This window comes from Pseudoalteromonas sp. P1-7a (assembly GCF_001401855.1).
Lineage (GTDB): Bacteria > Pseudomonadota > Gammaproteobacteria > Enterobacterales > Alteromonadaceae > Pseudoalteromonas.
The window spans coordinates 1-115,343 of sequence record NZ_LKDU01000005.1; the positions used below are offsets into that span (position 1 = coordinate 1).

A 115,343-nucleotide genomic window follows, 5' to 3' on the forward strand; every position below is an offset into this window, starting at 1 on the left:
AAGAAAATTGTGTTCCGATGTTAAATTTGAAACTATACAGCATGAATTGGCAAGTATTGACGGCATAGATGTTAATACTTTTGAAAAAAATCAAATTTCTGCTTATTCGTGTATTCAGCATTGTGATCTTCACGGTAAAAACATCCTTATTTCCGAAGATAAACATCCAATTATTATAGATTATGGTGACGTTAATGAACAAAGCAGTGACATAGACATTGTTACGTTGGAACTCAGCCAGTATTTTCATCCTTCTATTAGAGAGAGGTTTTCACCTTCAATAGAGTTATTCGAAAATTGGTTTAATGATGATTACTATTTAAAAAACTCTCCGACTCCTGAAGTTTCAAAGTTCTTAAGAGACTGGAAATCAGACAGTTCATTTATGAACAGACAGTACATTGTTTCCGTGTATTCCTATGCTGTCAGACAGTTAACATATGATGGTACTAACAAAAACTACGCAAAAGCTCTTATTAAGGCTGCAATTAACAATTTTTAAGCAAAAAAGCGGATCATTAAGATCCGCTTTTCAACTTTGTTCTTAAGCTAAGTTAACCAACTTAAATAAGATAACCATCTTAATTAAAGCGTTAACCAACTTAATTACATGATCACATCTCTGCTCTTAATCACGGTAAGTCTCTACCGCTGGGCATGAACACACTAAGTTACGGTCGCCGTATACGTCATCTATTCGTGTAACGGTTGGCCAAAACTTGTCTTTAGCAACGCTTGGTACTGGGAAGGCTGCGTAAAAACGGTCGTACGCGCGATCCCATTCGTTACCAAGTACATCTGCTTGTGTATGCGGTGCAAACACAAGTGGGTTGTTTTCGATTGACCATTCGCCAGAGATTACTTTGTCGATTTCACCTTTGATAGATACCATTGCTTCGATAAAGCGGTCTATCTCGCCTTTTGACTCAGACTCAGTTGGCTCAATCATCAATGTGCCCGCTACTGGGAACGACATAGTTGGTGAGTGGAAGCCGTAATCTTGTAGGCGCTTAGCGACGTCCATTTCAGTAATGCCTGACGCTTCTTTTAATGGGCGTAAGTCAACAATACATTCGTGCGCAACGCGGTTGTTGCGGCCACGGTATAAAATTGGGAAGTGCTGGCTTAGCTCGTGTGTTAAGTAGTTAGCATTAACGATTGCCATTTCAGTGGCTTGTTTTAAGCCCTCTGAACCCATCATGGTAATGTAAGCCCATGAAATAGGTAAAATAGCCGCTGAGCCGTAAGGCGCTGCCGATACCGCACCGTTGTTAATATTTGTACCTGGTACGTTAATTACGCTGTGGTTTGGCATAAATGGCGCAAGGTGCGATTTAACACCAATTGGGCCTACACCTGGGCCGCCGCCGCCGTGTGGAATACAAAATGTTTTATGCAAGTTTAAGTGCGATACATCTGAGCCAATAAAGCCTGGGCTTGTTACGCCTACTTGTGCGTTCATGTTTGCGCCGTCCATGTAAACTTGGCCGCCGTGCTGATGAATAATGTCACAAATTTCGCGAATGGTTTCTTCGTAAACACCGTGTGTAGACGGGTATGTGATCATGATACACGATAAGTTTTCAGACACTTCTTCTGCTTTCGCTTTAAGATCTGCCATGTCTACGTTACCGTTTTTATCGCAATCTACCACGACAATTTTCATGCTAGCCATTTGCGCAGATGCAGGGTTAGTACCGTGTGCTGAGCTTGGAATTAAACATACGTTACGGTGCGCATCGCCGCGTGACTCATGGTATTTACGAATAGCAATTAAGCCTGCGTATTCACCTTGTGCGCCAGAGTTTGGCTGTAGTGAAACCGCATCGTAACCGGTAATGTTAACTAGCCAGTCGTGCAGCTCGTTAATCATTATTTGGTAACCTTCTGCTTGGTCTAGCGGGCAGAATGGGTGAAGGTTTGCAAATTCAGGCCAAGTAATAGGGATCATCTCAGCGGTCGCGTTTAGTTTCATGGTACATGAACCTAACGAGATCATTGAGTGGTTAAGCGCTAAATCTTTGTTTTCTAGACGCTTAATATAGCGAAGCATGTCTGTTTCGCTGTGGTAGCTGTTAAAATTTGGATGCGTTAATACTTCGTCATCACGTACTAAACTAGCTGGAATAGAGTCGCTACCGTTTGCTTCAATATCGGCAGCAATAGCGTCTACACTCAGGCCGTGGCCTTCACCAAGTACAATATCAAATAGCTCAGCTACGTCTTCACGTGTGGTGGTTTCTGAAACTGAAATTGAGTATTCACTGTCGTGGTTTGTAGCAAAGTTAACGCCTTTAGTAAGGGCGCGTGCTATTACGTCATCTTTGCTGTCGCCAACGATTGTTAGCGTATCAAACCAAGTGCTGTGCTTAAGTGCGACACCTTTAGCTTTTAAGCCAGCTGCTAAAATATCAGCAAAGCGATGTATACGCTGCGCGATAGTTTTTAAGCCTTGTGGGCCGTGGTACACCGCGTAAAACGCTGCCATGTTGGCAAGTAGTACCTGCGCTGTACAAATGTTTGAGTTGGCTTTGTCGCGGCGAATGTGTTGTTCGCGCGTTTGCATTGCCATACGTAGTGCATCGTTACCTAAACGGTCTTTAGATACACCAATAATACGCCCTGGTAATGAACGTTTGTAAGCATCACGTGTTGCAAAAAATGCAGCGTGTGGACCGCCGTAACCCATAGGTACACCAAAACGCTGAGCCGAACCAAGTACTACGTCAGCACCTAGTTTACCCGGTGCTTTTAATAGTAATAAACTCATAATGTCGGCAGCAACACAGGCAATGGCCTTTTTGCTTTGTACGCCAGCAATTAGGTCGGTTACATCGACTACTTCACCCGATGTAGATGGGTATTGGAAAAGTGCACCAAAAATGTCGTGGTTAACGGCATCTTCTGCTTTACCTACAATTATTTCAAAACCAAACTGCTCAGCACGGGTGCTGACTACGTCAATAGTTTGTGTGTGTACGTCGTCGGCAATAAAAAAGGCATTGGCTTTTTTAGCTTTAGATACGCGTTTTGCAAGGCCCATAGCCTCAGCAGCAGCGGTTGATTCGTCAAGTAACGAGGCACTTGCTAAATCTAGGCCTGTTAAATCTAGGGTCATAGTTTGAAAGTTTAATAACGACTCTAAACGCCCTTGCGCAATTTCTGGCTGGTACGGCGTGTACGCAGTATACCAACCTGGGTTTTCTAGTACGTTACGTAAAATTACGTGCGGTACGTGCGTTGGGTGGTAGCCTTGGCCAATGTACGATTTGAAAACTTTATTTTTGCTTGCTACCGATTTTAAGTAGCTTAGTGTTTCAACTTCAGTACGGCTTTCGCCAACTGTTAATGGCTGCGCTAAGCGAATGCTTGCAGGTACAGTTTGGTCGATCAGCTCTTGCACACTTGATACTTCTAAAGCACTTAGCATATCGCTTACTTGTGCTGGGCTTGGCCCAATGTGGCGGCGAATAAAATCTTGCTTTTGCTCTAACTGTTCAAGAGATTTGGCGTTTGACATGCGTCTAGATTCCTATGATCCTAAATACTAACGGGTAATTAGTATTGATTAAAATATGTGATGATTTAATAACTTACTGTGTATGGGGAGTAGGCCGTTAAATCATAAAAGCCCCAAAAACAGTGAATGGGGCTTTTGTCATCTACTTAGAGTATTACTCTTCGTCGATTGTGTTAGCGTAGTCTTCTGCGCTAAGTAGGTTTTCAAGCTCTGACTCGTCAGTTGCTTTAATGCGGAATAACCAGCCGTCACCGTATGGGTCGTTGTTAACCGTTTCTGGTGCGTCTTCTAGCTCTTCGTTAATCGCTACAATTTCGCCGCCAATTGGCGCGTAAATGTCTGATGCAGCTTTAACCGACTCTGCTACTGCACAGTCTTCGCCTGCATCTACTTCGTCGCCTACTTCAGGTAGCTCTACAAATACCATGTCGCCAAGCAGCTCTTGTGCGTGCTCAGAAATACCCACAGTAAATGTACCGTCACCTTCGTTGCGAACCCACTCGTGAGAAGAGGCGTATTTTAAATCGCTAGGGATATTGCTCATTATTTTGTTCCTTTGGTTTATATTGGGAGGATACCAATCACAAAATTATTGTGATTGGTATAACCAAATTTTTAAATGATTGATTTGCCGTTACGTACAAAGCTAGGCTTTACTACTTTAACGTTAACTAATTTTTTGCGCATTTCTACTTGGGCTGTATCCCCTGTTGAACGCGGTACACGTGCAAGGGCTACACTAAAACCAAGCGTTGGTGAGAAAGTACCTGAGGTAATAACCCCTTCTCCACCTTCAACGATTACTTTTGAGCCGCTACGCAATACGCCTTTTTCTTCAAGCACTAGGCCAACAAGCTTGTCGGTGCTTTTTTCAGCGCGTTGCTTAACAAGTACGTCACGACCAATAAAGTCACGATCTTCTGGTTCCCATGCAATAGTCCATGCCATGTTAGCTGCAAGTGGCGATACGCTCTCGTCCATATCTAGGCCGTAAAGGTTCATACCTGCTTCTAAACGTAGCGTGTCGCGTGCACCTAAACCAGCAGGCTTAACACCTGCATCTAGCAGTTGCTGCCATAAATCAGCTGCTTGCTCGCTCGGTACTACAATTTCGTAACCGTCTTCGCCAGTATAACCCGTTGTGGCAATAAATAAATCACCCACTTGTACACCAAAAAATGGCTTCATTCCTTCAACAGCGGCTTGTTGCTCGGCATTTAAAAGTGTGGCTGTTTTTGCTTTTGCGTTAGGGCCTTGTACTGCAATCATTGCAAACTCTGGGCGCTCAGTAACGGTTACTGTAAAGTCGGCAGATACCTTAGCTAAGTGTGCTAAATCTTTTTCGCGGGTGGCAGAATTTACCACTAAGCGGTAAAAGGTTTCGCTAAAGTAGTAAATAATTAAGTCGTCGATTACGCCGCCTTGCTCGTTAAGCATGCCAGTGTAAAGCGCTTTACCTGGGACAGTTAATTTTGCCACGTCGTTTGCTACTAACTTACGTAAAAATGCTTTTGCTTGCTCGCCTTCAACATCCACAATCGTCATGTGCGATACGTCAAACATACCTGCATCGGTACGCACGGCATTGTGTTCTTCTATTTGTGAGCCGTAGTTGATTGGCATTTCCCAGCCATGAAAATCAACCATTTTTGCGCCTGCTTCAAGGTGCTTAGCATGTAGTACAGTTTTAGAAGTCATAACATTCCTTCACTTTTAAATTAACCCTGTGCGGGCGTGGCTTAAATAGGTTTAACTAAACAGGCAAACATAGTTATGTTTACCGGTTATTTTATGTATTAAGCAGCTTGGTTTTGCATTAGTGCAAAACCTTGTGCTTGTAAGTGCTGTTGCCATTTTTGTAGTGCTTGTTGCTTGGCGACTAACACAAAATGTTGTTCGTCGTTTTTGTCTATTGCAGTAATAAATACATCACCGCTTTGTGCGCCATAGCATAGTTGCGGGTTTGATAAACGCAGCCCAGGCGTTAATTTAAACGCGCTAATTAGGGCATCAAAGGCATTTTCTCCACACAGCGCAAGGGTTGCAAGGTCGCTACGTAGTACATAGTCAATATCAAAACGAAGTTGTTGTTCGTTTATAAGTGCTTGTAATTGCAAGCTTGCGCTATATGGCAATACAAATCTAAATGCGGTTTCGCTAAAGTAATAAACGGCAAAGCTATAGTCTGAATTTAAATCGCCATCAAGCGTGCCTTTTAGGCCTAAGCCGCTTGCTGTAAGCTTTGTTAGATCTAACCCTAAAATAGTGCTTAAAAATACACTGGCTTCACTGCCACTAAAATCCATTACAACCAGGTTGTTATTAGCTTGCACGGCATTAGTCACTGCACTTGCAGCATTGCTGTGGCGGGCAAACATTATTGGGTTAAAAGTCATAACAAACACCTGTGTATTTTTGATACCAAAAGTATATTGCGCCACTGTGACAACAACAAATTGTAATTATTAATCAATTGATAAATAATACTTATATATATGGCTATATAAATTGTAATTTTAAATATGAAAAACATATCAACCGACAGTTTGCGTACCTTTATCATGGTTGTTGAGGTAGGTGGATTTGCAAAAGCTGGCGACCTGCTGGGCTTGTCGCAGCCTGCGGTAAGCTTGCAAATTAAACGCCTTGAAGATTTACTCGGTTATAAATTATTTAAAAAACAAGGCCAGCGCCAGGTGCTTAACCAGTACGGTGAGCTACTTTTGCCTATGGCAAAACAAATGATGCAGTATAACGATGCTATTTTGCAGCAATTCACCTCAGAGAGCATAACCGGTAAGGTGCGCTTGGGTATTCCTAGCGAATTTGCTGCGCGTATTTTGCCCTCTATCATTGGTGACTTTGTTTCGCTTTATCCAGAGGTATCGTTAGAAGTTAAATCACGCTTGAGTAAGCATTTGCTGTCGGCTTCAAGGCAGGATCAATTTGATCTTGTTTTAGCGCTTAACGAGCGCCTTAATTCAGACAAGTTTCCTATTTTTATGCAAGATGAGCTAGTTTGGGTGGGCGATTTAGCGCAGGCTAAAAATGAGGTAGTTACCTTAGTAACTGCGCCCGAGGGCTGTATTTATAGGCGCCGTGCTACCGATGCACTTAAAAGCGCTGGTATTAAGTATCGTATTGTATACAGTAATGCCGACTTAACTGGGTTAATAGCCGCCATAAAAGAGGGATTAGGAATTACTGTGCTGGCTAAAAGCACGGTACCAAGCGATCTTAATTTTCAGGCACAAAGTAAACATTTACCTGCCCTTGGTAGCATAGGCATTAGCTTAATAAAAAGCGGGGGGGAGTCAGAGCACGCAGTAGACAAACTCGCTGAGTTTATAGCCTTACGTTTAGGCTATTAATCTACGTTTAATACTAATTTAACAGCCTGAAAATAAAAACGCCGAGATTAAATAAACCTCGGCGTTTTACTCATTTTGCGTTAGGTTTTTACCAATACGCAATATAATAGAGCAACTTAGTTATTTGCGTTACGTTGGCGTAGCACTTCAAATAAACAAATACCCGTTGCTACCGATACATTTAAGCTAGACACAGTACCTGCCATTGGAATTTTAACTAATACATCGCAATGCTCACGCGTTAAACGGCGCATGCCCTCACCTTCTGCGCCCATTACAATGGCCATTGGCCCAGTCAGGTTTGCATCAAACACGTGGGTGTCTGTTTCGCCCGCAGTGCCCACAACCCATACGCCTGCATCTTTAATTTCACGCAGCGTACGTGCAAGGTTTGTTACCTGAATAAGCGGTACGGTTTCGGCTGCGCCACAGGCTACTTTACGTGCTGTGCCGTTAAGCTTGGCCGACTTATCTTTAGGTACAATAATGGCGTGTACGCCTGCAGCATCGGCACTACGTAAGCAAGCACCTAAATTATGCGGATCGGTTATGCCATCTAACACCAATAAAAACGGCGTGTCTTCGCGAGCAATGATCTCATCTAAATCTTTTTCGTTATAAACACGCGCTGCTTTTACATTAGCAATTATACCCTGGTGTTGCTCACCGTTTGCTTTGTTGTCTAACGCTTTTCGCTGCATAAATTGTACAGAAATACCAAATTTACGTGCTTCATTAATAATCGGGGTTAAGCGCTTATCATCACGGCCTTTTAGGGCGTAAATTTCTAAAAAACGCTCTGGCTCTTTTGCTAAAATTGCTTCAACAGAGTGAAAGCCAAAAATTAATTCATTACTCACGTATTATTTGCTCCTGAGCTATTACGTTTACGGGCGTTTTTGCCTGGTCTTTTAGGCTTTTTAACAGCCTTTTTTTTCGATTTTTTCTTAGCGGTGGTTTTTTCAGCGGCTTTTTTACCGGCTGGCTTTGCGCCAGACTTACCTGCAGGTTTACCTTTACTTTTGCTGGCTGGTTTTTTACCTGCTTTAGGTTTTTCATCACCTGATGTGTTTTTTCCAGGGATTTTACCCGCTTTAAGCTGCGATCTTACACTTGCCGGTACATGGCTTGGTTTACCGCGCCCTTTAGCTGCACCACGGCGACGGGCGTATCTATCTTGAGCTACATCACCACTGAGCGTTAAATTTATACGGCGCTCATCTAAGCTTACCGAAGCCACTTGCACTGTTACTTTATCACCAAGGCGGTAAACGGTATGTGTATGCTCACCAATAAGGGTGTGTTTTGCCCCATCATGATGGAAGTATTCATCACCTAAATTAGTAACATGGATCAGACCATCAATTTGTAAGTCGTCTAGGCGTATAAATAAACCAAAGTTAGTAACGGATGAAATAACCCCGTTAAACTCATCACCCACGTGGTCTTGCATAAACTCACATTTAAGCCAGTCGGCAACTTCACGCGTTGCGTCGTCTGCGCGGCGCTCGGTGGTTGAACACTGCTCGCCTAGTTGGTCTACTTCATCATCGGTGTACGCGTATGCCCCCGATGTTTGCTGACCTTGTGCTTTTATTACCGCTTTAATTGCACGGTGTACCACTAAATCAGGGTAACGGCGAATCGGTGAGGTAAAGTGGGCGTACGCAGGCAGCGCTAAGCCAAAGTGGCCTATATTGTCTGGCTGATAAACCGCTTGCTTCATAGAGCGAAGTAGCATGGTTTGAATAAGCTCGGCCTCTGGGCGGTCGCCTAAACGGGCTAACACTTGGGTAATTTCTTTCGGTGTTGGCTCATCACTTAATGTGCTTTGAATGCCAAGTTCACTTAAAAACTGCGTAAAGTTACCTAGTTTTTCTTGATCTGGCTCATCGTGCACACGGTAAAGCGCGCTGGCTTCGTGTTTTTCTAATAATTTAGCCGCCGATACGTTGGCTAAAATCATACATTCTTCAATCAATTTGTGCGCGTCGTTACGAACAACCGGCACTATTGATTCTATTTTACGGTGTGCGTTAAATACAAAACGCGTTTCGAGTGTTTCAAACTCAATAGCACCACGGGTTTGGCGCGCCGACTTAAGCGCCATATACATTTGCTGTAAATCAGTTAAATGTGGCACTACGGGTGCGTATTCTTCGCGTAGTTTTTCATCGCCTTGTAAAATGGCATTTACTTTGGTGTAAGTTAAACGTGCATGCGAGTTCATCACCGCTTCGTAAAACTTATAGCCCGAAAGCTTACCTGCATCTGATACCGTCATTTCGGCCACCATACAAAGGCGGTCTACTTTAGGGTTAAGCGAACACAAACCGTTAGACAACACTTTAGGCAGCATCGGAATTACTTGCTCAGGAAAATACACTGAGTTACCGCGGGCTATCGCTTCTTTATTTAGTGGCGTGTTCATACCTACATAATGCGATACATCGGCAATGGCTACCCATAAGCGCCAGCCACCCGATTTTTTACGCTCACAATATACGGCATCATCAAAGTCGCGAGCGTCTTCACCATCTATGGTGACCAGTGGCAGGTCGCGTAGATCTACACGGCCTTGTTTGTCGGCTTCTTCAACAAACTCACCTAAATGAGCAACTTGCTCTTCCACTTCTTCTGGCCAAACATGAGGAATATCGTGATTGCGCAGTGCCACTTCTATTTCCATACCTGGCGCTAAGTGCTCGCCCAGTACGTCAATAATTTTACCTACTGCGTTCATGTTACGGCTAGGGTTTTGCGTAATTTGCACTTGCACCATTTGGTTATGGCGCGCGCCGTTTTCACTGCCTGGCAAAATAATAATATCTTGGGTAATACGTGGGTCTTCTGCTACAACAACGGCAATACCATGCTCAACAAAGTAACGCCCCACAATAGGAGCGCGCTCATTGGTAAGGACTTTAATTATGCGGGCATCACATTTTGAGCCTGAGCCACGCTTTGTGCCTTTAGCAAGTACAATGTCACCATGCAGCACCATGTTCATTTGATGCTTGGCTATAAACCAATCTTTGCTCTCGCCTTCAACTTCTAAAAAGCCAAAACCGTCTCTGTGGCCAATTACTTTGCCTTTAGTTAAACCGGCTTCGTCAATTAGGGCGTAACATTTAAACTTATTAAAATACAATTGGCCATCGCGCTCCATGGCACGAAGGCGGCGCTTAAATGCAATTTGGCGTTCGGTGTCGTTTACAGCTAATTCATCACAAAGTTGCGTGAAGTTAGCAGGTTTTGAACGCTCTTGAAGGTGAGTAAGTATAAACTCACGACTAGGGACTGGGTTTTCGTACTTTTCTTGTTCTCGGCTGAGATTTGGATCTTGGTTTGACATTCACTATCTTGTTAGTTGGTTATGTAGGTATTTTAACCCATATACGTAAAATGAGACAGGTAAAAGCGTATGAAACTTTTAATAAACCGTTTAATGAGTAAAACATACGCTCTATGGCCTTAATCATCACTTAATATAAGCGCGACTATAACCAGCCTTTTTGCTTGGCAATACGCGCTGCATCTACACGGTTAGTGGCGTTGAGTTTTGCGATAGCATCGGATAAATAATTACGTGTTGTGCCCTCGCTTATAAACAGCTGTTTGGCTATGTCGCTTGTTTTTAAGCCATCGCTTGCAAGCTTAAGGGCTTTGCGCTCTTTATCGGTGAGCGGGTCGGCGTCATCAAGCGCGTTAATGGCAAGCTCTGGATCTATCACCTTTTGCCCTTGCATTACTTTTTTAAGTGCATTGATAAGCTCATCACTGGGTGCTTCTTTTAAAATAAACCCTTTAACACCTAGGGCGAGCGAGCGCCTAATATAACCCGCTCGCGAAAACGTGGTCATAATAACCATTTTAATAGACGGGAACGTGGCCGCTATTTGCTCACTTAGCTCTATACCGCTCATGTGTGGCATTTCAATATCGGTTAAAATTATGTCTGGTAATGCTTCATCGGCCAGTGCTTTTATTGCATTAAAGGCATCTTGGCCGTTACTGGCTTGGCCTATCACTTCGATATTAAAATCAAGGCTTAACAATGCCCCTACTGCGTCGCGCACGAGTGCTTGATCTTCCACTAAATATACTTTGATCATTGTTAATCCTTAGCTGAAATTGGCAGCATTACGTTTAAAGTAAACTTATCGCCACAAGTAAACGTGGCATGGCCATTAAGTTGCTCTGCGCGCTCTTTAATACCATTTAAACCGTTACCTGTGTTTAACGTGCTGCAAGGTGCGTTATCAATCACACTTATTTGCAGCTGATGCTGTGTTTGCTCTATGTGTATCTCACAGTTTTTATTACTGCTATGACGTAATAAATTAGTGACTGCTTCTTTAATTATAAGCCCTGCGATCCCTTCTACTTTGGGAGGTAAAGTATCTAATACAACATTAAAGTTAACGTTAAAGTCTTGTTCTATTAGCCTTTGTTTTAGTTGTGCTATTTGACTTATTAAATTGAGTTGCTTTAAATCGCTCACGGCGTTTCTTACATCGCTAAGTAACTGTCTTGCTAGATCTGCTACTTGTGCTATTTCGTTATTGGCTTGCTCGTATCGCTCCCCTTGGTTTAGCTTATTAGCAAGTTCGGCTTTTAATGCAATAGATGAAAGTGAGTGGCCTAAAATGTCGTGCAGGTCGCGGGCTATTCGCTCACGCTCTGCAATAGCGGCTAACTGCTCTAATTGGTTTGCGCTTTCTTGTTCACGCTTTTTATGCAGGCGCTCTTTTTGGGTTGCAATACCAAAGGCCAGCAGCGCTCCTGATATTAATAAAGTGCCGGCTAAAAAGTATTTTATGTTTGCTATATCTGCCAAATAAGCACTTAACGCCACCGTAAATATAAGGCTAAAAACGGCATATAACCTGCTTTTTTTAACATACGATTCACCCGCTATAAACGCGATAAAACCATATAAAGTAGAGGTGCCTGTGGTATAAAATGTGGCGCTAAAACATACCAAAAGCATAACAATAAACAATGTTGTTATGTGCTTTGTTTCACAATGCATGGCTTTTACGTAAAGCAAAATAAATACAATATAAAAGGCCACGCTCATGACAATGGTATTGACTGGTAAGTTAGATAAGTTAAAAAGCGTGGGAAGTAAATAAAACCCAGTAAAAATTAGGGGCGCATATTCCCAAAACTTTTTATTACTGGGCTTTGAAAGCGTATTTGTTGTACTCATGCCAGTGCCCTTAGTTCATTATTTTTGTTTATAACACTATTTTTATTAATAAATATAAATAACACAAAAATACTAATGAGTATAAAGTAATCATTTATTGAAACACTTAAGCTAAATGATTCTAAAAACTCACTAATAGCGAGACTTATTAAAATTAACGTATTCATAGCCACCTCCCATTAAGATAAGTTAACTATGCCAAAGCCAAAAAATAATAAGCGTGTCAAATGTCATCAACTTTGCTGACATTTGTCATGTTTTAAAAATTTCATCCTGTGAGTTCGCACCCAGTGATAAGATAATAAAAAAAGGAGTTCTCATTTAAATGCAGCCACAACAGCAAAGCCTGATTTACTTACACATTGCCGTATTACTTTTTGGGGGCACTGCCCTGTTTGCAAAGTTAATAGGGTTAAATGCCATTGATATTACGGTGTACCGTACCGCTATTGCTGGTATGGCACTTTTAGCGATGCTGTATTTTCAAAAAAAACACATTAAGTTAAACAAGCCAAAAGACTACCTTATTGCGTTATTTTTAGGTGTGGCAGTAGGCATGCATTGGGTTACTTACTTTGCGGGTATGCAAATGGCGGGCGTAACCGTCGGCATGATGGCTTTTTTTAGTTATCCAGTAATGACGGTGTTCTTAGAGCCCTTGTTTAATAAAAGCAGGCCCCAAGCAAAAGATATTGTAAGCGCAGCGGTGGTTGTAGTTGGTATATATTTACTCGTGCCCAGTGCCAATTTGGGTGACGATGTAACCTTAGGGGTTATTATGGGTGTGGTATCAGCGTTGTTTTTTTCGATTAGAAATATTACCCATAAACGTTTTTTTAGCCAATATGGCGGCCCACAAACCATGCTTTACCAAACCTTAGTGGCAAGTGTTATGCTTTGCGCTTTTATTGAAGTGCCGGTGTATGAGGTGAGTAACCACGACCTTATTTTAATTGCTGTGGCGGGTATTATTTTTACCGCTACACCGCACTCGCTATTTGCAGCGAGTTTAAAACACTTATCGGCCGCTACTGCGGGGTTAATTTCGTGCTTGCAGCCGCTTTACGGCACGTTGCTGGCTATTGTTATTATTCATGAACGCCCAACGCTACTAACACTTATTGGTGGAGCACTCATAGTCAGTGCAGCCTGCTTTGAAACGTGGTCTATTACTCAAAAGGCTAAAAAATGAAAATATTTGCGCACCGAGGGGCAAGCGGCCATTACCCAGAAAACACTAAAAGCGCTATTTTAGAAGCGTTAAATGTGGGAGTAGATGGTATTGAAGTTGATATTCAAAGTGCGCTTGATGATTATATGCTCATACACGACTCGTGGTTAGATAGAACCACCAGCGGGCACGGTAAAGTAAGCGACTTTACGGCGCAGCAACTAAGCCTGCTGGATGCCGGTAACGGCGAGCAAATTCCCACTTTACAGCAATTACTCGATTGGAATAACAATAGAACATTACTCAATATAGAGCTAAAACATACCTTTGAGCTTGAAAAGTTTGTCAGCATTTTAAATAGTAATATTGCTAAAGGCATTATTACTAAAGGTAATATTTTAGTGTCGTCGTTTGATCACCATCAAATTCATTGGCTAAAAAATAGGTTACCGTGGTTACAGATTGGCGCATTAACCTCATCAATTCCATTAGATTATGCACAGTTTGCACAAAAGCTTAATGCGTTTAGTGTTCATGTAGACAAAAGCTTTGTAAATAAAGCCTTTGTAGATGATGCCATAGCGCGGGGTTTACACGTTTACGCCTACACCGTAGATAGACCCGAAGATATAGATTTTATGCTTAAAATTGGGGTGCATGGTATTTTTACTAATTACCCTGCTCGGTCTAAAAAATATTTAGCAAACATTATTACTTGAGTTAACGGTAACTTAGTCGATAATCTCTAAATGGGGTAAGCAATAAATGAGTGGTGTAATGCAATTTTATAATTATATTGAGCAAACATTTTTTTATACGCTTACGCGTAAAATAGTGGGCAATTTAAGCTTTGTATTTTTGTTTCAGGCCATTACCTTATTTTGGTTATATAAAAGCTTAAGTGATCAGCACAGCACTAGCGCATTTTGGTTGTTAACCTTGGTTATTGTTGCAGGCTTTGCCTTTACTATTTTTTATATGCGCTATTTAATAGTGCGCCCTGTAAAAGCGATGTGCGACACATTAATAAACATAAACCAGCAAGAGGCTAATTTAGCCGCCAACTTACCGCAATTTTCGTTCGATGAATTTAAAGAACTAAGTACGCAATATAACTTATTTACTAACCACTTAAGTGATTTACTAAGTACAACTCATGCCAGCGCTAAAGCCAGCGAGCAAAGTAATGTTGATGTAAATACCGCTATGCAAAATACACAGCAATTAAGTGAACAGCAAACTCAACTAAGCCACACTATAATTAATGCGAGCAACCAAATAGTGCAAAGCTTAGAGGGCATAGTGAGTAATACTGATAGCGTGCATAGTGTTAACAGCGAGCACTTAGACTTTGTTAAGCTTTCGTCGCAAGAGCTTGCAAGCTTAGTCGAGAAAGTGTCGCTTATTGGTACCTTACTACAAAGATTTTCTAAAACGGTGTCTGGCCTTAAAGAAAACAGCGAAAACATTCGCAGCATTTTAAAAATGGTTGAGGAGTTTTCGGATCAAACTAATTTACTAGCACTTAACGCTGCCATTGAAGCGGCGCGCGCTGGCGAAGCTGGCAGAGGATTTGCTGTTGTTGCTGATGAAGTACGTACACTATCGGTAAAAGTAAGTGGCGCAACCCGACAAATAAGCGACTTTATTAATCAAATGAATGAACTAGTTAACGAAACTAACCAAGAAAGCGAGCAGTTAATTAGCCACTCTAGTACCGCACAAAGTGCCATTAGTAATACCTCTGAAGGGTTTAAAGCAATGCTAAGTGAGTTTGAACAAAACCAACAGCAGCTTCAGCAAATAGCAGATGCAGTGCATACTCTAGAGCAAGCGCAGCAACACACTCACCAATCAGTAGAGCAAATTGTTACTTTAGGCGAACAAGCTAAAAGCGCCATTGATCATGCACTAAGCAATAGTCAGCAATCTCATGCCCTTAGCCAGCAAACGCAGCAGCAGTTAAAGCGCTTTGTACAATAGCGATTACAAAACAATGCTGGGCTGTGAATTTCCTACTATTTTAAAGGCAACATTCAACAGCGCTTTATAAATATGGTAAATTACGCAGCTAATTATTTAAGTGTGTAATGTGTGTGAGTAACTCAACCCCCAACTATCAACAGCTAGCCAAAAATATTAAAACCTGGGGCCAAGAACTCGGCTTTAGTGAGGTTGGTATTACCGATATTGATCTATCTAAACACGAAGCACAATTACAGCGCTGGTTAGATGCAGGCTTCCATGGCTCAATGGACTATATGGCAGCTCACGGCATGAAACGCGCTCGCCCCGCTGAACTAGTACCTGGTACACAGCGGGTTATTTCGGTGAAAATGAATTACCTGCCCCCTGATGCTAGTTTTGCCAAAACATTAAAAAACACCGAAAAAGCCTATATTAGCCGCTATGCATTAGGGCGTGACTATCATAAATTAATGCGCAACCGACTAAAAAAGCTAGGCCAAAAAATAGAACAAGCAATTGGCGATTACGGTTTTAGGCCATTTGTAGACTCCGCACCAGTACTTGAGCGTCAACTGGCTGAAAAAGCGGGATTGGGTTGGCGAGGTAAGCACTCTTTATTAATAAATCAAGAAGCGGGCTCGTGGTTTTTTTTAGGTGAGCTTTTTGTTGATTTACCGCTGCCAATTGATGCTGAAAATACGTTTGAAGGCTGCGGTAAATGCGTTGCTTGCATTACGCTTTGCCCAACAGGCGCAATTGTAGAGCCCTATGTGGTAGATGCACGTAAATGCATTTCTTACTTAACCATTGAACACCAAGGGCCTATACCTGAGAAATACCGTGCGTTATTGGGAAATAGAGTTTACGGCTGCGACGATTGCCAATTGGTTTGCCCATGGAACCGTTATGGTCAAATTACCGATGAGCAAGACTTTCACCCCCGTACGCAACTAAAAAATAAAGACTTAATTGAGCTATTTGCCTGGGACGAACCTACTTTTTTAAAAAATACCGAAGGCAGCCCTATTCGCCGTATTGGCCACGAACGTTGGCTTCGTAATTTAGCGGTGGGGTTAGGCAATGCTGATTTTAGCCCCAGCATTATTTACGCTTTAGAAAGCAAACATGAGTCTAGCTCGCTGCTAGTAAAAGAGCATATAGAGTGGGCGCTTAAGCAACAAAATAATAAACAACGAGAACAACTTCGTAAAACACAGCGCCTAATAAGAATAGTGGAAAAAGGCTTACCTCGTGATGCGTAAATCACTTATGTGAGCCTTTTTGTCTGAGAGGCTTATTTTTTAAGTAACAAAGACAAATCTTGTTCAATTTCAGCAAAGGCGGCTTTAACTTGCTTAACCGACTCTTCTCTGGCAATCGAATTTTGAATAGTTTCATCTACTTTTTTGTAAATAAATATCTCTTGATCTTCATCTAACCCCATTGTAGGTATGCGTATTTCAAGGTCTTCTTGTAACTGCTTAAATACTTTTTCGTTACTTTCTCGGTTTTCGTTAAGTAACCCAATTAAACCATGAAACTTACTATGCACCGTGCTGGCTACATCATTTAACTTTTGCTGCTGCGACTCAAGCATTTGCTTGGTCATAATTGCGCGCAGTTGCTGTTCAGTCACACTGACAATAAAGCAAACATGGTCACGAATACGCCCGTGTTTATCTGGGTCGTGATCTGGCATGTTAAGTATTAATAGGCTTATCATTTCGTAGTTCACTAATATACGGTGAGAGAACTCATGTAAGCGGCCTTTGTTTTTAAGCATGTCAAACAGCTCAACCACAATAGGCGAACACACACCATTAAGGGCAAAGTGCTCTATTGTGTCGTCATACCTAAATTCAACATTGCTTTGTAAGTCAAATGTTTGCAGACAGTCTATTAGGGCTTTGCCCAAGTCTTGCGGATTGTTAATAAACCCAATATTTTCAATGTAATTAACTATTTGCCCCATTTCGCTACTATTTGCCATAGCGTTAAATGCCGTAGATGTTGCATCTTCTACTTGTTTTTCGAGGCTCTGTTTTTCTATTAATACTTGATTTAAATTTTTAAGTTTTGATTTAAGCTCATCATGCCCAAACGGCTTTACTATGTAATCCTCAGCACCTACTGAGTAGCCTTCCATACGCTCTTCAACCGTTCCTCTTGCGGAGACAAACATAACAATTATATGCGCTGTATTTGGATTTGCCTTTAATGCTTTACACACTTCATAGCCATTCATTTGCGGCATACTCACATCAAGTAAAATAACTTGGGGCATGTAGCCTTCTACCATGGCTAAACACTCAGGGCCGCTTGTGGCAACTTGTAATTCGAAATCAAGATCTTCTAAAATTTCTTCAATAATTTCTAGGTTGAAAGGTTCATCATCTACAGCAAGAATTTTAGTTAAGGCCATATTTTCATCATCCAATTAAATATCATTTAAACATTAATTCACAAATAATTAGCTATCTTGCACTGCTAGCTTATCATCGGCTAAATGCTCATCTAAATCTATTTCTAGGGGTACCTGAATCCTAATTGTTGCACCACCATCGCTATTATTACTTGCCGTAATTTCACCTTGATGAAGCGCTACAAATTCTCTACAAAGCGCAAGTCCTAAACCTGTACCACCAGCGCCACTATTTGTTTTGCTGCTTTGTACAAATTTAGTAAACACGTGCTCTAATTCATCCTCGGGTATACCTATTCCATTGTCTATTACATCAATAATGGCACTGTTTTCATCAGCCATTAAGTTCACTTGAATACGACTTTTAGGTTCACTAAATTTAAGTGCGTTACCTAAAACATTGCGCAGTAGTTGATTTATTTGCTCTTCATCACACTGCACAACCACTGGCCCTGGCTTTGAAAAAACAATTTCAATTTCTTTTTCCATCGCTGTACCAGATACATCATCAATACTGGTTTTAATAATATTTTCTATGTTGTACGGACGTGGATTAAAAGGAAACTTCCCTACATCCAGTTTTGATAAATCAAGTAAGTTATTTAGTAGCGAAAGCAAACGCTCGCCGCTACTTTCTATACGCGACAAATACTTTAAAAGTTTATCTTTAGCAAAATCGCCTGCTTCTAACTTACTCAAACCAAACCGAGAAAAGCTCAATATAGAGTGCATAGGAGTGCGTAGCTCATGCGACATGTTTGCCAAAAATTCTGATTTACTTAAATTGGCGGCTTCGGCTACATTTTTGGCGTGCTCTAACTGAGAAGTGCGCGCGCGTACTTGCTCTTCAAGTAGGTCTTTAGCTTCTAAGAGCAATTCTTCTTTTTCTTTTAAATGCGTGACATTTTTAAATATAACCGCTAACGCTATTTCGCCATGGTGGTCAATTTCGTTAAATGAGCCAACCAGTGGAATATACCCACCATCTGTTTTTTGCAAACGCAGATCGCTGCTAAACTGGCGATTACTGTTTAATGTTGTGATCTTATTTTTTATTTCAGCACTTGATTCCTCATCTAAAAATTCAAATACAGAAAAACCCGCGAGTTTGTCAAAGGGCAGCTTAAACAGCCTTAAGCAGGCATCGTTTGCTTCAATTACTTTGCCGTTGCGCTCAAATAACATAATGGCGTCTGGCGTATTTTTATAAATAACTTGTAGTAGGCTGTCTTTTTCAATTAACGCATCAACAGTATCTTGTAAACGCTCTACAAGCTCCGCATTTCGGCGTTTTAAAAGCTCTGTTTGCCACAATTTATGTACTGATTGCAGCAGAACACTATCGGTGAGGGGCTTTATTAAAACATCTTCAACCCCTTTACGAATCGCCTCAATCATTGAAACTTGCTCAGGGTGTGCAGTAAATAATAAGCAGCGGCAATCTGGCTGAGACATTTTAATAGCAGAAAAAATATTTAAACCGGTACCATCTTCAAAGCTAAAGTCACTAATTAAAATATCTATACTATTATTATTGGCCACTGCCACTGCGTCTGTTGCGCTGGTTGCGGTTAGCGTTTTGATATGCGCGCCGACTAAATTACTTTTCATTTTTTCAAGGCGCTCGGGTATATGATCAACAAGTAAAATAGTAGGAAGTTTTAAAACATGGCTAGAGCCAAGCTCTAAGAGGTTTTCAAGTAATGAGGTAATTTCTTTATTTGAGAAAAACGGATAAATAACCGTTGCATCTGGTACAAGTTTATTAAGCTCACTAAAGGCGGTAAGTTGTTCGCCGCTTTCGGCTTTAGGGGCAAGTAAAACGCAGCGGTCTTGTGAGATTGTTTGAGCTAACGACTTTACTACTTCACACGGCACTCCGTAGGCACCAATTACCAAATCATACTGGCTGGTGTTAGAGTATAAATCGATCATAGAGTAATGAACGAGCTCAGCCTCACAACCTATTAATTCTAGTAAAACTTTTACTCTCATTGCGATAACACTGCTGCTATCTACAATTAAAATTTTTCGACTCATTAAGCCACACTATCGTAAACACTTTATATGTTAATAGCGTAGCCTATAATTTCTTAGTTGGTATAGGTTGTTAGACTTAATTTTAATTTTTTTACCGATAAGCTCCACAACTATTTTGGTAGATGCTTGCCGAAAATAGTTAAGCTATAGTGTGTATTGTCCATTACCGCGATATTTGGCAACTCTCCCCATACGCTAAATCCGAAATGCTTAAATAGCTTAATACTTGGTAAATTGTGGCTAAAAATAAAACCAAGCAACACTTCAATTTTTAGTTGTTTAGCCTCTTTTTGCGCAAACTCCATCAACCTTTTACCAAGTCCTTTACCTTGTGCCGCTTTGGTAATATAGATACTTATTTCGACAGTGCCATCATATGCGGGACGCCCATAAAACGATTTATAGCTTAACCAAGCAAGTACTTGACCATTTTCGCAATAAACATAAATCGGGCGTTTTTTAGAGTGGCTATTAAACCACTCTAGCTTACTTTCTACAGATACTTCCTCAGTATCGGCGGTCACCATACGCGAAGCGATGGTTTCGTTGTATATTGCTACAATGGTAGGTAAATCTTCGATAGTGGCTAATCGTGTAGTCATAAGCGCTTAATATTGTTGATCACTTTTGTGCATATTAGCGTAAGATAGACCAGTCAAACAATTATAAATTTAGGCGTTGAGTATGTTAAAAAAAACGTTACTGGGGCTGAGTATTTTTATTACCAGCTTAAGTGCCCAAGCAAATGACACATTACCCCACAAACAACAGCCACAATGCGAAGACTTTACAAATGTTGAGTTTCGTAAACTGCGTTCGAAAGAATCCTTAAACTTATGCCAATTTAAAGACCGCCCTTTACTTATTGTAAATACAGCAAGTAATTGTGGTTTTACCTCTCAATTTGAAGGCCTAGAAAAAGTACACCAACAATACAAAGACAAAGGTTTAGTGGTATTAGGTTTTCCTTCTGATGATTTTTTTCAAGAAGAAAACGATGAAAAAGACATAGCAAAAGTGTGCTTTATTAACTACGGCGTCACTTTTAATATGTTTGCTGCCAGCGAAGTACGCGGCAGTGATGCAAACCCACTATTTAAACATTTAAACGCGCAAACCAGCTCACCTAACTGGAACTTTTATAAATACTTAGTATCGGCTGACCGTAAAACCATTAAACGTTTTAACAGTAAAGTTGCCCCTACTTCAAAAGAATTAATTGATGCAATTGAAAATACGCTACTCATCAATTAAGTTTATACTGGTACTGCGCGTTAAAACTAACTAGACTGGCTTTAATGGTTAAATACACCAACTTTAAACAGGAGATTTTATGGCAGTGGCAAGTGCAAGGCACATTTTAGTAGACAGCGAAGCAGAGTGCTTAGATTTAAAAGCTAAGATTGAACAAGGCGAAGACTTTGCAGAGCTTGCAAAATCCTATTCAAACTGCCCTTCTGGTCAAGACGGCGGTGCACTGGGCGAGTTTGGCCCGGGTATGATGGTGCCTGAGTTTGATAAAGTCGTATTTTCAGCGCCCATTAACCAAGTACAAGGTCCTGTACAAACACAGTTTGGCTATCACTTACTAGAAGTGACAAGCCGCTCAGAATAACGTTGAGTTATCACAATATAAAAGCCGCTTATGCGGCTTTTTTTAGGAGCAATTATGAAACTTATAGGATCTACCCCGTCTCCATTTGTACGCAGAGTAAGAATGTGGGCAGCACAAAACAATGTTGACTTAGCGCTAGTAAACCTCGATATTTTTTCTGAGCAAGACCGCCCTACCTTAGCCAGTAACAATCCCGCAAGTAAAATACCGGTTTTAATTGATGGCGATTTAACGCTAAGCGACTCAACTATTATTTTGCGTTACCTCATCGCCAAGGCTAAAAAACCCCCACTAACTTGGTCGCAAGAACACCTACTTAATATTATCAACGCCTGTAACGACTCGTTAGTAGAATTAGCACTTAGCAGACGCTCAGGATTTGATACTAGCGACGATAAATTATTTTTTAATCTGCAAAACGAACGAGTTGCACAAACATTAAGCTATTTAAATAATCATTTAAACGATGATGAATTTAAAGGCTGTGAATGCCTTAACATCAGTTTATACTGCCTACTTGATTGGATTTGCTTTCGTGAATTAACAGACTTTAGCCAGCACGCTGCTTTAGTCAGTTTTTATAACGACTATGGCACGCATCAAGCTGCAATAAGCACCGATCCTAGACTCTAAACAAATAAGGTAAACACATGAGCGATATTGAAATTGAATCACAACTAGTTAGCTTTGTAGAAAAAGTACGTTTAAGCGAGCAAGTGTGGGCGCTAGGTGGCGACGACGGCGGCTTTGTAGTGTGCGAATCTAACCAGTTTGCTGAAACAGATGTACTGCTTTTATGGGAAAGCGAAGAGGCTGCAAAGGCCCAGTGTAAAGAAGAGTGGCAAGAGTTTACGCCTGTAGAAATTAATTTAGATGAATTTTTAGATGAGTGGGTAGAAGATTTAAACGAAGACAGCGCATTAGTTGGTTTAAATTGGAATGACGACCAAGTGTGTGTAGAAATTGAGCCTGTTGGCTTAGCACGCGCACTAAGCGAATAATTATCGCTTTTTATATAATAGTGAATATAACACCTGCTTTTTAAGTAGGTGTTTTTGTTTGTAAATCGATACTCGCATGTTTATCTATTTTAAGTATAAAATATATCGTGTCATTAATTTCAAGGGATTACGTTGAAAACCCATCTTGGTCGCCGCCCTTTTTCAGCAATGGAACTGCATACGCTTTATAACGGCTACATTTATAGCGACTTTAAAGTAGCAAGAGAGCAAGCAAAGCATTGGCATTTTTGGTTGCCTTTAATTGCCTATTACAGTGGCGCATATAGTGATGAAATTGGCTGTTTAACGCTTGACGATCTTGAGCTTAAAAATGGCATTTTGTGTTTTAATTTTCATACTAATGGAAAAATAAAAGCGCGCTTAGTCCCGGTGCATCAAGCCTTAGTTGATGCAGGGCTTAACGACTTTATTGCCTTTGTTAAAGCACATAATCACACACGATTGTTATTTGATTTACCAGCTAAGTCAGGCCGTTATAGCGAAAAAGTGCGCATCTGGTTTACAGGTGAAGGTGAGCGTGCAGGTTATTTGCAAAAATGCGCGATTCCCACTGTTGATCAACTCGGTATGAAAACCGCCATAAGTAGCCTGCGACTTAATTTTGAGCAACAAGTACGTATTTATGCATTACAAGCGAATTCAAAAGATGCTTTTAATTATTTAATGGGATTTAACGAATACCCTAATGAAAAATTTGACGATGTAGCCCTACTAAACACTGTAATACAGCAAATTCGTACTATTAATCCACAACTGCATTGGCAGCGCTTTAACCAGCGCCAAAGTCACTGACACTATTTGTTACTATTTTAAATCCAAGTAGCTACTTTATTAAATTACTCTCGTAAAAAAAGCTGCTAGGATATCTAAATCTCAACTTTTAAGGGCATAGAAATGCCTATTTGAGACAGTTTCTAACAACAACAATCTAGGGATCACTATGTTTTTAAAAAGCCTATTAACAGTAAGCGTTGCTTTAGCAATGACTACTGCCAACGCTAACGAGTTCGTTATCGAAAAGCTTGCTAAACCAAGTTCACAAAAGGTGTCGTTAACACTCGACCCAAGCCAAGACACCTTTACAGGGATGACAGAAATAGCCCTAGAAGTGTTAAAACCCACTCATTACATTGAACTTAACGGCGTGGCTTACGCTGTTAAAATGGCGCAGTTATTAGGCAATGAAAACTGCGACTTAAACAACGAAATGCTAAAAACAGAAAAAGTAAAATTTAGCTGTGATGAGAAAATTCAACCGGGTAAGTACACCCTTAAAATAGATTTTTCGGCGCCGTATAATCGCCAAAGTGTGGGCTTATACAAAACAATTGATCAGGGCACACCTTATTTATTTACTCAGTTTGAAATGAATGATGCGCGCCGAGCCTTTCCGGTATTTGATGAACCAAGTTATAAAATACCGTTTCAATTAACGATTACAGCGCCAACGTCTCAAAAGGTTTATGCCAATACGCCAGAGCTTAAAACCACAGTCAATGGCGATATGACAACACATTACTTTGATAAAACGCCCCCTATTCCTTCTTATTTAGTGGCTATGGCCGTGGGCCCTTTTGAAGAGCTTGAAATAAAAGACATGCCAATTCCAGGGCGTGTTATTACCCCGCAGGGTAAAATTCATTTAGCTGATTACGCAAAAGAGAACATGCCCAAAGTACTTGCTGCACTTGAGGCGTATTTTGGTATTCCTTATATTTATAAAAAGCTCGACTCGGTAGCCGTACCCGAGTTTCCTTTTGGTGCAATGGAAAACTCAGGCCTAGTCACCTACCGCGAAGATATATTACTGGTTGATTTAGCAGCCGCTACACGCAGTAAAAAACAGCGTAATGTGTCGATTATTGCGCACGAGCTGGCTCACCAATGGTACGGTAACTTAGTGACCATGAAATGGTGGAACGACTTATGGTTAAACGAAGCATTTGCTAGCTGGATGGCGGCAAAAATTACTAAACAGCTTAATCCTGAATTTGAATCTCACCTTGATTTACCACAAAACAACGTAATGGCATTAGATGCTCGCTTAAGCACTAAGCCTATTCGTAAACCGATTAAAACCGAAGCCGATATTATGGATGGTTTAGGGCTTGCCTACAGTAAAGGTAGCGCGGTGCTTGCTATGGTTGAAAACTGGATTGGTGAAGAGGCATTCCAAAAAGGGATTCAAAGTTATCTAAAAAAATTCTCATATAAAAACGCCGAAGCAGCCGATTTATGGGAAGCACTTGGTAAAGCGTCTAATAAAGATGTTGCCAGTGTTTTAAAATCATTTATTGAACAGTCTTCTTTTCCGCTTGTAAATGTAAAACAAGACGGTAAAAAAATTACTGTATCGCAAAGTCGCTTTGCTAATGCCGGTGTAGATGCTCCTGCACAGCTTTGGAATGTCCCTGTTGGGATAAAATATGGCGCTGGCGATAAAGTAAAAACAGCCAGTATTTTACTTAATAAGCAAAGCCAAACTTTGACGCTTGATTTTGAGCCAGAGTGGATTTACCCCGATGAAGGCGCACTAGGTTATTACCGCTGGGTAATGGACGATGCGCAATTTGACTCACTGATAAAACATGCGCCGCAAGCACTGAATGATCGTGAGCGTTTAGCGCTGCTTTCTGCCACTGATGCACTGCTTGATGCAGGTGTAATATCGGCCGCTAAACTAATGCAAACTCTAGAAGTATTTGTAAGCGATGATCACCCTCGTGTTGCTAATACAGCGCTGGGCTATTTAGTATCGCAAAAAAATACCTTTAAAGATGAAAGCAACGAAGCGTTATGGCCTGAGTTTATTCGCAGTGCAGTAATGCCTGCAGCTAAAAAATATTCACTTGAAGCACAAGCTGGCGAAGACGGTGCTGTATCACAACTACGTGCAGGTGTTGTGTCCTTACTTGGTTTTGATGGCGAAGATCAACGCGTGATCAGCAAAGCAAAAGAGCAAACGCAAGTGTACTTAAACGATCCGCAAAAAGTGGATCCGTATTTAGCAGCTACCTACTTAAAACTTGCCGCCTATAATGGGGATAAAGCCTTACTTGAACAATTTATGGCAACCTTTAAAACCACTAAAGATCCACAAGTACGCACAAACATGTTGGCAGCAATGGGTTTTATGGGCAAGCCGCAGTTACAAAAGCAAGTGTTAGCGTATACCCTCACTGACGACGTAACGGCATCTGACATGCGTACTATTTTAGCAGGTCAAAGTTATAGCGAGTCACGCCAAGCACTATTTATTGAGTGGATATACAACAATTACGACAAGGTAACACAAAGCTTACCGCCGTTTTTTGTACCTAACTTACCGTACTTTACGACCGCGCGTTGTGATCAACAAAGTTTAGCAACCACGCAAGCATTCTTTAAAGATAAAATTGAAGAAACACCGGGCTATGCGCGTACCTTAAGCAAGCTTGAAGAAAGTACTAACGACTGTATTGCGCTTAAAGCGCGAGAGCTTGCATCAGTTAATGACTTTTTAAAAAGCAAATAAGCTTAATTAACAGTAAATATGCATAATTAAAAAAGCCGCTGAGTTATCCACTCAGCGGCTTTTATTTACCCGTTAATAATCTGTGTTAGCTTGGCAATAAAGTCTTTTGCTGCTTGCGCTGAGTTAATTTTAAAGGCCACACCATAGTGAATCGGCTGCGCACTTTTGTGAATACGTGTAGGAAAGCGCGTCATCTCGCTACTATGAAAATAACCTTGTACTCGTGTTACCTCATCAATTGTTGCAAAGTCATCGCTAAACACCTCAAAGGCTGGGCGAATAATTATTTTGCCTTTACCCGCTTCGCTGTGGGTATAAATGGCTTCTTTAGAATTTGCTAACATGTACTCAGCAATGTTTTTAATTTTAAAGTTACTTCTGCACTTTAACTGAATGAGCTGCTCTGTTAACTCATCTGAACTATACGCCACGTGGTGCTCCCTTTAATGTTTAATAGTGCATTACATTAGCCTATACGCGCCGCAAAGTCCGAATTATTTTACATCGCATACAAAGGCAAGTTTGTCGTTTTTATAACTCATTCTTGTTATGTTTGTCTCGCAATACGGGCTTAAGTTAAGCCATTGAGAAACTTCATTGGTGCCGCTTAAACTACGCATATATACACGGTTTTTAACCGCATAAGCCACTGTATTAGCATCTTTTAAAACAAAGTCTTGTACTTGCTCTGGCAATCTTAGTAAATCTTCCACCTGTTTAGATTGGGGGTTAAAACTTGCTAAAATATGCTGATCATTTTTTGTGTAACTAAATAAAAATGTTGCGGTTTTACTGTTATAAATAAGCGTACGACCTATGTTGCTTGCTACCACCTCGCCTTTTGCCGCAGCAACCGACGTATATTGCAATGTATGTGGCTCACCTAAAATAAACATCACTAAGTCGCTTTGAGTGCCCCATGCATGGTAGCCAACAGGTTCAATCCAATCAAAAATACGGCTCGGAGCTTGCTCAGTATCGAGTGGGTATTGCCACAGCTTTTGTTTGCTATCTTGCTCTACCACAATGGCCGATAAACTTTGTTTTGAGGGCATAACAGTGGGCGAATATTCGCTCACTGGCGTATTTGTTATGTTGCTTACTTGTTTAGTTACTAAATCATAATAGGCAATATCGGTTTGACTTTGCTCGCTTGAAATAACTTCGTGCGTAAAATAAATACCTTGGTTTGTTAAATAAGGTTGGTTGTTATAGCTGTTTTTGTCGCTCACTATACTTACTTGCATACCGTAAGGTGTATTTAAATCGGCCAACAAAATTTGGCTTTTTGGCATGCTAGCCTGTGCATTCGCTAGGCTTAGCGCCGCTATAGAAGCTAGCCCAAGCCATGGTTTAATAAGTTTCATGCTTTCTCTCGTTTTAATTTTAAGCACCTCATGATAACGTTATTTGCCGATGGCGTCACTTGACCTCAGTCAGTCAACTCTTTATAACTGTCTTGGTCCTAAAAAAGAGAAAAAACATGTCTGCTAAACATCCTATCATTGCAATAACCGGTTCATCGGGTGCGGGTACTACAACCACCACCAATGCAATTAAACATATTTTTCGTAGCCTTAATATTGATGCGGCTTTTATCGAAGGAGATAGCTTTCATCGTTACACACGCCCAGAAATGGACAAAAAAATACGCGAGGCACAGCAAGAAGGTAAGCACATTAGTTACTTTGGCCGCGAAGCCAATGACTTTGGCGCATTAGAAACCTTATTTAGCACCTATGGCGAAACAGGCCAAGGCAAGTTACGCCGATATTTACACACCTTTGATGAAGCCGTGCCTTATAATCAATTACCCGGTACATTTACTCCTTGGCAAGATCTTGAAACAAACACTGATTTAATGTTTTACGAAGGTTTGCACGGAGGCGTGGTTGATCAGGATCACGATGTGGCTAAGCACGTAGACTTGCTTATAGGCATGGTGCCAATTATTAACCTTGAGTGGATCCAAAAATTGATCCGCGATACGCAAGACCGCGGCCACTCTCGCGAAAAAGTAATGGACTCAATTGTACGCAGTATGGATGACTACATTAACCACATCACACCGCAGTTTTCGCGCACCCATATTAACTTTCAACGTGTGCCAACGGTTGATACGTCAAACCCATTTAGCGCAAAAGATATCCCTTCACTTGATGAAAGCTTTGTAGTTATTCGCTTTAGAGGAATTGATGACGTTGATTTTCCGTATTATTTACAAATGATTGAAGGCAGCTTTATGTCGCGTATAAATACCCTTGTGGTGCCAGGCGGTAAAATGGGTTTAGCAATGGAGCTGGTGCTTACCCCGCTTATTAAAGACATTATTGTTAAAAAGCGTGCGCTTGAAAACCTTGCTCCATTAGATATACCCATTTAGCCCCTCTTTTATGATTTACACTTCTGACGTACACTGCTGCTTTTGCTAACAGTGAGGGAAAACGTGTCGCACTCATTAAAAATTATTGTGGGCTCTAAAAACCCAGTAAAAATTAACGCTGCAAAACATATTTTTGCAATGTACTTTCCTAGTTACGAAATTGATTGCCAAGGCGTTGATGCTCCCTCAAATGTTCCCGATCAACCCATTGGCGAAGAGCAAACCCGTATAGGCGCACAAAACCGAGTTACTTACTGCAAAAATATGTACCAAGCAGATTACTACTGTGCAATGGAAGGCGGTGCAGAGCAATTTAGCTATGGGGCTGCAACCTTTGCCTATGTTGTTATTAGTAATGGCTCTGAGCAAGCGATAGGACGCAGCAGTAACCTGCCGTTACCGCAAGTGTTATATAACGCGCTATTAAAAGGTGAAGAGCTTGGCGATGTGATGGATAAAGCATTTAACACCCATAATGTTAAGCAAAAAGGCGGCGCAATAGGACTACTTACAAATAATCATGCAACCCGACAAAGCACCTACACCCAAGCGCTTACCTTAGCTATGGCGCCTTTTTTACACCCTAGCCTTTATCAGGAAAATTAATGAAATACAGTTATGTACTGTTTGATGCAGACGAAACACTATTCAGATTTGATATTTTAGCGGGTATGACCCGCATGTTTAAAACGTACGATGTACAATTTACCCAAGCCGATTACCTCCATTATCAAAAAACCAATAAGCAGCTGTGGTTAGATTATCAAGATGGAAAAATTAGCGCCGATTACTTACAAGTAACTCGCTTTAATGAATGGGCTGCAAAATTAAATGTACCAGCAAAAGAATTAAACGATGCATTTTTAGATGCTATGGCGCAAATTTGCGAGCCTTTACCCGGCGCCGTAGCGCTGTTAAATAAACTAAAGCCACATGCTAAATTAGGTATCATAACCAACGGCTTTGCCCGCTTGCAAACGGTGCGTTTAGAACACACAGGTTTAAAAGAGATGTTTGATTGGTTGGTTATTTCTGAACTAGTAGGCATTGCTAAACCTAACAAGGCTATTTTTGAGCACACATTTAAGCTTATGGGTAATCCAGATAAAAGCAAAATATTGATGGTGGGCGACACTGCCTCTAGCGATATTTTGGGAGGCAATAATGCCGGTATTGATACCTGTTGGCTACAGCACCCAGGCGAGCAGTTACCTGAAGGCATAACTCCTACTTACACAATAGCTAACTTAGATCAATTGCAGTCTATTCTTAAAATTTAGCTAAATTAAAAGCAAAAAAAATGACGCTGTTAGCGTCATTTTTTATAACTGTTTGTGAGCGTGTATTTTTAAAAAATACTAAATTAGGCAGTCGCTAATTCAAGGCCGGGTGCAGGCATCGTAACAGGCGTTTCAAATGTTGCCCACTCCCATGCTGACTCAGTTGCCATAATTTTGCGAAGTAACTTGTTATTTAAATCGTGACCCGATTTATAAGCAGTTACTTTACCTAGTAGGTTATGACCTGTCATAAACATGTCGCCCACACAGTCTAATATTTTGTGTTTTACAAATTCATCGCTGTAGCGCAAACCATTTGGGTTTAGTACTTTAAAATCATCAAGTACTACTGCGCTGTCCATGCTGCCACCCAGTGCTAGGTTATTAGCATGCATGTATTCAATATCTTTCATAAAGCCAAACGTACGTGCACGGCTAATTTCTTCAGTAAAGCTTTGCGCAGTAATATCTAAACCAATGCGCTGACGGCTTTCGTTAATAGCCGGGTGATCAAAGGCAATTTCAAAGTCGATATGAAAACCATCATACGGTTCTACTTCGGCCCATTTATCGCCTTCTTCAATACGTACTTTTTCTTTTATACGAATAAAGCGTTTCGCAACATTTTGCTCTTCAATGCCGCCTTTTTGTAACAAATAAATGAACGGTAATGCACTACCATCCATAATCGGCACTTCTGAGCTATCTAATTCAACAATTAGATTATCAATACCCATTGCAGCAACCGCTGCAATTAAGTGCTCAGTCGTTGATAAGCGAACACCATCTTTGTTAATTAAACAGGTACATAATTGCGTATCACCAACGGCTTCAGGTGTTGTTTCAAAATCAACAACCGGATCAAGGTCCACACGACGAAATACAATCCCGGTATTTGCGCTCGCAGGTCGGAGAGTTATTGTGACCTTCTCACCTTTATGAAGTCCAATTCCTATGGCTTTGACTACTTGTGCAATCGTACGCTGTTTAATCATAGGTTCGCTCACTTTTAAATCAATTACAGTTAGACGGCGGAGTTTAACATAAATCCTTTTGCCTTTCAATATTTGTACATATTTCAAACAAAAGCATTAGTAAATGTTAATCAGCCTGCTTACGTAAAAAAGCCGGAATATCAAAATAATCTCCGCCTTCTGATTTATCCGCTTTTTTACTGTTTTGCGCTGATGAACTTGCCGTGTTGCTTGAGCTTGTAGATGGCGCTTGTTCTTTGCTTTCTACTTGCGTGCTTGGCGTCGTTTCTTCAGTGCTTGTGCCTTGGCTTGCAAAGCTTGGTACGTACATGCTGCTAGATTGGTTTGATGAACTTGCTACATCAGAGCCTGATGCCTTTTTAAAGCCGTTATCAACAATACCAAACTGCGGACGACGATCGCCACCTAGCCCTGTAGCAACCACGGTTACACGTAACTCGTCGCTCATTTCAGGGTCAATAACTGCACCCACAACCACAGTTGCATTTTCAGACGCTAGCGCTTTAACGTGGTTACCCACAATTTCAAATTCTTCAATCGCGATGTCCATACCCGCGGTAATATTAACCAAAATACCTTTAGCACCGGTTAAATCAACGTCTTCTAGTAATGGGCTTGAGATAGCCGCTTCTGCAGCTTCTTGAGCACGATCTGGGCCTGATGCAGAAGCTGTGCCCATCATGGCAGTACCCATTGCTGACATTACGGTACGTACGTCGGCGAAATCCACGTTAATTAAACCAGAACGTGTAATTAGCTCCGCAATACCTTGAACCGCACCAAAAAGTACATCGTTTGCTTTAGCGAAGGCATCTAACAGTGTAGTCCCTTTGCCTAAAACTTTAAGCAATTTATTGTTCGGAATTGTAATAAGTGAGTCTACAATTTCTGACAATTCGTTAATGCCTTGTTCAGCCGCTGCGGCGCGTTTTTTACCTTCAAAGTCAAAAGGACGCGTTACTACAGCAACCGTTAAAATATCGAGATCTTTAGCAATTTTAGCAACCACAGGTGCAGCACCGGTACCTGTACCACCGCCCATGCCGGCAGCAATAAATACCATATCTGCGCCTTCAAGGCTGGCACGAATGGTTTCTGCATCTTCTTCAGCCGACTCACGACCTACTTCTGGGTTTGCGCCTGCACCTAACCCTGAGGTAATTTGCGTGCCTAGTTGTACGGTAATATCGGCAGCGGAATTACGTAATGCTTGTGCATCCGTATTTGCGGCTATAAAGCGCACACCTTCTATTTGTTGTTTTACCATGTGCTCAACAGCGTTACCGCCGCCACCGCCCACGCCAATTACCTTAATTACAGCTTCTTCGCTGTGTTGTTCCATCATATCAAACATGTTTACTCTCCGACTTGAGTACTTTAAAACTCACCTTGGAACCATTTAGTAATGCGGTTCCACCAATTATTATTATCCTCTGCTTTCGACTTTTGTGCATTCATCGATTGCATAGTGCGCCCGTATTGTAACAAACCTACAGCGGTTGCGTACGAAGGATCGTCTACGTAGTCTGTCAAACCAACTATCCCGATTGGTTTGCCTATTCTCACTGGCATTTGGAAAATGTCTTCAGCCACTTCCATTGCGCCAGTCATTTTAGCAGTCCCGCCTGTAATAACGAGGCCTGCCGCAATTTGGTCTTCTAAACCTGAGCGACGAATTTCTTCCATCGCTAGCTCAAATAATTCTCTAAAACGAGGCTCTACCACTTCAGATAAAGTATGACGCGACATTAAACGTGCTGGTCGCCCGCCTACACTGGGTACTTCTATGGTGTCTTCGTTACTGGCCATTTGGCTACTTGCGCATGCATATTGTACTTTGAGTGACTCAGCATGTGATATAGGTGTACGAAATATTTTTGCAATATCACCGGTTACTTGATTGCCCGCCACCGGAATCACTGAAGAATGACGCAATGCACCGTTAATATAAATAGTGATATCCATTGTACCACCACCAATATCGAGCACCGCTACGCCAAGCTCTTTTTCATCATCAGTTAATACTGAATAACACGATGCGAGTGCGGTAAATATAAGCTGATCAACCTCTAAGCCACAGCGCTCTACGCATTTTTCGATATTTTTAGCCATATCGTTTGAACAAGTAATAATGTGTGCACGTGCTTCCATACGCACGCCGCTCATACCAAGGGGGTTTTTAATACCCTCTTGCATATCAATGCTATATTCTTGCGGTAATGCATGCAGCATTTTACGCTCAGCCGAAATAGGCACAGAGCGCGCTATATGAATTACATTTTCAATGTCTTCATCAGTTACTTCGGTATTATTAATTGCAACCACGCCGCTTTCGTTTTGACATTGTATGTGTTTGCCAGAGATCCCTAAGTACACTGAGCTAATACGACAATCAGCCATTAATTCGGCTTCATCTATTGCTCGGCGAATCGACTCAGACACTAAGTTTAAATCGTTTACGCCGCCTTTATCCATACCATGAGATACTTGGCTGCCCACACCAACAATGCTGAGCTTGTTATCTGCGGTGATTTCACCTACCGTGGCCACCACTTTTGAGGTACCAACGTCTAATCCAATCACTAGGTTTCTTTCTGCTGACTTAGTCATGCCTTACTCTTATTTTGTAATTGCTGTTCTTGCACAGGCTTATAGCTAACTGCAAGGCCGGTATCATAGCGTAAATCTATTGCATCTATTTGTGCATCTGCACGCTTTTCCATGCGCGGGTACACATCTATAAACCGCTGTACTCGCTTTGCTTTATCTTTGCGCCCTAAATTTAAGCGCACACCATTATCTAACCACAACTGCCACGAAAAACGCTCCGAAAGTGCCAAGCTTTTTAATGTTAACGCATTTACCTTTAGCATTTCGTCAAATTGCTTAAAAGCAATCCACGCTTCTTTTTCGCTACCCTCTGGGCCATAAAGTTGCGGTAAATCATTGGCAAGTTTATCGCTGCTTGCTTCAAAAGCATCGCCACTTTGGTTTAGCAGTAAATCGCTATTCCAATGGGCTACGGCTTCGTGTTCAACTACGTACACTTGTATTGTATCAGGCCACTGCTTGCGAACCGATACGGTTGCAACCCAAGGTAAATCTTTTACTAGTTGCTGTACGCGTTTTACATCTAGCTCAAAAAAACTGCTTAAATCGGCCTTTTTTATTGCTTTTATTATGGCCTTTTCGTCAGTGTATTTGGGCTTTCCTAGCACCGTTAAGTGCTTTATTTGTGCATCTTTGTTCTCTACTAGCCAATCAGATACACCGGTCGTTATTTGCACCAGCCCTATCACTACTACTAGAAAAAAGCTCACACCAAAAATTAGCGACCAATTAAAGTTAAGTTGCTGTTTTAACTGTTGAGCTTTTTCTAAAAGGGTGTGCATATTAAAGCGTTTGCTCCAAAATGCGAATAACTAATTGCTCAAATGTTGCCCCGTTTGCTTTTGCCGCCATGGGCACCAGCGATTTTTCGGTCATGCCAGGGACTGTATTTACTTCTAACAAATAAAAATTTCCCTGCTCATCTTGCATCGCATCTACACGGCCCCAGCCGCTTGCACCTACTAACTCAAACGCTTCTAATGACATAGCTTGTATACACTGTGTATCTTGCGCCGATAAATCGGCAGGGCAATGATACTGCGTTGTGTTTGACTGATACTTAGCTTGATAATCGTAAAAGCCATTTGGGGTCGTCATTTCAATAACAGGTTGCACTGCGTCGCCTAATACAGTCACTGTAAACTCGCGTCCGGTTATCCACTGCTCCACTAACACTTGGCTATCAAACTTAAAGGCGTGTGTTAGTGCATCTTCAAGCTCTTGAGCGGTACTTGCTTGCGCCATACCTATGCTTGAGCCTTCGTGTGATGGCTTCACCATTACTTTTTTAAACTCATCCATAATGGCTTTTGCATCAAAGCCTTTTTTAGCATCAACAACTGCATAAGGCGCTGTGCTTAGTCCTGCAGATTTAAATAAATGCTTACAACGGACTTTATCCATTGCTAAGGCTGAACCCAATACATTACTGCCTGTGTATGGCAAGTTCATAAATTCAAGCGCACCTTGCACTGTTCCATCTTCGCCACCACGGCCATGCAATGCAATAAAGACACGATCTATGTTTAACTCTTTTAATTCCCACAATGAACGATTTTGCGGGTCAAAAGCAATGGCATCAACACCAGCATTTTGTAGTGCATTAAGCACTGCTTGCCCTGAACGTAGTGACACTTCACGCTCTGCTGAGTTACCCCCTAGCAGTACTGCTACTTTACCAAATTGCGCGTTTTGCTGCGTCATACTTCACCTTGCTTTAATTTTTCAACCGACATACCTGTTGCCGCTAATGTTTTAACCAATTGTCCTATATTACCAGCGCCTTGCGTTAAAACTAAGTCGTTATTTTGTAAGTTATCGGCCAGCACACCAGCAAGCTCTGCGCTCGTTGCTACGTGTAGAGGCTCTTTTCCGCGTTGACGTAGGCTGCGGCACAGGCTTTTACTGTCTGCGCCCACAATAGGATCTTCACCGGCACTGTACACATCTAGTAATAAAAGTTGATCGACATCAGCCAATACTTTTACAAAGTCTTCGTATAAATCGCGTGTACGGGTAAATCGGTGTGGTTGATAAACCATAACTAAGCGTTTTTCTGGCCAGCCTTCGCGTACCGCTGCAATGGTGGCTGCAACTTCTGATGGGTGATGTCCGTAGTCATCCACCAGCATGACATTGCCGCGCTCATTTTCAAATTCACCGTAGTGCTGAAAACGACGTCCTATGCCTTCAAATTTTTGCAATGCCTCTAAAATTGCGTGGTTAGCAATGTTTTGATCTTTAGCCACTGCAATTGCCGCCGTGGCATTAAGTGCATTGTGCTTACCCGGCATGTTAAGCGTAGCTGTTAGGCTATCGCCATTCTTATTAGTCACTGTAAAAGTACAAGTACTTGCTGATTGACTAAAATCGCTCATGCGGTAGTCGGCATCTTTTGACTCGCCATACGTGATTACAGGGCGAGCAAAACGTGGGATCAACTCACTGGCTACCTGCGAGTCTATACACACAACGGCTAAGCCATAAAATGGCAGGTTATGAATAAAGTCCACATAAGTGTCTTTCATTTTCTCAAGGCTGCCGCCATAGGTTTCCATGTGATCTTCTTCAATATTGGTGATCACCGATACCATTGGCTGTAAATGTAAAAACGATGCATCGCTTTCATCTGCCTCAGCAATTAAAAAGTCGCTCTTACCTACTTTTGCGTTACTGCCTGCGCTATTTAATAAGCCGCCAATAATAAAGGTAGGATCAAGTCCTGCTTGAGCATAAATGCTGGCAATTAAACTCGTTGTTGTGGTTTTACCATGTGTGCCCGCAATGGCAATGCCATGGCGAAAACGCATTAATTCGGCAAGCATTTCTGCACGGCGAACTACCGGTATACGTGCCGCTTTTGCTGCAATAATTTCAGGGTTTGTTTCGTCAATAGCACTTGAAACAACAACGACGTTGGCATCTTTTACGTTGTTTTCGTGATGGCCTATAAATACTTCAGCACCTGCTTTAATTAAACGTTCGGTCATTGCGCTGTGCGCTATATCTGAGCCTGTAATACGGTAGCCTTCACAAGCCAGTACTTCGGCAATGCCGCCCATACCCGCACCGCCAATACCAATAAAATGGATGGTCTCTATTCGACGCATAGCAGGTCGAGTTTGTTGTTCTTGTATTGACTTATCTTTCACTTATTTTCTCTTATTTGTTACTTGCTCACAGTGCGAGGCAACGCTTGCTGTGGCATCTAAAATGGCTTGCTGCTTAGCATTACTGGCCATTTGTTTAATTAATATAGGCTTTGCCAAATACGGGGTTAATAGCTCAACTATCGAGTCTTTATTAAACTGGGGCTGAGGCATTAAAAGCGCGCCACTTGCGGTTACTAAATACTTTGCGTTAGCGGTTTGATGATCGTCTACCGCATGTGGAAACGGCACAAACACAGCCATTTTACCCGCGGCGGCGATTTCACTAACAGTCAGTGCACCGGCACGGCAAATAACAATATCGGCCCACGCGTAGGCGGCGTCCATATCATCTATAAATTCAGCAACTTTTAGGTCTTCATCTGCAATGTTGTTTTGCGCATACGCGCTTTGTACGCTCTCAATATGGCCTTTACCTGTTTGGTGCCACACTTTAATTGGCGCTGTTTTAGCAAGTAAACTAAATGCCTCTGGCAGTGTTTGGTTAAGCACTTGTGCGCCTAACGAGCCCCCCACCACTAAAATATTTATAGGGCTTGAAACATCACGTTTAGCGACATTAGCAACGCTTGCACGTACTGGATTACCGACTAATTCAGCTTGCCCTGGTGCAAAGGCACTTGGAAACGCAGCAAGTACTTTGTTAGCAAATTTTGCCAACCATTTGTTGCTCATACCTGCCACTGCATTTTGCTCATGAATCACCAGTGGGATACCTAAACTTTTAGCCGCTATCCCCGTTGGTCCAGTTACATAGCCGCCCATAGCAAGCACAACATCTGGTTGCTGAAATTTCAATACCTTACGCGCTTGCAATATTGCATTAAGTACCATGAATGGAGCTTTAATAAGACGCTTTAAACCATTACCGCGAACGCCTTTTACATTAATAAAATCAATCTCAATGTTATGCTTTGGTACAACATCCGCTTCCATTCTGTCTGGCGTGCCTATCCAGCTTACTTGCCAGCCTTGCTCTTTTAAATAATCGGCTACAGCAATACCAGGGAATATATGCCCACCTGTACCACCAGCCACAACTACTAATTTTTTACTCATCGTTTACCTCCGCGTGAGGTGGCTTGTTTGGTTGCCATTTTAGTTTCAAAATCAACACGCAATAAAATACCGGTGGCAATCGTCATTATTAACAAACTTGAACCACCATACGAAATAAACGGCAAGGTTAACCCTTTAGTCGGTAATAACCCTGCACTGGCGCCTACATTAACCATGGTTTGAAACGCAAACCAAATGCCAATAGCAAACGCAAAATAGCCTTCGTATTCTTTGCCACACTTTAACGCTTGCTGACCTATTAAAAGCGCCCTAAATACAAACACAGCCAACACACATAAAATACTTGCTACACCTACAAGGCCTAGCTCTTCACCTATAACAGCAAAAATAAAGTCGTTATGAGCCTCGGGTAAATACTGTAACTTTTGAACGCTGTTACCTAACCCTTGGCCAAACCAGCCCCCTTGGCTGTAGGCCATAAGCGACTGCACTAACTGATACCCTTTTCCAAATGGGTCTTCCCAAGGGTCTAAAAAGCCTACAACTCGCGCCATTCTGTATGGCTCTACAATAATCAGTAATACAACAAGCCCTATGCCCGTTAAAATGAGTACAAAAAACTGCCACAGCTTCGCGCCGGCCAAAAATAACAGCCCTACTGTTGTTACAAACATAACGACTACGGTCCCTAAATCGGGCTGCAATAAAATGAGTAAGGCATACACCGCAAATACAGCAATAGGCTTTGCAAAGCCTTTAATATTTTCTTGTACTTCTTCACGCTTTCTTACCAAGTAGCCAGCTATATAACTGAAAAAGTATAATTTGGCGGCCTCAGCCACCTGAAAACCAACAGGTCCAATGGGAATCCAACGTTTTGCGCCGTTAACTTCGCGGCCTATAATTAATACTGCAATAAGCAGCACCATGCCAAGTAATAACAAATACGGGTTTGAGCGCTTCCACCAATCCATAGGGACACTGGCGGCAATCCAAAATAAAATAAATGCCATTGCTAAAAACAGGCTGTGGCGAATGGTAATATGGTATGAGTTATCAAACAGCCTTTCGGCTGTAGGCATAGAGGCACTGGTCACCATTACAAAACCCACACCTATAAGCATGAGCATGCAATAAAGCAGTGGCACGTCATAAAGCTGTGCTGAAGGTTTTGGAGTGAGCGTTTCTTTTAAATCGGCAAAGGCAATCATATTAGCCCTTCCTTAACGCATTGCACAAAGTCATCACCGCGTTGCATGTAGTTGTTATACATATCAATGCTGGCGCAGGCAGGCGCAAGTAATACAATATCGCCGCGCTTACTGAGCACTTTAGCCAGCGATACCGCCTCTTGCATTGTGTTTACTAAGTGCGATTTACTGCTCAGTGCAGCAAGTTTATCTGCATCTTTGCCAAAGCAAACAAGTGCTTTTACATGATTTTTTATATAAGGCGTTAACGCACTTAAATCAGCGCCTTTGGCATCACCACCGGCTATTACAATTAGGTTTTCATGAGCTGAGGCCAAACTATCTATAGCTGCCATAGTAGCACCCACATTGGTAGCTTTAGAGTCGTTAAAATATTTGACCCCATTTTGCTCACCAACAAACTGACAACGGTGCGCTAAACCATTAAATTGGCCAAGCGCTGCAGTATATTGATCTTTACTAATATCAAACGGGCTTAATAACGCCATTACCGCCAGTGTATTTAAGTAATTGTGCTTACCAACTACCGAAAGCGTGCTAACAGGTAAAAACGCTTCACCTTTTACTATAAAGTGTAGCTTATTATTATGTTGGGCTAAGCGATAATCACCTTGGTCGGTGCCAAAACTCATTTGTGGCGCTAAAGAGTGGCGAATAGGCTGCGTTTGAATGTCATCTGCGTTTGTTACTAAAAGCTCAGCATTGTTATAAATACTTAATTTAGAGTCGATATAGGCTTGGTAACTGTCGTAACGATCTAAATGATCTTCAGATATATTTAATACCGCTGCGCTTATTGGTTTTAAGCTCGAGCAAGTATCCAGCTGAAAACTTGAAAGCTCCAGCACATAAACATCAAAATCATCGTTTAATAAGTCAAGTACCGCAGTACCAATATTGCCACCTAATGCCACTTTGTAACCTGCAGCTTTAAGCACTTCATACGCAAGCGTAACAACGGTTGATTTACCATTAGAGCCTGTGACAGCAACAACGGGGTTAGTATTTATACGAGCAAACAGCTCAACATCACCAATGACCTCAACGCCAGACTCTATTGCTTGAGCAATTGCGGGGATTTTTAAGCTAAGCCCAGGGCTTATGATGATCATGTCGGTTTTACAAAGTGTAGCGTTCCCTAAGTCACCAAAATGCGTATCAAGCTCAGGTGCGTGTTCGCTAAGCCAGTCCACACCTGGTGGCGCAACACGGCTATCAACAACCTTTGGTGCAAAACCATGAGATAATAAAAAACGTACAATGCCCAGACCGGTTACACCGAGTCCGAGCACTGTTATATGTTTGTTTTTTATCTCGTTTAAATACTGCATTTATCGAATCTTTAATGTCGCAAGGCCAGCAAGCACTAGCACAATTGAAATAATCCAAAAGCGCACAATAACACGTGGCTCTGGCCAACCTTTTAACTCGTAATGATGATGAATAGGCGCCATTCTAAAAATGCGCTGTCCGCGTAGTTTATATGAGCCAACCTGTAAAATTACCGACAAGGCCTCCATTACAAACACACCGCCCATAATAATTAGCAGTAATTCTTGGCGTACTAAAATTGCAATTATGCCTAGCGCGCCGCCAAGTGCCAAAGACCCTACATCGCCCATAAACACCTGGGCTGGGTACGTGTTAAACCATAAAAAGCCTAAGCCCGCGCCAACAATAGCGGTACATACAACCACAAGCTCACTGGCAAGCGGTAAATGCGGGATATGTAAATAAGCCGAAAAATTAATATTACCGGTCAAATAAGCAATGATGGCCAGTGCGGCAGCCACTAAAATAGTAGGTACAATCGCTAGGCCATCTAAGCCATCAGTCAGGTTTACCGCGTTTGAAGTTCCCACTAATGCAAAATAAGTAATCACAATGTATAACAAGCCTAACTGTGGCAATACATCTTTAAAAAATGGCACAACCAATGAGGTTTCTGATGCGTGTGTACTGGTGGTATACAATGCAGTTGCAACCACTAAAGCAATAACCGATTGCCAAAAATACTTCCATTTAGCAATTAGTCCTTTAGGGTCTTTGCGTATTACTTTGCGGTAGTCATCTATAAAGCCAACTAAACCTAATGAGCCAATTACAAATAAAGTTGCCCATACGTATTTATTCGATAGGTCAGCCCATAATAAGGTGCTGGTAAATATGGCGCCTAAAATGAGTAAGCCCCCCATTGTAGGAGTGCCTTTTTTAGATAAGTGAGATTCTGGACCATCATCACGCACTACTTGGCCAATTTGCATTTTTTGTAATGAGCGAATGAGCTTAGGACCAAAATAAAGCGACATCATTAACGCTGTTAATATACCTAAAATGGCGCGTAGGGTTAAATACGAAAAAACATTAAAGCCACTGTAATATTGAGTTAAATACTCTGCCAGCCAAACTAACATTATGATACTCCATTGATGGCTTGTTGCTGGCCATTTACTAAATCGGTTACTAATAATTCCATGCGAGAACTGCGCGATCCTTTCACCACAAGTGTGGTTTTACTATTTGTATTATTAAGACTGGTTTGAATTTGCTTGAGCATTTCTTCGCGATTAGAAAAATGACGATTTGGCTTATCAAACACATCGCTTGCATATTTACTTAACACACCCAGCGTATACAGCTCATCTATACCTTGCTGTTTGGCGTATTCACCTACTTCTTGATGGAAAGTTCTGGCATCTTCACCAAGCTCTCCCATATCGCCAAGTGCGAAAATACGGTGCCCTTGAATATCACTTAATAAATCAATGGCAGCTTTTACCGACTTAACATTAGCGTTATAGGTGTCATCAATAACAGTGAGTGAGTCACTCACTGTTATTAAATTTACACGTCCTTTTACATCCCCCATGGTGGCAAGTGCTGTGGCTATTTCTTCAAGCGATACGTCAAACTCGCTGGTTAAAGCCGCGGCAATAAGCGCATTGCTTACGTTGTGCTTACCTGGAAGAGCAAGCGTTACGGGTACTTTTTGATCTGGTGTACACAATAAAAAGCTCGCGCGAGCGTTTTCGTCTAGGCTGATATTTTCAGCCCAAATATCAAGTTTTTCAGTACTTGAAAAACACTTAACAGTGCGCCCTTTTAATTTATCAAGCCAGTACTGGCTAAATTCGCTATCGCAGTTAACAATGGCAACGCCATCCTCTTTTAGGCCATCAAAAATCTCACCTTTTGCCTTAGCAACGCCCATTAGGCTACCAAAGCCTTCTAAATGCGCAGCGGCGACATTACACACCACAGCTACATCGGGTTTTGCCATGGCGGTTGTATAAGCAATTTCGCCTAAGTGGTTGGCACCAAGCTCTATAACAGCAAAACGGTGCTGTGGCTCTAAACGTAATAACGTAAGTGGCACGCCAATATCGTTATTAAAATTACCTCTTGTAGCAAGCACATCTCCATGCACCGATAAAATCGCAGCGCACATTTCTTTTACCGTTGTTTTACCTACGCTGCCCGTAATAGCAATGGTTTTAGGATTAACCTGCGCCATAACTGCTGCACCTATATTGCCTAATGCAATACGGGTATCGCTAACAACAAACTGCGGTATATCTATATCTACTTTGTGCTGCACAATAACGCCAATAGCGCCTTTTTGTTTAGCATCAGCAATAAATTTATGGCCATCAAAATTAGGCCCTTTTAACGCTAAAAACACCTCTCCTTCGCAAATACTGCGGGTATCGGTATTAATATTTACTACATTGAGATTATCACCTGGATAATCGGTTGCTAGCACATTTGCCAGCCAATCAAAATCCATCGGGATCATTGAGTTATCCCTCTTACTGCTTTTTTTAGTTGTTCTTTTACATAACTGCGATCGCAAAAGTCGATACGTTGATCGCCAATAATTTGGTAATCCTCGTGGCCTTTGCCAGCAATTAAAATTACGTCATCCGCATTTGCATTTTCTATTGCATAGCGAATGGCTTTTGCTCTGTCAGCCTCTAAATGGGCTTTTTCAGGCTGCGATAAGCCCGCAGCTACATCTGCTAAAATAGCATCTGGGTTTTCTGAACGGGGGTTGTCGCTGGTAACAATCACCTTATCTGCATTTTGCTCTGCTGCTTGTGCCATTAAAGCACGCTTGCCTTTATCTCTGTCGCCGCCACAGCCAAAAACACAGCTAACCCCACCAGGCACATGCTTTTGTAATGCCTGTAAAGCCAATGCAAGTGCATCGGGGGTATGAGCGTAATCAACAACGCACGTAGGTAAATTCACTTCGCTAAACGCTTGCATACGCCCTGCTACAGGGTGCAAATGTGCGCATCCTGCAGCTAATTGCTCAAGCGGGTAACCGAGCCCTAGCAATGTTGCCAGTGCTGCCGTTAAATTATATAAGTTAAACTCACCAAATAGAGGCGATGTTACGCTAATGTCACCCCAACTTGTGCTCAATTGCGCCGAAATACCATTTTTAGAGTATTCCACATCAGAAAAATAAACATAACGCGCATATTGCGGCGCTAAATTTTTCCGACCATAACAAATAAGGTTATTAAAACTGTATTTTTCAAGCCATCGCTCTGCTTGCCCATCGTCTTGATTTAGTACCACAAGTTCGGGGTCAAAATCGCGAAAAAGCATTAGCTTAGCGTCGCCATAACTTGCCATATCACCATGGTAATCAAGGTGATCACGCGATAAATTAGTAAACACCGCCGCTTTAAATTGGCATTGAGCCACGCGCTGCTGCACTAATCCGTGCGATGAAACCTCCATCGCGACAAGCTTTTTATGCTGCTGCTTTAAGTCATGCAATATGTGCTGCAAATCAACAGCCGAAGGCGTGGTATTAATAAGTGGCGTTAGTGTATCTGGGTGGCCATAGCCTAATGTGCCTATAATGGCCGAATCTGTACTACAAAACTGCGCTAAATGCGCCATCATGGCTGTTGTTGTTGATTTACCATTAGTGCCCGTTACGCCAATTAAATCAAGTGACTGGCTTGGGTTTTCATAAAATTGGCTTGCCAGCTCTGGGAGCTTTTTATCAAGCTCTGTTACTAAATAAAGAGGCTCAAATTCAACGTCAAATTCGCACAGTCTATCGGCAATAATGGCTATAGCACCATTTTCGATTGCTTTGGCAATAAACTGGCCGCCATCAAGTGCATGGCCTTTTATCGCCACAAATACATCACCTGGTGTTACATCACGGCTATCAAGGCGTAAATTTTTAACTAGCTGCGAAGGTGCATCTATGTCGATGTATTTTAAAATAGCCTTTAAATCACGCATCGTTATCTTTACCTTTTACGTACGCCACTTCTTCCTTATCAGGGGCTACGTTTAATATTCTTAATGCGTTAGAGACGATTTCTGCAAATGCAGGGCCTGCGGTGGCACCTCCATAGTACACATCGCCGCCAGGCTCATTGATCATCACTACCACAGCCAAGCGTGGGTTACTTGCCGGCGCTACACCTGCAAAATAACCTACGTATTCATCACCGTAACCACCAGCAACTGCTTTTTTAGATGTACCAGTTTTACCTGCTGCACGGTAGCCATCTACTTTAACGTTACGCGCTGTACCGTCTTTTTCAAACACGCTTTCCATCATGTGAACAACGGCTTCTACGTCTTTTTGTTTAAAAATACGTTCACCTTCTGGCACACCATCTTGCTTTAAAATAGTAAGTGGGCGATTAATCCCACCGGCACCTAACATGGTGTAAAAACGGGCCATTTGCGCCGTACTTACCGAAATAGCATAGCCAAACGATAACGTGGCAATTTCAAAATCAGACCAGCGGCGGTTTGGGTAAAATAAGCCGCTGCTTTCGCCAACCATACCTGTGCCCGTATCGCTACCAAACCCAACTTTTTGATATAAACCAACTAAGTAATCTTTAGGTACTTGTTGCGTTACTTTAGCCACGCCCATGTTTGATGAGTACTTTAAAATTTCACGAAGCGTCATTTCACCGTGGTTACGGGTATCTTTTACTAAACTGCCGCCTAAACGCATCCAACCTGGGTAGGTATCAATGGTGTCGTCGGCTTTAATTGCGCCGTAGTCTAGCCCAGCTAAAATGGCTAGTGGCTTAACGGTTGAACCTGGTTCAAACAAATCGGTAATTGCACGATTACGACGTTTATGAGGTTGTGCGTCGTTTAAGTTATTAGGGTTAAATGATGGGCTATTTACCATGGCCAGTACTTCACCAGTTTTAACATCAACCACCATGGCTGACCCTGAGGTCGCTTTATACGTGAGCACGGCAGATTTAACTGCTTTATAAGCAATCGCTTGAATGCGCTGATCGATACTTAGCTGAATGTTTTCTGGCTCTACACGTTCACGCTCATCAAGTACTTCAACTTCGCGCCCTTGGGCATCTTTACGAATAGTACGGCGACCTTCTTCGCCCGTTAAGGCATTTTCGTAAAGCTTTTCAATACCTTCTATGCCTTTTCCATCTATATTTGTAAAACCTATGATGTGCGCTGTTACCTCTCCTGCCGGGTAATACCGTTTAGACTCATCTAATAAATGAATACCAGGTAAACGTAATTGGCTAATGTAGTTGGCAACAGCAGGGGTTACTTGGCGCTTTAAATACACAAATCGACGGGTGGGATCGTTTAATAACCGCGAGTTAATTTTGTTAGGATCAATACGTAATACATCTGCCAGCTCACGCCAGCGTAGATCATTTGCGTAGTATGCTGAAGTTCGTTTATCTAGCTCGGCTACATTTTCAGCCAAGGTTTTATGATCTTCACCGTTTTTGCGCGCCTGTTTTATAACTTTAGCAACAAGCGACTTATGCAATGCTTTAGGATCGGCATACACACTAACGACTGGCACACTAACAGCAAGCTCTTTACCTTGACGGTCGAAGATCATTCCGCGTTGTACATGCAGTTTTTCAACGCGTACGGTGCGTTTATCGCTTTCTGAACGGGCTTTATCTGGCTCAATAACTTGTAAATAGGCAGCACGCGACACCAGTGTTACAAACACTAAAAACACCACAGTGCATACCAGCATAAAACGCCATGTGATTAAGTTATTGACCTGCTTTTTGCCGCGATTTCTCATTGTATTATTATTACCTGTTCGTCCTGACTGGTAGGGCGCTTCATTTCAAGCTGTGTGGTAGCCACTTCTTCAATGCGCGCATGCTGCGAATAGAACTCTTCTTCTACAAGTAAATAGCGCCACTCTAAATCAAGTTCATCACGCTCTTGTAAAAGCGTATCTTGTTTAATTAGCTGCGCACGAGCAGAGTGAGTAACCTGCACGACCGCAAGGCTTGAAGCGAATATCACAACCAACAAGGCCGAGGTTAGCTTATTAGCTCCTAGGCCTTTTAATATTTCTAAAAATAAATTGGGTTGGCGATTATTCGCTTTAGTGTTCATCCAAGCCTCTGTGCAATCCTAAGTACTGAGCTGCGAGAGCGTGGATTACGCTCAATTTCTTCAGCACTTGGTTTAATAGCTTTACCCACTGCTTTTAACGTCAGGTTTTTATTTATTTGTGCGTCGGTTAAAGGCAGACCTCTGGGTATCGCTTCTCCCTTACTCTGTTTTCTAATAAATTGCTTCACAATTCTGTCTTCAAGTGAATGAAACGAAATCACCACTAAACGCCCACCCGGCTTTAAAACTTTTACAGCGGCTTGCAATGCGGTTTGAATTTCTTCCAGTTCACTGTTTATGTAAATTCTGATTGCCTGAAATGTACGTGTGGCTGGGTGTTTAAATTTATCTTTTACAGGCACCGCTTCATCGACTAAATCGGCAAGCTGTTTGGTTGTGGTAATGGGTGTGTGTTCTCTAACTTCTAGTACTTTATGGGCTATACGCTTGCCAAACTTTTCTTCACCGTAGGTTTTAATTACATGGGTAATGTCTTCAAGTTCAGCTTCGGCCAGCCATTGTGCTGCACTGCGGCCACTTGTTGGGTCCATACGCATATCGAGGGGGCCGTCTTTCATAAAGCTAAAGCCACGCTCTGCGTCATCAAGTTGAGGTGAAGAAACACCAATATCTAACAAAATGCCATCAACTTTACCTAACAGATCGTTTTGCTCTGCAACATCGTATAAATTGGAAAAGCGGGTGTGAGCTATAGCAAAGCGACTGTCATCAGCAAATTTTTCAGCCGATTTTATCGCTTGAGGGTCTTGATCAATGGCTTGTAAACGCCCTTGTTCTCCAAGGCGAGCAAGTATTTGACCCGAGTGTCCGCCACGTCCAAAAGTACCATCCATGTATATGCCGTCTGGCTTAATTGCAAGAGCATCGATGGTTTCGTCCATTAATACGGATACGTGTTCAAATTGCGCAGTCATTAGCTTGTGTTTGCCTTTTTTAGTGCCGTTAGAGTGTGAAATTATCTAAATCTTGGTTTGCTTCAAAATCGCCAAGCCTTTCCAGCTCAGTGTCTTGGCGCATTTGTTCGTGCCAACGCGCTTCATCCCAAATTTCAAATTTATTCATTAAACCAACTAGCATGATCTTTTTGCCAAGTTCTGCGTGGCTACGCAATGAAGGCGCCAGCAAAATCCGACCATTTTTATCAAGTTGATACTCTGTGGCATTACCTAACAACATACGTTGCATTCGGCGAGCACGTGGATTCATATTAGAGATTTTAGACAAGCGGCTTTCTATTTCTTGCCACTGTGCAAGAGGATACAACCATAAACACGGTTCGTTTAGCGCAATGGTACATATTACCGTTCCTTGATCTTCAGACAGCAAAGCGTCTCGGTACTTAGTCGGTACCGCAAAACGTCCTTTATCATCCAAGCTCAGTGAACTAGCGCCACGAAACATAAAAAGCCTACTTTTAAATTGTGTAATCGCGTTTCGATTAATTTGATCCAGTTAGATCCACTAAAAACCACTTTTTACCACAGTGCTCCAGTTTAGGGCTTGACAAGCCTTTTTGTCAAGTAAGCTGACCAGCTTTAACGTCTCGCTAAGCTAGAAAAAATAAGGCTTTACGCAAAGCGATTGAATTACGTGGGAAAAAGTGGAGGTAGTAGATAAAATTTTTTTAAAGCGTTGCTAATAACGTTTGGTTTACATAATTTGCTTACTGAATAATCAATGAATAATTACAAAAAAATGAATCTAGGGCCTGTTGACCTTTAAGGATTATAATTTGTTCAATCTAGGGGGCATTTAATCGCGGCGTGAGGTTTGTAACCTAGTGGGCTAAGTAAAAACCGAGTAACAGAGAGTAAATTGCCCTAGGCAGAACCCTTCGGGCAGCGCCTGTTTGACATTTATACGTCGTTATCGCCTATTTATGGGGAATAACCACACTACATAGGCTCTACCTTGCCTAAATCCCAAACAGACTGCTGCAAATTAAACTTCGAAAGGTAAACAGGCCATAGTTTATAGCCATGTAAAATTTACTTAGCACGGCAGCAATACTTACTTCATGCTGCTTTTAATTTAATCTACCGCGCCCTACCATAAAACAATAAAAACAACTAAATCAAACAGTTAAAATATTTTTAATGGTTGGTTTGATCGTTGCATCTGCTATAGCACCAGTTAAATTTTTTATTTTATTTATTAAGGATTGATTATGGCTACTGCAACAAATACAAAACCGAATACTGAAACAAACATGAAACCTGATCTTAAACAAAAAGAAAGTGAAGCTCCGCTTACAGAAAAGGCAACCTCTGTGGCACATGATGCGGTAGATGCGCTTTCAAGCAAGGCTTCGATTGCTGAATCTAGCGTTCGCAAAGGTGCTTCAAGCTCTGCAGAAGCGCTAAGTGAAAAACAGCTTATTGCCCGTGAAAAATTATCTGAGTGCAGCGCTAAAACGCGTGCTTTTGCTTCAGAAAATCCACTAGCGACAGCAGGTATTGCTTTTGCGGCTGGTATGCTTGTAACGTCATTATTTCGTCGTAAGTAAAAATAATGAGTAGCTCACAAACAACTGCAACCACGGACGGTAATGCTCAAAATCAAACGACTGAAGACCCTACTCAAAAGGACGATTGGCAGGATCATATAGCAAAGATCATTGAATACTCTGACCAGCTCAAGGAGGATTATAAAACGCAAGGAAAGCTTACCCACCAACTTGCAAAGGCTGAGTGGAAGCTGTCGTTACGATCAATGGCGTTGATCACTATATTTTTAGGGTGCTTTGCCAGTGGTTTGATTTTGTTGTGGGCCGGCTTACTAGGTGCAATTGGTTACGGTGTATACGATTTATTTGGCTCGGTTTGGCTAAGTTTTGCTACGGCTGCACTCGCGCAGATAATCTGTTTAGTTTGGCTTTGGCGAAATACCGTTTACCTAAGCAACAAAATTGGTTTTAGTAAAACGATTAAAAGTATTAAGCAACTTTTAAATCTTTAAGGAAATAACCATGCTCGTTAATTTTCTAATTAAAGAACCTAATGAGAACGTTGACACGTTAAATAAACAAATGGATTTACAGCACGCATTAAAGCGCCAGCACAATGCAGCAATAAAGTACCGCTTTAAACGTTTTGCAGCGACTAAGGTGGGATTGGCCTCTGCTTTTATAGCTGGTGCAACGCTGCAGGCAGGTAAAAGTGAAAACAGCTTTGTGCGTAAATACGGCTGGCTAGTAAAATTATTTGCATAGCAGCAATTGCAAGCATACACGCTTTTTTATGAGTGCAATTGCTACTTATTGTGCTGTACTCAAATAGCACTTAGCCTAACGACGATCTGTTATGGTTTTGGGTAAAGTTCAGGGCAGGCCCTTTTGGGATAACTTGCGTTGGATTAATCATTTTGTGGCTAAAATAGTAATGTCGCTTAATATGCTCAAAGTCTACCGTACTGGCCACTCCCTCTATTTGGTATAATTCACGAACATAGTTACTGAGCGCTGGGTAGCTTTCTATAGTGCGTAAATTACACTTAAAATGCCCTACATATACGCTGTCAAATCGGATGAGTGTTGTAAATAAACGCCAATCTGCCTCGGTTAATGTGCCCCCCATCAGGTAACGATTTTTACTTAGTATGTCCTCTACTTTATTAAGTGCTTTAAATAACGCAGTAAATGCATCTTCGTATGCTATTTGCGTGGTTGCAAAACCCGCTTTATATACCCCGTTATTAATATTGGTATAAACAAGGTCGTTAATTTCGTCAATATCAGCTTGAAGTGATTGCGGGTAATAGTCATCCGGATTATGAGTAATCTCGTTAAATGCACTATTAAACATACGAATAATATCTGCAGACTCATTACTAACAATTTTATTTTGCTGCTTATCCCAAAGTACAGGTACAGTTACTCGCCCACTGTAATTTGCATCGTGCTTAGTATAAATTTGATGTAAGTATTCACTATTAAATAAATCATCGCCGCTACTTAGCTTATTTATATCAAAGCTCCAGCCCTTATCTAACATATCAGGACTGACGACCGATACGCTAATAACATCGCTTAGGCCTTTTAGCTGTCTAAATATAAGTGTGCGATGCGCCCACGGGCATGCTAAGGAAACATATAAGTGGTAACGATTTGCTTGCGCTTTAAATCCGCCGCTTCCTGTAGGCCCGGGGCTACCATCTTTTGTGATCCAATTACGAAGCTTTGCTGCCTCGCGTTTAAATTTACCATTATTCGAGTCAGTGTCGTACCATTTATCTTGCCATTGGCCATCAACTAATAAACCCATAATAACCTCCTCAGTTAACGATTAAATGGTGCCAAATTCACCGTTTTGATAATCACGCACCGCTTGTTTAATTTCCTCTTGCGTGGTCATTACAAACGGGCCCATATGTGCAATAGGCTGCTCAAGCGGGTTACCCGCTAAAATAAGTATTCCCGCGCCTTTTTTTGAAGAAACGTCAATGTCACTGTTTTCATTTAATATAAGTAACTTGCCAGCATTAAAGGTTTGCCCATCACCCGAAATAAGCTCGCCTGCATGAACATAAATCATTACTTTACGCTGTTTAAGCCTTGCTAACTGTATGCGTGTATTGATAGGGAGAGTAACATTAGCCAGTGCGGCATTGGCCGCTAAGCTTTGCAAACTCGACGTTAGCGTGTAATTGTCAAACTGCCAACTCCCCGCAAGTGCAGTAAAGATAACGCCTTGCTTGTTAGTTACTACAGGAGCTGGATTTTGTGTTGTGTCTTGATAGCGTGGCGCACGCATTTTTTCGTCGCTGGGCATATTGATCCAAACTTGAAAGCCATGCAGCCCCTCTTTTGTATCTGCCAATGGCATTTCACTGTGCATAACGCCTCTACCTGTACTCATCCACTGTACATCGCCAGAGCGGATCGCTTTTTTATTGCCCATTTGATCTTGGTGCTCAAAACCACCTTTAATAATGTATGTAAAGGTTTCTATGCCACGATGAGGGTGCGGGGGAAAACCACCAATATAGTCACTTTCATTATTAGACTTTAGCTCATCAATCATCAAAAAGGGGTCGAGATATTTGCCATCAAAACCAGGTATTCGGCTGATATTTACACCATCCCCATCTTGTGTTGCATAAGCTGTTAACACTTTTGCTATATTCATATTTAAAATACTGTAGTAGATTAATTAATGAGCTTATTAAAACATTGATAAAACCAGACAACCATGTCTTTAAATCGAGTAAATCGTTCTAATTTTTAGAAGCCACCTTGATAATGGCGATAATTCGGTTATGTTGCATAATAGGCTTAATGATTAAAAGCTCAGGCTTGGGCTGATTTATAATAACTTTTTAATACAACCCTATATTTTGTATGGTTATTTTCAGCTTTTATGTCTACAATCATTTTTTAGGAACATAAAGTCCAAGGAGATCTTATCTTTACTTCATCGCTTAAAAGCCAGCTCTATAGATTACTTATCCTGCTTAGCATTCCGGGCGCTGCAGTGACGGTATTTACGCTATGGTATGAGCGTGATGCTGCTATAGAAAAAAGTGAAGAAAGAATAGTAAATATAGCTAAGCAATTGACACAGCATCAAAAAACGATGGTTGATGATGTTAAACGGGTGACTATTTATTTAGCCGATAAAACGGCAAAAAGTAACACGCTCCCTAAGACCTGCCCTGGCTACTTTTATGAAATAAAAGCCCTGTATAAAAATATTGCAAATATAGGTATTGTTGATAAAAACGGCGACCTTCAGTGTGTAACAAATGGGCGTAGTAAGAATATTAATATTAGCGATCGTACTTATTTTCAAAATGCTATTAATAATAAAAGCTTTTCGGTGGGGTATTTTCAATACGACCGGAGTATTCAAGCGCAAAGTGTCAATTTTGCCTACCCGATTATAGACTCTAATAACCAACTAAAAGGCACACTAGTTACTGTTATAGCATTGAACTGGTGGAACATAGTACTAAGCGAAGCTAAATTACCTAACAACGCTAAAGCTGTTATTGCCGACTCTAACGGCTTAATACTCGCCAATTACCCTAATCAACCACGTGATTTAGGCCAAAAAATTACCGATGTAGATTTACTTCATGCTAAAAGTTCATTAACCGTATTTAAAAATGCAAAAGGCGAAAACCAAATTTTTCATCGCTCAGTTATATATGAAGACGGGCATGGTAATAATTTAGACATTCATATTGCTGTTTCAGTTGAGGATTTTATTAATAAGGTTAATGAAAGCTTTGCTAAAACTATTTTTGCATTTTTATTGGCTATTGCCTTATTAGTATTACTTGCTAGGCGTTTAATTAAACAAAGTATATTTAAACCTATCGCTAATTTAACTAAAGCCACTGATGAGCTTGCAGATGGTGCTATGCCTAAACATATTAAAAAGCCCAATAGCCCAGAATTAAAAGCACTTTACGACCGTTTTGCTGTTATGGCGCAGACCCGACTATCTGCAGAGGCAAAATTAAAAAACAAGCACAACGAATTAATGAGCTTATTAAATGCTTTACCCGATACCTACATACGTATAAACACCCAAGGTGAAGTACTTTATATTGGCGGGCATATTAGCCCTGTGCTAAGCGTTGACCCTAGCTCCGCGCTTAAATTAGCTGATGTACTGCCTAAGGCCAGTGCCGAGCTATTACTTTCTCATTTAGGGAGTTTGCAGAGCTCGCAAACACTCGAGCTTTCATTAAGTAAAAAATCTAAAGAGCACTTTTTCGAAGCAAGAATTAATACCCTTACTAATAATGAATACATTATTGTGCTTAGAGATATTAGCCAAAAAAAGGTCAACGAAAAAGCACTTCATTTAGCGTCGCTTGTATACAGTAATAGCAGTGAAGGGATGATGATTACAGACCCTGATGGCGTTATTTATGATGTAAACCCTGCGTTTTGCGAAACAACTCAATACAGCAAAGAAGAAGCAATTGGTAAAACCAGTCGCATTTTAGCGTCGGGTAAACATTCAAAAGCATTTTATGAAAAAATGTGGGAAGAGCTCAGGGAAACAGGCCGTTGGCAGGGTGAGATAATTAATCGCAAAAAGAATGGCGACACCTATACCGAATTTCTGATCATAGATACCGTTTACGACGATAAAAACATGCCTACTCGCCGGGTGGCTATATTTACCGACCTAACAGAAAAAAAACAAGCCGATGAAACCATATGGCGAAAAACTCACTTTGATCACTTAACCGACCTACCTAATAGGTTAGAGCTTAAAGAGCGTTTAAATAAACGCTTTGAAAATGTAACTGATGAAACGTGCGAACTTGTCGTGATGTTGCTCGATATTGATCACTTTAAAGATATTAACGACACGTTAGGCCATCATTATGGTGATAATCTACTTAAATTAGTTTCTCAGCGAATAATTCAAGCAGCAGTAAACGCTAGCTTTGTTGCGCGTATTGGCGGGGACGAGTTTGTAATTGTTTACGATCAAGTTAAAAGCGCTCGCCATATAAACCAAATTGCCAGCAATGTATTGCAAAGTCTTTCATCAAGCATACAGCTTGAAGACGAAGAGCTGTTTATCAGCGCCAGTATGGGTATTGCATGCGCACCTAACGATGGCCAAAGCACAGAGCTGCTTTTAAAAGCTGCCGACCAAGCCATGTATAAGGCTAAAAATAACGGCCGTAACGGGTTTGAATTTTTCTCAAAAGATATGCGTATTCACGCACAAGCGCGTATGCAGCTTTTAAAAGATTTACGCTCCGCCATAGAGCTTGAACAATTTGAGCTATTTTATCAGCCTATTGTGGCCTTAAATGATTTACACATTCACAAAGCCGAAGGGCTTATTCGCTGGCACCACCCTAAAAAGGGGTTAGTCTCGCCGGCGACATTTATACCGCTTGCAGAGGAAACTAGGCAAATAAATGCGCTGGGTCAATTTGTATTTACTCAAGCAATACACACCCTAAAAGAAATAAACACCACTATGGGTGAGCAATTTCAAATTAGTATCAATGTTTCGCCTGTGCAGCTATCGACAACCGACAGCGGAATTGATGATTGGTGCGATATGCTAAAGGCTGCAAAACTGCCCGCTTCTTCCATAGTAGCTGAGATCACAGAAGGCCTTATGGTCAACCCAGAGCCACTCACACAAAGTCGCTTAAAAACACTAGTACAATCAGGAATGCAACTGGCTCTAGATGACTTTGGTACTGGCTATTCATCACTTGCTTACCTGCAAGAAATGGATACCGATTACCTAAAAATAGATAAACGCTTTGTTGACAATATAAAAGCAGGAAGCCAAGAGCTTGCTTTATGTGAAGCCATAATTGTAATGGCCCACCAGCTTGGTCTTAAAGTTATTGCCGAAGGAATTGAAACGCAGCAACAAATGCAACTACTGTTAAAGGCAGGATGCGACTACGGACAAGGTTATTTATTTTCAAAGCCCGTGCCTAAAAAAGAGTTTATGTCATTGCTGATCAGCAAAAAAATGGTAATTGCCAATGATAAATAAGCCATTACGCAATAAATAGTGTATCTACACGGTCAGGTTATTTAATTAATAGTAAGTAGTAACAAGGTTTAAAATGGCAAAGGCAACACTCGAGCAATGGAGAATGTTTAAAGCTGTTGTAGAACATGGTGGATTTGCTGGTGCTAGCACCGTAGTATTTAAAAGCCAATCAACCGTGCACCATGCAGTACAAAAGTTAGAATCTGCATTACAAGTAAAGTTGCTTGAAGTAAAAGGCCGTAAAGCGTATTTAACCGATAACGGTAAGCTTATATTACGCCGCGCCGAGTTTTTAATAGACGAAGCCAGTAAAATAGAGTCGGTTGCCGCAACGTTGAGCGAAGGCATTGAAAGCACATTAAAAATAGCGGTAGATGAAGTGTTTCCGCAGCATTTATTGTATCAAGCGCTACGCCATATTAATGAGCAATACCCACTGGTAAAAATAGAATTAATAGAGAGCGTACTTAACGGCGCAAACGAATTACTTACAAATGCAGTGGTCGACCTAGCTATAACCTCTATTGCGCTTTATGGTATTAATTGCCATAGCCTGTGCGATATAGAATTTATTGCTGTTGCGCACCCTGACCACCCCTTACATCAGCGCACTGAGCCTCTAACCTTCAGAGAGCTTAAATTACACAGGCAAATAGTTGTTCGCGATTCAGCCACTCTCACCAGCCACGACGATGGCTGGCTTGGCGCTGATATGCGCTGGACAGTAAGCCACTTACGTAACTCTATCGAGATGGTTAGCCAAAACTTTGGTTATGCGTGGTTGCCTAGTGCGCAGATTCAACCCTACCTTAAAAACAATACACTTAAGCCCCTTAATTTAGAGCAAGGAACAACCCGCTCCCTAAAGCTTTACTTAATGTGCAACGACAGTGACCGTTTAGGTCCTGTTGGCCAAGCATTTACTCAGCATTTAATAAGCTTGTGTAATAACAAACACAACTAAGAGTTTGTTGGTTCATCTACATCAAGGTGATCAGCTACATAGGCGCCGCGTTTACCGCGCTCTTTAGCGGGGCCTTTGGTACTATCTTTCGCTGTTTGTTGTTCGGTTGCCGCATTGATTACCGCCCCAAGCGTAATAATATAGGCACTTATATAAAGCCACATTAGCATAATCACTACCCCACCTAACGAACCATAGGTTTCGTTGTAGCTTGCAAAGTGAGAGACATAAAACGAAAAACCAATTGAGGCTAAAATCCATAATACAGTCGCAATACAAGAGCCAAGAGTGATCCACCGCCATTTAGCGGGTTTTCTGTGTGGTGCATAGCGATACAAAAGCACCAATGCAAAGTTAAACATAAAGGCGAGTAATGGCCACGATATTAACTTTATTAGTAAGTCTATACTTTCTTTTAAGCCTACCAAATTAAGTACTATGGGCAAAATACCTATAATTAGCAAAGCAAAAATAGCCACTAAAATAGCCCCTACCGAAAATAAAAAACGCACAACTTGAGCATGAAAAAATGAGCGTTTTTCATATTCATGATAACTAATATTACACGCCGTAATCAGCGCCTGACTGCCTTTGGAGCTACTCCATATAGTTAGAATAAGTGTACCAATTGCACTTAAGCTTAAACTGGCGTTAGAGGTTTGAGCTAAGCTCGAGACCTGCGATAAAATTAAATCGCTGGTGCTTTGTGGTAATAAGGTAACTATTTTACTCAAGTGTTCACTAATATCGGTGGGCGATGAAAAGTACGCATACACAGAAACCATGGCAGCAATAGCAGGAAAAATGGCAAGCAAGGCATAAAATGCAACGCCCGCTGCAACCAACGATAAGTTATCTTGGCTCATTTGCTTAAAAATGCGTTTGGCTATGTCCCACCAGCCGACAACTGGAATGTGTACTGGTTGCTCGGCATGTTGCCCTCGTTTTGCTTTGCTCATCATCTACTCCTTTTTAGCCTATTATTGAGCAAAAAGTCTGCCAAGCTGCACGCTTAACATTGGTACTAAAATTGCTGATTGTAAGATTATTACAAATTTTAGGTAAATCCCCATGAACAGCCCTATAACCATGCTAATTGCACTGAACACCACGGCTGTTAATGCCTTAAACACCGAACAAAACGTGCTAAGTTGGCAGTATTTATATAGCCAATGCTTGCAATTACTTCACGCAACAGCGCAAATATTACCCACTCTTTTATTAGGTTTTATTCTTTTAACTCTTAGCTACTTTGTTGCAAGTCCATTGTCTAAGCTATTAGTAAAGCCACTTCATTATATGACCAACAGTAAACTTGTACACCTTGTGGCCAAACGCGGTATTAGTATTTTAATTTTATTACTGGGTGTGTATTTATTTTTACGTTTAGCAGGGCTGACCGAATTTGCTATTGCCATTATGAGCGGTACCGGGTTAATAGGCTTAATATTAGGCTTTGCCTTTAGAGACATAGCAGAGAACTTTATTGCTAGTTTACTATTGAGCGTACAGCGGCCATTTAAAATAGACGATGTAATAGAGGTAGATGGCCGCTTAGGGGTGGTTAAAAAGGTCACAGCCCGCGCAACCACCTTAGTTGATTACGATGGCAACCATATACAAATACCTAATGCCACGGTTTACAAAAATACCATTAAAAACCTAACAGCAAATCCAAAAATGCGTGCAAAGGTGGTGATTGGTATAGGTTACGATAACGATATTCGTTATTGCCAAACACTCGCACTTGAAATCGCTAACAAGCAAACGGGTGTGCTTAGTGAGCCACCAGCCCAAGTACTGATTAACAATTTAGGCAGTTCAACAATTAACTTTAATCTATTTTTTTGGGTTAACAGCGAACAGCATAGCCCTTTAAAAGTGGCCTCGCAGTTAATGCGTGAGCTTGTAACCGAGTTTACTAATCAAAGCATTAGCATGCCTGATGATGCACGTGAGCGTATTTTACTCAGTACACCTGATGAGAGTGATACACAAAAGCCCACCAGCAAAACTGAGCAGCCTTCAACTGCTCAGCAAACCACTAAACAGCTGCAACAACAAAATGAAACCCTTGATGATGTAAGTAGCGATACCGACGAAATTCGCGACCAAGCTGAAAAGTCGCGCGATCCTGAACAGGGTAAAAATATTATCTAAGTTCAAGGTACAAGAAAAAATACAGCCATAAATAGTCTATTTACAACTTAATAATGTTTTAAACTCTTTCAAAATGAGAAATATGATTAATTAATGCAGGGAGTATAACTTTTGTTATATCAATAACAAAAGTTATACAACAATCAACCCATTGATTTTAAATGAGTTATTTATAAACCATCATTTAAGCCGCCTTTAACCCGCCTTTCATTATTAATAATTATTCAAAAAGTTATATTAACAAACCACCAACCAAAAACAACAAAATCTATAACATTCAATACGTTATTAACAAAACAGTGCTTGGCATTATTAATGCAATAACAATAATCTAACAACTTTAGAGCTTAATTATGCACGTGTACAAACAACCCCTATCTAAAAAGGCTAACGAGCGCTTACCCATATCATTGCAAGCCCCTTGTATGACCTGTGCACGTACCTGTGCGGTAAGCGTATACGCGTTGACGTCCTAAGCAAAAGTTAAATAGCTCCCACTAAAATTATAAATAATTGGAATAACATTATGACCAGTACAACAAGTATTAATAACAACGAGCCTAAAAAGATGGCGCTCTGGCTAAAAATACTCATAGGTATGATAGCGGGTATTATTGCCGGCATGCTGCTTGGCAATAATGCTGAATATATAAAACCCCTTGGCCAGCTATTTATTAGCGCCATAAAAATGTTAATTGTTCCTCTTATATTTTGCTCATTAATTGTTGGCGTTACCTCAATGAAAGACACCACCAAAATGGGTCGTATTGGTGTTAAATCAATCGTATTTTATTTAGCCACCACCGCCGTAGCTATTTCGATTGGTTTAGGCCTTGGGCTGTTGTTTGAACCTGGCGCAGGCTTAAATATGGTTGCAACCACTGTGGCTGATGCTAAACCTAGCCCTACCCTAGTAGACACCATTGTCGGTTTAGTACCTAAAAACCCTGTAGGCTCACTCGCTTCAGGTAATATATTACAAATTATTGTGTTTGCGTTGAGCTTAGGCATTGCTTTAAACCTAATTGGTGAAAAAGGCGAACCCGCTAGCAAAATGTTTGAAAGCCTAGCCGATGCAATGTACAAGTTAACTGAGCTTGTAATGAAGCTAGCGCCATACGGTGTATTTGCATTAATGGCGTGGGTATCTGGCAAATACGGTCTGGATGTATTACTACCACTTATAAAGGTAATTGGCTTAGTGTACCTAGGCTGCATTATTCACGTTTTAGTGTTGGGGGGCGGCTTTGTAGGCCTAATAGGTAAGCTTAATCCACAGCGTTTTTATAAAGGTATTATTGAAGCGCAAATAATTGCTTTTACTACCACAAGTAGCTCAGGTACCTTACCTGCCAGCATTAAATGCGCCACCCAAAACTTAGGGGTATCACGTACTGTATCAAGCTTTGTACTGCCAGTAGGCGCCACTATTAACATGGATGGCACCGCTTTATACCAAGGTGTGCTAGCTCTGTTTATTGCCCAAGCCTTTGGCATTGACCTCACCACAACAGATTACTTAACCATTATTGCTACAGCCACTTTAGCCTCTGTGGGCACCGCCGGTGTACCCGGCGCTGGCCTTATTATGCTTTCGCTAGTACTGACCACCGTTGGCTTACCACTAGAAGGCATTGCAATAGTTGCCGGTATTGACCGAATTTTAGATATGGCGCGCACTACCATAAATGTAACTGGCGATTTAATGGTTACTTTATTAATTGGCAAAAGCGAAGGCGAGCTTGACATAACCCTTTACAACCAAAACAACACAGCGGCTCAACCCGCTAAGCAATAACCCTCGATTTAGTAATTTGATAGAGAACAAACCATGACTAGTAAACTGATATATTTACCCGTTGCATTAGGTGTTATTGCCTTAGCTAAACCTGCCCACGCAGATATTACAATTGAAGGTTTAAATGGCCTTGAAGCCGTTAAGCTATTTGGCGATATGCGTATGCGTTTTGAGCGCACCGAAGGCGATACAATTGACTCAACAAGCCGCGCTCGTTTGCGTGCTCGTTTTGGCATTAAATACGCGGCGACCGAAAACTGGTCAGCACAAATGCGCTTTAGAACAACCTCAAGCCAGCACGATTCAACCCACCAAACCTTTGGCATCACCGATACCAGCGATAACGATGACTTTGGATTAGACCGCGCCTTTATGAAATACACAGGCCTTAGTAACACCCAAGTATATATTGGTAAAGCGGCCCCCGTTTATATGCACTCATCAGAGCTACTTTTTCGTGACGATATAGCGCTCGAAGGTGTACAAGCTAATTGGAGTAACAACACCTTTAGCGTTAATGCAGGGCATATTATTCTTGAAGAAAACGTTGATAATGGTGAAGGCAAGCGCGATGCCAGCTGGCAACAGCTGCAAGGTGTATACGCTACTGAATTTAATAACGTAAAAGTGAAAGCAGGTATCGGCGGCATTTTTGTAAGTGCCTCCGATACGGCCTACGCCAGTGCTGAATCAGGCCTTGATGATGACCAGGCGGGTAATGTAATGACCTACAACCTTGATGTACGTTATGGCCCAGTGCGCTTTGCAACTGATTACTACACCAGTGAAGCCGACACTGAAAACACCGCCTATACCGTACACGCACGCTATCAAATAAATAAAGAGTTTGGCCTGCGATTTTATGTGCTACGTACCGAAGCCTATGCATTACCGATGAACGGCGCGTTTACGCAAACCAATACGCCGGGCTCGTACACCAATATTAAAGGCACACGCGTACAACTAGATTATAAAATTGCAGATAACTTAAATGCCGATTTAAGGTGGTACAGCGTGGATAATATTAATAACGATTTACCTACAAACAACAATGGCCGCGATCGCATTCAAGTAAATCTAAACATGAAGTTTTAAGCGCTCTCTCCCAACCAAATAAAAGCGATTTAATAGCTGTTATTAAATCGCTTTTATTTTTAGCAGTAAAAAGACATAACCTACCTAGTTAGCATCAAAACTCATGGATAACTTATTTTTAGTTACCTTATAATGCAAATAAATAAGACCTAAAATCATGCCAAATTCGTTAGTACCTAATTTATATAAAATTAAAATACAGACTATAGTCCCCTTCCGCCAAATAAAAATAACCATTTTGCAGCTGTAAAAGGAACATACACACCATTTTTTTGTATTGCTTACACAATTAACTAACGGACCTAACACAACTAAAAATGTAGAGGTTTACACACTTGCTCAACAAACAAAACGCTTGGTTTTATGTACTAAAAATAGCGCTACTAAGCCTGATGGCGATCAATAGCGTAAGCAGTTTAGCGCAGGCTAATTTAACTGAGCCTAAACAAATTATAGTGGGCGGCGATTTTAACTACCCACCCTATGAGTTTATTAACGAAGATGGCGAGCTTACAGGCTATAACGTAGAGCTTAGCCAAGAAATAGCGGCGGTAATGGGGCTTAATATAAAAATAAAGCTGATGCCTTGGGCCGAAATAAGAGCTGAGTTTGACCGCGGAAATGTAGATATTTTGCAAGGCATGGCCGCCACACCCGAGCGCACCGACCTATATAACTTTAGCCCGCATACCTTTGTGAACCACTCTATTTTTGCGCGTGGCAATAGCCCTAAAATTACCAATTACACAGAGCTTGAAGGCTTTCGAGTGATTGTTCAAAATAATGGCTCAGCTTTTGATATGCTAAAAGACTCTGGCCTAAAAATAACACTAATACCCGTTGAAACGCACGCCGATGCTCTGCGCTTGCTTGCCTCTGGGCGCTATGATTTTGCTGTAGTTTCAAACTTACCTGGTTTGTATTTAAGTAAAAAACTAGGGCTATCAAATATTACGGCTATTTCTAGCCTAGAAAGAAACAGGCTTTATGGTTATGCCACTAAAACCGCAGATGAAGCACTGTTATCGCAATTTACTCAAGGTTTAGCTATTTTAAAAAATACCGGTCGCCAGCAAGAAATTTACGACAAATGGTTTGGCCCGTTAAACGTATCGCCGTGGTCAAAAGCTGGGGTAATCGCAGGTATATGTGTAGTAGTGCTGCTACTCATTAGTATCGTGGTGATAATATGGAACAAAGCACTGCGTAAAAAAGTAGAAAGCCGTACCAAAGCGCTACAAGCGCAGCAGTTACAGCTACTTCATGCAGATAAAATGGCCTCCTTAGGGGTGTTGGTTTCGGGAGTGGCCCACGAAATTAATAACCCGTGTAGCATTTTAACTTTGAATTTTCCGTTTATAAAAGAAGCCTTTGAAGATGCAACAGACATACTCGATGAGCACCAAGCACGCCGAGGCGACTTTCTTATTGCGGGTGTACGCTACCCACGTTTTAAACAAATGTTGCCAGAAATTTTAGACGATATGCACATCGCCAGTAACAAAGTAAAAGGCATAGTAGAAGATTTAAAAAGCTTTGCGGTAAAAGGTGAAACATCACACGAAAAAACAGAGCAATTAGATTTAAACTTACTAACAAACCGCTCTATTCGCTTAGTTACAAACCAAATTAAAAACGCTACAAACCACTTAGAGGTTAACCTAGCCAATTCGCTACCTTTGTTTAAAGGCAGCGGCAGTCGCATCGAACAGGTAATCGTTAATTTGATTTTAAATGCTTGCCAAGCGCTTGAAGATAAATCGCAAAAAATCATTATCACCAGCTATTTCCATACTAAACACAATCACGTTGTGCTGAGCATTGAAGATCAAGGTGTAGGTATTGATCAACAGCACTTAATTAAGCTTACCGATCCGTTTTATACCACCAAACGGCAATCGGGTGGCACCGGTTTAGGGCTATCTGTATCAGCGGGGATCGTGGCGGATCACCAAGGCCAACTCACCTTCAAATCAACGCTCGGTAAAGGCACAAAAGTAAAGCTTTCACTACCCTTATTACAACACGAGAGTGAACTATGAATACTAATTTATACCCTAGTTTTGAGGTCCTTATTTGTGATGACGACAACAGCTTTCTACGAAGCATATCGTTTGCAATAGAGCGCTACTGCGGCATTAACAACATTGTACAATGTAACGATAGCCGCGATGTAATAGCCAAACTAAACCAAGGAAATATTCGTGTTGTATTGCTTGATTTAAACATGCCACATATCAGTGGTGATGAGCTTATAGCGCAAATTACCGAGCTTTTTCCACACATTTCGGTGGTGATCATCAGTGGCATTAATCAAGTAGAAGCCGCTGTAAAATGTATAAAATTAGGCGCTTATGGTTACCATGTAAAAACAGAAGATCCCGAACGCCTAAGTAATAGCATAATGCAGGTGGTGCGTTTTCAAGAGCTAAACTTAGAAAACCAAGCCATGCGTGGCTACCTACTAGAAAATCAAACAAGCCTGGATCCTGCGTTTTCTAAAATTATTAGTGTGGATCATCAAATGCATTCGGTGTTTAATTACATCCAATCTATATCAAACAGCCAGCAGCCTATTTTAATTACCGGCGAAAGTGGCGTAGGCAAAGAGCTCATAGCCAGAGCAATTCACGAAACCAGCGGTTGCAGTGGTGAGCTTGTGTGTGTAAACGTAGCCGGCCTTGATGATAACTTGTTTTCGGATACCTTATTTGGCCACAAAAAAGGTGCGTTTACAGGCGCAGAGCAAGCCCGTAAAGGGATGATAGAACGTGCATCAGGCGGGATATTATTTCTTGATGAAATTGGCGATTTAAACCTCGCCTCACAAGTAAAGTTATTAAGGCTTTTGCAAGAAGGCGAATATTACCCAGTAGGCAGCGATACACCAAAACGCATTAATGCGCGCATTATTGCAGCCACTCACCAAAACTTACTCACTAAAAAAGAAAAAGGCGAATTTAGAAACGACTTATACTACCGTTTAAAAATTCATCATGTGAATATTCCACCACTTAGGGAGCGCAAACAAGACATCCCTTTACTGCTAGAGCATTTTTTAACGCTTGCCGCACAAGAATTTAATAAACCGATGGCAAGTATTCCAAAAGAATTATTAATTTTACTCGAAAACTATACATTCCCTGGCAATATCAGAGAGCTGCGCGCCATGGCCTTTGATGCAATGAGCACCCACCAAAGCGGCGCACTATCTATGAAAGCGTTTGAAAGCGTACGCAGCGCCGTGCCTGCATTAGATATGCATGCCCAGCTTTCAAAACCGCTGTTTGAGTCGTCATCCACTTTGCCTACACTAAAACAAGCGGCAGAGTTATTAGTCGCAGAGGCAATGAAGCGCGCTAACTCAAACCAATCATTAGCAGCCCAGTTGCTTGGTATATCGCAACCAGCACTCAGTAAGCGACTTAAAAAAGGCCAGCCAGAACCTTAAAAAACAACACAATACTTAATCAAATTTTAGGCACAAAAAAGCCCGCAGCGTTAACTGCGGGCTGTTTTGTTGAATGAGTGAGTTAGCCATATAAGCCGGGTTCTGTCCTTTCCGAAGAAAGTGATAATCATTCGTCTAGGCCATAAATCGCTCTATGGCTCAAGCAACCTACCCGGTTCTCACGTGGGCCACGCGTTCATTATTTAAAATGATAGAACCCTATTTGGTCTTGCTCCGAGTGGAGTTTACCTTGCAACCGACTATTACTAGCGGCCCGGTGCGCTCTTACCGCACCCTTTCACCCTTACCAACCCGAAAGTTGGCGGTCTCCTCTCTGCTGCACTTGTCGTGGACTCACGCCCCCCAGCCGTTAGCTGGCACTCTGCCCTGTGGAGCCCGGACTTTCCTCCCCCTGATCATTTTCGTCACAGGCAGCGATTATCTTGGCTAACTCGGCGCGCAGTATACATGAGCTGCGCCTTGTACGCAGTAAAGATTTACGCTTTTTCGTCAATAATTGTTTTATACAGGGCGTTTTTCTTCATTCCAAAGTATTCTGCAACAATTCCACAGGCTTTTTTCATCGGCATTTCGCTTTCAAGTAGCGCCAGCATTTTACGCGCCTCGGGTGGGATATCGTCCACAAGCTTAGGTTTGCCTGGCAACATTAAAACAATTTCGCCACGTTGCTTAGTGGGATCATCAGTTAAAAATTGCTTAAGCTCACTCACTGTGCCGTTAAAAAAGGTTTCAAAGGTTTTGGTTAGCTCTTTTGCAAATACCACTTGTTGCTCATTACCAAGTGCCGCTTCTAAATCATCTAGGCTTGCCATAATACGGTGCGTACTTTCGTACATTATGCTGGTAATGCCTGAATTAACAGCCTCAATAAAAAAGTCTTGCCTTGCTTTGCTTTTAGCCGGTGTAAAGCCAATAAACTGAAAACGATCGGTTGGTAGGCCCGAGCAACACACCGCAGTAATCGCAGCACACGCACCAGGCACGGGCGTTACATGTGCGCCTTGCTCGCGGCACAAGTTTACTACGGCATAACCAGGGTCGCTTATTAGCGGCGTGCCGGCATCTGATACCAGCGCGATATTTTTGCCTTCGTTTAGCCAATCAATAATCTGCTGCGCTTTTTGTTTTTCGTTATGGTCATGTAATGCAAAGGTTTTAGCCTTTATACCAAAGTGGCTTAGCAGCTTACCGGTGTGGCGCGTGTCTTCAGCAGCGATTAAGTCAACCTGCGATAATGTCGCGATGGCACGCTGGCTTAAGTCGTCATAATTGCCAATTGGGGTGGCTACAATGTAAAGAGTGCCAATTTTCTGTGAATTCTCCTCATTTAACATTGAGGTCTCCTGCGTCAGTCAGTAATATAAGCAAATCGCGTTAACGTATTGGGAAATCATTGTGCGACTTAAACTTGTTAGTCTATTAATTATATTGTCAGGGTTATCGGCCTGTAGCACAACCGAAAAACCAACTAAAAATAGCGATAGTACTAATGCCAGTGCGAATGCGCTGCAAAATCAAGCAACCAGTGCCGATGCTATTTATAAATTAGCCTTAAACCGCACCGGTGCAGACAAAATTCAATTACTTTACAGTGCCCGAGATGCCGCAATTTCGGAGCAAAGCTGGCCGTTACTTGAAAATATTTGTAATGAGCTTGAGCAAACCCCAAGCGTTGATAAAATTCAAAACCGCTTATACATTGCTTATGCGCAAAAGCAGCAAAATAAAAACGATCAAGCGCTCGTTATTTTACAATCGCTAGACGGCCAACTTAAACAGCCTGAGCACTTTGCTTGGCATCAATATTTAACTGCTAGCATTTATGCATCACAAAACTTTCCTAAGCGCGCTGCACCTTACTTTTTTAGGGCCTCAGAAACAGCGAATAAAAACAACATTGAAATTCCTTCATTGCAACAAGCGCTTTGGGATAACTTAACTAAGCTGTCTTCTTATGCGCTAGAGCGCTTTAATCGTGGCTCTGTTATTCAACAAGGTTGGACTAATTTAGCTTTGTACCACCAGGTATATGCAAATAGCGGTGTAGAGCTTGACCAAGCCATTAATAACTGGCGTCGCCGTTACCCAGGGCACCCTGCAGTGGCTATTTTACCTGAGCAAGATGAAGCACTAGCCAACCTAGCCCCAGTAAATATTGAGCGTTTAGCTGTACTTTTACCGCAATCAGGCGCCAATGAGCGTTTAGGTGACGCCCTTAAAGCAGGCATTTTAGCAGGGCTTGATAAGCAAACTATTAGCGATACCGTTTTTATTGATGAAAACCTCTCAACTCAAGCGTTAAACGAGCAACTAAGCCAATTTAATCCAGACTTTGTGATTGGGCCATTATTAAAAGCGAATATTGATAAACTTGCGCAAGCTAAAACACTTATCGATACGCCAACATTACACTTAAATACGTTTGATGGCGAACGACTCTCGCTGCAACACTACTTTTTTGCTTTAAACCCTGAACATGAAGTACAGCAAGCGCTGGAGCACTTTTTAGCTAAAGGTTATCAAAAGCCCATGCTATTAGCGCCTAATAATGCTAATGGTCAACGTTTGGTAGATTACTTTAATATTCAGTGGCAGCGCTATAGCGAAACCAAACCGCAAATTGGTTTTTATAACGATAACAAAGACATGCCAAACACAATTACAAGCTTGTTAGAGGTCGATAAATCTAAGCAGCGTATTAAAATGGTTAAATCTTTATTTAAACAAGAAGTAGAAAGTGAAACCCGCTCACGTAGCGATATCGATGCTATTTACATTTTAGGTGATGCCATAGAAACACGCCTGATAAAACCTTATTTAGATGTAAATGTCAGTACTTTTGCAGAGCGTATTCCATTGTACGCTAGCTCAAAAAGCCACAGTAAACAAATCGATCGTACCGACAAAGGCGATTTAGAAGGACTTTACTTTACAGAGCTGCCCTGGATGCTTAATTCAACAGTTAAACAGCATAATTTACGCAACCAATACAACACGTTGTGGCCTGAAAATGCCGATATAAGCCAGCGCTTATTTGCTATGGCTTACGATGCAGTGTCGGTGCTAAGTGATATTAGGCAGCTGAGCATAATGCCCGGCAATAAGTTTACAGGCTTAAGTGGAAAGCTTTCGGTTAATACCAGTGGGCACATAGAGCGTACGCTTGATTGGGCACAATACACAAATAGACGCATAAAAGCCGTACAACTAGAAACAAAGCAGCCCGTACCTTTATTTATGCAATCAGCCAACGAAAGCACTTCGCTTACGTTTGATTAATCTGGAGCGGCTATGTCGTGGTTTAAAGCGCTATGGCAAAATAGCCGAGAAAAAGGCCAGTACTATGAACGCCAAGCAGAAAAATACTTAATCCGTGAGGGGCTAACGCCTATTGAGCGTAATTATTATTGCCCCTTTGGTGAGCTTGATGTGATTATGAAACACGGCGATACGCTTGTATTTGTGGAAGTTAAGTTTCGTAAAAACAATGCCAGAGGCGGCGCAAATTATGCCCTTGGTGCACAAAAACAAGCGCGATTAAAACGTACTATTTATCACTACTTGGCAGCAAAAAACTTAACTAATCAGCCTATCAGAGCCGACTATGTAGCCATTACAGGTCAAGGGGCTGGCAATATAAACTGGATTAAAAACGTACTTTAGAATTATCCACAAACAGATTAGTAAAACGTCCAGCAACATACAAAAATGACGAATAAATTATTGGTAGTCTATGCAAGATACAATTAAAGAAATTTTCACAGAGAGCATTCAAGTACAAATAGCAGCAGGCGAAGTACTGCCCAGCGCACTTGAGTCTGCGGCATTTACCATTGCACAAAGTTTAATTAATGGGAATAAACTTCTTTGCTGTGGCACAACAAACTGCCATATGTTAGCGCAGCACATAGCCGGCGTATTAGTTAATCACTACGAAACTGAGCGCCCCTGTTTACCTGCTATTGCGCTATCTCAAGAAAACATTAATTTAGGACAAAATAGCCAGGTGGATGAGCATGATACCTTTGCTCGCCAAGTACGCGCCTTTGCACAACAAGGCGACTTACTACTTGCGCTTGCCATTAATGGTAACGAAAAACATATTATTTCTGCTGTAGAGGCTGCACTTACTAAAGATATGAAGGTCATAGTGATGGTAGGTGATGACGGTGGAGAACTTGTTGGCTTATTAGGCCCTAATGATGTAGAAATTCGTACGCCTTCTAAGCGACCTAGCCGCATTATTGAATCTCACTTAGTTAACTTACATTGTTTAAGTGAACTGGTTGATTTAACTCTTTTCCCGCAGGATGAAAATTATGTTTAAACGCTCTCTTATTGTTTTAGGTACTGTTGTTTTACTGCAAGGCTGTGCAGCCGCAGTGGTTGCAGGAACAGCTGGTGCAGTAACTGCAGCAAATGATCGCCGTACAATTGGCTCTCAAATAGATGATAATAATATAGAAATTAAAGCCAGTATTGCGCTGAGTGAAGTTGAACGATTAGAAAAGTTTGCTAATGTAGACGCTATAAGCGTAAATGGCATTGTTTTATTAGTTGGGCAAGTCGCCAATCAAGAAATGAAAAACCAAGCTCAGCAAAGCATTGAGGGGCTTTCAGGTATACGTAAAATACACAATCAAATTAGGATTGGCTCTAATATTGGTATTACCACACAAACACACGACTCATGGTTAACTTCTAAAGTAAAAGCGCAGCTGCTAACAGCGAAAGATATTCCAAGTAATAATATTAAAGTAGTAACAGAAAACGCTGAAGTATTTTTAATGGGCTTAGTATCTGAGTCTGAGTCTAACCAAGCGGTTAATATTGCACGCAATGTATCAGGTGTAGAGCGCGTTATTAAAGTGTTTGAATATTTATAAAAGCACATAAAAAAACCGCTAAATTAGCGGTTTTTTTGTATTTAAACGTTACTTAATAACGCGTAAATGCGAACCTTTTTTCTTTTCTGGCTTTTCTGGCGGCGGAGTCTCATCAATAAGTTCATCTGATGTCTCTACACTTTCAAGCTCAGGTGCAAAATCGTCTTCGTCCTCTAAAAACTCTTCTGCGGTAAAGACTGTTCCTTCGCCATTTTCACGCGCATAAATAGCAAGTACTGCACCTAAAGGCACATATACCTGCATTGGCTGCCCACCAAAGCGCGCATTAAAGCTTAGCTGCTCCATATCTAACGAAAACCCAGTTACGGCTGAAGGGCTAATATTAAGCACTATTTGGCCATCTTGTACAAACTGCGTAGGCACTTGCACTGCTGGGTAATCTGCGTCCACCACTAAATGCGGTGTGCACTCGTTATCTACGATCCAATCAAAAAAAGCACGTAATAAATAAGGACGATTAGGCGTCATTATAAACGGATCTCACGCTCTGCTTCAGTTAAAGAAGCTTGGAATGACTCACGCTCAAATAAGCGTATCATGTACTCTTTTAGCTCTTTAGCGCCAGAGCCATTAAGCTCAATACCAAGCTCTGGTAAACGCCATAATAGCGGTGCTAAGTAACAATCTACTAAGCTAAACTCTTCACTCATAAAGTAAGGTGCTTCGTTAAAGATTGGTGCAATTGCAAGTAGTGCTTCTGTTAGCTCTTTACGAGCTTGTTCAGCATCTGCAGTATTGTTATTGATTTTTTCAGCTAAGCTGTACCAATCAGTATCAATACGGTGCATCATTAAACGGCTACGACCACGCATTACCGGATAAACAGGCATTAGTGGAGGATGAGGGAAACGTTCATCAAGGTATTCCATGATGATGTTTGCCTGATATAAGCCAAGCTCACGGTCAATCAGTGTCGGTACTGTACCATAAGGGTTAATTTCGTGAAGTGCCTCTGGCAAGTTATCCTTTTCAGCCAAATGAATATCTACACTTACACCTTTTTCTGCAAGTACAATACGTACTTGGTGGCTATACATACAGTTAGCACCAGAAAAAAGGGTCATTACAGGGCGCTTATTGGCAGCTACGGCCATGCCTATACCTCCATTAAATAACTAAAACAGCAATAGGGGCTTAAGCCCCTATTGCAAAATTACCTTGTAAAATGCTCAAATTAATGAACATCTCTCCAGTATTCTTTCTTAAGCATAAATGCCAAGATAAACAGGATAACTAAAAACCCGATTACCTTAATACCTAACGCTTCTGACTCAAGGCGTGTAGGCTCACCTACATACTCTAAGAAATTCGTTAAATCACGAACAGCTTGATCGTATTCATCAACGCTTAGCTCGCCCTTACCATCTGTTTCAGTACCAACAACCTTGATGACTGTTTCACCGTGTTGTTCTACTTCTTCAGTAATAGGTGTAGGTAAACCTTGTAGCTCTTGAAGAACATGTGGCATACCTACTGATGGAAATAACGTATTATTAACACCAAACGGACGTGATTCGTCTTTGTAAAACGATTTTAAGTAAGTATAAATCCAATCACTACCGCGCACACGCGCCACATTTGTTAAGTCCGGCGGAGCCGCTCCAAACCATTTTGCAGCGTCATCTTTAGTGATAGCGTTAAGAATATGACCACCTACTTTTGAACCGTCAAAAATTAGCTGCTCTTTACCAAGCTCTGTCGGAATACCAATATCGCGGAAAGTACGTTCATAACGTTGGTACTGCATTTGGTGACAACCAAGGCAGTAATTCATGAACAACTTAGCGCCGCGTTGCAAAGAAGGTTGATCAGATATATCGTTACCCGCTTCCATTAAAGGAACTGACGGCCCTGCAGCCATAACCATATTAGGCAGCAAGTTTACTGATAAAGCAAATATACCGATAATTAGCTTTTTCATCATTTCGTTAACCTCTCAGGCAATGGCTTAGTTTTTTCATTCTTACTGTATACAAATAACAGTACGAAGAACATAAAGTAAGTCACAGTACAGACTTGAGAAATTATCGTTTTCAAGTCAGTTTGTGGAGTTGCACCCACCCAACCTAAAAGAACGAAAGTTACAACAAAACCTGCAATGTTCCACTTGTGGAAGCCACAACGGTAACGAACCGATTTAACACGACCACGGTCAATCCAAGGTAACAATGCTAGTACCACTATAGACGCACCCATAGCCGCAACACCCATTAACTTGTCTGGGATAGCACGAAGGATTGCATAAAATGGCGTAAAGTACCAAACAGGGAAAATATGCTCAGGTGTTTTAAGTGGATTTGCCGCTTCAAAGTTTGGCGCTTCAAGGAAGAAACCATTCATTGCAGGCATAAAGAATACTACCCAACAAAACAAAATCAAGAAGCCAACAACACCCACAATATCTTTTACTGTGTAGTATGGGTGGAACGGTATCGCATCAACAATATCTTTCTTGCTGGTGTAATACTCATGGAATTTAAATTTAGGCTTATCTTCTTCAGCTACAGTGCCTTTTTTGCGTTTTATTTCAACACCGTCAGGGTTGTTAGAACCCACTTCGTGAAGAGCAACAATGTGCAAGAACACTAAAATAACAATAACCAATGGTAGGGCAATAACGTGTAATGCAAAGAAGCGATTAAGCGTTGCACCCGATATTACGTAGTCACCACGGATCCAAAGTGTTAAGTCATCACCAATAACCGGGATAGCCCCAAATAGTGAAATAATTACCTGTGCACCCCAGAACGACATTTGTCCCCATGGTAGTAAGTAACCCATGAAGGCTTCAGCCATTAACGCTAAGAAAATAAACATACCAAATAGCCACAGTAATTCACGTGGTTTTTGGTAAGAACCGTAGATCATGCCACGGAACATATGCAGATATACAACGATAAAGAACGCAGATGCACCCGTTGAGTGTAAATAACGTAATAGCCAACCGTATTCCACATCACGCATGATGTACTCTACTGATGCAAAAGCGCCCTCAGCAGATGGAACAAAGTTCATCGTTAACCAAATACCTGTAAGGATTTGGTTTACCAGTACTAACATAGCTAGTGAGCCAAAAAAGTACCAGAAGTTAAAGTTTTTAGGTGCTGGGTACTGTGCAATGTGCATGTTCCAAACACGTGTCATTGGGATACGGTCGTCAATCCAACCAATCAGCTTACCAAACATTAGGCTACCCCTTTTTCTTCGCCCACTAAAATAGTGGTATCATCAAGAAAAGTATAAGGTGGTATTTCTAAGTTTAATGGTGCTGGTACTGATTGAAATACTCGTCCAGCCATATCAAATTTAGAACCGTGACACGGACAGAAAAATCCATCGTCAGTGCCCTCAACTTTCTCACCAAAGTTACCTTGTAAGAAACCTGGCGAGCACCCTAAATGCGTACAAATACCCACAGCGACAAATATCTCTGGGCGTAATGAACGGTAATCATTTGTTGATGATTCTAGTTGTTGTGGCTCTTGCGATTGCGGATCACGAAGTTGACCTTCATGTTCTTTCATCTGCTCAAGCATTTTAGGGGTACGTGATACAACCCATACAGGTTTACCACGCCACTCGACACGTATTAATTGCCCTGGCTCAAGTTTGCTGATATCTACTTCTACAGGCGCACCCGCAGATTTAGCTCGCTCACTTGGATTCCAAGACGCAATAAAAGGAACAGCAGCCCCAGCCGCACCAACACCACCTACAACAGAGGTAGCTATGGTTAAAAAGCGACGTCGGCCATTGTCTACAGGCGCATTGCTCATCCACTTATCTCCACTATGATTCTCAACACTTGCTATATTGAGAACATCAGTTACAGCAGGTTAATTTTTCAAAAATTTTAAAATAGAAGCGATCATAATTAAAACCCTTGATTAAAACAAGGTTATTCACAGCCTCACGCTCGAATAACCCGACTTGATCAACAGGTTGATAAAGTAAGCTCGAGAATAAAGCCGAATGACTATAATAGCGCTTCTGTAAAAACAATATACTGACCAAGATCAACCCCACTAAGAGGAAACAGATAAACTGTACATGGTGATGTTGAACTTGCTCATACTACTTGCCAGCCAATTGTAGCAAAAAATTCCACCAATTAACTGATGGATTTACACTAATTACGATAATTATTTAACTTTTTTGCAGTGAAATGGGTATTTTTTAACTTTCGTACATTAAATACGCGGTAATTACAAAATATGATCAGCGCCTGGCCTTAAAAAAGGCGGCTGGAGGTAGGTAAGTACTTAAATTTAAATGCCAAAAACAAAAAACCCAGCATAAGCTGGGTTTTTGAATTCTTGATAACGTAAAAATTAACGTTTTGAGAACTGTGGACGCTTACGCGCTTTCTTAAGACCCACTTTCTTACGTTCAACTTTACGTGCATCACGTGTAACAAAACCTGCTTTACGAAGTTGTGGACGTAATGACTCGTCAAACTCCATAAGTGCACGAGTGATACCGTGACGGATAGCACCAGCTTGACCAGTTGTACCACCACCGGCAACGGTGATGTGAAGGTCAAATTTTTCAGTCATGTCAACAAGCTCAAGAGCTTGACGAACAACCATGCGTGCTGTTTCGCGACCAAAGTACTCTTCTAAAGAGCGCTTGTTGATTACGATGTTACCAGTGCCTGGGCGTAAGAATACGCGAGCACTTGAACTTTTACGACGACCTGTACCGTAGTATTGATTTGCCATGATAGTGCTCCTTAAATGTCTAGAACCTGAGGCTGTTGTGCAGCATGGTTGTGCTCAGTACCTGCGTAAACTTTAAGTTTACGGTACATTGCGCGGCCTAAAGGACCACGTGGCAACATGCCTTTAACAGCTTTTTCGATGATCATTTCAGGCTTTGCAGCTTGAAGTTTATCAAAAGTAGTAGACTTAAGACCACCTGGGAAACCAGTATGAGCGTAGTACACTTTATCTTTGAATTTGTTACCAGTTACAGTAACTTTCTCAGCATTGATAACGATGATGTAATCACCAGTATCTACGTGTGGAGTGTATTCAGCTTTATGCTTACCGCGTAGGCGATGAGCGATTTCAGTAGCGATGCGACCTAAAGTTTTACCTTCAGCGTCAACTACGTACCAGTCACGTTTTACTGTTTCTGGTTTAGCAACAAACGTTTTCATTTATAAAAATCCAATGTTTTTCAATTAAAACCACAGGCAGTTATTATTAACTACCGCTCTAAGTATGCTATAACCCCTTCGAGTTTTAGACTTTAGCGCCGCTCACAAGTGGCTAAACTATATGAGGACATAGAACGCAACGTGGCAGACGCGGGAGTATACCAGCACTTAAAACACATTGCTACCGAGCGGTTGTTTTTTCCACAAGAAAATTACAAAAATTTATGTATTGATATAAAAACACAATAAAGCCGGTTAAAAGAGTTATTACGCGCTTATAAACTGGCGCTACGATAAATGCTCTTTTGCTAAATACTCTAATGACTGCATTTCTTGAAGGCGACTAATACAACGTTTAAATTCAAAGTTAAGGTTGCCCTGCGTATATAGCTCAGTAATTGGCTTTTCAGCCGAAATAATCAAGGTGACATGGCGCTCGTAAAATTCATCCACTAAGGCTATAAAGCGCCTAGCTGCATCGTCATTATTTTGCCCAAGCTGTTTTACATTAGAAAGTATAACGGTGTTATATAAACGGCTAATTTCCATGTAATCGACTTGGCTACGTGCGGTTTCGCACAATTCGCTAAATTCAAACATCACTACACACTTAGCCACTTTGCGTGTGTTGATTAAGCGCCCTTCTATTTCTATGGGTTGGTCACATTCCCCCGCCTCTGGCGAGAGTTTATCAAAATATTCAAATAAGTTTTTATCGGCTTGCTCATCTAACGGGCTGTGAAATATTTCGGCTTGCTCAAGGGTACGCAAGCGATAATCAATACCAGAGTCTACGTTTACTATTTCTGTGTTCGCTTTTACCAGTTCAATGGCCGGAATAAAACGCGCACGTTGCAGGCCGTTTTTATATAAATCATCAGGTACTATATTAGAGGTAGCGACTAATACGATATTGCGTGCAAATAATGCCTGCATTAAGCCGCCGAGTAACATGGCATCGGTAATATCTTGCACAAAAAATTCATCAAAACAGATAATGTCGGTTTCGGCTTTAAATATGTCGGCAACAATTTCTAGCGGGTTACTTTTATTATTGAGTTTTTTTAGTTCATCGTGAACTCGGTGCATAAAGCGATGAAAATGCACGCGCATTTTACGCTCACCTGGCAGTGCCTCATAAAAGGTATCGACTAGGTAGGTTTTACCACGCCCTACACCGCCCCAAAAATAAAGCCCTTTTATTGACTCAGGTTCGTTTTTATTAAACAACTTTGCAAAAAAACCTTGCTGCTGCGGTTTTTTATTTGTCAGGTCATCGTATAAACGTTGTAAATGGCGCACTGCATTTTCTTGTGCTTGGTCATGTACAAAGTCATCGCGCTTAAGATCTTGCTGGTAAGTTTGCCAAGGAGTCATATCTAATTACATTTTAAACACAGTTTAATTTGCTCAGCATATTAACACGCATCTTAACTCGGGGTATATTACCTACAGGATGATTTATATTTGAATCAGGCATTATTAGATATTTTTTCCCAAAGGGGTAAAGTTATGGGCACAGTTACGTGGGTAGGTTTAATTGTCATTACTGCTGTAGTGGCATTTTTTGTTGGTGCATTCGTTACTAAAAAACAATTTAAACAAGATGAATTAAAAGAACAAGCAGAGCAAGCACAAAACGCGCTTGAGCAGTATCGCCAAGATGTGGCTGATCATTTAGCAAGCACGGGTAAGCTTGTGAATAAAATGAAAGAAAATTACGACCAACTACTCAGCCATGTTGAAGAAACTAATCAACTATTACTTGATGATAAAAACAAAGCCCCTAGTGAGCCGTTTTTCTCTAAAGAAACAACTGAGCAATTACAAGCGTCTTTAAAAGAACGCGAAGTTGACCGTTCATCTGCACAGGCACAACCTGCCGATTACGTATCGGGCGAGTCTGGTTTGTTTGCAGGACAAAATAGCGATTCAAAAACAGTAAAAGCCTCTTAATATACGATGCACGCTAAAATGTTAGTGCTATCTTGAGGAACTTTTTTTTGACCCCATAGTCTTTAAATGTAACAGCTTTATATTTAAATTCGAAGAGGCTGCTTATGCAGCCTTTTTGCTTTTCCTGTGATGTGGAGTACACCCTGACTATGAAAATGAAATTATCACTTATTAGTGCTGCAATCTTATCTACAAGCTTATTATTAAGCCCTATGGCCTCTTATGCAAAACTACCTATTGCTGTTAACGGCCAACAATTACCTACACTTGCGCCTATGCTTGAGCAAATTACTCCAGGCGTTGTGAGCATTCAGGTTTCTGGGTCAAAAGAAGTACGTCGTCGTGCAGACCCCCTTGAATACTTTTTTGGTAACCCCCAACCACGTAGCCAAAAACGTCAATTTAGTGGGTTAGGCTCAGGGGTTATTATTGATGCCGATGAAGGTTATGTCGTAACAAATAATCACGTAATTCAAGATGCCGAAAAAATGGTGGTGACGCTAGAAGATGGCCGTGAATTTGAAGCGACTAAAATAGGTACAGATAAAGAGTCTGATATTGCATTATTACAAATAGATGCAGATGATTTAACCGCAGTTAAACTCGCTAATTCAGATAAATTGCGTGTCGGCGACTTTGCAGTGGCCATTGGTAATCCATTTGGTTTAAGCCATACCGTAACCTCAGGTATTGTAAGTGCATTAGGGCGTAGTGGTTTAAATATTGAAGGCTATGAAGACTTTATTCAAACCGATGCGGCTATTAACCAAGGTAACTCAGGAGGCGCTTTAGTTAATTTAAATGGTGAACTCATTGGTATTAATACTGCTATTTTAGGTGCCTCGGGAGGAAATGTAGGTATTGGCTTTGCTATTCCATCAAATATGATGAAAAACCTAGTCGACCAAATTATTGAACATGGCGAAGTTCGCCGTGGCTCACTGGGTATTTCTGGCCGCCCACTTGATGCAGGCCTTGCAAAAGCACAGCAACTTGACGTTAAACAAGGGGCTTACGTTATGCAAGTAATGGATGATACCGCAGCAAGTAAAGCAGGTATTAAAGCTGGCGATGTTATTATTAGTATTAATGGTAGCGATATTAGTGGCTTCCATGAGCTGCGTAGCAAAATAGCGACTTTAGGTGAAGGCCGTGAAGTTAAATTAGGTATTTACCGCGATGGCAAAGTAAAAACTATTAAGGTGACCCTTGATGGCGCATCGGGTGTAACAGCTGCAGGCGATGAACTGCATCCTGCATTCCAAGGTGCAACGCTTGAAAACGTGCAAAAAAATGGCACTAAAGGTATTGAAGTAGCCACAGTAGATCCGCGCTCTCCTTCGGCACGCGTAGGTCTTGAAGAAGGTGATATTATTGTACAAGTTAACCGCCAACGTGTAGAAAACATTCGTCAAATGAACAAAATTATCGAAGATACCCAAGGTAATATTGTACTTGGCGTTAAACGTGGCAGAGAGTCTATCTTTGTACTTATTCAATAAGTAACACACTATAAATAAGCAATAAAAATAACAGCAGCACTTGCCGCTGTTATTTTTTTTGTGCCATCATAAAGAATTGCTCACTAACAATAAGAATCTCGTGCTGAAATTACTAAAATTTGTACTTCCCCCCTTGTTTGTCGGTTTAGGTATCGCTTTTTTAGTGGTTTTTTTCAGCCCTAATATGCGCGCCTCTTTACTCCCTAATGTTCCCTTGCCCAGTGCTATGAGCTCAAATCATCTTAGTTTTTCTGACGCGGTTAAACGTGCTGCACCGTCGGTGGTAACCATTTTTTCGGAAAGTATTTCTAAAGAGCCTAGGTATAAGCAACAAAACACCGTTCAAGAGCTGGGCTCTGGGGTTATTATGACCCAAGATGGTTACATTTTAACTAACTACCACGTCATAAATAATGCAGATCAAATTTTGGTTATATTAACCGATGGTCGACGCTTTTTTGATGTGCAGTTAATTGGCTTTGACACTATTACCGACTTAGCCTTATTAAAAATTAACGCCGATCACCTGCCCGTTATTCCGGTAAACGACAATTACACCACAAGTGTAGGCGATGTAGTACTAGCCATAGGTAACCCACTCAATTTAGGGCAAACCATCACCCAAGGTATAATCAGCGCCACCGGTAAACAAAAAATTACCGATAGCCCTTACAACAACCTATTACAAATGGATGCCGCTATAAATGTAGGTAACTCTGGTGGCGCCTTAGTTAATTCTAATGGTGATTTAGTGGGAATTACGTCTGCGCAGTTTAAAACCCGTGAAAACCTAAATATCCAAGGAATATTTTTTGCTGTTCCCTATTCGCTGGCTAAAGAAGTAATGGCAAAGCTGATACGCCATGGCCGTGTAGTACGTGGTTATTTAGGGTTTGAAGGCACGGCTGTTGATAGCACAGGCAAAGAAGTAAACGACAGTCTAACACCGGTTGCAGGCATGCGAATCACCAATTTAGACCCATTAGGCCCTGCATGGCAAGCTGGCATTGAAGAGCAAGATATTGTTATTAAAATTGCAGGATTAAGCGTTGCCAACCCGCAAAAAGTACTCGAAAAAATAGGCAATACACAGCCCGGTAAAGAAATAGAATTTGAGCTGTATCGAAACGGTAAAATAAAAAAAATAATGGTTAGAGTTGCAGAACTCGAGACTAAACTCTAACCAAAGTGACAATAAAAAGGTCGGATAGCAATACGCGTATCCGACCTTTTTTATGTCTAAAGTAAACTGTCTTTAACCCAGTGTGCTTAATTTAGCGAGCAAGTTTGCCCTCACCTCAAAGCAAATAAATATTATTGCGAATGGGTATTAGCTACTTCTGCGCTTAATATTAGCGCCTAAGCCACTGAGTTTATCTTCAATGCGTTGATAGCCTCGGTCTACGTGGTAAATACGATCGACTACCGTTTCACCTTGCGCCACTATACCGGTTAAAATTAAGCTTGCAGAGGCACGTAAATCAGTTGCCATTACCTGAGCACCACTTAAACTTTGCGTTTCACCACAAATAGCCGTGTGCCCTTCTAAACGAATATTAGCGCCCATGCGTTGTAATTCAGGTACATGCATAAAACGGTTTTCAAAAATGGTTTCGGTAATTGTTGCACTGCCATTAGCCACTACATTTAACGCGGTAAACTGCGCTTGCATGTCGGTTGGAAAACCAGGGTGAGGCATGGTTTTAATATTAACGGCTTTAAGCTCACGATTACGCATATCTAAATAAATGCTGTCATCGTTTACTTCAACTAATGCATTCGCGGCACGTAATTTTTCAATAACAGGCTCAAGTGAATGATAATCTGTTTTTTTACAAAGTACTTCGCCTGCAGCCATTGCTGCTGCAACTAAAAAAGTGCCTGTTTCAATGCGGTCAGGTAAAATACTGTGCTCACAGCCGCCTAAACGCTCTACGCCATCAATTTCTATACGGCTTGTACCTGCACCAGTAATTTTTGCACCCATTGCAATTAGGCAATTGGCAAGGTCAATAATTTCAGGCTCGCGTGCTGCGTTTTCAAGTACCGTTTTACCATCGGCAAGTGCTGCGGCCATTAGTAAGTTTTCGGTTGCGCCAACACTCACCATTTCCATAAAAATTTCAGCGCCTTTAAGACGACCTTCTACTTTTGCATTGATATAACCGTTTTCAACGTTTATTTGCGCGCCCATGCGCTCTAAACCTTGAATATGTATATCAACTGGGCGGGCGCCTATTGCACACCCACCAGGTAGCGATACCTGCGCCTCACCAAAACGTGCCACTAAAGGCCCTAGGGCTAAAACAGAAGCGCGCATCTGCTTAACTAAATCATAAGGAGCAAGCGTTTTGTTAACGGTTGCACCGTCAATGTAGAGTGTATCGCCTTGCCAATTTACGGTCGCGCCTAAGGTGCTTAAAAGCGCTTCGGTGGTTACAATATCGCGAAGGCGAGGTACATTCGTAAATGTACTCTTACCGTCGCCAAGCAATGCAGCGAACAAAATTGGTAATGCGGCATTTTTAGCGCCAGAAATAGTTACTTCACCAGCAAGTGAAGTGCCACCTTGAATTACAAACTGATCCATTAAGAGGCCTTAACTATTGAGGTAAAATAAATTTTTGTTCACGCTTCCACTCAGTTGGCGTAAATGCACGAATTGATACAGCGTGAATTGTACCGTCTGAAATAGTATTCATTAATGGGCCATAAACTAGCTGTTGCTTTTTAACGCGGCTTAAACCGTCAAAGCACTCACCTACCGCAATTACTTCATAATGGCTACCATTGGCTTTTACTTTTACTTCAGATAATTGAAGTTCATCGCGTAATAACGTTTCGACTTGGCTAGTTTCCATAACTCTCACTCAAATAAAGTTGTTACCTGACCTAATTGCATTAAATTTTGCAATTGCTCAGGTGGGTTTTGCAATTCAAGGCGTGTGCCCTGTTGCTTAAATTCAGCAAAAGAGTGAATTAACCAAGCTAAGCCCGCTGTGTCAACCCTCATGACCTCACAAAGGTCAAAATAGATGGTTTTATGCTTACTTAATGACTGGACGTTCAGAAGCGGTTCATTGCCAATTGAGCTGCGGGTAAGTTCACCACTTACCCTATAATGCTGCTCATCAACTTGGCTAATTGCCAATTTAGTCATTGCTGTTGTTGCCTCTAAATTGCACAGGTAGCTGACTCTTTTGCTCTAGTAATTTGCTTACATGCGCAATACCCTGCTGGCGCAAAATACCTTGTAGCTCACTTTGTTTTGCATCAAGTAAGCTAATTCCTTCTGCAATCATATCGTATGCACGCCACTCGCCACTGCGATCTTCACGCACTTTAAAATCAATTTTTATGTCAGGTTTACCATCTTCAATGATTTTAGTTTTTACTACAACCACATCTTTTCCTTTAAATGGTTGTGCTGCACCAAACTCAACATGTTGGTCTGTATATTGAGTAAATACCCCAGCGTAAGTTGCGACTAAATAACTTCTAAACGCACCAATAAATTCTTGGATGTCTTTTATCGCTTTGGCTTTTTGCGCTTCATCTTTAATCGCACGTACTTTAGACACTTCACTACCTAATACGCGTAATGCTGCATATTTGTAGTCTATGTAAGGCATTAACTCTTCTTCTACAATAACACGAAGGTGTTCTTTATCTTTAACGATAAGCGGTTGATCTTTTTTAATCCGCTCAAAAGTATGCTCTGATACTTGGCGTACCATTTTATTAGGATCTGTCAATTTTACTTCGGCTGCGCTAACACTTTGCACAGCAAGGGTTGCACCAAGTGCAATAACGGCTAAAAACTGTTTCAACATAATAATTACTCACTACCTTGGTTGAATAAAAACTGCCCAATTAACTCTTCTAAAACAAGTGCAGACTTCGTATCTGTGATTGAATCACCATCACCTAGCGCTTTGCTTTCTACGCCAAATAACTCGTCGATTGCTTGATCTTGCGCGTTTTCGGTCACTGTTTCACCTAAACAGCGTTGTTCTGCTGCGTTAGGAGAAATAACAGGGTGAATACCTAAGTACTGCTCCCCTAAAATTCCCGATGTTAAAATTGAGATTGAGCTCGTGTCTGAAAAACGACATAAATACTGTGCATCAATAGTCATATTGACCACAGGCAAAAACTCCTGCGGATGGACATAAATAGATTCAACACGCCCAATTACTACGCCGCCTACTTTTACCGGCGCGCGTGCTTTAAGTGAGCCAATATTTTCAAACTTTGCATTTAGCGTGTAGGTTTCGCCCGACCCGCTAATACCCGAATTAGCCACTTTAAGTGCTAACATTGCAAACGCTAAAATGCCTAATGCGACAAAAAAGCCAACTAAAATCTCTAATTTCCGTGAATTCATTATCTATACCCTATTAGCTGGTAAACATTACCGCTGTCAAAATAAAGTCAAACCCTAATACTGCCAGTGATGAGTGAACAACTGTTTCTGTTGTTGCTTTACTGATCCCTTCTGAGGTTGGAATACAATCGTAGCCCTTATAAAGCGCAATCCAGGTCACTACCATGGCAAATACAAAACTTTTGATCATGCCGTTTAATACATCTTCTTGAAACGATACTTGCGATTGCATTATCGACCAAAAGCTGCCGGTATCTACGCCTAACCAATCAACCCCAACTAAATGAGCACCGATAATGGCAACCGCAGAAAAAATAAGTGCAAGCAATGGCATACTAATAAAACCAGCCCAAAAACGCGGAGCAATAATGCGCTTAAGAGGGTCAATGGCCATCATTTCTAGTGAAGAGAGTTGTTCGGTGGCTTTCATTAAACCAATTTCTGCGGTTAGTGCACTGCCGGCGCGCCCCGCAAATAATAGCGCGGTTACCACAGGACCTAATTCACGTAACAAACTAAGCGCAACTAATGGGCCTAAGCTGTCTTCGGCACCATAGCCTACTAGTACGGTATACCCTTGCAGCGCAAGCACCATACCAATAAACAAACCCGACACCATAATAATTAATAATGATTGCGAACCAACCATATAAAGTTGTCGTACTAACAGCGGTGTGCCTTTTTTAAAGTTAGGTATATTCCACAGTGCATTAAAAAGCATGGTGGCAGAGCGCCCTAATGCTGCAAAACGCCCTAGCGTTTTATGACCTAACTTTTGAAATAAATCCAACATTAAGTGTTTTCTCCTAACAGCTCATCAGCATACGTTTGTGCTGGGTAATGAAATGGCACAGGCCCATCCGATAACCCTTTTAAAAACTGCTGTACTAATGGAGATTCATGGTTTCTCATTTCATCCGGTGTCCCTGCCCCTATTACGCCTTGGTCGGCAATAATAATAACGTGATCGGCAATACTCATTACCTCCGTCACATCGTGGGTTACAATAAGGGATGATAAACCTAGCACTTCATTTAATGACTTAATAAGCTTTACCAATACGCCCATAGATATTGGGTCTTGGCCGGCAAAAGGCTCATCATACATAATGAGCTCTGGGTCCAGCGCAATAGCACGTGCAAGTGCTGCTCGTCTGGCCATACCACCAGAAAGCTCAGAAGGCATTAAGTCTTTAGCGCCGCGTAAACCCACTGCTTGCAGTTTCATTAATACGACTAGTTTTATTAACGCTTCACTTAACTTGGTATGCTCTCGCAGAGGAAATGCAATGTTGTCAAATACCGACATATCAGTAAATAACGCACCGCTTTGAAACAGCATGCTCATTTTGGTTCGTGCCGCATATAACTCTTTGCGCGACATTTTAGGAATACTGCCACCTTCGAATAAAATATCGCCGGCGTCAGGCTTAAGCTGCCCACCAATTAAGCGTAGCATTGTGGTTTTGCCAATTCCGCTTGGCCCCATAATCGCTGTTATCTTACCTTTAGGAACACTAAAACTCATATTTTTATATATGGTTCTATCGCCTCGCGAAAAGCTAACATCCTTGACTTCTACTATTGATTGCGACAAGTCGCTCTCCGTAACAATGTTCACTCGTGCTCCTATTTTAAGGGTTTTTTAACCAAGATGGAAAAAACAATTCGTAAGATTTTGTAATACGCCTACAAAAAGCGCTGTAAGGCTGAAGTAAATTGCCTTAACCTTTGCTTAAGCGCATAAAATTCGCACACTGCTATAGTAGACCCCACTCTTTTGCTTATACTTTCATGTTGGCTTTTGTTACTATTCGCGCCATCTGTATTTTGAACATCTGGCTTAACATAATGGTTACCTCGTTTGTTATTTTAATTCTTGGTTTTACTGCACTTGTATGGAGCGCCGACCGATTTGTATACGGTGCGGCTGCGCTTGCTAAAAACTTTGGAGTGCCCACTTTAATAGTTGGCTTAACGGTTGTTGCTATGGGTTCTTCGGCCCCTGAAATGATGGTGTCTGCATCGGCTGCTCTGGCCAATAAAACCGACACAGCGGTAGGTAACGCGGTGGGCTCAAATATAACAAATATATTACTTGTGTTAGGGATAACTGCACTGCTGCGCCCGCTGAGTGTTTCCTCAAGTACGTTAAAACGCGAAATGCCGCTCGTAATGTTGGCATCATTGGCTACGTGGTATGTGTTTTCAGATAACTACTTTTCACTCACCGAAGGTATCGCCTTATTAGTCGCTTTTATTGTGTTTATTGGTGGTTTAATTATTGTATCCCTACGAGCTAAAAACCAAGATGATCCATTTGTTTCAGAAGCATGCGATGAAGTCCCTAATGATGTTCCCACTAAAAAAGCAATATTTTGGCTTATTGTCGGTATGGTTTTATTGCCTGTAAGCTCCCATTTTTTAGTTGGTTCAGCTGTCGATATAGCAAAATACTTTGGTTTAAGCGATTTAGTTATTGGTTTAACTATTATTGCCATTGGCACAAGCTTGCCTGAACTTGCGGCTTCTGTTGCAGGCGTTCTTAAAAACGAAGACGATTTAGCGCTAGGTAATATTGTTGGCTCAAATATATTTAATATTCTAGCGGTATTGCCGCTTGCAGGTATTATTAACCCATCAGTGGTCGACCCATCACTTGCAAACCGCGACATACTTATTATGTTGGGTGCAACGCTTGCGCTTATTATTATGTCATTGAACTTTAGAGGTTCTCAGCGTATCAATAGAGTAGAAGGTGGTCTATTACTCATCGCATTTTTGGCGTACCAAGGTTATATTTTTAGTCAAGTAGGGTAACAATGGCACAACTAAACTTTATAGAGCAAGGTTTACGCGTATTAAACATAGAACGCCAAGCGCTTGCGGATATTAAACAATACGTTGATGAAAACTTTAATAATGCGTGTCAGGCCATGTTTGATTGCCAAGGCCGCATTATTGTTATTGGTATGGGTAAATCAGGCCATATTGGTAATAAAATTGCTGCTACCCTTGCCAGTACAGGCAGCCCTGCTTTTTTTGTTCACCCAGGCGAAGCAAGTCATGGTGATTTAGGCATGATAACCAAAAATGATGTGGTTATGCTTATATCAAACTCGGGCGAAACCAGTGAAGTACTAAATATTATTCCGGTGCTAAAACGCCTCGGTGCAAAAATAATATCGATGACGGGCAACCCGCTTTCTACTATGGCAACACTTGCCGATGTGCACGTATGCATAAAGGTAGAACAAGAAGCATGTTTGTTAGGTTTAGCGCCAACAGCAAGCACCACAGCCACTTTAGCAATGGGTGATGCAATGGCGGTTGCGCTTTTAGAAGCACGCGGTTTTACCGCCGATGACTTTGCACTCTCTCACCCTGGCGGCAGCTTAGGTAAGCGATTGTTGCTCACTTTAAAAGATGTAATGCACAGCGGCACAAACACCCCTATTATAGGTGTAACGCAAACAATTAAAGACGCGTTAATAGAAATGTCTGCCAAAGGGCTAGGCATGACTGCTATTGTAGATAACAATCAACAGCTTGCTGGCCTTTTTACCGACGGCGACTTACGTCGTATTTTAGAGCAAAAAGTTGATATACATAACACCGCTATTAACCAAGTTATGACTAAGTCATGCACCACCGCCACGGCCGATATGCTTGCAGCAGAAGCACTAAATATAATGGAAAATAAGCGGATTAATGGTTTAATCATAGTTAATGAGCAAAACCAGCCTGTGGGCGCCTTAAATATGCAAGACCTCTTAAAAGCAGGAGTATTATAAATGCAATTTGAAGATCTCTATCAACCGCTAAGCGATGATGCCAGAGCACGCGCCAAAAAAGTAAAACTACTCATATGCGATATTGATGGTGTATTTTCTGATGGCCGAATTTACCTCGGTAACCAAGGCGAAGAGTTAAAAGCATTTAATACAAAAGATGGTTTTGGCATTAAGGCACTGATCAATAGCGGTTTTGAAGTTGCGGTTATTACGGGGCGTCATTCAAAAATAGTGCAAGCTCGCATGAGCAGCTTAACCGTACAGCATATTTATCAAGGCCAAGAAGACAAACTTATTGCTTATCAAGAACTCAAAAACACTTTAAAGTTAACTGATGAACAAATAGCCTATATTGGCGATGATGGACCTGACATGCCCGTCATGGAGCGCGTTGGTTTTGCCGTCGCAGTAAACGATGCGCACCCGCTAATTAAACGCTTATCGCATTACACTACACAAATGCCTGGTGGCTTTGGTGCAGTGAGAGAGCTCACAGATTTACTCATGCTCGAAAACGGTATAGCACTTACTACACAAGGTACCAGTTCATGAATGCAGCACGCGTTATACTCAGTGTGTTATTCATCGGCTGTATGGTTTGGCTTTGGTACCCTTATTTTACGCAAAGCAATGTAGCACCAGAGCAAGAACCAGAAGTCATTGCAAAGCCTGATTACACCGCTATAGAGCTTAAGCAAACAACCTATGACGAGCAAGGTAAAATAAGCCATAAAGTTACCGCGGCTAAAATGGAGCTGTACCAACAACTTGGTTTTACATTTTTTGAAAAGCCTATTTTTACTTTATATAACGAAACACAAACATGGCGAATAAACGCTGACGAAGCAACGCTTTACGAAGATAAACAACTTATTTTAGAAGGCAACGTGGTTGCCAAAAATTTAGTTGATAACGCCATGATAGATAACATCAATGCCGACAACATCGAAGTCGACATTAAAGCGCTAACAATGCGCTCTGAGCAGCCAGTGGTTGTCACTGGGCCAAATTTAAAGATTGTCGGTAAAGGCCTTGAAGCCGATTTAAAAACCGAAGTAATAAAACTAATTAACCATACGCGAACAATATATTATGACCAATAAACTCACTAAAATACTTATTATCCCATCGCTGATGCTGGCATTTAGCGCTTCTGCTGCTGAGCCTGCTGCTCAACCGCCAGCAAACCAAATTTCTATTAGTGCAGACCGTCAAGAAGGTCAACTTAAAGAAAACGTAGGTATTTTTGAAAAAAACGTCGAAATTGTGCATGGGAACCGCAAAATTACAGCCGACCGACTCGAAGTACATAAACGTGAAGACCTAGGGGATAACAAACAACTGCTTATTGCCACTGGCAGCCCTGCCTACTTCGAAGAAAAACAAGACGATGGTACCGTAATGAGTGCCAGTGCAAACGAAGTACGTTACGACGTAGCAAAGCGCTTTTTAACACTTGTTGGGGATGCCGAAGTCGCGCAAGCCGGTCAAAAAATTAATGCTAAAAGTATTACCTACGATATGCAGCAGCAGCTTATTAGCGCAGAAAAAGACGAAAACTCAACGGATCGTGTCCACACAATTTTAGTGCCTGTTGAAGCAAATATTAAAGAAAAAACAGGTAACGAAGGTCAACCATGAGCACCTTAAAAGCAGAACTATTAGCAAAAAGCTATAAAGGCCGCCAAGTTGTAAAAAATGTAGGCCTTGAGGTAGAAGCCGGCAGCATAGTGGGCTTATTAGGCCCTAATGGCGCAGGTAAAACCACCACCTTTTACATGATTGTAGGGTTAGTACCTAGCGACAAAGGTAAAATATCTATTGATGATAACGACATCACGTTATTACCTATGCACAGTCGTGCTCGCTTAGGCATTGGCTATTTGCCGCAAGAGTCATCTATATTTAGAAAGCTAACAGTTTATCAAAATTTAATGGCTATTTTAGAAACGCGCAAAGAGCTAAATAAAGCCGCGCGAGAAGAAACGCTTAACAACTTACTTGATGAATTTAGCATTCAACATATACGTGATAGCCAAGGTATGGCGCTTTCTGGTGGTGAACGCCGCCGTGTAGAGATAGCCAGAGCACTCGCAGCGAACCCTAAATTTATTTTGTTGGATGAGCCTTTTGCTGGTGTTGATCCGATTTCAGTGTTAGATATAAAGAAAATAATAGAACATCTTAAAAATCGTGGCATTGGCGTATTAATTACCGATCACAATGTAAGAGAAACCCTTGATGTTTGTGAAAAAGCCTACATTGTTTCTCATGGGGAGCTAATTGCATCTGGCACCCCAGAACACGTATTAAATGACAAAACTGTACGCGATGTTTATTTAGGCGAGCAATTTAGGCTGTAACATTTAAGCCACACCTACAAGCATCTGCTAATATTAATTATAACAACATAAAAGGATTGTTAGAGATACATGAGGCAATCATTACAGCTGCGCATGGGCCAGCAACTTACAATGACTCCACAATTGCAACAAGCGATTCGCTTGCTGCAGCTCAGTACATTGGATCTCCAGCAAGAAATACAAGAAGCACTGGATAGCAACCCGCTATTAGAAGTAGAAGAGCAAGATTACACGGAAGAGTCGGCTGGAAAAAATGAACAAAAAGCAGATACGGATGATGTAACCGTAAGCGCATCGGCTGATGATACAACCAGTGAATACGAGCAAGACAGTGGTGAAGCTTTAAATAAAGACACCGTTAGCGATGATATGGCGATGGATGTAACTTGGGATGAGTACATGAGTGCAGCCCCTGCGGCATCTTCAGGCCCAATGCCAGAAGATGAGTCTATTTATCAGGGCGCCTCTACTGAAACGCTACATGAGTACTTAATGTGGCAACTTCAGCTTACTCCTTTTAGCCCCACTGATGAAGCTATTGCTATAGCCATTGTAGAAGCTGTAGATGACTCGGGTATTTTAACGCTAAGTTGTGAAGAAATTTTAGAAAGCTTTAACCAAGAAAACGATGACGACGTTGAGGTTGAACTGGATGAAATAGAAGCCGTTTTAAAACGTATTCAATTATTCGACCCTGTAGGTATAGCCGCGCGAAGCTTACAGGAGTGCTTGTGTATTCAGCTTAATCAGTTTGATAAAGACACCCCTTTTATAGAACAAACTAAAATGATCTTAACCGATCACATTGATCTATTAGCGGCACGCGACTATCGTACATTAATGAAAAAGACTAAGCTTAAAGAAGACGAGCTTAAAGAGGTCATGACTCTTATACATACCCTCAACCCAAAACCTGCAGATACAATAGTAAGGGAAGAGTCTGAGTATGTCATACCGGATGTATCAGTTAAAAAAATTAAGGGCCGTTGGGTGGTAGAGCTAAACCCAGATAGCATGCCAAAAATACGCGTAAATAGTCAGTATGCGGCCATGTCACGTACCGTAAAATCTAGTGGAGATAGCCAGTTTATTCGCTCTCATCTGCAAGAAGCTAAATGGTTTATAAAAAGTCTTGAAAGCAGAAACGACACGCTGCTAAAAGTAACAAACTGTATTGTAAAACAGCAACAAGCGTTTTTTGAACATGGCCCCGAAGCCATGAAACCAATGGTTTTAAACGATGTTGCTGAAATGGTAGAAATGCACGAATCAACAATTTCGCGTGTTACTACGCAAAAATATATGCATACGCCACGTGGTATTTTTGAGCTTAAATATTTTTTCTCAAGCCACGTAAGCACTGAAAACGGCGGCGAATGTTCGTCAACCGCAATACGTGCCTTAATTAAAAAGCTAATTGCCGCGGAAAACTCAGCCAAACCATTGAGTGATAGTAAAATTGCGGATATATTGGCAGAGCAAGGAATTAAAGTAGCTAGACGCACAATAGCAAAATACCGTGAATCGCTAGCTATTCCACCGTCAAATCAGAGAAAGAGTTTGATATAAGACGTAAAAAACAAAGAGGAAATGCTTATGCAACTAAACCTAACTGGTCGTCACGTAGAAGTAACTGATTCACTTAGAGACTATGTAAATAATAAATTTGCAAAGCTAGAAAGGCACTCAGATCATATTAGCAATGTGCATGTCATTCTCGATGTAGAAAAACTCAACCAAAAAGCAGAAGCGACTATTCATGTAAGCGGCGCAGATTTATTTGCCTCAACAGAGCACCAAGATATGTATGCTGCTATAGACTCGTTGATTGACAAGCTCGATCGTCAAGTCATAAAACATAAAGAGAAGCTTGCTAGACACTAATATTATGAAATTAAGTACATTAGTATGCCAGGACTGCAGCAAAGCTGCGGTCCTTTTTAGTAGTAAAAAAAGAATTTTAGAATTTATCAGTGAGCTGGCTCATGAAAAGCTCCCTTACTTACCGCAACAGGATATTCTTAATGCGCTAGCTAGCAGAGAAAAACTAGGTAGTACGGGTATTGGCCGCGGTATCGCAATTCCGCATGGCAGAATGGGTGGCGTAGAAGAACCGCTTGCGTTAGTACTCGTTAGTGACAAGCCTGTAAACTTTGATGCTATTGATAACTGTCCTGTTGATATTTTTGTTGCACTCATCGTACCAGATGGCGATAACCAGCAGCACCTAAAGACTCTAGCAACCATAGCTGATAAACTGAGCAATAAAGAATTTTGCAAACAGCTGCGAAACGCTAAAACCGATGCAGAACTGTATCAAGTAATTGTTGATCAATCGTAGTAAATACTAAGGGCTATAAATGGAGTTAATAATCATAAGCGGCCGTTCCGGTTCAGGTAAATCGGTTGCTTTACGTGTGGTTGAAGATTTAGGCTATTATTGCGTAGATAATATCCCGGTCAACCTGCTGCCCTCTTTAGTACGTAGTGTTTCAGATAACTATGACAAAATAGCTGTTAGTATCGATGTTCGTAATATCCCCAAAGAACAAGACGAGTTTAACGATATTCTCGAGTACCTACCTGACTTTGCTAAACCCACTCTGTTTTATTTAGACAGTGATGATCAAACACTCATAAAACGTTTTTCAGAAACACGCAGATTACACCCTTTATCCATCGATTCATTGCCGCTCGACTTAGCAATAAAAAAAGAAAAAGAGCTGCTTGATGTACTTGTAACCCGCGCAGACTTTATGCTTGATACGACTGATTTAAGTGTTCACCAATTGGCTGAGTCAATTCGCGAAAAAATACTCGGAAAAAAAGATAAACAACTAATTGTAACGTTTGAATCGTTTGGTTTTAAACACGGCATACCTAAAGAAGCTGATTATGTATTTGATGCTCGCTTTTTGCCAAATCCGCATTGGGAGCCTGAACTTAAACCGCTTACAGGTCTTGATCAACCTGTAAAAGACTTTTTGGCAAACCACAGCATAGTGCAAAAATTTACTTGGCAAATTCAAACATTTGTACAAACTTGGTTACCACACTTAGAGCGCAATAACCGCAGCTACCTGACTATTGCAATAGGTTGTACGGGTGGACAACACCGCTCGGTTTATTTAGCCCAAACTATAGGTGAGAGCTTTGCAATGACACATCCAAATGTAAAAATTAGGCACCGTGAGCAAGAAAAGTAACCTTAAAATAATAACCTGTTCAGTTTAGGTATAGTAATTTATGCGTTGTGAAGACACGTTTTTAATAAAAAATAAATTAGGCTTACACGCCAGAGCGGCAACGGTCCTTGCGCAATTAGCTGTGCAATTTGATGCTAAAATTACCTTACATCAAGATGATAAAGAAGCCGCTGGTGATAGCGTATTAGCCTTAATGCTACTCGAAAGTAGTAAAGGCAAAGAAGTTAAAGTTGTATGTGAAGGCCCAGACTCAGAAAAGGCTTTGCATGCGGTCGGACAATTAATCGCACAGCGATTTAACGAACAAGAATAAACGTTTAATTACCAAGCTTACTCATACATTTTTGCTTTATACCCTGATTTGTGTAGCTTGGTAAATGAATAGTGTTTAATTAGATTAATCACAATGCGGTTAATCGCCTCCCCTCGTATATAAAAAATTAGGATGCCAATGCCAGAAGCGTTTGAACAAGACTACCCACTGCAACAACTAAAACAGGTGACTAAATCACTTAATAGTGGGCAATTTGTTCAAGTAAGACGCATGCTAGCAAAAACGGCCCCGTGTGATACTGCCCTTTTACTTGAATCCTCTCCGCATAAAATTAGACGCATGCTTTGGCAGCTGGTTGACCCAGATGTACAAGGGGACGTGCTAGAAGAGCTCTCTGAAGATGTACGTTTAGGCATCATTGCCCAAATGGAACCTGAGCATATTGCCGCCGCCACTGAGGATATGGGCCACGATGATTTAGGTGAAGTACTACGTAGCCTACCTGACACCGTGTATAAAGATGTAGTTAGCGCGATGGACACGCAAGACCGTGAACGTGCGACACAGGCTTTATCATACCAAGAACGCTCTGCAGGCGCGCTAATGAACACCGATACGGTGACCATTCGCCCAGATGTTACACTTGATGTTGTACTGCGCTATATCAGGCTGCGAGGCGAGCTACCAGAAGGCACCGATGATTTATACGTTGTTGATAAGCACAACTGCTTTTTAGGTGCATTGTCTCTTAGTACGCTTTTAACTAATCCGCCTGAAAAAATTGTTCAAGATTTAATGGATGAAGACTGTGAGTCTATCCCTATCTCGATGGATGAAAGTGAGGTCGCTCAATTATTTGAACGCCACAACTGGATATCTGCACCGGTAGTCGATGATAACGCACACTTGCTTGGACGTGTCACTATTGATGATATTGTTGATGTTATTCGTGAAGATGCTGAGCATAGCTTATTAAGCTTAGCGGGTCTTGATGATGAAGAAGATACCTTTGCACCTGTTTTAAAAAGTTCAAAAAAACGCTCAGTATGGCTTGGCGTTAACTTACTTACCGCCCTGGCTGCTGCCTTTGTGGCCAGCTTTTTTGAAAGTACCTTAGACATTCTCCCTATTTTAGCTGTACTCAATGGCATAGTGCCCTCAATGGGTGGTGTAGCAGGTAGTCAGTCTTTAACACTGGTTATTCGCGGTATAGCTGTGGGGCATATTAATCAAACTAACCAACGTTTTTTAATGGCTAAAGAATTGGCCATAGGCGCATTAAACGGGATTATTTGGTCATTACTTATCGCTGGTGTAATTGCACTTTGGCAGTGGGATTTTATGCTTGGCGGCGTGCTCGCATTTGCTATGTTTATGAATCTTGTAGTAGCGGGTGTTGCTGGCGCATGTATTCCTATTTTATTGAAAAAAATGAATATAGACCCTGCACTTGCCGGCAGTGTTGTACTAACAACTGTGACTGATATTGTTGGTATTTTTGCCTTTTTAGGCACAGCAACGTGGCTACTTATTTAGCAACCTAACCCTAGGTTAAGTAGCCACTATTAGTTAAAACGTAAAATTATATTGGTGAGCCTGGTGGCATTGGTAAATTAGTAAAGTTTTCAGGCCACTTACCAGCTTTTATAAACTGTTTAATTTGCTCTGCTAAATACTGCTTAAACGCGCTTTCGCCGACACTGGTGTTACTCAGCATTGAATTTTGATTGTACTCATCACTCAACTTAACTAAGTAGTAACGTAACTGCGCTTGCACCTCCGGGCTTACTTTATCGCTTGCCACTAAATCGGCTATATTTTTTGCAGTTAAAAACTGTACACGCTGAGTGACTTTACCTTTCATCGTATTAGGTGAAGACACATTAAACACGTGACTGTAAAGCTGCTCAAGCAACTCATCTAAGCTATAGAAATTGTAATTACGCACTTGTTGTTGAGCTAAACGATTTAAACGCTGTGGGTTTAATAATAAAGATAAGCTATGCTGTGCAGCGACTTCTGGTAAAGCCATTGCATCAAGTGTTAAACCTGTGCGTCCAGTTATGCTTTCGCGCGATTTAGACTCCCCATAGGCCTTTGGCGGAATAAGCGCTAACACTGACTCGGGCAAAATTAAATTAGCGGGTTTTAATGTGGATAAAATAGCATTTACCGCTTCTTGCTGCTGCGCTTTTACAACCACTTGTGCGCCCTTAACAGGTGAATTGTCGCGTGTTTCGTACTCGTAATTAACCCCCGCTATAAGTTTAACTACAGCCTCTACTTGATAGCGATGAAATAAATAGAGCGGCACAAGTTTTTCTTCTAACTGCGAAAGAGCATCGCCCGTTTTAATGTTGTTAATGCCAAATTGCGAAAGCGCTTTTTTACGTACATTAAGCACTCTAAGTAGCTCTTGCGCTGGGTTAGTACCGTTATCCCATAAGTGTGCTGTAGGGTGTGCACCGCCCTTAGCGCGTGCGTCACTGTCAGATATAAACTCAAGCCCCTTGGCTTTGTTCTCTTTTATTATTGCAGCAAGTTCAGCGCTTTCGTCCTGATTAGTAAAGTCGCTGTAACCATATTTAATAACTTGGGTATCCCATACACCCATACCACTTGCATAGCCTCGAGTTACGTCAAGTTCACCTTGCTCGTTAAAGCTAAGAAGTGGGTGTGGGTAATCCATAACCGAGGCTCTATCACCCACCGAAGCCGCAAAATTATGCGCAATGCCCAGTGTATGACCAATTTCGTGGGCACTTAACTGACGGATCCTATCAAGCGCCATTGCTTGTAGGTTTTTAGCTACCTCGTCCCCTTTTAAATAGGGAGCTGCAAGTGCTTCGGCTATTAATATATCTTGGCGCACACGCAGTGAACCAAGCGTAACATGGCCTTTTAATATTTCACCTGTGCGAGGGTCTATTACAGAGCTTCCGTATGACCAACCACGTGTAGCACGGTGCACCCACTGAATTACGTTATAACGGATATCCATAGGGTCTGCATTACTCGGCAGTACTTTTATTACAAATGCGTTTTTGTAACCAGCAGCACTAAATGCATCATTCCACCATTTACCGCCTTCTAATAAGGCACTTTTAACTGGCTCAGGAACGCCTGGGTCTAGGTAGTAAATAATAGGCTCTACGGGCTCACTTATCGGTAAAGTTGGATCTTTTTTAGCTAAACGGTGACGCGGTATGTAACGCACAAACATGGACTCATCAAGCGCAGCGGCATAGTCTTTATGCTCAATACTCCAATACCCTGATTGCGGGTCAAATTTGCGCGGCGTGTAATTATCATCGGGTAATTTAATAAGGGAGTGATGCATATGCACCGTAAGTGCGTATGCATCGGCACTCACTTGGCGAACAAATTCACCCGGCTTTGTGCCTTTAAACGTTAATACAGCTTCAAGCTCGGTGTTTTTTACAAACGCCTTTGAGCGACTCATGTACACAGCACTGCGTGATTCATCAAGGCTAAAATTACCCTGTTTACGTGCAGCTAATTTTCGACTAACCCCGTGCACATCACTCAATAAATAAGGTGTATAGTCAATCAATGCGCTGGTTTTATCTTGTGCAACAACTTTAAAGCCCGCTAAGATACTTGATGCAAAGGCCTCTTTAATACTTTGTTGCTCGGCTTTATTATTGGTATTAGCACGATAGTAAGTATTTACAGCGCGCAGCATTACTTTATTGCCAAAACGCTCAAACTGCACAAGGTGCGTATTACCAAGTTGGCCTCTATCTAGACCAATATCGTTTGAGCCAACTCCATAAGGTAAGCTCTGCTGAAGTAAAAATTGCTGTTCTAATTTATCTACTTTTAAGAACACTTTGCCATTTTGTGTATCGTAATAAAACGAAAAGTACCCTGGAAAGTGATTCATTTGGGCAGTAAATTCATCTATAGACTTAATTGCTGCGTGCGCTTGGGTTATGATAGAGCACAGCACAGTAAAGAGTATGTAACTTATTAGTGGTATTTTTTTCATAATCTTATCTTTGTTATTGGCGTTTTAAGTACGATTAGGTAGCACCATTATTACAGTGCTATTTAAACAATACAGGTATTTAAGACGAAATTCAGCGCACTAAGTTAATCTCTCTCACATTTAGATTAGCTAGTACACGTTATCAGGAAAATAGAATGCGTAGACTCCCACCCGTATTACTAGAAGACGGTTGCCCTAGAGAACTTTTATCGTTAATTAGAACCATTTTAGCAGCATGTAAAGAAATATCGTTTCGTGTTGGCCAAGGTGCGCTTTCTGGCGTATTAGGGTCAACGCTTGATGAAAACATTCAAGGTGAAACACAAAAAAAGCTCGATGTACTCTCTAATCAGCTTTTAAAAGATATTTTACTGGAGTCTGGGGCAGTTAAAGCCATCGCCTCAGAAGAAGAAGACTACACAGTTGCAGGTAACCAAGACGCTAAATACATTGTGGCGTTTGACCCCCTTGACGGCTCATCAAACACCGACATAAACTCACTGGTTGGTACTATATTTTCGATTATGGAAGCACCTGAAGGCTCAGATGCCGCCGATCAAAGTATATTTATGCAGCCTGGCCATAAACAAGTGGCTGCAGGTTACGTACTTTACGGCCCATCAACTATGCTTGCACTTACTACAGGTAAAGGCACACGCATGTTTACGCTAGATAAAACCCAAGGCAGCTTTTTACTAACACAAGATTTTGCCACTATTCCAGCTGATACCAACGAATTTGCTATTAATGCGTCTAACCAACGTCATTGGCAACCAGCAATGCAACGCTATATTAATGATTTACTCGCTGGCGATACGGGTCCACGCGCTAAAAACTTTAACATGCGCTGGATTGCTGCCATGGTTGGCGATGTGCATCGCGTACTTAGCCGAGGCGGCTTGTTTACGTACCCAACCGACACTAAAGATGCAAAGAAACCCAATAAGCTACGCTTACTTTACGAAGCCAACCCCATGGCTATGCTAGTTGAGCAAGCCGGTGGTATAGCCTCAACGGGTACTGAGCGAATTATGGATATTCAACCTGATGCAATCCACCAGCGTGTGGCAGTCATATTAGGCTCTAAAAACGAAGTAGAAACATGCTTGGGATACCACAAGTAAACACTTTGTCAGTTGTTAAAAAATAAAATACCAAGCCGCATTTTATTTAAATGCGGCTTTTTTATGTATTCGCTATATTATGTATTCGCTATATATAACCTCAATAAGCCCACATCTAAAAATGTGAATCAGCCTAAATATCTACTCTTTTAATAATGCCAATAATTTTTCAAGTTTTTGGCGATCAAGCTCTCCCATTTGCTCGCTATTACTGAGCGCAAAAATAACCCCTTCGTATTCGCCGCTATCTATATCATCTCTAGAATCAACAACATTTGCCCATAACTCTAAATCATCCAGCTCTATTTCGTTACTTACACAGCGTGTTAGCACGTGAATCAATACCGGTTTTGTGAGTGTATAAATGGGGGCGCTTTCCTTTGCGGGAGTAGAGATAATCACGCTAATAGCATCATCTCTTTGCTCACCAAAAGTAATAAATTCGGCCAATGCTTTTTGTAAATTCATAATATTTGTTATTCTTGCTGCTCCACTGCTGATAAGAGTTAAAATGACGAGATTAAACTGCTCACAATGTCACACTACGCTTGATTGTAATGTATACGATATAAACGCATGTTGGTGTAATCAATTACCTGCTATTTTACCGCTTGAAGAGTCAGCAACAAGCTGTTTATGCCCGCAATGTACACTTAATGAAATAAACGCTTATTTAGCGCATATTTATACGCAGCCTATAAAAGCACAAATTGAGTTTGCTAAAAAATTTAGAGGTAATGACCACTTAATAGAAGGGCTAGATTACACCATGCAAAGTGGCTACATGGTGTTTAGTAAGTGGTATTTTTTAAAACGAGGAACGTGCTGTAAAAATGGCTGTAAAAATTGCCCTTATGGGTAAATCACACATGTTAATAATTAATACGCAACTGAAAGAACTAATTAGCTGCAATATTGTTGAATTGAGCAAATTTATCTGCCCCTTTAAAACGTAACTCGATTGCTTTGATATGTTCTTCCTCTGCGTGCTTCCAAACGCCCGGCACACTATAAACATGTTTTAAATAGCAAAAAAACTTATCGCGCAGCTGCGCATTAAAATGCCAACCGTGAGCTAGCTCTGCAACTTGAGCAGCTAATTCCTCGCGAGTATCCGCATGCTTAACTAAGCCTTCTATATTATAACAGGCCTGTCCTACAGTAATAACACGCTTATTTAATAACAGCGCTTCTAAACCTACCGTAGAATTGATTGTTATTACCGCCTCTGCGCATTCAATAAGTTCACAGGTTTTATTCCCGTTTGCAAATAACCCAATGGGGTCCTTATTATATAAATGAGTGTAATGCTTATGCCATGAGGGGTGTTCTTTAAAAACGACCTTTAAACTAGGATCGTTCAACGCCTTCACTGCGCTTATAACCTCATCGTATAGCATTTCCATAGAATCAACCCATGGTGAAAAACTCGCTAATTGCGTATCGTGGGGCACTTGAAACGGCACAAAAATATAACGTTCAGGTATATTTTCAGCTGCAAATTCACAGCGTTTTTTATGATTTTCTCGTGGGACCAATGCTGGAGCATCAAAGTTTAAGGCATTATTTACATTAAAATTTAAATAAAAATCAGGATCTCGGCTTAGCGACGCATTAAAGTTGATACCTTGGGGGTCTAAACTAGTGGTTCCCGGAAGCAAACCATTTTCATAATAAAACTGCTTAATGCCCAGTGCCCTGGCAGCCATAGCAACGGTAGTGTTAGGCAGCTTATTACCATTCCATATAACGATTACATCAGGGTTAACTTCAGTTAATAAAGCTAAATATTTTGCATAACGTAAACGTTCAAAAAAGCGCAGCCCCGCCTTGTAAACCGCAGATACTAAAGCATTGTTCCAAAGGTTGTTACGGGCGCGCTTACGTTTTAGTTGTGCAGTAATAACATCGGTAAAATCAACTTTAAACGCTTTGGCTAAATAGTTTATAGCTGAAAGCTTTGGCGCCCCCATAACATGCAGTTGGCAATCCATACTCAGCTTTTTGATTATTTTTTTATAGTACTTTGCGTGTACATTTTTGCGAGAGATAAATAGGTAAGACATACAAGCTGTGCGCGCCAATTATTGTTTTTAAGAAAATAATACTAAGTGGACACTATTACAAAAGTAAGGTTCACCGCGACAAGTAAATAAATTATAGATGTTACCTAAATTTTTATAATTTTACTACGCAGCGGCGCCATTCTGGATAGGATTTCGTTTTGTATGCTATGGCTAATATTTTGCTCCTCCATAGCCTTAACAAGCAAATCCACTACATGGTTAAAGTCTTTCTCAGTTATATGCATCCCTGTATGAATATCTACCATAGAATCTCCTGTGTACTTGCATGGACCATCAACTAGCATACACATATGCATAATAAAGCCCTCCCTAAAGTGGTCTATGTCGCTGTGTTCAAAATAATGCAATACTTGATCGTCATTACCTATTTGGTAAATAAAACTATCAACAATACGCGCAAGCCCCGCACGGCCATCAAGCTGTTGATAAAGAGATAAACGTGTTGAGCTTACACACCCTGTCAGCGCAGCTAAACACAGCCATAATATAACGACGTTTTTCATTACCAATACCCTGTTACTGATAAGTACCACCCTGTTTGATCGCTCGCACCTGCAATGCTACCTAAATCTAAGTATGCGGCGGTAACACTCACATGCTTGTTTGGCATCCACGCAATAAACAAATCCTTCCAGTCTTGCTCACCTAAATTAAGGTTATTGGACTTTTGCCTATATTCAATACCAACAGCAACACTTCGGCTTAAAAATACTGCAGTGCTGCCTTCAAATAAAATTTTTGCATTATCATTTGCCCCACCATAACCAAGTAACCCGAGTTGATTAGCTTCACTGTAGCGCGTTGTGAGGTTCCAAAACCAATTAAGCCCCCCTACAGCGCCTAAATGGAGTTTACTTGCTGCAAGGTAGTAATCGATGCCGCTAGTATCCTTTGCCCCTACAAGAGTCGCAACAGCGCCATCATCAAGGGATTTATGCTGAACCCCTAAGCTCAATTGCGGCCATTTGCTATAAACTATATCGCCGTATAAACGAATTTTAGCGCCCGTGATAGATTGCTCTATTTCGGTATCAAGTGCAGGGACGTCAAAGCGCTGTTGTGCATAGCTAAACTCTACACGATTAAATAAGTTAACTTGTGCTCCACACACATCTAATGTGTAATCGGTTACATCGGCATGACTACAAAAGCCATTTACAGAGAACTCGTCTTCACTGGCATAGCCTGCAAGCTGTGCCCATGGCACAATACCGCCGCCCCCGCTACCTTCTATTTGCGAAACCCCTGGGGTTGCTAACAATTTACCGTCGCTTGCTAACCCATAAAAACTCGAAGTCATTAATAGCCCTAGCAATAAACACTTAACTTTTTTCATAATATTCCTTTAGCCACTGTTCTAACAATTCTGCTTTTAAAGGCTTACTTAGGTAATACCCCTGAGCGTGATCACAATGCATAAGTTTAAGTAAATCTAACGAATCTCTGTTTTCAACGCCCTCTGCAACAACACTAAAGCCTAATTGATGCCCTAAGGTAATAGTCGACTGCACTATGTATTGATCCTTACGCGACTCATCTAACTTTAAAATAAAGCACTTATCTAACTTTAGCTCATCAATAGGTAGAGTTTTTAATCTGCCCAATGATGTTTGCCCTATGCCATAATCATCCAATGAAATTTTGACACCAATGGCTTTTAAGTTTTGTAACGCTTTTATGCCTTTTTCTTCGTTTTCAATCATGTCGCGCTCAGTCAATTCAACAGTAATAAGGGTTGGATCAACTTTGTATTTTTTTAATGTACGCACGAGCGCAGAGTGAAAGCTCGGTGAGGCAATATCTTGCGCCGAGACATTAATGGCAGCTTGCATTTCAATTCCTTTAGCCTGCCAATCAGCCACTTGAGAAACCACCGTTTTAACAACCCAAGATGTAAGCTCTACAATAAGCCCCGATTGCTCAGCTAAATCAATAAACAGCTCTGGGTTTACCCAACTGCCATCTTTACGCTGCCATCGGATGAGGGATTCAACTTTATTTATTTTTTGTGTGTGTAAATGCAACTTGGGCTGATAGGTCATAAACAACTGCCCATCATCATCGTTAATGGCTTGTTTTAGTTCATCGAGTATTTTTAAACGGTCTAAATGCGCTTCGTCTTCGCCATTTTGATAATAGTGAATACTGTCTTGGCTATCTGTTGCATTGTCTACAGCAATAAGTACACGGCGCATTAAGTCGTCGCTGGTAATCCCTTGTGTTGGGTACTCTACAACCCCTGCACTAAAGCGTAAGTTAATTTTTAGTGTTTTAATGGTATAGCAAGCTAAAAGCTGTGCCATTAAACCTACTATACCGCTTTTTTTCTCTCTAGCGGCGGCGCTTGGGAACACAGTTAAAAATTCATCCCCCCCAATGCGCGCATGAAAGCCGCCAAGTTCGTCCGAAAAACCACTAATTCGATTGGCAACGGCTTTTAAACATTCATCGCCTATCCGTGGGCCAAGTTTATCGTTTATATGCCGTAAGCCTTTTATATCTATAGCCACAAGGGTGTATTGTGTAGAGGAAGTAAGCTCATCGTCGAGCACTTCAAGCATAGCCGAGCGGTTATAAAAGCCTGTTAGCGAATCATGGCGTGCCTGAAAACTAATTTTTTGTTCACGTTCGTTAATATCGTTACCCATATTATCAAAGGCGTTAGCAAGGGTTGCTATTTCAGTACTTTGTTTAGAAGCATTAAATTCAAACGCGTAATTACCTTGAGCAAATTGTTTGGCTATTAGTGCAAGCTGCGACAGGGGAGTGATTAAGTTATTTGCCAGTAAACTACTGGTAACAACCCCCACTAGCATCGTTAGAATGGCCATAATAATTAACGTAAACAATAAGTTTTCAAAATCGTTATAGCTTTGTGTTAAATCAGCGCTAAGTAATATAGTTACTAAGTTTCCTTGCAGGGAGGGCAGCGTGATGTCTCGGTTTTTATATATAGGGTAATCACCAAACAAACGCGTTGTGGTGGTGGTATTAAAGTAGTTTTTAGGTGCAAAAACCTCTGGGCGCTCAAGTAAAGAGCTCCTTACTAAGTTATTTTCCTCAGCAATAAAACTGACATGCATTCCTGTTAGGTTTTTAAGTTCAAGAGCGACTTCGTCGTCAATTTTAAAACCCACTAAGCTGTAAGCAACGGTTCTAGGTGCCCTTACAGGTAGTAAAATAACTTGGTATAGCTGTTTATTAAGAACAACAAAGCTCGATTGCTCTGGCGAAGTTAGTAACTCATCCAGTAACGGCTTTAAGTTTTGAGGGTATAAATCGGCATGAGTATTGGCTGAAATTAATTTACCCGATAAATCAATCAGTAGCATAAGCTCTGCATCAATACGCTGACTGTGGTTAAACAACACACTACTTATGGTGCCCGCATCGCGAGTGGCAACCGCTTGCTTAAAGCCAAAGTCGGCTGTGAGTACTTTAGCGGCTGTCAGCAACAAGCTTTCTTTTGCGCTCAGATATTGCTTATATACATTTTGCGCCACGCTAATATTTTGATTTACTTTTTCTTCTTGAAATTTACTTGTGGACCACCAAAAACTAGCAATACTCAGCATAGTGGTCAGTAACACTAAGCCTACACACAAAACAATAATGCGGTTTTTTAAACTGTTAGTCATTACCGCCCTTAAACTTATTACCAAACGTATTTCTTGGGGCTGGGGTGGATGTATCTATTTGAATTATTAGCTCATTATTATTTATTGTTATCATTTTTTTATTTTCCAACGGTGCAGTTTGTAGCGCATGCCACACACTCAGCGTAGTCGGTAAAGAGGCTATGTCTAAGGTTAACTTACCCGTATTGTTGGTTTTATAAACGTGCTCACTATTGGCTACATAAATATAGCCAACCATAGAGTCATGTATATTACAGCCTAGTACAACAACACCTTGTTGATCAAAAGTAACGGGCTCTTTAGGTTGACCTGAATAGAGTTTTAGCTGAAATGGCTTGGCCTGAGAAAAAGAGTAAACATGATGGCGAATATTATCACTATTAGGAAAATTAACCTGCTGGCCTTTTTGCACTACCAGTAAATCGGGAAAAAACGCTTTATCTACTTGGTCCATTACTGCAACGGGTAACGAAGTGCGCTCATGCTTTGCCGCTTTATAAAGCTCAACGACCGCGTTTGGTAATGGCTGACCATGTTGATCTTGAATTACTAAGTCAATATTTGCACCCAGTACGCCTTGGCTAAAAAATAAAGTAGCGGCGAGTAAATAACCTCTTTTATTAAAAACTTGCTGCACTTGCCTAAACATAACAACACCTAAAAGTTAATCTTAGGTTAAGTTAATTAGAGACCAGCACTAATTGCAAGGAATATAGCCCAGTAACCAAAAATAAAGACTGGGCTTTGCTTATTTTAATACTTTAGTTGTACTATTTTACAATAAGGCCGTAATCAGTATCTAAAATATTAATCACTTCTTGGCGAGGATCTTCTGGAATAACAATCTCTTCGCCAATAATTTTACTCGCTATGCCTACATAAGTGTTAGACACCTCAAGCATCACCGATTCTGGTAAAATAAAGTCTTTAGCAAGCTGCTCGCGCTCACTCATACGGTCTTTATTTAATAGCACATCACTTTCTGGCACATTAGAAATTAATAACTGGCGGAACCCTTCTTTAGAGTTTTCGATTATTTTACCATCGCGGTACGCCGCGCCATCCCATATGCGTGAAGAATCAGGAGTACCCACTTCATCAATATAAATAAGCTGTTGGTTACCGTCTAAATCCTCTACATAACCAAACTCAAACTTTGTATCTACAAATATTTGATCAAGCTTTGCCAGCTCTTCACTAATTAGCTTAAAACCCTCAACTAATAGCTTTTCGTACTTAGTTACATCTTCAGCTGATTTAAAATTAAATACATCTAGGTTATCAGTGATGTTAGCGCGCGTAATGTTTACATCATCAACGGGTGGAATATCAACCACGCCCTCGATAATCCCTTTTGTAGAAGGCGTAATTAGTACGTTTTCAAGCTTTCGGTTTGCCGTTAATCCCTCAGGTAAATCTATGCCACAAAAGTTGCGGATTCCTTTGCTGTAATCACGCCACATGCTGCCAGTTATGTATTGGCGCGCAATTGCTTCTACTTTAACGGTACTTGCTTTGCGCACAATCCATACGTAAGGATGCGGAATGTCAACAATGTGGTTACCCGCAAGGCCAGCTTTATCAAATAACGTAAACCAATGAGATGCAACAGAGTTAAGCGCAATACCTTTTCCCGGCACGCCGTTTAAGCCATTCTCGCCTTGCCAAATACAATCAAAAGCAGAAATACGGTCTGAAATAACCATAATTGCAAGCTCAGTTCCTTGCGGAACTTTATAGTTTTTTTCTTTAATGAGGCGTGCGCTGTCTTCATCTGTTAGCCAATAAACCGAACGAACTTTACCGCTGTGTACGTCACCTTTAGTGCGAATGGGTAAATCATCGTTAATGTCTAAAACTTTATAGCTAGTCATGCTATCTCCGGGGTTAGGGGTGCTCAAAGAGCAAAGTATGGTATGGGGTTATAAGCACTATATAATAAATCAGCCTACCCTAAAGCTCAATCAGCACTGAAAACTAAATAACCTGCCCCTTGGTTAAGAGATTTACTAGGGCGTGTTGAATTATGGTGATATCTAATTTATTTTCTCTAGCCAGAGGTTTTCAATGATAACAAGGCGAATTTACGCGTTGATAGCTGCCCTATTGCAAGTAAATTCAACGGCGTTAGCGCTGAAAATAGCTGCTGGTTTATTATCCAAAGCTCAGGTTAAATAACTAAGCAATATTTATATGGCTGTAATAATGCGGTAAACTTAGCGTGCTAACTAGAGGAGTACCGCTTGAACTACCTAACCGCGACCGCAAATAAAAAATACCTAATGTATATTTCGCAAAATTATTCGTACGCTATTTTAAGGCCATTACAAGCACAAATTTTAGCGCATGGTGGTGAGGTACGTTGGTTTTTAGCGGGTAATGAGGTAAACCCTGACTTTTTAAATGAAGACGAGCAGCGATTGTATACAATTACAGATGTAAGGAATTGGAAACCCGATATTACATATATTCCTGGCAATATTGTTCCAAGCTTTATCCCTGGTAAAAAAGTAGCCGTTTTTCATGGGTTCAACTCTGAAAAGCGAAGCTCTGAAGGGAGCAGAGGGCATTTTACCATTAGGGGCTGTTATGATTTATATTGCACTCAAGGTCCTAATACAACTGAGCGCTTTAAAGAACTTGCACAACAACATGGTTTTTTTAAAGTAACAGAAACAGGTTGGCCTACTCTTGACCCTTTGTTTAACGAATCACAAAGCAATCCATACCAAAGTAACGATCCACGCCCTACTTTACTTATTTGTTCAACCTTCTCTCGTAAGTTGTCACTAGCCCCCAAACTATATGAGCAAATAAAGCATTTTAGTGAAAAAGGTAAATGGCGAATCCTAATGCAGTTTCATCCTAAAATGCCAACCGAATGGGTAAATAAGTACAAAGCACTAAGCAATAAAAACTTAACCTTTATTGAAACAGATAACGTGTTACCTCTGCTTAAGGCAGCTGATGTAATGCTCTGTGATACCTCATCGGTATTACTGATGTTTCTGTTACTTCGCAAACCTGTAGTTACCTTTTGTAATCAAAAGCCTATGCCTCATTTGCTTGACGTTACCAACGCAAATGAAGTTGAGCCAGCAATTGAGCGTGCATTAACGAGGCCTAATGACTTAATGCAATATATTGAAGACTATTGCCAAGAGCTACACCCATACACGGATGGAAAATCTAGCCTGCGTGTGCTTAATGCTGCAAATGAATTTTTGCATAAAAACGAAAAGCTAAAACCTAAACCTCTTAACCTATTTCGAAATCTTAAAATGCGTAAAGAATTCAACTTTTGGGGTTGGTAAAACCACACTGTATGATGGAACTTAATAATATAACCTTTAAATGGCATAAAAATGATACCAAGCCTACGCTAAATATCCCAACCCTTAGGATTGATAAAGGCGAGCATATTTTTTTACATGGTCCTAGTGGCTCTGGTAAGTCAACCTTACTTGCACTATTAGCAGGTATAAACACACCAAGCAGTGGCAACATACGTATTTTAAATCACGATTTAAATACACTTAGCAATACGCAAAGAGATGCATTTAGAGCGGAGAATATAGGCTATATTTATCAAAACTTTAATTTATTACCGTATTTGACCCCCATTGAGAATGTCACGCTTGGCTGTGAATTTTCAAAAAGCAGAAAACAAAAAGCCTTACAGCAAACAACAGAGCCTAAGCCAAGCTTACAAAAAGAAGCGATACGCTTATTAACAGCATTAGGTTTAAGTGAGTCATATCATAGTAAAGATGTTGCTTCGCTCAGCATTGGTCAGCAACAGCGGGTTGCCGCTGCTCGCGCATTTATTGGTAGCCCAGAGCTCATAATTGCTGATGAGCCTACCTCGGCACTTGATACCGCAAATAGAGAAAGCTTTATAAAGCTGTTATTCGAACAGGCTAAGCGTGCCAACAGCACGCTCGTTTTTGTAAGCCATGACGAAGCATTGAAGCCGCTATTTAATCGTGCAATCAGCCTAGCTAGCTTACAGGAGCAGTTATGATCCTGACTAAATTAGCATATAAAAGTTTGCTTAACCGCCGAGCGAGTGTACTACTGACATTGTTTACCATTGCTATTAGCGTGATGCTATTACTCAGTATTGAGCGAATTCGCGTGGATGCAAAAACCAGTTTTAGTAATACCATCTCCGGTACAGACCTGATTGTCGGTGCCCGTACCGGCGACATACAGCTATTGCTTTCATCCGTATTCAGAATAGGCCATGCCAATAATGGGGTGAGTTGGCAAAGTTATCAGTACATCACAGCTCAACGTGGTGTTAAATGGAGCATTCCTATTAGTTTAGGCGACAGTCATAAAGGCCAAGCTGTAATTGGCACAACCCGCGATTACTTTACCCACTATCGCTTTGGTAAAAAGCAAACATTAAGTTTTCAACAAGGCCACGCGTTTGAGCGTGTAAACCAGGTGGTACTTGGCAGCGATGTAGCGAGCCGTTTAGGGTATACACTAGGTGATAGCATAGTAATCTCACACGGCATGGGTAATACAAGTTTTCACCATCATAAAGACAACCCGTTTACTGTAATTGGTATTTTAAACGCCACCGGCACGCCAGTAGATAAAACCTTGCACATACCTCTAGCTGCAATTGATTTAATCCATGGCGGCGTACATTCATCGAATGTTGAACATGGTGAAAGCGATGAGCACGATGAGCACGATGAGCACGATGAGCACGATGAGCACGATGAGCACGATGAGCACGATGAGCACGATGAGCATAACAACCTAATCGGTGAACCAAATCAAATTACTGCATTTTTAATGGGCTTCGATTCACCTTTATATACATTGCAAATTAGGCGCAATATAAACCAATACAAAAAAGAGCCTCTGCTGGCCATTATGCCCACAGTCACCTTAAAAGAGCTGTGGCAAATGCTCGCCATTGTCGAAAAAGTACTCTTACTGTTTTCAGGCGTTGTTATATTGGTCAGTTTATTGGGCATGTTAACCACACTACTGGCCAATTTAAACCAACGCCGAAGAGAGCTTGCTATTTTACGCTCAGTGGGCGCAAGGCCATGGCAGCTTTTTACACTCATAAGCATGGAGTCGTTATTTACAACGTTATTAGGCTGCCTAGTTGGCTGTGGTTTATATTATGGCGTTATGCTTGTTAGTAGTAGCTATTTGCAAAGCCATGCAGGTATAAGCGTTAATATAGCCATGCTCTCTTACTATGAACTCACTTTAATAGGCGTTATTATGGCCGCTGGGTTTATAATTGGCTTAATACCCGCCACCCGCGCTTACTTTTATTCGCTTAGCGATGGTATGAGTATAAAAACTTAATTTTAGGAATTTCATGATACTTTTTAAATCTGCGCTTTATTACAGCATGCTAGTGGGCTGCTTCCTTATTAGCTTTAACAGCAGTGCAAATCCACCAAAAGAAATTTTTTGGGAAGACTTAATCCCACAAGGGCATGTACAAATAGATACTCAAGCACAGGCCAATCACGAGGGCAGCGAGCAAAACTGGGTGCAACCAGAATTAGATGCTCCCGTGGTTGAAGCATTAAATGGGCAATCAGTGAGCTTGCCGGGGTTTGTTGTTCCACTAGAGGGCGACAGCGAAGTCATTACTGAGTTTTTACTTGTGCCATACTTTGGCGCGTGTATTCACGTACCGCCCCCGCCGCCAAATCAAATCGTTCATGTAACAGTAAAAGGCGGTGTGCCCATAGAGAGCTTGTATGATGCGATTGTTGTCACAGGCATTATCAGCACTGAAACCTGGTCGGGCGAAATAGCCCAAGTGGGCTATAAAATGAAAGCCGTCGGTGTGGCCCCCTTTGAGCTATAACATGGCTATTTTTGGCAGTGCTTACAAAACACCGTACTGCGCTGCCCTAGCCTAATTTCTTCAAGTGGCGTTTTACACTTTACGCACGCCTCTCCTTTTCGCCCATACACTAACAACTGCTGCGCAAAATAACCTGGTTTGCCATCACTTTGGGCAAAGTCTTTTAAGGTTGTACCACCTTGTGTTATTGCCGCTGCTAGGGTCTCTTTAATAATAGGAACGAGGGTTTGATAACGCTTTAGCGATACTTTGCCTGCTTCGCGTTTTGGGTGTATCCCCGCTTTAAATAACGACTCATTGGCATAAATATTACCTACGCCCACAACCACCGCGTTATCCATAATAAATTGCTTCACGGGGACTTTTTTATTTCGCGATTGCTCGTATACACGCTTTGCAAAAAAATCATCCGTAAGCGGCTCAGGTCCAAGCTTTGAAAGCAACTTATGTACATCACCCGGTGCTTGCCATAAACAGCAACCAAACCGGCGAGGGTCGTTTAATCGCAGCGCCTTGTCATTACTAAGAATAAACTCAACATGATCATGCTTTTTAAGTGGCTCGCGTTTATCCACAACACGCAAATTACCCGACATTCCCAAATGTAAAATAGCACTCCCTAATTCGCAGTGCAGTAACAAATACTTTGCTCGGCGCTCGATTCGATCTACCTTGAGCCCTTCTAACTTATAAACATCATCTGGCACAGGCCAGCGCATACTGGCATTATAAATATTAACTTTGCTTACAACTTGGTTTTCAATATGTGGGGTGATCCCCAGTCTACTAACTTCTACCTCTGGTAATTCAGGCATTAATGCAACTCACTTTTTGAAAAATCAACACTTGGAAATAACTGCTTTGCAGTTTCTAAATCAAGCCCCATAACACGCTGGCTATTTTTCTCGAGCAAATAATATTGCCCGCTGCCTTTATAAAGTAAATAAACCCAAGGTAAGCGCTCGCCAGCCAACTCAAAGGTGGCAACATAAAGTGGTGAATTGGGGTTAAATACCATCGACTCATTTACTTCCAATAAGGCAGCCGTTTGCCACCTATTGATTAGCTCAGCTAACTGCTGCTGTGATGCATCCCAGCTCACTGGCGTATTTTCTTTTAATGCAGTTGTACGCCAACTAGTACCAATACGTTCAATTTTCTGATCAACAAAGCTCAGAGTTAACACAAAACTTTGTAATGGCAGTACAGGCTGTAATTTAGGCCCGTCCTCGCCCCCTAAAAACTGCTTATGCCAGCCATTTAAAAAAAAGATCATAATCAACATCGAAAAAATAATAACGTTGTTCCAACCTTTGCGGCCTAGTCGCATATTTATACACCCAGTAAATTCAAGATTTTAAAGTGTAACTAAAACTTAATTGCACTGTCTATATGTTAAAGGCCACAGACTTTGGTAGAATATCTGCAAATTTAAAGGAGTTCCGTCAATGTCTATGTATGTAGTGGGCCATAAAATCCCAGATTCAGATTCTATTTGTGGTGCAATTGCACTGGCTTATTTAAAAAACCAAATCGATGAGCCAGCAATTCCAACACGCCTTGGTGAAGTGTCACCAGAAACACAATTTATCCTAGATAAATTTGGCTTCGAAGCACCTGAGCTTAAATTAAGCTACGCTGGCGAAGATGTATATATTGTTGATCACACCGAAAAAACACAAGCACCTGACGATATCGACCAAGCACGCGTTGTTGGCGTAGTCGATCACCATAAGTTAGGTGACTTAACGTCATCTACACCACTTGAGTGCTGGATTCGCCCAGTTGGCTGTTCTAACACTATTATTAAAATGATGTATGACTTCTACAACGTAGAAATCCCTAAAGACATCGCTGGCATCATGCTATGTGCAATTTTAAGCGATACCGTTATTTTTAAATCGCCTACTTGTACAACGGCTGATATTAAATGTGTAGAAGCACTAGCAGAAATTGCCGGTATTGAAGACTTTAAAGAACTAGGCATGGACATGTTCCGTGTTAAGTCTGCAGTTGAAGACACGCCAGTACGTGACTTAGTAATGCGTGATTTTAAAGACTTCAACATGAACGGCAATCTAGTCGGCATAGGCCAGCTAGAAGTAATCGACCTTGCAGTGTTTGACGAAATTAAAGCAGACTTAGAAGCCGATATTGCTAAGCTAAAAATTGAAGGTAACCGCCACTCAGTATTTTTACTACTTACCGACATCATGAAAGAAGGCTCACAAATGCTGATCGCATCAGATGATGCAACACTTGTAGAGCAAGCTTATGGTGAAAAACTAAGTGAAGGTAAAGTGTGGCTAGACGGTGTATTAAGCCGTAAAAAGCAAGTAGTACCACCACTACAAGACGTGTTTGCCAAGCTGTAAGCTTTAAAATAATGACCTTGTGGGTTTTACCTGCAAGGTTTTTTTATGCCTAGGTTTTAGAGTAAGTTGGCGTATACATTACGAATATGTAACTTTAAAAACAAAAAACCCAGCCTAAGCTGGGTTTTTACAATTCTGAAAGAAAACTAAATTACTTGATTTTAGCTTCTTTGAAAATCACATGTTTACGAGCTTTAGGATCGTATTTTTTGATTTCCATTTTTTCAGGCATATTACGCTTGTTTTTGTCGGTAGTGTAGAAAAAACCAGTACCAGCAGTTGAAACTAAACGGATTTTATCGCGCATGATTCAGTTCCTTAAACTTTTTCGCCGCGAGCACGGATATCTGTAAGTACCGCGTCGATGCCTTTTTTATCGATAATACGCATACCTTTAGTAGTAGTGCGTAGTGTTACAAAACGTTTTTCACTTTCAACCCAAAAACGGTGTGTTTGTAGGTTAGGTAGGAAACGACGTCTAGTCGCGTTTCTCGCGTGTGAACGGTGGTTACCAACCGTTGGACGCTTACCTGTAACTTGACATACTTTAGACATGTCTATATATCTCCAATAACTTCGCTCGAGCTTAATTTAACCTAAGGCCATGTATTTGTGCCCTAGATAAATCGAAGGGCGCTCTTTATACAGCTTTTACAGGCAAAGATCAAATACTGATCTATCCAACCAGCTCATATGTAAATTTGATAGCGGCTAATTATAAAGATCGAATGCCCTTAGGGAAAGTAAAAACTGCATTTAAATTAAACTAATTTGCCAAAACACCTCAAACAGCTCATTTTTAACACACTTATTCACCAAGCAAAGTTAAATCAAGCCTCGCTGTGCAAATGAAACACACGTTTCTCCTCCCACAATAATATGATCAAGCACATTTATGTCTACCAATTGCAACGCTTGCTGTAATTTTTGAGTGATAAGTTTGTCTGCTTGGCTTGGCTCGGCAATACCACTAGGATGGTTGTGCGCCAAAATAATAGCCGCAGCATTGTTTTTTAAGGCCGCTTTAAGCACTTCTCTGGGGTAAACGCTGGCTGAGTTTATCGTGCCATAAAACAATATTTCGTCTTTTACCAAACGGTTTTGACTATCAAGGTAAAGCACCATGAACACTTCTTGCTGTAACCCACGCATTTGCAGTGTTAAATATTCATATACCGCATTTGGCGAATTAAACACCGCATCGCGCTGGCAGCGCTCCTGCATGTAACGCTGACTTAGCTCAAGCACAGCTTGCAATTGCACATATTTTGCCACCCCTAAGCCTTTTTGCGCACAAAACTCATCTTGGCTGGCGTTAAATAAATTATGCAATGTTTTATTTTCGTTAAGCAGGTGCTGCGCAAGCTCAATAACATTCATGCCAGGTAAACCCGTACGCAAAAAAATCGCTAATAACTCCGCATCGCTCAAGGCTTTGGGTCCTTTAGCAATGAGTTTTTCACGGGGGCGAAGTGAATTAGGTAACGAAGTTAATTGCATTATTCATCCTTGATGATTAAAAAACAGTCATATAACTGTAATGCAAATTTCAAAATTAGCCTGATTATTTAATCTTAAAAACTTAGCTCAAAGCACAAAGATTTGTTATTTTAGCCTACATACATACTCAAGCTGAAAACACTCATGACTAACTTATCAAACAAAAAAATAGTACTTGGCATCACTGGCGGTATTGCAGCCTATAAATGTGCCGAGCTCGTTAGGCGTTTAAAAGACGCAGGTTGCGAAGTAAAAGTCGTTATGAACGAATCAGCTAAACACTTTATAACTCCATTAACCATGCAAGCAGTGAGCGGCGAGATAGTGTCTGACTCATTACTTGACCCCTCAGCTGAAGCTGCAATGGGCCATATAGAATTTGCAAAATGGGCTGACTTAATTTTAGTCGCACCTGCAACGAGTAATACTATTGCCAAAATGGCTGCAGGCATTGCCGATGACTTACTAACAACGTTATTACTGGCAACCCCCGCAAAAGTAGCAATAGCGCCTGCAATGAACCAGCAAATGTATGCTCACCCTGCTACACAAGCTAATTTGGCAACGCTTAAATCTCGTAATGTATTAATTTGGGGCCCTGGCAAAGGCGAGCAAGCGTGTGGCGATGTAGGTGCTGGGCGCATGCTAGAGCCGCATGAGCTTGTAGCTTTGTGCACGGCCACAGAGCAGCCGCAATTATTAGCGGGTAAAACAATTACCATTACCGCTGGGCCAACACGTGAGCCACTTGACCCTGTACGCTTTATCTCTAATCACAGCTCAGGAAAAATGGGCTATGCCCTTGCACAAGCTGCGTTAGAGCTTGGTGCTAAAGTTAATTTAATTTCAGGCCCAGTGACTATTAAAGCCCCTGCTGGTGCTAATTTAATAAACATAGAAAGTGCTGAACAGCTTTTAAATGAGTCATTAGCCTATGCCGTACATTCTGACGCTTTTATTGGCTGTGCAGCAGTTGCCGACTACAGAGCAGCGAATGTAGCTACTCAAAAAATGAAAAAACAAGGCGATGAGCTTACCCTTACACTTGTTAAAAACCCCGATGTAATAGCCGCCGTTGCAAGCTTAGAGCAAGGCCGCCCTTATACAGTAGGTTTTGCAGCAGAAACACAAAATGTAGAGAGCTACGCAAAGGGTAAACTTAAAAATAAGAACTTAGATATGATTTGTGCAAATGATGTATCAAAAAGTGGCTTAGGCTTTAACTCCGATCATAATGCTTTAACACTTTATTGGCATAATCAAAGCGTAGAATTACCAGCAACAAGTAAAACAGAAATTGCGCATCAAGTGATCGAACAGCTCGCTAAACATCTATAAAAATGCTGGAAACAGACTGAATAAAACATTAACATAAGCCACTCATTTGAACAGAAAATGACTAGCCCCAGCTAAAAATAACAAATAAAAAAGGAAGGTTCATGCCTGCGACAAAAAGAAGTAATCGCAAAGAGCAGATACTGCAAGCCCTCGCGCAAATGTTAGAAACCAGCCCAGGACAACGGATTACAACTGCAAAGCTTGCTGCTGAAGTGGGCGTGTCTGAAGCGGCGCTTTACCGCCACTTCCCAAGTAAAGCACGTATGTTTGAAGGCCTAATAGAATTTATCGAAGACACACTTTTATCGCGCATCAACCTTATTTTAGAAAACGAAAAAGAAAGCCAAACACGCGTTTATAATATTTTATTATTACTACTCACCTTTGCAGAAAAAAACCCAGGAATTACACGTATACTTACCGGCGACGCCCTACAAGGCGAGCAAGAGCGTTTACGCGAACGTGTACAAGGTTTATTTGAAAAACTAGAAACGCAATTTAAACAAGTACTGCGCGAGCGAAAGCTTCGTGAAGGAAAAACCTTCCAAAGTGACGAACTTACCCTGGCTAACTTTTTACTAGCCTATGTTGAAGGTAAAATGAACCAGTTTGTACGCAGCGACTTTAAAGTAAAGCCAAGTTCGCAATTTGAAAAACAATGGCCAGAGCTACAAAAAATTTGGTTATAACCTTACTTTATTATTTTACCGTTAGCGCTAGTTATTCGCGCTAACGCTTACCCTTTCGTCCCTTTTCTTATACCGCTTATCTGATCCGCTCGAAATATAAAGCAAACTCGCTACAATACTTATTACATTAAAAGTACTGTGAAAAACGAGAATCAATAATGAAAACAACGCTCACCTTTTTAAGCTCAGCTCTGCTTGCAAGTTTGGCAAGCCCAGCTGCTTGGGCTCAAAAGCCGTTAGAATTTAAAGACGTATTCGACTTTAAGTACGCAAAAAACACACAACTTTCAGATGATGGTAAAATCCTCAGCTTTAGCGCTAAGCCTTACCGTGGCAATGCAAACGGGCAAGTTTATGACTTAACAACTAACACCCTCATTAGCACTGTAGAGCGCGGCACCAAGCCCGTTATTAACAAAGCGGCTAACTGGGTGGCCTTCACACAAGTGCCAACGCTTTTAAAGCAAGAGACCACTAAAAAGAAGTCTGAGCTAAAAAACAACCTTATATTAATCAACACTCAAACCGGCGAAAAACAACAATTTGCCGACGTAAAAGATTATGTATTAGCTGATAATGGCCAGTGGCTTGCTTACCGAGTTGATCAAAAAGCTGAAAAAGACGAAACCACCGACAATAAAACAGAAGAAAAAAGCGAGATCACGCCAGACAAAAAAGATAAAAGCTTTGAGCTGGTTATTGTCGATTTAAAAAACAATACAACACATAGCATAAATAATGTATTTAGTTACGCCATAAGCCCTAAAGCCAGCCTGTTACTCGCAAGCCAAAGTTACAGCGATGGCAATAATAATCAAATTGTCCTACTTGAACTAAACAACAACTTTGCACAAAGTGTACTAATCGATGAGCCTGGTGTTGTTGCGCAAACAATTGTGTGGCATCCAAGTAAAGATATTGCAGCATTTAGCTTAGGTAATTATGTAAATGACGATACACGCCGTAGGCAATATGAACTAAAACTTTGGCAAAATAATACCCTTAGCACTATCGACCCCCCTAATAAAGACTGGGTAATAGGCAAAACAGCAAAAATTACATTCTCCGAAGATGGCGAGCGTTTATACTTTGAAAACCACCCAAAACTTGCTGCAAAAGTAAAAGCAAAAGAATACACTGATACAGCGTCACTGTATAACTTTGACACGATTCGTGAGCATAAAGGGCTGAAAGTTTGGCACAATAACGACGCTCAAATAAAACCACGCGAAGAACAACAA

At 41.3% G+C, this 115,343-nt stretch carries 116 protein-coding genes and 1 other RNA gene (1 of these 117 running past the window's edge); 54 read left to right on the plus strand and 63 right to left on the minus strand.

Features of this window, described 5'->3' with window-relative positions:
• On the plus strand, positions 1–502 hold a 502-nt coding region (locus AN389_RS05275), incomplete at its 5' end, for a hypothetical protein (protein WP_200911302.1).
• Between the two features lie 126 nt (positions 503–628).
• Here the strand turns inward: AN389_RS05275 and gcvP are convergent.
• The 4 genes from gcvP to AN389_RS05295 all read right to left on the minus strand — a co-directional run bounded on the left by gcvP (position 629) and on the right by AN389_RS05295 (position 5,916).
• Entirely contained in the window at positions 629–3,520 is a 2,892-nt protein-coding gene (gcvP, locus tag AN389_RS05280; protein ID WP_055019408.1) for an aminomethyl-transferring glycine dehydrogenase, read from the minus strand.
• Positions 3,521–3,674: 154 nt separating this feature from the next.
• On the minus strand, positions 3,675–4,064 hold the full coding sequence (gene gcvH / locus AN389_RS05285) for a glycine cleavage system protein GcvH (protein ID WP_055017488.1): 390 nt from the start codon (positions 4,062–4,064) through the stop codon (positions 3,675–3,677).
• Positions 4,065–4,135: 71 nt separating this feature from the next.
• Entirely contained in the window at positions 4,136–5,218 is a 1,083-nt protein-coding gene (gene gcvT / locus AN389_RS05290) for a glycine cleavage system aminomethyltransferase GcvT (RefSeq protein ID WP_055019409.1), read from the minus strand.
• Between the two features lie 98 nt (positions 5,219–5,316).
• Entirely contained in the window at positions 5,317–5,916 is a 600-nt protein-coding gene (locus tag AN389_RS05295; RefSeq protein WP_055014144.1) for a hypothetical protein, read from the minus strand.
• Between the two features lie 126 nt (positions 5,917–6,042).
• Between AN389_RS05295 and AN389_RS05300 the strand changes: the two genes are divergently transcribed.
• Positions 6,043–6,891 (plus strand): LysR family transcriptional regulator, encoded by an 849-nt coding sequence (locus tag AN389_RS05300; protein WP_055019410.1) that lies wholly within the window; start codon positions 6,043–6,045, stop codon positions 6,889–6,891.
• Between the two features lie 116 nt (positions 6,892–7,007).
• On the opposite strand, the gene rlmB is transcribed toward AN389_RS05300, so the two are convergent.
• The 5 genes from rlmB to AN389_RS20530 form a co-directional block, all read right to left on the minus strand.
• Entirely contained in the window at positions 7,008–7,751 is a 744-nt protein-coding gene (rlmB, locus tag AN389_RS05305) for a 23S rRNA (guanosine(2251)-2'-O)-methyltransferase RlmB (RefSeq protein WP_055014146.1), read from the minus strand.
• Entirely contained in the window at positions 7,748–10,246 is a 2,499-nt protein-coding gene (rnr, locus tag AN389_RS05310) for a ribonuclease R (protein WP_055014147.1), read from the minus strand. The genes rlmB and rnr overlap by 4 nt, the downstream gene beginning before the upstream one ends.
• Before the next feature lie 145 nt (positions 10,247–10,391).
• On the minus strand, positions 10,392–11,006 hold the full coding sequence (locus AN389_RS05315) for a DNA-binding response regulator (RefSeq protein WP_055014148.1): 615 nt from the start codon (positions 11,004–11,006) through the stop codon (positions 10,392–10,394).
• A 2-nt stretch (positions 11,007–11,008) separates the two neighbouring features.
• Entirely contained in the window at positions 11,009–12,106 is a 1,098-nt protein-coding gene (locus AN389_RS05320; protein WP_055017490.1) for a sensor histidine kinase, read from the minus strand.
• The gene (locus AN389_RS20530) at positions 12,103–12,273 is read right to left on the minus strand and encodes a hypothetical protein (RefSeq protein WP_162838340.1); all 171 of its coding nucleotides are present in this window, start codon (positions 12,271–12,273) and stop codon (positions 12,103–12,105) included. Before AN389_RS20530 ends, AN389_RS05320 begins: the two co-directional genes overlap by 4 nt.
• 158 nt (positions 12,274–12,431) lie before the next feature.
• Here AN389_RS20530 and AN389_RS05325 point away from each other — a divergent pair, with 158 nt between their 5' ends.
• The 4 genes from AN389_RS05325 (at position 12,432) to queG (ending at position 16,507) form a co-directional block, all read left to right on the plus strand.
• Positions 12,432–13,298 (plus strand): DMT family transporter, encoded by an 867-nt coding sequence (locus AN389_RS05325; protein WP_055019411.1) that lies wholly within the window; start codon positions 12,432–12,434, stop codon positions 13,296–13,298.
• Complete coding sequence (locus AN389_RS05330) at positions 13,295–13,996, plus strand: glycerophosphodiester phosphodiesterase family protein (RefSeq protein ID WP_055014151.1); 702 nt, start codon at positions 13,295–13,297, stop codon at positions 13,994–13,996. The genes AN389_RS05325 and AN389_RS05330 overlap by 4 nt, the downstream gene beginning before the upstream one ends.
• Before the next feature lie 46 nt (positions 13,997–14,042).
• Positions 14,043–15,260 carry a methyl-accepting chemotaxis protein gene (locus tag AN389_RS05335; RefSeq protein WP_055014152.1) on the plus strand — a complete coding sequence of 406 codons (1,218 nt, stop codon included), beginning with the start codon at positions 14,043–14,045 and terminating at the stop codon, positions 15,258–15,260.
• Between the two features lie 113 nt (positions 15,261–15,373).
• Entirely contained in the window at positions 15,374–16,507 is a 1,134-nt protein-coding gene (queG, locus tag AN389_RS05340; RefSeq protein ID WP_055017557.1) for a tRNA epoxyqueuosine(34) reductase QueG, read from the plus strand.
• A 32-nt stretch (positions 16,508–16,539) separates the two neighbouring features.
• Here the strand turns inward: queG and AN389_RS05345 are convergent, their stop codons facing one another.
• The 3 genes from AN389_RS05345 to AN389_RS05355 all read right to left on the minus strand — a co-directional run bounded on the left by AN389_RS05345 (position 16,540) and on the right by AN389_RS05355 (position 20,309).
• A complete protein-coding gene (locus tag AN389_RS05345; RefSeq protein ID WP_055014153.1) occupies positions 16,540–17,667 on the minus strand; it encodes a PleD family two-component system response regulator in 1,128 nt (375 codons plus the stop codon).
• Positions 17,668–17,715: 48 nt separating this feature from the next.
• Entirely contained in the window at positions 17,716–19,707 is a 1,992-nt protein-coding gene (locus AN389_RS05350; RefSeq protein WP_055019412.1) for an ATP-binding protein, read from the minus strand.
• 110 nt (positions 19,708–19,817) lie between these two features.
• On the minus strand, positions 19,818–20,309 hold the full coding sequence (locus tag AN389_RS05355) for a GNAT family N-acetyltransferase (protein WP_055014155.1): 492 nt from the start codon (positions 20,307–20,309) through the stop codon (positions 19,818–19,820).
• An 82-nt stretch (positions 20,310–20,391) separates the two neighbouring features.
• Between AN389_RS05355 and AN389_RS05360 the strand changes: the two genes are divergently transcribed.
• The 6 genes from AN389_RS05360 (at position 20,392) to AN389_RS05385 (ending at position 25,858) form a co-directional block, all read left to right on the plus strand.
• On the plus strand, positions 20,392–20,961 hold the full coding sequence (locus tag AN389_RS05360) for a glutathione peroxidase (protein WP_055014156.1): 570 nt from the start codon (positions 20,392–20,394) through the stop codon (positions 20,959–20,961).
• A 79-nt stretch (positions 20,962–21,040) separates the two neighbouring features.
• Complete coding sequence (locus AN389_RS05365; RefSeq protein ID WP_055014157.1) at positions 21,041–21,322, plus strand: peptidylprolyl isomerase; 282 nt, start codon at positions 21,041–21,043, stop codon at positions 21,320–21,322.
• Positions 21,323–21,376: 54 nt separating this feature from the next.
• The gene (locus AN389_RS05370) at positions 21,377–21,955 is read left to right on the plus strand and encodes a glutathione S-transferase family protein (protein WP_055014158.1); all 579 of its coding nucleotides are present in this window, start codon (positions 21,377–21,379) and stop codon (positions 21,953–21,955) included.
• A 17-nt stretch (positions 21,956–21,972) separates the two neighbouring features.
• A complete protein-coding gene (locus tag AN389_RS05375) occupies positions 21,973–22,323 on the plus strand; it encodes a DUF2750 domain-containing protein (RefSeq protein WP_055014159.1) in 351 nt (116 codons plus the stop codon).
• Between the two features lie 132 nt (positions 22,324–22,455).
• A complete protein-coding gene (locus tag AN389_RS05380; protein ID WP_055014160.1) occupies positions 22,456–23,136 on the plus strand; it encodes a hypothetical protein in 681 nt (226 codons plus the stop codon).
• A 148-nt stretch (positions 23,137–23,284) separates the two neighbouring features.
• On the plus strand, positions 23,285–25,858 hold the full coding sequence (locus AN389_RS05385) for a M1 family metallopeptidase (RefSeq protein ID WP_055019413.1): 2,574 nt from the start codon (positions 23,285–23,287) through the stop codon (positions 25,856–25,858).
• 65 nt (positions 25,859–25,923) lie between these two features.
• Here the strand turns inward: AN389_RS05385 and AN389_RS05390 are convergent, their stop codons facing one another.
• Together AN389_RS05390 and AN389_RS05395 are read right to left on the minus strand one after the other, a co-directional pair.
• Positions 25,924–26,289: a hypothetical protein gene (locus AN389_RS05390; protein ID WP_055019414.1), complete on the minus strand. Its 366-nt coding sequence runs from the start codon at positions 26,287–26,289 to the stop codon at positions 25,924–25,926.
• Positions 26,290–26,352: 63 nt separating this feature from the next.
• Positions 26,353–27,225 (minus strand): hypothetical protein, encoded by an 873-nt coding sequence (locus AN389_RS05395; protein WP_055019415.1) that lies wholly within the window; start codon positions 27,223–27,225, stop codon positions 26,353–26,355.
• A gap of 116 nt (positions 27,226–27,341) precedes the next feature.
• Here AN389_RS05395 and AN389_RS05400 point away from each other — a divergent pair, with 116 nt between their 5' ends.
• The 3 genes from AN389_RS05400 to yjjG all read left to right on the plus strand — a co-directional run bounded on the left by AN389_RS05400 (position 27,342) and on the right by yjjG (position 29,521).
• Positions 27,342–28,241, plus strand: coding sequence for a phosphoribulokinase (locus tag AN389_RS05400; protein WP_055017496.1), 900 nt, complete (start codon positions 27,342–27,344; stop codon positions 28,239–28,241).
• A 63-nt stretch (positions 28,242–28,304) separates the two neighbouring features.
• The gene (gene yjjX, locus AN389_RS05405) at positions 28,305–28,847 is read left to right on the plus strand and encodes an inosine/xanthosine triphosphatase (protein WP_055019416.1); all 543 of its coding nucleotides are present in this window, start codon (positions 28,305–28,307) and stop codon (positions 28,845–28,847) included.
• Positions 28,847–29,521 (plus strand): pyrimidine 5'-nucleotidase, encoded by a 675-nt coding sequence (gene yjjG, locus AN389_RS05410; RefSeq protein WP_055019417.1) that lies wholly within the window; start codon positions 28,847–28,849, stop codon positions 29,519–29,521. The genes yjjX and yjjG overlap by 1 nt, the downstream gene beginning before the upstream one ends.
• A gap of 83 nt (positions 29,522–29,604) precedes the next feature.
• Here the strand turns inward: yjjG and lpxC are convergent, their stop codons facing one another.
• From lpxC to mraZ, 16 genes are all read right to left on the minus strand, one after another.
• Positions 29,605–30,516, minus strand: a complete 912-nt coding sequence (gene lpxC, locus AN389_RS05415; protein ID WP_004589422.1) for a UDP-3-O-acyl-N-acetylglucosamine deacetylase — start codon at positions 30,514–30,516, stop codon at positions 29,605–29,607.
• A 106-nt stretch (positions 30,517–30,622) separates the two neighbouring features.
• A complete protein-coding gene (gene ftsZ / locus AN389_RS05420; RefSeq protein WP_055019418.1) occupies positions 30,623–31,870 on the minus strand; it encodes a cell division protein FtsZ in 1,248 nt (415 codons plus the stop codon).
• A 23-nt stretch (positions 31,871–31,893) separates the two neighbouring features.
• A complete protein-coding gene (gene ftsA / locus AN389_RS05425) occupies positions 31,894–33,126 on the minus strand; it encodes a cell division protein FtsA (RefSeq protein WP_004589420.1) in 1,233 nt (410 codons plus the stop codon).
• Positions 33,123–33,908, minus strand: a complete 786-nt coding sequence (locus AN389_RS05430) for a cell division protein FtsQ/DivIB (RefSeq protein WP_055014168.1) — start codon at positions 33,906–33,908, stop codon at positions 33,123–33,125. Before AN389_RS05430 ends, ftsA begins: the two co-directional genes overlap by 4 nt.
• A 1-nt stretch (position 33,909) precedes the next feature.
• Positions 33,910–34,830, minus strand: coding sequence for a D-alanine--D-alanine ligase (locus AN389_RS05435; protein ID WP_055014169.1), 921 nt, complete (start codon positions 34,828–34,830; stop codon positions 33,910–33,912).
• On the minus strand, positions 34,827–36,236 hold the full coding sequence (murC, locus tag AN389_RS05440; protein ID WP_055014276.1) for a UDP-N-acetylmuramate--L-alanine ligase: 1,410 nt from the start codon (positions 36,234–36,236) through the stop codon (positions 34,827–34,829). Before murC ends, AN389_RS05435 begins: the two co-directional genes overlap by 4 nt.
• Before the next feature lie 42 nt (positions 36,237–36,278).
• Positions 36,279–37,355 carry an undecaprenyldiphospho-muramoylpentapeptide beta-N-acetylglucosaminyltransferase gene (murG, locus tag AN389_RS05445; RefSeq protein ID WP_055014170.1) on the minus strand — a complete coding sequence of 359 codons (1,077 nt, stop codon included), beginning with the start codon at positions 37,353–37,355 and terminating at the stop codon, positions 36,279–36,281.
• Positions 37,352–38,527, minus strand: a complete 1,176-nt coding sequence (ftsW, locus tag AN389_RS05450) for a cell division protein FtsW (protein WP_055014171.1) — start codon at positions 38,525–38,527, stop codon at positions 37,352–37,354. The genes murG and ftsW overlap by 4 nt, the downstream gene beginning before the upstream one ends.
• Positions 38,524–39,858, minus strand: a complete 1,335-nt coding sequence (gene murD / locus AN389_RS05455) for a UDP-N-acetylmuramoyl-L-alanine--D-glutamate ligase (protein ID WP_055019419.1) — start codon at positions 39,856–39,858, stop codon at positions 38,524–38,526. Before murD ends, ftsW begins: the two co-directional genes overlap by 4 nt.
• Positions 39,859–40,941, minus strand: coding sequence for a phospho-N-acetylmuramoyl-pentapeptide-transferase (gene mraY / locus AN389_RS05460; RefSeq protein ID WP_055014173.1), 1,083 nt, complete (start codon positions 40,939–40,941; stop codon positions 39,859–39,861).
• Positions 40,941–42,323, minus strand: coding sequence for a UDP-N-acetylmuramoyl-tripeptide--D-alanyl-D-alanine ligase (gene murF, locus AN389_RS05465; RefSeq protein ID WP_055019420.1), 1,383 nt, complete (start codon positions 42,321–42,323; stop codon positions 40,941–40,943). Before murF ends, mraY begins: the two co-directional genes overlap by 1 nt.
• Positions 42,320–43,798, minus strand: coding sequence for a UDP-N-acetylmuramoyl-L-alanyl-D-glutamate--2,6-diaminopimelate ligase (gene murE / locus AN389_RS05470; protein WP_055019421.1), 1,479 nt, complete (start codon positions 43,796–43,798; stop codon positions 42,320–42,322). The genes murF and murE overlap by 4 nt, the downstream gene beginning before the upstream one ends.
• Entirely contained in the window at positions 43,791–45,608 is a 1,818-nt protein-coding gene (locus tag AN389_RS05475) for a penicillin-binding transpeptidase domain-containing protein (RefSeq protein ID WP_055019422.1), read from the minus strand. Before AN389_RS05475 ends, murE begins: the two co-directional genes overlap by 8 nt.
• Positions 45,605–45,931: a cell division protein FtsL gene (ftsL, locus tag AN389_RS05480; RefSeq protein WP_055014177.1), complete on the minus strand. Its 327-nt coding sequence runs from the start codon at positions 45,929–45,931 to the stop codon at positions 45,605–45,607. The genes AN389_RS05475 and ftsL overlap by 4 nt, the downstream gene beginning before the upstream one ends.
• Positions 45,928–46,866 carry a 16S rRNA (cytosine(1402)-N(4))-methyltransferase RsmH gene (gene rsmH / locus AN389_RS05485; RefSeq protein WP_055014178.1) on the minus strand — a complete coding sequence of 313 codons (939 nt, stop codon included), beginning with the start codon at positions 46,864–46,866 and terminating at the stop codon, positions 45,928–45,930. Before rsmH ends, ftsL begins: the two co-directional genes overlap by 4 nt.
• 28 nt (positions 46,867–46,894) lie before the next feature.
• On the minus strand, positions 46,895–47,353 hold the full coding sequence (gene mraZ / locus AN389_RS05490; RefSeq protein WP_004589407.1) for a division/cell wall cluster transcriptional repressor MraZ: 459 nt from the start codon (positions 47,351–47,353) through the stop codon (positions 46,895–46,897).
• Positions 47,354–48,119: 766 nt separating this feature from the next.
• On the opposite strand from mraZ, the gene AN389_RS05495 reads away from it, so the two are divergent.
• From AN389_RS05495 to AN389_RS05505, 3 genes are read left to right on the plus strand one after another with little or no spacing between them, the layout of a single operon-like run.
• Positions 48,120–48,458, plus strand: coding sequence for a DUF883 domain-containing protein (locus tag AN389_RS05495; RefSeq protein WP_082422669.1), 339 nt, complete (start codon positions 48,120–48,122; stop codon positions 48,456–48,458).
• Between the two features lie 5 nt (positions 48,459–48,463).
• The gene (locus AN389_RS05500) at positions 48,464–48,910 is read left to right on the plus strand and encodes a hypothetical protein (protein ID WP_055014179.1); all 447 of its coding nucleotides are present in this window, start codon (positions 48,464–48,466) and stop codon (positions 48,908–48,910) included.
• Positions 48,911–48,920: 10 nt separating this feature from the next.
• A complete protein-coding gene (locus AN389_RS05505) occupies positions 48,921–49,163 on the plus strand; it encodes a hypothetical protein (RefSeq protein ID WP_055019423.1) in 243 nt (80 codons plus the stop codon).
• Positions 49,164–49,233: 70 nt separating this feature from the next.
• Here AN389_RS05505 and AN389_RS05510 read toward each other — a convergent pair whose 3' ends face one another.
• Together AN389_RS05510 and AN389_RS05515 are read right to left on the minus strand one after the other, a co-directional pair.
• On the minus strand, positions 49,234–50,214 hold the full coding sequence (locus tag AN389_RS05510; protein ID WP_055019424.1) for a glutathione S-transferase family protein: 981 nt from the start codon (positions 50,212–50,214) through the stop codon (positions 49,234–49,236).
• A gap of 21 nt (positions 50,215–50,235) precedes the next feature.
• Positions 50,236–51,078: a pirin family protein gene (locus AN389_RS05515; protein ID WP_055019425.1), complete on the minus strand. Its 843-nt coding sequence runs from the start codon at positions 51,076–51,078 to the stop codon at positions 50,236–50,238.
• A gap of 345 nt (positions 51,079–51,423) precedes the next feature.
• Here AN389_RS05515 and AN389_RS05520 point away from each other — a divergent pair, with 345 nt between their 5' ends.
• Positions 51,424–54,444, plus strand: a complete 3,021-nt coding sequence (locus AN389_RS05520) for an EAL domain-containing protein (RefSeq protein WP_082430535.1) — start codon at positions 51,424–51,426, stop codon at positions 54,442–54,444.
• A 73-nt stretch (positions 54,445–54,517) separates the two neighbouring features.
• Positions 54,518–55,408: a LysR family transcriptional regulator gene (locus AN389_RS05525; protein WP_055019427.1), complete on the plus strand. Its 891-nt coding sequence runs from the start codon at positions 54,518–54,520 to the stop codon at positions 55,406–55,408.
• Here the strand turns inward: AN389_RS05525 and AN389_RS05530 are convergent.
• Positions 55,405–56,367 (minus strand): YihY/virulence factor BrkB family protein, encoded by a 963-nt coding sequence (locus AN389_RS05530; protein WP_055014185.1) that lies wholly within the window; start codon positions 56,365–56,367, stop codon positions 55,405–55,407. The genes AN389_RS05525 and AN389_RS05530 overlap by 4 nt on opposite strands.
• Before the next feature lie 130 nt (positions 56,368–56,497).
• Here AN389_RS05530 and AN389_RS05535 point away from each other — a divergent pair, with 130 nt between their 5' ends.
• From AN389_RS05535 to AN389_RS05555, 5 genes are all read left to right on the plus strand, one after another.
• Positions 56,498–57,568 (plus strand): mechanosensitive ion channel family protein, encoded by a 1,071-nt coding sequence (locus AN389_RS05535; protein WP_055019449.1) that lies wholly within the window; start codon positions 56,498–56,500, stop codon positions 57,566–57,568.
• Between the two features lie 526 nt (positions 57,569–58,094).
• On the plus strand, positions 58,095–59,366 hold the full coding sequence (locus tag AN389_RS05540) for a dicarboxylate/amino acid:cation symporter (RefSeq protein WP_055019428.1): 1,272 nt from the start codon (positions 58,095–58,097) through the stop codon (positions 59,364–59,366).
• A 33-nt stretch (positions 59,367–59,399) separates the two neighbouring features.
• On the plus strand, positions 59,400–60,461 hold the full coding sequence (locus tag AN389_RS05545; RefSeq protein WP_055017507.1) for a putative porin: 1,062 nt from the start codon (positions 59,400–59,402) through the stop codon (positions 60,459–60,461).
• A 335-nt stretch (positions 60,462–60,796) separates the two neighbouring features.
• Positions 60,797–62,503 (plus strand): transporter substrate-binding domain-containing protein, encoded by a 1,707-nt coding sequence (locus AN389_RS05550; protein ID WP_146258064.1) that lies wholly within the window; start codon positions 60,797–60,799, stop codon positions 62,501–62,503.
• Positions 62,500–63,912: a sigma-54 dependent transcriptional regulator gene (locus AN389_RS05555; RefSeq protein WP_055019430.1), complete on the plus strand. Its 1,413-nt coding sequence runs from the start codon at positions 62,500–62,502 to the stop codon at positions 63,910–63,912. Before AN389_RS05550 ends, AN389_RS05555 begins: the two co-directional genes overlap by 4 nt.
• 75 nt (positions 63,913–63,987) lie before the next feature.
• Here AN389_RS05555 and rnpB read toward each other — a convergent pair.
• Positions 63,988–64,366: RNase P RNA component class A (gene rnpB / locus AN389_RS05995), an RNA gene on the minus strand.
• Positions 64,367–64,409: 43 nt separating this feature from the next.
• Positions 64,410–65,267: a 16S rRNA (cytidine(1402)-2'-O)-methyltransferase gene (gene rsmI / locus AN389_RS05560; RefSeq protein WP_055014190.1), complete on the minus strand. Its 858-nt coding sequence runs from the start codon at positions 65,265–65,267 to the stop codon at positions 64,410–64,412.
• 61 nt (positions 65,268–65,328) lie between these two features.
• Between rsmI and AN389_RS05565 the strand changes: the two genes are divergently transcribed.
• The 4 genes from AN389_RS05565 (at position 65,329) to dolP (ending at position 68,819) form a co-directional block, all read left to right on the plus strand.
• Entirely contained in the window at positions 65,329–67,212 is a 1,884-nt protein-coding gene (locus tag AN389_RS05565) for a penicillin-binding protein activator (protein ID WP_055017514.1), read from the plus strand.
• 12 nt (positions 67,213–67,224) lie between these two features.
• Entirely contained in the window at positions 67,225–67,596 is a 372-nt protein-coding gene (locus AN389_RS05570; protein ID WP_055014192.1) for a YraN family protein, read from the plus strand.
• Between the two features lie 70 nt (positions 67,597–67,666).
• The gene (locus AN389_RS05575; RefSeq protein ID WP_055014193.1) at positions 67,667–68,260 is read left to right on the plus strand and encodes an SIS domain-containing protein; all 594 of its coding nucleotides are present in this window, start codon (positions 67,667–67,669) and stop codon (positions 68,258–68,260) included.
• On the plus strand, positions 68,253–68,819 hold the full coding sequence (gene dolP / locus AN389_RS05580) for a division/outer membrane stress-associated lipid-binding lipoprotein (RefSeq protein WP_004589110.1): 567 nt from the start codon (positions 68,253–68,255) through the stop codon (positions 68,817–68,819). Before AN389_RS05575 ends, dolP begins: the two co-directional genes overlap by 8 nt.
• A gap of 48 nt (positions 68,820–68,867) precedes the next feature.
• Here the strand turns inward: dolP and AN389_RS05585 are convergent, their stop codons facing one another.
• From AN389_RS05585 to zapE, 8 genes are all read right to left on the minus strand, one after another.
• Positions 68,868–69,308 (minus strand): ClpXP protease specificity-enhancing factor, encoded by a 441-nt coding sequence (locus AN389_RS05585; protein WP_055014194.1) that lies wholly within the window; start codon positions 69,306–69,308, stop codon positions 68,868–68,870.
• Complete coding sequence (sspA, locus tag AN389_RS05590) at positions 69,308–69,934, minus strand: stringent starvation protein SspA (RefSeq protein WP_055014195.1); 627 nt, start codon at positions 69,932–69,934, stop codon at positions 69,308–69,310. Before sspA ends, AN389_RS05585 begins: the two co-directional genes overlap by 1 nt.
• A gap of 80 nt (positions 69,935–70,014) precedes the next feature.
• A complete protein-coding gene (locus tag AN389_RS05595) occupies positions 70,015–70,764 on the minus strand; it encodes a cytochrome c1 (RefSeq protein ID WP_055014196.1) in 750 nt (249 codons plus the stop codon).
• Positions 70,761–72,026: a cytochrome b N-terminal domain-containing protein gene (locus tag AN389_RS05600; protein WP_055014197.1), complete on the minus strand. Its 1,266-nt coding sequence runs from the start codon at positions 72,024–72,026 to the stop codon at positions 70,761–70,763. Before AN389_RS05600 ends, AN389_RS05595 begins: the two co-directional genes overlap by 4 nt.
• Positions 72,026–72,616: a ubiquinol-cytochrome c reductase iron-sulfur subunit gene (gene petA, locus AN389_RS05605; RefSeq protein ID WP_055017516.1), complete on the minus strand. Its 591-nt coding sequence runs from the start codon at positions 72,614–72,616 to the stop codon at positions 72,026–72,028. Before petA ends, AN389_RS05600 begins: the two co-directional genes overlap by 1 nt.
• Before the next feature lie 555 nt (positions 72,617–73,171).
• A complete protein-coding gene (rpsI, locus tag AN389_RS05610; protein ID WP_024600778.1) occupies positions 73,172–73,564 on the minus strand; it encodes a 30S ribosomal protein S9 in 393 nt (130 codons plus the stop codon).
• Between the two features lie 8 nt (positions 73,565–73,572).
• A complete protein-coding gene (gene rplM, locus AN389_RS05615; RefSeq protein ID WP_004589103.1) occupies positions 73,573–74,001 on the minus strand; it encodes a 50S ribosomal protein L13 in 429 nt (142 codons plus the stop codon).
• 288 nt (positions 74,002–74,289) lie between these two features.
• Entirely contained in the window at positions 74,290–75,378 is a 1,089-nt protein-coding gene (gene zapE / locus AN389_RS05620; protein ID WP_055014199.1) for a cell division protein ZapE, read from the minus strand.
• Between the two features lie 135 nt (positions 75,379–75,513).
• Between zapE and AN389_RS05625 the strand changes: the two genes are divergently transcribed.
• The 3 genes from AN389_RS05625 (at position 75,514) to AN389_RS05635 (ending at position 78,642) form a co-directional block, all read left to right on the plus strand.
• The gene (locus AN389_RS05625) at positions 75,514–75,957 is read left to right on the plus strand and encodes a YhcB family protein (RefSeq protein WP_055014200.1); all 444 of its coding nucleotides are present in this window, start codon (positions 75,514–75,516) and stop codon (positions 75,955–75,957) included.
• 149 nt (positions 75,958–76,106) lie between these two features.
• Positions 76,107–77,459: a Do family serine endopeptidase gene (locus AN389_RS05630; RefSeq protein WP_055014201.1), complete on the plus strand. Its 1,353-nt coding sequence runs from the start codon at positions 76,107–76,109 to the stop codon at positions 77,457–77,459.
• Between the two features lie 100 nt (positions 77,460–77,559).
• Positions 77,560–78,642: a trypsin-like peptidase domain-containing protein gene (locus AN389_RS05635; RefSeq protein WP_055014202.1), complete on the plus strand. Its 1,083-nt coding sequence runs from the start codon at positions 77,560–77,562 to the stop codon at positions 78,640–78,642.
• 147 nt (positions 78,643–78,789) lie between these two features.
• On the opposite strand, the gene murA is transcribed toward AN389_RS05635, so the two are convergent.
• Genes murA through mlaF form a run of 7 tightly spaced genes read right to left on the minus strand, consistent with a single transcriptional unit; the run spans position 78,790 to position 83,442 of the window.
• Positions 78,790–80,049, minus strand: a complete 1,260-nt coding sequence (murA, locus tag AN389_RS05640; protein WP_055014203.1) for a UDP-N-acetylglucosamine 1-carboxyvinyltransferase — start codon at positions 80,047–80,049, stop codon at positions 78,790–78,792.
• Positions 80,050–80,062: 13 nt separating this feature from the next.
• On the minus strand, positions 80,063–80,320 hold the full coding sequence (locus tag AN389_RS05645; protein WP_004589097.1) for a BolA family protein: 258 nt from the start codon (positions 80,318–80,320) through the stop codon (positions 80,063–80,065).
• A 5-nt stretch (positions 80,321–80,325) separates the two neighbouring features.
• Entirely contained in the window at positions 80,326–80,619 is a 294-nt protein-coding gene (locus AN389_RS05650) for a lipid asymmetry maintenance protein MlaB (RefSeq protein ID WP_055014204.1), read from the minus strand.
• Positions 80,612–81,292 carry a phospholipid-binding protein MlaC gene (locus AN389_RS05655; protein WP_055017520.1) on the minus strand — a complete coding sequence of 227 codons (681 nt, stop codon included), beginning with the start codon at positions 81,290–81,292 and terminating at the stop codon, positions 80,612–80,614. Before AN389_RS05655 ends, AN389_RS05650 begins: the two co-directional genes overlap by 8 nt.
• A 5-nt stretch (positions 81,293–81,297) precedes the next feature.
• A complete protein-coding gene (gene mlaD, locus AN389_RS05660) occupies positions 81,298–81,846 on the minus strand; it encodes an outer membrane lipid asymmetry maintenance protein MlaD (protein WP_004589094.1) in 549 nt (182 codons plus the stop codon).
• Positions 81,847–81,859: 13 nt separating this feature from the next.
• Positions 81,860–82,639 (minus strand): lipid asymmetry maintenance ABC transporter permease subunit MlaE, encoded by a 780-nt coding sequence (gene mlaE, locus AN389_RS05665; protein ID WP_055014206.1) that lies wholly within the window; start codon positions 82,637–82,639, stop codon positions 81,860–81,862.
• A complete protein-coding gene (gene mlaF / locus AN389_RS05670) occupies positions 82,639–83,442 on the minus strand; it encodes a phospholipid ABC transporter ATP-binding protein MlaF (protein WP_082422676.1) in 804 nt (267 codons plus the stop codon). The genes mlaE and mlaF overlap by 1 nt, the downstream gene beginning before the upstream one ends.
• Before the next feature lie 254 nt (positions 83,443–83,696).
• Between mlaF and AN389_RS05675 the strand changes: the two genes are divergently transcribed.
• From AN389_RS05675 to mgtE, 12 genes are all read left to right on the plus strand, one after another.
• Complete coding sequence (locus AN389_RS05675; protein WP_055014208.1) at positions 83,697–84,665, plus strand: calcium/sodium antiporter; 969 nt, start codon at positions 83,697–83,699, stop codon at positions 84,663–84,665.
• 2 nt (positions 84,666–84,667) lie between these two features.
• A complete protein-coding gene (locus AN389_RS05680; RefSeq protein ID WP_055014209.1) occupies positions 84,668–85,639 on the plus strand; it encodes a KpsF/GutQ family sugar-phosphate isomerase in 972 nt (323 codons plus the stop codon).
• Positions 85,640–86,191 (plus strand): 3-deoxy-manno-octulosonate-8-phosphatase KdsC, encoded by a 552-nt coding sequence (kdsC, locus tag AN389_RS05685; protein WP_055017522.1) that lies wholly within the window; start codon positions 85,640–85,642, stop codon positions 86,189–86,191.
• Positions 86,188–86,742, plus strand: a complete 555-nt coding sequence (lptC, locus tag AN389_RS05690) for an LPS export ABC transporter periplasmic protein LptC (RefSeq protein ID WP_055017523.1) — start codon at positions 86,188–86,190, stop codon at positions 86,740–86,742. Before kdsC ends, lptC begins: the two co-directional genes overlap by 4 nt.
• Positions 86,732–87,280 carry a lipopolysaccharide transport periplasmic protein LptA gene (gene lptA, locus AN389_RS05695; protein ID WP_055014212.1) on the plus strand — a complete coding sequence of 183 codons (549 nt, stop codon included), beginning with the start codon at positions 86,732–86,734 and terminating at the stop codon, positions 87,278–87,280. Before lptC ends, lptA begins: the two co-directional genes overlap by 11 nt.
• Complete coding sequence (lptB, locus tag AN389_RS05700) at positions 87,277–88,002, plus strand: LPS export ABC transporter ATP-binding protein (RefSeq protein WP_004589086.1); 726 nt, start codon at positions 87,277–87,279, stop codon at positions 88,000–88,002. The genes lptA and lptB overlap by 4 nt, the downstream gene beginning before the upstream one ends.
• Positions 88,003–88,071: 69 nt before the next feature.
• Complete coding sequence (locus AN389_RS05705; RefSeq protein WP_055014213.1) at positions 88,072–89,571, plus strand: RNA polymerase factor sigma-54; 1,500 nt, start codon at positions 88,072–88,074, stop codon at positions 89,569–89,571.
• Positions 89,572–89,598: 27 nt separating this feature from the next.
• Positions 89,599–89,886, plus strand: coding sequence for a ribosome hibernation promoting factor (hpf, locus tag AN389_RS05710; RefSeq protein ID WP_004589084.1), 288 nt, complete (start codon positions 89,599–89,601; stop codon positions 89,884–89,886).
• A 4-nt stretch (positions 89,887–89,890) separates the two neighbouring features.
• Positions 89,891–90,343 (plus strand): PTS sugar transporter subunit IIA, encoded by a 453-nt coding sequence (locus AN389_RS05715; RefSeq protein ID WP_055017524.1) that lies wholly within the window; start codon positions 89,891–89,893, stop codon positions 90,341–90,343.
• A 19-nt stretch (positions 90,344–90,362) separates the two neighbouring features.
• Entirely contained in the window at positions 90,363–91,208 is an 846-nt protein-coding gene (gene rapZ / locus AN389_RS05720; protein WP_055014215.1) for an RNase adapter RapZ, read from the plus strand.
• A gap of 40 nt (positions 91,209–91,248) precedes the next feature.
• The gene (locus tag AN389_RS05725; protein WP_055014216.1) at positions 91,249–91,521 is read left to right on the plus strand and encodes an HPr family phosphocarrier protein; all 273 of its coding nucleotides are present in this window, start codon (positions 91,249–91,251) and stop codon (positions 91,519–91,521) included.
• 138 nt (positions 91,522–91,659) lie between these two features.
• The gene (mgtE, locus tag AN389_RS05730; RefSeq protein ID WP_055014217.1) at positions 91,660–93,018 is read left to right on the plus strand and encodes a magnesium transporter; all 1,359 of its coding nucleotides are present in this window, start codon (positions 91,660–91,662) and stop codon (positions 93,016–93,018) included.
• A 46-nt stretch (positions 93,019–93,064) separates the two neighbouring features.
• On the opposite strand, the gene AN389_RS05735 is transcribed toward mgtE, so the two are convergent.
• Positions 93,065–95,494, minus strand: a complete 2,430-nt coding sequence (locus AN389_RS05735; protein ID WP_055019431.1) for a zinc-dependent metalloprotease — start codon at positions 95,492–95,494, stop codon at positions 93,065–93,067.
• Between the two features lie 155 nt (positions 95,495–95,649).
• Between AN389_RS05735 and AN389_RS05740 the strand changes: the two genes are divergently transcribed.
• Positions 95,650–96,618 carry a class 1 fructose-bisphosphatase gene (locus AN389_RS05740; protein WP_055019432.1) on the plus strand — a complete coding sequence of 323 codons (969 nt, stop codon included), beginning with the start codon at positions 95,650–95,652 and terminating at the stop codon, positions 96,616–96,618.
• A 141-nt stretch (positions 96,619–96,759) separates the two neighbouring features.
• Here the strand turns inward: AN389_RS05740 and AN389_RS05745 are convergent, their stop codons facing one another.
• Positions 96,760–97,086, minus strand: coding sequence for a hypothetical protein (locus AN389_RS05745; protein ID WP_055019433.1), 327 nt, complete (start codon positions 97,084–97,086; stop codon positions 96,760–96,762).
• Between the two features lie 43 nt (positions 97,087–97,129).
• On the opposite strand from AN389_RS05745, the gene AN389_RS05750 reads away from it, so the two are divergent.
• Positions 97,130–97,480 (plus strand): DUF5522 domain-containing protein, encoded by a 351-nt coding sequence (locus tag AN389_RS05750; RefSeq protein ID WP_055019434.1) that lies wholly within the window; start codon positions 97,130–97,132, stop codon positions 97,478–97,480.
• Positions 97,481–97,517: 37 nt separating this feature from the next.
• Here AN389_RS05750 and AN389_RS05755 read toward each other — a convergent pair whose 3' ends face one another.
• From AN389_RS05755 to AN389_RS05780, 6 genes are all read right to left on the minus strand, one after another.
• Entirely contained in the window at positions 97,518–98,612 is a 1,095-nt protein-coding gene (locus AN389_RS05755; RefSeq protein WP_082422673.1) for a capsular biosynthesis protein, read from the minus strand.
• A gap of 176 nt (positions 98,613–98,788) precedes the next feature.
• Positions 98,789–99,208: a group 1 truncated hemoglobin gene (locus AN389_RS05760; RefSeq protein ID WP_055017528.1), complete on the minus strand. Its 420-nt coding sequence runs from the start codon at positions 99,206–99,208 to the stop codon at positions 98,789–98,791.
• Positions 99,208–100,041 (minus strand): DUF3034 family protein, encoded by an 834-nt coding sequence (locus AN389_RS05765; protein ID WP_055019435.1) that lies wholly within the window; start codon positions 100,039–100,041, stop codon positions 99,208–99,210. Before AN389_RS05765 ends, AN389_RS05760 begins: the two co-directional genes overlap by 1 nt.
• A complete protein-coding gene (locus AN389_RS05770; RefSeq protein ID WP_055017530.1) occupies positions 100,028–102,343 on the minus strand; it encodes an EAL domain-containing protein in 2,316 nt (771 codons plus the stop codon). Before AN389_RS05770 ends, AN389_RS05765 begins: the two co-directional genes overlap by 14 nt.
• Positions 102,336–102,992, minus strand: coding sequence for a methylamine utilization protein (locus AN389_RS05775; protein ID WP_055014226.1), 657 nt, complete (start codon positions 102,990–102,992; stop codon positions 102,336–102,338). Before AN389_RS05775 ends, AN389_RS05770 begins: the two co-directional genes overlap by 8 nt.
• 121 nt (positions 102,993–103,113) lie before the next feature.
• A complete protein-coding gene (locus tag AN389_RS05780; RefSeq protein WP_055019436.1) occupies positions 103,114–104,217 on the minus strand; it encodes a phosphoribosylaminoimidazolesuccinocarboxamide synthase in 1,104 nt (367 codons plus the stop codon).
• Positions 104,218–104,586: 369 nt separating this feature from the next.
• Here AN389_RS05780 and AN389_RS05785 point away from each other — a divergent pair, with 369 nt between their 5' ends.
• Genes AN389_RS05785 through AN389_RS05800 form a run of 4 tightly spaced genes read left to right on the plus strand, consistent with a single transcriptional unit; the run spans position 104,587 to position 108,200 of the window.
• Positions 104,587–105,657, plus strand: coding sequence for a CDP-glycerol glycerophosphotransferase family protein (locus AN389_RS05785; protein ID WP_082430537.1), 1,071 nt, complete (start codon positions 104,587–104,589; stop codon positions 105,655–105,657).
• An 11-nt stretch (positions 105,658–105,668) separates the two neighbouring features.
• Entirely contained in the window at positions 105,669–106,367 is a 699-nt protein-coding gene (locus AN389_RS05790) for an ABC transporter ATP-binding protein (protein ID WP_055017532.1), read from the plus strand.
• Positions 106,364–107,686 (plus strand): FtsX-like permease family protein, encoded by a 1,323-nt coding sequence (locus AN389_RS05795; protein WP_055019437.1) that lies wholly within the window; start codon positions 106,364–106,366, stop codon positions 107,684–107,686. The genes AN389_RS05790 and AN389_RS05795 overlap by 4 nt, the downstream gene beginning before the upstream one ends.
• 13 nt (positions 107,687–107,699) lie before the next feature.
• A complete protein-coding gene (locus AN389_RS05800) occupies positions 107,700–108,200 on the plus strand; it encodes a DUF3299 domain-containing protein (protein ID WP_055017534.1) in 501 nt (166 codons plus the stop codon).
• 5 nt (positions 108,201–108,205) lie between these two features.
• Here AN389_RS05800 and mutM read toward each other — a convergent pair whose 3' ends face one another.
• Both mutM and AN389_RS05810 read right to left on the minus strand, forming a co-directional pair.
• Entirely contained in the window at positions 108,206–109,015 is an 810-nt protein-coding gene (gene mutM, locus AN389_RS05805; RefSeq protein WP_055019438.1) for a bifunctional DNA-formamidopyrimidine glycosylase/DNA-(apurinic or apyrimidinic site) lyase, read from the minus strand.
• Positions 109,015–109,530: a hypothetical protein gene (locus AN389_RS05810; RefSeq protein ID WP_055017536.1), complete on the minus strand. Its 516-nt coding sequence runs from the start codon at positions 109,528–109,530 to the stop codon at positions 109,015–109,017. The genes mutM and AN389_RS05810 overlap by 1 nt, the downstream gene beginning before the upstream one ends.
• Positions 109,531–109,648: 118 nt before the next feature.
• On the opposite strand from AN389_RS05810, the gene AN389_RS05815 reads away from it, so the two are divergent.
• The gene (locus AN389_RS05815) at positions 109,649–110,575 is read left to right on the plus strand and encodes a manganese-dependent inorganic pyrophosphatase (protein ID WP_055014233.1); all 927 of its coding nucleotides are present in this window, start codon (positions 109,649–109,651) and stop codon (positions 110,573–110,575) included.
• 151 nt (positions 110,576–110,726) lie between these two features.
• On the opposite strand, the gene rpmG is transcribed toward AN389_RS05815, so the two are convergent.
• From rpmG to radC, 3 genes are all read right to left on the minus strand, one after another.
• Entirely contained in the window at positions 110,727–110,882 is a 156-nt protein-coding gene (rpmG, locus tag AN389_RS05820) for a 50S ribosomal protein L33 (RefSeq protein WP_022946036.1), read from the minus strand.
• 11 nt (positions 110,883–110,893) lie between these two features.
• Entirely contained in the window at positions 110,894–111,130 is a 237-nt protein-coding gene (rpmB, locus tag AN389_RS05825) for a 50S ribosomal protein L28 (protein WP_004587946.1), read from the minus strand.
• A gap of 270 nt (positions 111,131–111,400) precedes the next feature.
• A complete protein-coding gene (gene radC / locus AN389_RS05830) occupies positions 111,401–112,075 on the minus strand; it encodes a DNA repair protein RadC (RefSeq protein WP_055014234.1) in 675 nt (224 codons plus the stop codon).
• Positions 112,076–112,219: 144 nt separating this feature from the next.
• Between radC and coaBC the strand changes: the two genes are divergently transcribed.
• The 3 genes from coaBC to AN389_RS05845 all read left to right on the plus strand — a co-directional run.
• Positions 112,220–113,413: a bifunctional phosphopantothenoylcysteine decarboxylase/phosphopantothenate--cysteine ligase CoaBC gene (coaBC, locus tag AN389_RS05835; protein WP_055017538.1), complete on the plus strand. Its 1,194-nt coding sequence runs from the start codon at positions 112,220–112,222 to the stop codon at positions 113,411–113,413.
• A 101-nt stretch (positions 113,414–113,514) separates the two neighbouring features.
• The gene (gene slmA / locus AN389_RS05840; RefSeq protein WP_004587943.1) at positions 113,515–114,102 is read left to right on the plus strand and encodes a nucleoid occlusion factor SlmA; all 588 of its coding nucleotides are present in this window, start codon (positions 113,515–113,517) and stop codon (positions 114,100–114,102) included.
• A 158-nt stretch (positions 114,103–114,260) separates the two neighbouring features.
• Positions 114,261–115,343, plus strand: partial view of a prolyl oligopeptidase family serine peptidase gene (locus tag AN389_RS05845; protein WP_055017539.1) — the 5' portion only. 1,677 nt of this gene lie beyond the right edge of the window; only the first 1,083 of its 2,760 coding nucleotides appear in the window; it begins with the start codon at positions 114,261–114,263; the stop codon falls past the right edge of the window.

What these genes read in the sequence shown, in the direction of transcription:
- gcvP (WP_055019408.1), bottom strand. Translation starts at nt 3,520, where the DNA reads ATGTCAAACGCCAAATCTCTTGAACAGTTAGAGCAAAAGCAAGATTTT.
- gcvH (WP_055017488.1), bottom strand. Translation starts at nt 4,064, where the DNA reads ATGAGCAATATCCCTAGCGATTTAAAATACGCCTCTTCTCACGAGTGG.
- gcvT (WP_055019409.1), bottom strand. Translation starts at nt 5,218, where the DNA reads ATGACTTCTAAAACTGTACTACATGCTAAGCACCTTGAAGCAGGCGCA.
- AN389_RS05295 (WP_055014144.1), bottom strand. Translation starts at nt 5,916, where the DNA reads ATGACTTTTAACCCAATAATGTTTGCCCGCCACAGCAATGCTGCAAGT.
- AN389_RS05300 (WP_055019410.1), top strand. Translation starts at nt 6,043, where the DNA reads ATGAAAAACATATCAACCGACAGTTTGCGTACCTTTATCATGGTTGTT.
- rnr (WP_055014147.1), bottom strand. Translation starts at nt 10,246, where the DNA reads ATGTCAAACCAAGATCCAAATCTCAGCCGAGAACAAGAAAAGTACGAA.
- AN389_RS05315 (WP_055014148.1), bottom strand. Translation starts at nt 11,006, where the DNA reads ATGATCAAAGTATATTTAGTGGAAGATCAAGCACTCGTGCGCGACGCA.
- AN389_RS05320 (WP_055017490.1), bottom strand. Translation starts at nt 12,106, where the DNA reads ATGAGTACAACAAATACGCTTTCAAAGCCCAGTAATAAAAAGTTTTGG.
- AN389_RS20530 (WP_162838340.1), bottom strand. Translation starts at nt 12,273, where the DNA reads ATGAATACGTTAATTTTAATAAGTCTCGCTATTAGTGAGTTTTTAGAA.
- AN389_RS05325 (WP_055019411.1), top strand. Translation starts at nt 12,432, where the DNA reads ATGCAGCCACAACAGCAAAGCCTGATTTACTTACACATTGCCGTATTA.
- AN389_RS05330 (WP_055014151.1), top strand. Translation starts at nt 13,295, where the DNA reads ATGAAAATATTTGCGCACCGAGGGGCAAGCGGCCATTACCCAGAAAAC.
- AN389_RS05335 (WP_055014152.1), top strand. Translation starts at nt 14,043, where the DNA reads ATGAGTGGTGTAATGCAATTTTATAATTATATTGAGCAAACATTTTTT.
- AN389_RS05345 (WP_055014153.1), bottom strand. Translation starts at nt 17,667, where the DNA reads ATGGCCTTAACTAAAATTCTTGCTGTAGATGATGAACCTTTCAACCTA.
- AN389_RS05350 (WP_055019412.1), bottom strand. Translation starts at nt 19,707, where the DNA reads ATGAGTCGAAAAATTTTAATTGTAGATAGCAGCAGTGTTATCGCAATG.
- AN389_RS05355 (WP_055014155.1), bottom strand. Translation starts at nt 20,309, where the DNA reads ATGACTACACGATTAGCCACTATCGAAGATTTACCTACCATTGTAGCA.
- AN389_RS05360 (WP_055014156.1), top strand. Translation starts at nt 20,392, where the DNA reads ATGTTAAAAAAAACGTTACTGGGGCTGAGTATTTTTATTACCAGCTTA.
- AN389_RS05365 (WP_055014157.1), top strand. Translation starts at nt 21,041, where the DNA reads ATGGCAGTGGCAAGTGCAAGGCACATTTTAGTAGACAGCGAAGCAGAG.
- AN389_RS05370 (WP_055014158.1), top strand. Translation starts at nt 21,377, where the DNA reads ATGAAACTTATAGGATCTACCCCGTCTCCATTTGTACGCAGAGTAAGA.
- AN389_RS05375 (WP_055014159.1), top strand. Translation starts at nt 21,973, where the DNA reads ATGAGCGATATTGAAATTGAATCACAACTAGTTAGCTTTGTAGAAAAA.
- AN389_RS05385 (WP_055019413.1), top strand. Translation starts at nt 23,285, where the DNA reads ATGTTTTTAAAAAGCCTATTAACAGTAAGCGTTGCTTTAGCAATGACT.
- AN389_RS05395 (WP_055019415.1), bottom strand. Translation starts at nt 27,225, where the DNA reads ATGAAACTTATTAAACCATGGCTTGGGCTAGCTTCTATAGCGGCGCTA.
- AN389_RS05400 (WP_055017496.1), top strand. Translation starts at nt 27,342, where the DNA reads ATGTCTGCTAAACATCCTATCATTGCAATAACCGGTTCATCGGGTGCG.
- yjjG (WP_055019417.1), top strand. Translation starts at nt 28,847, where the DNA reads ATGAAATACAGTTATGTACTGTTTGATGCAGACGAAACACTATTCAGA.
- lpxC (WP_004589422.1), bottom strand. Translation starts at nt 30,516, where the DNA reads ATGATTAAACAGCGTACGATTGCACAAGTAGTCAAAGCCATAGGAATT.
- ftsZ (WP_055019418.1), bottom strand. Translation starts at nt 31,870, where the DNA reads ATGTTTGATATGATGGAACAACACAGCGAAGAAGCTGTAATTAAGGTA.
- ftsA (WP_004589420.1), bottom strand. Translation starts at nt 33,126, where the DNA reads ATGACTAAGTCAGCAGAAAGAAACCTAGTGATTGGATTAGACGTTGGT.
- AN389_RS05430 (WP_055014168.1), bottom strand. Translation starts at nt 33,908, where the DNA reads ATGCACACCCTTTTAGAAAAAGCTCAACAGTTAAAACAGCAACTTAAC.
- AN389_RS05435 (WP_055014169.1), bottom strand. Translation starts at nt 34,830, where the DNA reads ATGACGCAGCAAAACGCGCAATTTGGTAAAGTAGCAGTACTGCTAGGG.
- murC (WP_055014276.1), bottom strand. Translation starts at nt 36,236, where the DNA reads ATGCGTCGAATAGAGACCATCCATTTTATTGGTATTGGCGGTGCGGGT.
- murG (WP_055014170.1), bottom strand. Translation starts at nt 37,355, where the DNA reads ATGAGTAAAAAATTAGTAGTTGTGGCTGGTGGTACAGGTGGGCATATA.
- ftsW (WP_055014171.1), bottom strand. Translation starts at nt 38,527, where the DNA reads ATGATTGCCTTTGCCGATTTAAAAGAAACGCTCACTCCAAAACCTTCA.
- murD (WP_055019419.1), bottom strand. Translation starts at nt 39,858, where the DNA reads ATGCAGTATTTAAACGAGATAAAAAACAAACATATAACAGTGCTCGGA.
- mraY (WP_055014173.1), bottom strand. Translation starts at nt 40,941, where the DNA reads ATGTTAGTTTGGCTGGCAGAGTATTTAACTCAATATTACAGTGGCTTT.
- murF (WP_055019420.1), bottom strand. Translation starts at nt 42,323, where the DNA reads ATGATCCCGATGGATTTTGATTGGCTGGCAAATGTGCTAGCAACCGAT.
- murE (WP_055019421.1), bottom strand. Translation starts at nt 43,798, where the DNA reads ATGCGTGATTTAAAGGCTATTTTAAAATACATCGACATAGATGCACCT.
- AN389_RS05475 (WP_055019422.1), bottom strand. Translation starts at nt 45,608, where the DNA reads ATGAGAAATCGCGGCAAAAAGCAGGTCAATAACTTAATCACATGGCGT.
- ftsL (WP_055014177.1), bottom strand. Translation starts at nt 45,931, where the DNA reads ATGAACACTAAAGCGAATAATCGCCAACCCAATTTATTTTTAGAAATA.
- rsmH (WP_055014178.1), bottom strand. Translation starts at nt 46,866, where the DNA reads ATGACTGCGCAATTTGAACACGTATCCGTATTAATGGACGAAACCATC.
- mraZ (WP_004589407.1), bottom strand. Translation starts at nt 47,353, where the DNA reads ATGTTTCGTGGCGCTAGTTCACTGAGCTTGGATGATAAAGGACGTTTT.
- AN389_RS05495 (WP_082422669.1), top strand. Translation starts at nt 48,120, where the DNA reads ATGGCTACTGCAACAAATACAAAACCGAATACTGAAACAAACATGAAA.
- AN389_RS05500 (WP_055014179.1), top strand. Translation starts at nt 48,464, where the DNA reads ATGAGTAGCTCACAAACAACTGCAACCACGGACGGTAATGCTCAAAAT.
- AN389_RS05505 (WP_055019423.1), top strand. Translation starts at nt 48,921, where the DNA reads ATGCTCGTTAATTTTCTAATTAAAGAACCTAATGAGAACGTTGACACG.
- AN389_RS05510 (WP_055019424.1), bottom strand. Translation starts at nt 50,214, where the DNA reads ATGGGTTTATTAGTTGATGGCCAATGGCAAGATAAATGGTACGACACT.
- AN389_RS05515 (WP_055019425.1), bottom strand. Translation starts at nt 51,078, where the DNA reads ATGAATATAGCAAAAGTGTTAACAGCTTATGCAACACAAGATGGGGAT.
- AN389_RS05525 (WP_055019427.1), top strand. Translation starts at nt 54,518, where the DNA reads ATGGCAAAGGCAACACTCGAGCAATGGAGAATGTTTAAAGCTGTTGTA.
- AN389_RS05530 (WP_055014185.1), bottom strand. Translation starts at nt 56,367, where the DNA reads ATGAGCAAAGCAAAACGAGGGCAACATGCCGAGCAACCAGTACACATT.
- AN389_RS05535 (WP_055019449.1), top strand. Translation starts at nt 56,498, where the DNA reads ATGCTAATTGCACTGAACACCACGGCTGTTAATGCCTTAAACACCGAA.
- AN389_RS05540 (WP_055019428.1), top strand. Translation starts at nt 58,095, where the DNA reads ATGACCAGTACAACAAGTATTAATAACAACGAGCCTAAAAAGATGGCG.
- AN389_RS05545 (WP_055017507.1), top strand. Translation starts at nt 59,400, where the DNA reads ATGACTAGTAAACTGATATATTTACCCGTTGCATTAGGTGTTATTGCC.
- AN389_RS05555 (WP_055019430.1), top strand. Translation starts at nt 62,500, where the DNA reads ATGAATACTAATTTATACCCTAGTTTTGAGGTCCTTATTTGTGATGAC.
- rsmI (WP_055014190.1), bottom strand. Translation starts at nt 65,267, where the DNA reads ATGTTAAATGAGGAGAATTCACAGAAAATTGGCACTCTTTACATTGTA.
- AN389_RS05570 (WP_055014192.1), top strand. Translation starts at nt 67,225, where the DNA reads ATGTCGTGGTTTAAAGCGCTATGGCAAAATAGCCGAGAAAAAGGCCAG.
- AN389_RS05575 (WP_055014193.1), top strand. Translation starts at nt 67,667, where the DNA reads ATGCAAGATACAATTAAAGAAATTTTCACAGAGAGCATTCAAGTACAA.
- dolP (WP_004589110.1), top strand. Translation starts at nt 68,253, where the DNA reads ATGTTTAAACGCTCTCTTATTGTTTTAGGTACTGTTGTTTTACTGCAA.
- AN389_RS05585 (WP_055014194.1), bottom strand. Translation starts at nt 69,308, where the DNA reads ATGACGCCTAATCGTCCTTATTTATTACGTGCTTTTTTTGATTGGATC.
- sspA (WP_055014195.1), bottom strand. Translation starts at nt 69,934, where the DNA reads ATGGCCGTAGCTGCCAATAAGCGCCCTGTAATGACCCTTTTTTCTGGT.
- AN389_RS05595 (WP_055014196.1), bottom strand. Translation starts at nt 70,764, where the DNA reads ATGATGAAAAAGCTAATTATCGGTATATTTGCTTTATCAGTAAACTTG.
- AN389_RS05600 (WP_055014197.1), bottom strand. Translation starts at nt 72,026, where the DNA reads ATGTTTGGTAAGCTGATTGGTTGGATTGACGACCGTATCCCAATGACA.
- petA (WP_055017516.1), bottom strand. Translation starts at nt 72,616, where the DNA reads ATGAGCAATGCGCCTGTAGACAATGGCCGACGTCGCTTTTTAACCATA.
- rplM (WP_004589103.1), bottom strand. Translation starts at nt 74,001, where the DNA reads ATGAAAACGTTTGTTGCTAAACCAGAAACAGTAAAACGTGACTGGTAC.
- zapE (WP_055014199.1), bottom strand. Translation starts at nt 75,378, where the DNA reads ATGACTCCTTGGCAAACTTACCAGCAAGATCTTAAGCGCGATGACTTT.
- AN389_RS05625 (WP_055014200.1), top strand. Translation starts at nt 75,514, where the DNA reads ATGGGCACAGTTACGTGGGTAGGTTTAATTGTCATTACTGCTGTAGTG.
- AN389_RS05630 (WP_055014201.1), top strand. Translation starts at nt 76,107, where the DNA reads ATGAAAATGAAATTATCACTTATTAGTGCTGCAATCTTATCTACAAGC.
- murA (WP_055014203.1), bottom strand. Translation starts at nt 80,049, where the DNA reads ATGGATCAGTTTGTAATTCAAGGTGGCACTTCACTTGCTGGTGAAGTA.
- AN389_RS05645 (WP_004589097.1), bottom strand. Translation starts at nt 80,320, where the DNA reads ATGGAAACTAGCCAAGTCGAAACGTTATTACGCGATGAACTTCAATTA.
- AN389_RS05650 (WP_055014204.1), bottom strand. Translation starts at nt 80,619, where the DNA reads ATGACTAAATTGGCAATTAGCCAAGTTGATGAGCAGCATTATAGGGTA.
- AN389_RS05655 (WP_055017520.1), bottom strand. Translation starts at nt 81,292, where the DNA reads ATGTTGAAACAGTTTTTAGCCGTTATTGCACTTGGTGCAACCCTTGCT.
- mlaD (WP_004589094.1), bottom strand. Translation starts at nt 81,846, where the DNA reads ATGAATTCACGGAAATTAGAGATTTTAGTTGGCTTTTTTGTCGCATTA.
- mlaE (WP_055014206.1), bottom strand. Translation starts at nt 82,639, where the DNA reads ATGTTGGATTTATTTCAAAAGTTAGGTCATAAAACGCTAGGGCGTTTT.
- AN389_RS05675 (WP_055014208.1), top strand. Translation starts at nt 83,697, where the DNA reads ATGGTTACCTCGTTTGTTATTTTAATTCTTGGTTTTACTGCACTTGTA.
- AN389_RS05680 (WP_055014209.1), top strand. Translation starts at nt 84,668, where the DNA reads ATGGCACAACTAAACTTTATAGAGCAAGGTTTACGCGTATTAAACATA.
- kdsC (WP_055017522.1), top strand. Translation starts at nt 85,640, where the DNA reads ATGCAATTTGAAGATCTCTATCAACCGCTAAGCGATGATGCCAGAGCA.
- lptC (WP_055017523.1), top strand. Translation starts at nt 86,188, where the DNA reads ATGAATGCAGCACGCGTTATACTCAGTGTGTTATTCATCGGCTGTATG.
- lptA (WP_055014212.1), top strand. Translation starts at nt 86,732, where the DNA reads ATGACCAATAAACTCACTAAAATACTTATTATCCCATCGCTGATGCTG.
- lptB (WP_004589086.1), top strand. Translation starts at nt 87,277, where the DNA reads ATGAGCACCTTAAAAGCAGAACTATTAGCAAAAAGCTATAAAGGCCGC.
- AN389_RS05705 (WP_055014213.1), top strand. Translation starts at nt 88,072, where the DNA reads ATGAGGCAATCATTACAGCTGCGCATGGGCCAGCAACTTACAATGACT.
- hpf (WP_004589084.1), top strand. Translation starts at nt 89,599, where the DNA reads ATGCAACTAAACCTAACTGGTCGTCACGTAGAAGTAACTGATTCACTT.
- AN389_RS05715 (WP_055017524.1), top strand. Translation starts at nt 89,891, where the DNA reads ATGAAATTAAGTACATTAGTATGCCAGGACTGCAGCAAAGCTGCGGTC.
- rapZ (WP_055014215.1), top strand. Translation starts at nt 90,363, where the DNA reads ATGGAGTTAATAATCATAAGCGGCCGTTCCGGTTCAGGTAAATCGGTT.
- AN389_RS05725 (WP_055014216.1), top strand. Translation starts at nt 91,249, where the DNA reads ATGCGTTGTGAAGACACGTTTTTAATAAAAAATAAATTAGGCTTACAC.
- mgtE (WP_055014217.1), top strand. Translation starts at nt 91,660, where the DNA reads ATGCCAGAAGCGTTTGAACAAGACTACCCACTGCAACAACTAAAACAG.
- AN389_RS05735 (WP_055019431.1), bottom strand. Translation starts at nt 95,494, where the DNA reads ATGAAAAAAATACCACTAATAAGTTACATACTCTTTACTGTGCTGTGC.
- AN389_RS05740 (WP_055019432.1), top strand. Translation starts at nt 95,650, where the DNA reads ATGCGTAGACTCCCACCCGTATTACTAGAAGACGGTTGCCCTAGAGAA.
- AN389_RS05745 (WP_055019433.1), bottom strand. Translation starts at nt 97,086, where the DNA reads ATGAATTTACAAAAAGCATTGGCCGAATTTATTACTTTTGGTGAGCAA.
- AN389_RS05750 (WP_055019434.1), top strand. Translation starts at nt 97,130, where the DNA reads ATGACGAGATTAAACTGCTCACAATGTCACACTACGCTTGATTGTAAT.
- AN389_RS05755 (WP_082422673.1), bottom strand. Translation starts at nt 98,612, where the DNA reads ATGGATTGCCAACTGCATGTTATGGGGGCGCCAAAGCTTTCAGCTATA.
- AN389_RS05760 (WP_055017528.1), bottom strand. Translation starts at nt 99,208, where the DNA reads ATGAAAAACGTCGTTATATTATGGCTGTGTTTAGCTGCGCTGACAGGG.
- AN389_RS05765 (WP_055019435.1), bottom strand. Translation starts at nt 100,041, where the DNA reads ATGAAAAAAGTTAAGTGTTTATTGCTAGGGCTATTAATGACTTCGAGT.
- AN389_RS05770 (WP_055017530.1), bottom strand. Translation starts at nt 102,343, where the DNA reads ATGACTAACAGTTTAAAAAACCGCATTATTGTTTTGTGTGTAGGCTTA.
- AN389_RS05775 (WP_055014226.1), bottom strand. Translation starts at nt 102,992, where the DNA reads ATGTTTAGGCAAGTGCAGCAAGTTTTTAATAAAAGAGGTTATTTACTC.
- AN389_RS05780 (WP_055019436.1), bottom strand. Translation starts at nt 104,217, where the DNA reads ATGACTAGCTATAAAGTTTTAGACATTAACGATGATTTACCCATTCGC.
- AN389_RS05790 (WP_055017532.1), top strand. Translation starts at nt 105,669, where the DNA reads ATGATGGAACTTAATAATATAACCTTTAAATGGCATAAAAATGATACC.
- AN389_RS05795 (WP_055019437.1), top strand. Translation starts at nt 106,364, where the DNA reads ATGATCCTGACTAAATTAGCATATAAAAGTTTGCTTAACCGCCGAGCG.
- AN389_RS05800 (WP_055017534.1), top strand. Translation starts at nt 107,700, where the DNA reads ATGATACTTTTTAAATCTGCGCTTTATTACAGCATGCTAGTGGGCTGC.
- mutM (WP_055019438.1), bottom strand. Translation starts at nt 109,015, where the DNA reads ATGCCTGAATTACCAGAGGTAGAAGTTAGTAGACTGGGGATCACCCCA.
- AN389_RS05810 (WP_055017536.1), bottom strand. Translation starts at nt 109,530, where the DNA reads ATGCGACTAGGCCGCAAAGGTTGGAACAACGTTATTATTTTTTCGATG.
- AN389_RS05815 (WP_055014233.1), top strand. Translation starts at nt 109,649, where the DNA reads ATGTCTATGTATGTAGTGGGCCATAAAATCCCAGATTCAGATTCTATT.
- rpmG (WP_022946036.1), bottom strand. Translation starts at nt 110,882, where the DNA reads ATGCGCGATAAAATCCGTTTAGTTTCAACTGCTGGTACTGGTTTTTTC.
- rpmB (WP_004587946.1), bottom strand. Translation starts at nt 111,130, where the DNA reads ATGTCTAAAGTATGTCAAGTTACAGGTAAGCGTCCAACGGTTGGTAAC.
- radC (WP_055014234.1), bottom strand. Translation starts at nt 112,075, where the DNA reads ATGCAATTAACTTCGTTACCTAATTCACTTCGCCCCCGTGAAAAACTC.
- coaBC (WP_055017538.1), top strand. Translation starts at nt 112,220, where the DNA reads ATGACTAACTTATCAAACAAAAAAATAGTACTTGGCATCACTGGCGGT.
- slmA (WP_004587943.1), top strand. Translation starts at nt 113,515, where the DNA reads ATGCCTGCGACAAAAAGAAGTAATCGCAAAGAGCAGATACTGCAAGCC.